The sequence below is a fragment of the Paenibacillus sp. MAH-35 genome (genome assembly GCF_058135425.1).
Genome location: NZ_JBYUPU010000024.1, coordinates 1 through 100277, shown reverse-complemented (window position 1 = coordinate 100277; position 100277 = coordinate 1). Strand labels below are relative to the sequence as shown.

Genomic DNA, 100277 nt, shown 5'->3' with positions numbered 1-100277 from the left:
AAAGTAATTATATGTAGAGGATATAGTCTACTTACTCTTAGTAAACTATATTGCTTAAATGTTATCGTTCTCCCAGCAATCTTTTCAGTATAAACATAAGCAAAAATGAATCCAGATAAAACAAAAAAGAAATCAACTAAAAGCCAGCCATATTGATAAAACCAATAAGCAATAGATCTAAACGGACTCTCGCTCTGTGGTATGAAATGCTGATAATGCCAGAAAAATGCAACACCTATTGCAGCAATACCTCTTAACGAATCTAATGCCGATAATCTATTATTTATAAGTCTCAAGAGAATCCTCCTAGCAAGTATAGATGGCTTACAGTTACATTATTAAAAAATATTGATTAAATCTCTCAATCGATTTTGAAAGAGAAAAACGTAAGCAATAAAGAAAAAAAGCCCTGAATACAAGGCTTTTTTTATATGCGGTCGGAGGGATTTGAACCCTCACACCCGATGGGCACTACCCCCTCAAGATAGCGTGTCTGCCGTTCCACCACGACCGCAAATCGGAGATAGATGTTAGTTAAAGGAAATATGAGCCATGTAGGACTCGAACCTACGACACCCTGATTAAAAGTCAGGTGCTCTACCAACTGAGCTAATGGCTCATGGATATGCCCCGACCTTATTGCTGTTGAGGGGCTCTGCTGTGACAAGCCTTAGATGCTCGTCCCCATGAAATATGAAGATGGAGGAATGGTGACCCGTAGGGGATTCGAACCCCTGTTACCTCCGTGAAAGGGAGGTGTCTTAACCCCTTGACCAACGGGCCATGTTGCTTGATTCTACTGCCGCCCTTCAAAGCGACAAGTGTTATTATATCGGAATTAGGGGACATTGACAAGCATTTTTTCAAATCGTTTTTTGGAGTAATGGCATGACCTCAAACCTGCTCTTTGGCTGGCTGAACCGCGCTTCAACTCACCCTTGTTCTACAACTTCCATCTCCGGATATTAAAGGACACCGTTGCTGCAGGTGTTGAACGTTAAGCACCAACTTCAATTTTATGAAACAATCCGAATGTGCTATGCTTTTTCCATATTGGAGGTGATCCGGACGATGCTCGTGTACCATAAATCGAACCAAAGTGTGCTTGAAGAACCGGTGAGGCTGCCCACCCCGGACGAAGTAGCCTGGATTCGTCTCCGCGCCCCCGAGCCGGAACAACTGCAGCACATTCTTCAAGACGTATTCCACTGCCACCCGCTGCTCGTCGAGGATTGCATTAAGATGAATCAGCGTCCTAAGATGGACCGTTACAAAGATCATATCTTCATTTCCTTTTACAGCCTAAACAAAAATTTGAGCTCCTCCGAAATCGCGATTGTTATCGGCACTAACTTTATAGTAACGGTGTACAAACAAGATATCCCGTTCCTTGACGATCTCTACTCGGAGTTTCAGCAGGTGGAGGGAAAGATGGAGTATACGGGACGGATTTTGTATCATATTTTGGACCGGTGCGTGGACGAATATATGGAGCACGTTTACCAGTTGGACGATCGAATTGACCGGCTCGAGCAATCCATTTATCACAATCCGTACGTTCGCGTCGCCCAAGACATTTTCCGGATGAAACGGACGCTTCACATGCTCCGTCGCATCTTTGTGGAAGAACGGACTTTGCTCGGCGCGATCGGCCACCAAAACTTCCCCTATATCCGCCAGGAATCCGACGTTTATTTCGTCGATATTTACGACCATTTGTCGCGCGTCGTCGACTCGCTGGACATTTATCGGGAATCGCTAAACGGCTTGCTGGAGCTGCAGATGAACATGAAATCCGACCGGATGAACGAAATTATGAAGACGCTCACGATTGCCAGCACGTTTTTTATGCCGTTAACATTCATCGTTGGGATATACGGTATGAACTTCGACCGGATGCCCGAGCTGGATTGGAACTATGGGTATCTGGCCGTTTGGGTCATCATGGCGGCCGTGGCCGTCGGCATGTGGATTTATTATAAGAAGAAGAAGTGGATGTGACGGGGCTCCGACGCCCCTCCTGTCGGGTTCTCATCCCTCGATCTTTCTCACGTAACACAAAAAAGCCGCCTTAATGGCGGCTTTTTCGTTACGGAGAAAGAGGGATACTCTCCAGCTTTCCAAGCCTCCGAGACTGCGTAGTATTCCTTTCGAAGCGCTGCTCCGACGCCCCCTCTATTCGGGTTCTAATCCCTTCCTCTTAACGCAAAAAAGCCGCCTTAATGGCGGCTTTTTCGTTACGGAGAAAGAGGGATTCGAACCCTCGCGGCTGTTACACCCTAACGCTTTAGCAAAGCGCCCCCTTCGGCCTCTTGGGTATCTCTCCATGAGAAGTAAAAACCTCCCCGAACAGGACTCGAACCTGTGACAACTCGGTTAACAGCCGAGTGCTCTACCAACTGAGCTATCAGGGAACGTATATTGTTAAATTATCATGAATCGGCGGCCAAGTCAAGCTGGAGCAGTTTCAATTTACCTTTGCATGTGCCGCAAGCGTATTTACGCGGATCCATCCTCCGTTTGCGCATATAGGAGGTGCCGCACGATACGCATTCTAGCTTGTACCGAAACGGCTGCGGCTTTCGTTTCATCCCGAGCGACTGGCAGTAACGCGTACCTCCGACTTCCGCGAGCAGCTTTTTGAAATCCTCGTCCCGATGCCTGTACCCTTTACGCTGTAAATGCAAATGATAATGACACAGCTCATGCTTAATAATTTTCTCGACTTCTTCCGGTCCGAACGTTTCGTATTGATGCCAGCTAATATCGATATGATGAGACTTCATAAAATACCGTCCGCCTGTCGTCCGCAGCCGCGTATTGAATGTCGCCCAATGCAGAAAAGGGCGTTTGAAGTAATGCAGAGAGATCCGCTCCACCCATTGCTGCAACTGCCGGTCGTCCATTCGCCCCCTCCTCCTTCGGCCTTCCGCGGTAAGTAAACTTTACTTGAATTTGTACTCCATCATAGGCTACACTGTCAAGTAGAACAAGTCGGAACGAACGCTTTTCGCAACCAAGCAAAGCCCTGAGAGGAGAACGAAACCGCGATGCCGAAAATGAGATATGCCGTGCTGAAGCTCGGCGAAACTTTGGAATTCGTCGAAATGCCTGCCGATCACGTGTACCAATTAACCGCTTTAAACCGCCGCCTGCATAAAGAGCTGGACAAGCTGACAGCCGATGGCGTCCCTACGCTGCCTCACGTCGTGGCTGAATGCGATTCGCTGGATATCGTAGACAACGCATGCACGGTCCTGCACGGACTTGAGTACATGAACGCGCTGGAGCGTTCCTTTGCCCAGCTTGACGAGAAATCTTATCCGCTCATCTCCTTGCTCACCGAGATTCGGGCGCTGCAAGCCCAACTGGAGCAATGGTACGAAGAGGAAGAAGACGCCTGACACATTTGCCGCAATAGGACCTGCACCGCATCCGCCTTTTCCCCATATCCTATAGGTAGTAGCACATCACGAGTGTGAAAACTATGGGAAAGGGGATGGAACTATGCCGCAGTGGCTTTGCCATCAACTGGAGAAAGCGTTTCGCAAGAAGGATATTCGGCAAGTTCGGCTGCTGAACGACTGCTGGTTTTTTTATCGCACACGAACAACCGACTCGAAGGAGTCCATTCATATATCCAGACCGTAAACGCCCCGGAGACAGCGTCCCCAGGGCGTTTCTTCGTTATAGTTCAGACTGGAAGGCTGGAGGGGGAAACCTGCCTTCTTGACCCGTTGCGGATAACCCCCGTTTAATACACACCTGGCCTACAGCATCCCGCCTATTTGCCGTTCTGGCTTTTCATCGTCAGCCCGACCCGTCCCTTCTTCAAATCCACATTCAGCACCCACACCGTCACCGTATCGCCAACCGACACGACATCCATCGGATGTTTGACGAACGTATCGCTCATCTGGGAAATGTGAACGAGTCCGTCATTTTTGATCCCGATGTCGACAAATGCACCAAAGTCGATCACATTGCGAACCGTACCCTGCAACTGCATCCCCGGCGTCAGATCTTCAAGCTGCAGCACATCGGTGCGGAAAATCGGCGGCGGCAGCTCTTCGCGCGGATCGCGTCCGGGCTTCTGCAAGCTGTCCAGGATGTCCCGCAGCGTCGGCACCCCGACGTCCAGCTTGGTCGCCAGCGTGTCTACATCAGCGTGCTGCAGCTTCTCCTTCAGTTCCTTGGTGCCGAGCTGATCCAGCTCCACCCGCAGTTCGCGGAACAACCGGTCGACGACCTCGTACGATTCCGGATGAATCGGCGTATTGTCGAGCGGATTCTCACCTTCGCTGATCCGCATAAACCCGATGCACTGCTCGAACGTCTTCGCCCCAAGCCGCGGTACCTTCTGCAACTGCTTGCGATTGACGAATTTGCCATTTTCCTCGCGGAATTTGACGATATTTTTGGCGATCGTGCCGTTGACACCCGATACATAGGAGAGCAGCGACGGCGAAGCGGTGTTCAGATCGACGCCGACATGGTTCACCGCAGACTCGACGACCGCCTTCAGGCTTTCCTCCAGATGCTTCTGCGCCACATCGTGCTGGTACTGACCGACACCGATCGCCTTCGGTTCGATCTTCACCAGCTCCGCCAGCGGGTCCTGCAAACGCCGGGCGATCGAGATCGCACTCCGCTCCGCCACGTCCAGATTCGGGAACTCTTCCTGCGCCAGCTTGGACGCCGAGTAGACGCTCGCTCCGGCCTCGTTGACGATCAAATATTGCAGCCCGCGTCCCTTCACCTTCCCGATCAAATCCGCGATGAACTGCTCCGTCTCCCGGGAAGCCGTTCCGTTGCCGATCACGACCAGCTGCACGCCATATTTCTCGATCGCTGCTTTCACCTTAGCTTCCGCTTCCGCTACTTTGTTGTTCGGCGGGGTCGGATAGACGACATCGATGTACAGCGTTTTTCCCGTCTCGTCCACAACCGCAAGCTTGCAGCCCGTCCGGAAAGCCGGGTCCACGCCCAGGACGACCTTTCCTTTGACCGGCGCCTGAAGAAGCAGATTACGCAAATTTTCCGCGAAAATCTGGATCGCATGCTCCTCCGCCTTCTCCGTCAGCTCCCCGCGCACTTCGCGCTCGATCGACGGGGCGATCAGCCGCTTGTAGGCATCCTCGATCACCAGTTGCAGCGTTTGCTTGACGATGGAGTCGCCTTTGATCGTCTGTTTGCCGATGTAATCGTGGATACGATCCGCCGGCACTTCCAGCTTCACCTTCAGCACCTCTTCCCGCTCTCCGCGGTTAATCGCAAGCGTCCGGTGCGGCGGCAGACGGCGAACCGGCTCCTGGTACGCGTAATACATCTCGTACACCGACTCCTGGTCCTTATCCTTGGCTTCCGTTACAATGATGCCCTGGTCCTGCGTATGCTTGCGCACCCAAGCCCGTATTTTGGCGTCGTCCGCGATATTTTCGGCAATGATGTCCATGGCCCCTTGGATCGCGTCCTCGGCTGTATTCACCTGCTTGTCCGCATCGATATACTTCGACGCCTCCTGCTCCAGAGACCCTTGACGCGGCTGCGTCAGAATCCAGGCCGACAGCGGCTCCAAGCCGCGCTCTTTGGCTACGCTGGCTCTCGTCTTCCGCTTTTGCCGGTACGGCCGGTACAGGTCTTCCACTTCCTGCAGCTTCACCGCTTGCTCGATCGATGCTTTCAGCTCGCCGGTCAGCTTGCCCTGCTCGTCGATCAGCCGGATGACTTCCAGTTTGCGATCCTCGAGATTGCGCAAATATTGCAGCCGCTCCTCGATGTCCCGGAGCTGCGTCTCATCCAGCTCACCCGTCATCTCCTTGCGGTAGCGCGCGATAAACGGAATCGTGTTGCCTTCGTCCAGCAAGCCGACCGAGGTACGCACTTTCGTAAACGGGAGCTGCAGCTCCTTGGCGATTTGCTTCAAGATCCGTTCCTGCTGAAGCGCTTTATGTTCTTCGGTCATTTCCGGTTTGGCCGTATCCGGGTCTTGAAGGGCCGTGCGGTTGGTTTCCAGCTCTTTGGTCATGCCCTACCTCTTTCTGCTATGGTTTCATTGTACATCTCTTCTACTGTAATATTTTCGCTTTGGGGCATGCGGATTCCTGCCTAAATGGACTTTTTTCTCCGATTGAGGAACAAGTGTGCCTATGATTATGAGGATGCTTTTTCAGGTAACAATATGATCCTGCAGATAGCCAGCAAGTATGTCGGATCAAACCAATCGGTTGTCCCCAGCTTATGCACAGATTATCCACAAGGAGCCGAGAAAGTATTGATAAAAACAAAAAAACGAGGGCTTCCCCCCGTCCGTTCGTTGTTGTAGCCGATTAAAAATCAATCAACCCTACGCTAATCTGCAAAGCTTCGTCCACCTTACGCATCGACTCGTCGTCCAAATGCGTAATCTTGTCGGTAAGCCTCTGCTTATCGATCGTCCGGATCTGCTCGAGCAAAATAACCGAGTCGCGGTCGAACCCGTGCGTTTCCGCATCGATTTCCACATGGGTCGGCAGCTTCGCTTTCTGAATTTGCGCAGTGATTGCCGCAACGATTACGGTTGGGCTGAACCGGTTTCCGATGTCATTCTGAATGATGAGCACAGGCCGAACTCCACCTTGTTCTGATCCCACTACAGGAGACAAGTCCGCAAAAAATACATCGCCACGTTTCACTATCAAGCTCTACACCCCGCTAACTAAGCGCTCAAGGGTACCGTCCGCTTCTTCCTCCGCTTGAAAAGCCTCTGCCGCCATATGCAGATTGATCTTCGCCATTTCCATATACCCGCGCTGCATCGACTCGCGCAAATGGCGCTTCTTACGTTCCATGAGATACAGCTTCATGGCTTGACGAATGAATTCGCTGCGATTGGAGTTTTCCTTCTCCACGATGCCGTCGACTTCCTGCAGCAAGTAATCCGGCAGACTGATCATGATCCTTTTCGTGTTATGCACATTGGCCACCGATCTCGCACCCCCAAAACATTCCCAAACCAATACTACCATTATGTCGTGCATGAAGTAATTTTATACAAGACCAAGTATATGCGCTGGATATATCACGTATGTATACCCGTTGCAAATCTTTGTCCGAGAGCCGCAACCCCGTTGCAAGCCTGGTCATACGCATCACGGAACACCCCTTCCCAGGCGCTGTCCTCTCACTTGGGAGAAGAGGAAAATTTGTTAACGTACCGGGAACAGTCCCCAAAATTGCCGTCTCTACCTATTCGATCCGCGACGACAAAATCCTTTGTTTGGTTGCATAAATGTTGTTGGTAAATGTTGATAAACCGTGTCGAAACTGTTATTCTGACTGCCTTGTCATTCATATAATAAGATGTAGAAAACGAAGCGGGACGAACTCCCTCACTACGAAAAAGCTGCTCCGAAGTAACAGGATGAGAAAGAGATCAACGATCCGTACTCCAAACGTGGAGGGAATCACTTTACGAATCCAAAACTAACGGATCAAAGGGTTTAAAACGTCTTCCCTCCGGCCGTCCCGAATATACACCCGAGGCACCCGGTGAGAAACCATGCACGTAATCTCGTAGTTCACCGTGCCGAGCAAAGCGGCAAGATCCTCGGCGGTAATCGCTTCGTCCTGCTGGCGCCCCATCAGCACCACTTCTTCCTCTTTGGACAAGTCGCCAAGTCCGCTGACGTTCGCCATGCACTGATCCATACAGATCCGTCCAACAATCGGCACCTTCCGCCCGCGCACGATCGCCTGCGCTTTCCCGGACAACATCCGGCTGTAGCCGTCCGCGTAACCGATCGGTAGCGTCGCGATACATTCTTCCCCGGAGGTGTGGTACATCGTGCCGTAGCTTATGCCAGAGCCCGCAGGAAGCGTCTTGACGTGAACAGCCCTCGTCTTGATACTCATCACCGGCTCGAGCTGCACGCGCTCTTTATTCACCTCTTCAGACGGGTATAGGCCGTACATCCCAATTCCTAGCCGAACCATCGTGTACGACAGCTCCGGACAATCGATTCCCGCTGCGCTGTTCCCGGTATGAACGTAACGGAACGTCATTCCCCGCTCCTCCAAATGCCGGATAATCCGCTCAAACTTCCGGTGCTGCTCCAACGTATACGCTTTATCCGCCTCGTCGACGCAAGCGAAGTGTGTATACACGCCTTCCACATCCAACAATGGGTGTTCGACCGCTCGTGTTATATAGGAAATGGCTTCGTCGTTAGGTTGAAGTCCAAGGCGTCCCATGCCAGTATCTATTTTGATGTGGACTTTGAGTTTGCGAGGTGTTGCAGTTGCAGCTGTTGCGGTCATATTGGTATCAATATCAATATCGTTAGCGTGAATGCTCTCGGGATTGCTGGTAAACGCATCAGTACTCATGCTTTCGGAAACTGCAGCAGTTTCCGGCATAGAGACCCTCCCCGTGGTTGCATCCGTAGTCATCACACTTGCGGCATGACAGCCGGCGTGTGACTGGGAACCTCGCATCGAAGATGGGCTGCCCTGTCGAACACTCGCTCCCATCACAGCATGCGCAGAATCCTCCGGCCTTTTTTCCAGCCAAGAACTTCCCGCCTCCGCCGTCTGACCTGAAGTTGCTTGAAGCCGCTCTTCCAACGCCGTCCACAATTCATCTTGAAACACCGTTAACGTAATATCATGCTCGATCGCAAGCGGAATGCCTTCCGGCTGCGTGTACCCAAGCACCAGGATCGGCGCCTTCACTCCCTCACGCCGAAGCTCCAGCGCTTCGTCCAAGAAGGCGACCCCGATATAGCTGACGCCGCACTCCATTGCTTCTAGCGCCACTTTTACCGCGCCGTGTCCGTATCCGTCCGCTTTGACGACCGCCATCACCTTCATCTCCGCCGGCAGCGCCTGCCGAAATGCCCATATGTTGTGCCGCAGCGCATCCAGCGAAACCTCCACCCACGTCGGCCGATAAAACGTCTCCAACCTGTTCACCTTCTTCTAGTCATCAATCCCCCACCACCGGAGCCCGCCAAAAAACACATAAACCTATGGTAATGCCATCCCCCCAGGCTGTCAATGAACAAAGAGTCACATATTCGTGATCTGGGGGCGGTAATAAAAGGGAATGCCCGGTTTCCGTTTTTTGAAAGAGTGGATTCTCTTTTTAAACTACGACAGCACAATTATATAACAGGATTTTCCTGGCGAATGTCGAATAACTAAGGGACACGAAATGAATGGGAGTGTACCCCTTATGCTTTCGAAAAATCGCCTCGGCCCCGCGCCAAAAGTCTATTTCCGACCTGAGATGGTTAACTGTCCGCATTGCGGAGTCAAACTCAGACGTTCCCATAACGCATGGAAGAAGAAAATTTCAACGCTGACCGGCGTCATTCACGCATGGAGTATGGCTTACCTGTGCCCTAACGCGAACTGCACCCATGCAGGCGTAGCCTATAAATCTGCAGAAGCCGAAATGCTCAGTATGAAGCATTCCTCTTATGGCTACGACGTGCTCTGCCTCGTTGGAGAGTTGCGCTTTAAACAGCATCGCACTTGTAAAGAGATTGCAGATCTGCTGAACGCGCGTGGCATTGCAACAAGCGAGCGATATGCCCAAACATTGTATGAGCGTTATCAAACCCTGCTTGCGGCCAGCCTTGACGATTACGTGAGGCAAAGCTTGGCAGAAACGACGGCACAAAATGGTGGGATCATCCTCTCGATGGACGGTGTCCAACCTGAAAAGGGAAACGAGATGCTCTACGTCATTCGCGAAGTATTCAGTGGTGCGATTCTCGCCGCACAGAATATGAAAAGCGGAGCGGCTGCTGAATTGCGTACGCTCATCGAACCCATTATAGAAATGGGGTTTCCCATTGTGGGGATCGTCAGCGATGGACAAGTGTCCATCCGTCAGGCATTCGAAACGCTTTTACCGGACGTACCTTATCAGTACTGCCAATACCACTACCTCAAAGACATTGCCAAACCCGTCGTAGACGCGGATCGCAAGCTCAAAATGGAGTTGAAAAAGGGCATGCGTGGCCTGCGGGATGTGGAAAGAAAAATCGAGCAGGCGGAGAAGAAAGCTATGAAAACGGCCCAAACGAGCGAAGGCGAAGGCTCAGACGTTTCACATACTGAAGCGCAAGCCGTTGTAAGTGAAGCTCAGGTGGCCAAAGGTTATGTCGCTGCTGTTCGTGCTTTGCTTCTAGAAGACGGGGAGCCACCGCTCGAGTTACCCGGGATGCTCATATATGAACGAGCCCAAGCCATACAGGCGTCGCTTGCGCGATGCTTGACTAAAAAAAGAGCCTCATCTTCTTCAGGGTTTGGTGAGAATTTTCAGTAAACTTAGTGATCAGACATCCCGGTACGAGTCGGTAACCCGTTGGGCTAAGCCGCTCGCTCATATCGCGGCCGCGCTGGAACCAGGTGAAGACAAAACGAGCGAAACGGTCGAATGGGAAATGACCCAATTGCTTGCGTGGCTCAAACAGACCTACACGCATGAAGAAGATGCGCCTATGGTGGCGAATGTGTTGAACTATTCACGCGGTTTCTGGAAGGGACTGTTTACCTGCTACGACCACGATCACGTGCCGCGCACCAACAACGATCTGGAGCAATTTTTCCGCCGAACGAAGGCTTGCCATCGTCGGATCACGGACTTCGTAATTGGAACAGCTACATCATTCGAAACGGAGAAATGATTGTGCTCGTGGACGATGCGCTTCGCCAAAAGTACGTCATCGCCCGTTTGAGAACTGTGAGCTATGAAACGTATGCTCAGCGCAAAGCACGATGGAACGAGCGCCTATCCGAAGGCGTTCAGCGTAGGCGCTTTAATCGCAGCCCTCATACTTTTTTGCAACAATTGGAAGACCAGTGGGATCAATTATAGAGCGTTAGTTGATTGTGCCGTCGTAGTTTTAAAAAACAAAATACCCGATCCCCTAACAAGGAAATCAGGTATCGATCTAAACTTGTACCTTTAATTGCTGTCTAAGTGCTTCTTGCATATACTCAAGGAGCTCGTCCTTCAGATCATCCCTCTTTAGAGCAAACTCAATTGTTGTTTTAATAAATCCCATCTTTTCACCAACATCATATCTGGTTCCGTCGAAATGATAAGCATACACATCTTCTATGCGACATAGTTCTGAAATAGCATCCGTTAATTGAATTTCACCGCCAGCCCCTGTTTCCTGGTTCTCCAATATGTCAAATATTTTAGGGGACAAGATATATCTGCCCATAATGGCAAGGTTAGAAGGGGCATTGGCTTTTTTCGGTTTTTCAACTAAGTTAAGCACTTGAAACAATCTTTCCCTGACATTCCTCGAATCCACAATTCCATAACGAGATACCTCCTCGTCCGATACAGGCTTTACACCTACAATGGATGACTCAACCTCATCGTATAAATCAATCATTTGTTTCAAGCATGGCCGTTCTGCGTCTACGATGTCATCGCCTAGTAGAACCGCAAATGGTTCGTTGCCTACAAATTTTCTAGCACACCATACTGCATGTCCTAATCCAAGTGGTGTTTTTTGACGGATATAATGAATATCAACAAGTTGGGATGCTTTTTGAACTTCATTTAAAATATCAAATTTACCCTTATTCGCTAAACTAGTTTCAAGCTCGTAACTGGAATCGAAGTGATCTTCAATAGCGCGTTTACCTTTTCCAGTAACGATAATAATATCCTCAATACCTGATTCAACTGCTTCCTCGATAATATATTGAATAGTAGGCTTGTCCACAATGGGCAGCATTTCTTTGGGCATTGCTTTAGTTGCTGGCAAAAATCTTGTGCCTAGTCCAGCAGCAGGGATAATCGCTTTCCTAACTTTTGTCACGTCTCAACCTCCGACAAGATATTACTTCACAATAATTTAATATGTTTACAAAAGTCTATTATATCCATGTTAATAGTCCCTGAATTCGTTGTCAATTAATGTCCATTCACAATTAAATAAACAAAAAAATACCCCACTCCAAGTAAAGTGGGGCGCCTCGCTAGAATGTCATTTACTTCCCAACCTGCCCTTGAACAGATTGTGCGACCCGAATCATCTCGGTCTCAGTAAGATCTCCAGTCGACAGTCGAAACTCTACACCATCGTAAGTCCAAGTCAACGTACGCAACCCTCTAGCCTCACCAGTCACTATACCAAGCGTATAGCCGAGGTCGAGAATATCACCAGTTAGAGAAGTGACCGTTTTCGTCTGGGGCATCGATTCGGTGATAGTGTAATTGTATGTGCCCGAATAACGGAGCAATATCGCTTTATCCTCACCGAGATTTATTTCCTTCAAATCCTGCAACCTAACACCCATCGGCATATAATCTGGCTCGAGGATTCCAAAGTTAAGCGCCCCCGCCTTATCCGTCGTACCAGTCTTCTGAACAGAAGTCCCCGTGGACCCTTGCTTAGTTGCAACTCCTATTGTACCCGAGGTAGGAAGCGACTGAATATTCCAGCTTGTCATATTTCGCTGCATATCAAATGAATCCTTCTCAAACTTCTTACCAAACTCGAATTGATCAAAACTTACTTTCACCATTACATTGTTGTTCTCATCGGAAACCTGCACTTGCCGCGGTGCATAGTCCTTTTTGCTTAGCCAAATCTTTTGCCGGGCCAACAATCCGTTCTGATAATTAGCCACGACATCGAATACATACGCATCCTTCTCTTCAGTAAAACGCCGCTCGTTGTCCATCACGATACTCTGCACCAGTGACTGATACAGATATACTTGTCCGGAATTCTCCGGCCAATCGCTCTGGAAACGGAACATCTTATTCAAATGCGGCGTTAATACGAAGACGCCCTCATCGTTACGCAGAACAATTTGTGTGACATCCTTGGCTTCATTCGTCAGCGCTATCCGATAATAATGTGGATTCTGATACCAGACTTCCACTTCATACTGCTGCGCCTGCTGCCCGGTATGCAGCGTCATCTTCCCTGCGCCCTGATAGCTGTTCAGCTTCCCGATCACATGATCCAAATCCTTGACAACTTGTTCCGCATTTTTCGTCCCACATCCAGCTGTAACTAATACAACGCACATCACGATGGCCAGTACCCATGTGACCCGACGCATTTAATCCACCCCTCACACGATTAATGATTACTTGTACCATTTGTATGTGGGGGGTTGGTCAAATATGCAGAGTAACGAAAACAACCGCAAAAACTGCCCTGTCGATTAAACAATACAAAGTGATATTCCATATAAAGGGGGTGTTCCGCCACACGGTACCCCTCTACATACTGTTCGTCAAGTTAATTTGGTATTGAAATTTAGAATGAAACCGCAGATCCGGCGTCTGTTTACTCTGTCCATGGTATCCTTCTCTATGCCGGACGCAAGACAATCACACAGATCCAATAGGTTGACAAAGACGACTGTTTTATTGTCACTAATTACTTGAATCATGCTCATTGGTGTATGAGTCACATGAATGAGCGAGCCTTAACATTTTTCTTATTATTTTTAATACTGATTACGATGACTTTGAAGTTCGACTTGAATTTTGCATTCGATTAAATGTTACTTCTTTGCATTTTTTTTGCTACTGATGTTGAATTGAAAGTTATAGCTGTTAATTTTTTCCCTAACCAAATAGATGAACGTTCAATATATTTCTCAGACAAATGCGAAACAGGTATGGATAATACAATGATAATACCTGATGCTAAAAGGCCAAATTCTAAGGGGTGTTTCGAAGCTTGAGGGATCATCTTAAGCATGAAGATACAAACAATATTCAAAAAAATAACGTTAAATAAATATAAACTGTAACTAATACTTCCCAAGTAAGCAGAGAACTTGTTTTCAAGAAATCTTCCTGTATTACCTGCTTTACTGTAATAAATCATACCAACTAACATACTTGCAAAAACCGAATGGGCGATCAATGCCGTATTGGGCGCATGGGGAACGATATGGCGAACTAAAATCATACATATAACTATAAATGGAATGCCCTTCTTATTAAAGTGTGTGAAAATCTGTTCCCCTAATTTTGTAGATATAATGAATCCCATGGAGAAACTTAACAAACTTGAAGTAATTGCCGGGTCTCCGGTTAAAAACAGAATTGGATTATCGGCTATAAGAATGGAATAAATCATATATAAGATCAATCCAATAACTCCGCCAATTCGAAAAACATAAAACCCAAGAAGAATAAAAGGTATTGCAATCACTTCAATCCTTAGTGTCCACGAAGCACCATGCATTGCCGTTTCAGTCAATAATGCATTTTTAACAAATATACTCCAGGTAAATGGAGAAAAAGAGGTTGGAAACCATTTACTTAACAAAAGTGTTATTGAAAAAAGAACGAGTAAACAAATAATGAGTGCAGGATAGATTCGTAGAATTCTTTTAATTACGAAGTCGATACATAATCTGAAAAATCCCTTTTTTCCGTTTATTAAGGAGTTAAATAAAACTACACCACTCAGAACAAAGAATATTGCAACCGCTGTTTCACCATTAAATATCATCAAACCTACTTTAGTGACAACGTCGTAGGTTCCTGGGATATTCTGAATAGGAACCAAAAGCACTCGATCGATCAAGCTTAAGTCCATTAACAATATTGCATGGTAAATTATTACAGCTAAAGTTGCATATCCACGAAGGCCATCAAGTGCAAGATTTCTTTTCACTCATACGTTCCCCTTCAACCATCTATTTGATTAACCTTTGGAAGAACTGAACTATATCCATTGTTGACATAGGATTTTAATCACTATATAAGTTGAACTCATGAACTCAGCACCGACCAAACCGGGTAATAGATAGAGAAAGCACCGGAAAGGCGGGTTGAAAAATGACACATCAAGAAGAAATATTTATGATCCAGAGAGCCATGCGAGAAACCCATAACACACGGCTATACGAACGTTATTTGTCCGTCCGACTTCACTTGAAGGGACGGACATTTACGGCTATCGCAGACATACGCACGTATCAAACCGTCAGCACGTATTGGCAAGACTATCAAGAGAGCGGGATCGCCGGTCTTGAACTCGATCATGCACCAGGCGGACCCAAGAAGTTGAGCGAGGAACAAGAACAAACCCTTGCGGACACCATCGCCAAACAGTACCCGGATGGGAACATTGTCATGGTGTTGGATAATTACCGCATTCACCACGCCGAAAAGCTACAATCTTTTTTGAAAAAGAACCCACGACTTCAATTAGTTTTTCTACCCAAGTATAGCCCGGAGCTTAATCCGGTTGAAGGGCTGCGGAAACGGCTAAAAAGTGATGTGGTCAACAATGTTTTCTTCAGCAAGTTTTACCAAATCCGCACACACGTCGCTGCTTTCATGAAACGAATCAATCAACATCCATTGGAGGTTATTGATCGTCTCCTCACTTGGATATGAAATTCTTCAGTTCATCTTATATAGTAAAAAACTACGATGTTGGGACTATTGAAAGTCGATGTTATCTATCACAACCTCATCGGCATTAAGGAGTCCATATGTCTTACTGCGTTGCCCTAAGATAAGTGAATATGTTTATCAACCTAAAAACTTCTTCCTTACATAGGCTACAAGTAGAGGGGAACACCTTCAAAAATCGCGTTACTTAAGATAATTCAGTTTTCACAAAATAATCCTTAGCATTTATACCAAGTTCACTTCGAACAGTTTCATTGGCAAAAAGATATTTCATACAAAGCTCAGCCTCAGTTGAATCAGAAAAATATAGACCGCAGTTTGCCTTTAAGCATATATCTTTCAATTCTTCTATGGATTCTTGAACAAGTAATGGTATTCCATTGTTTATGGCAAGCATAGTATACTCCAGCCATTTTTTTGAATCAACCACACAAAGTATCTTAGCGTTTAACAATTGGTCATTTTGCAACCAATCAGCATGGACGAATTTATATTTTTTTTGTATACCAGCATCTAATCGATTTATTGCATTTGCAAAATCATTATTAATCTTGTCTCCGACTAATGCGATTAAATTATCATTATTTTGGTTCGATGGAGTCGGACTTATTTCATCATATGTCTTCAAAATTTTAGATACTTGATTTTCATACAAATTATTTTCAATTTTTTCGTATGATTTTTCACCTAATAATTGGATTAGTTCTGGATTTTCCAAAAACTTACTCATTGTCTCAGCCAATTCATTTGAATTTCCTGGAGAAAAAAGAAACCCGGTTTTATTATGAATTATCATCTCCGGTATTCCACCCGCATTTGAAGCTATCACAGGGATACGTGCTGCCATAGCCTCCGTAATAGAAACTGGTTGATTTTCATTCCAGATGGAGGGTAGGATTAATATATCTGTTTGAGAATATACCTTTTCGATGTTCTCATTTTTAACTTTCCCCCAAAACTCAATATTTTTCTCCAAATTATTTTCTTTAATATATTTTTCATAATTATTTCGTTGTTCCCCATCACCAACGAGATTAATCATTATGTGATCTCTATTTTTGAGCTTATTTAATGCTTCTAACAAGAATTGCACACCTTTATGGTATCCAAAGTGTCCAACGAATGTAAACCTGATTTTTTCACTCTTCTCTTTCTTTATAGATGAAAATCGCTTAATATCTAACCCATTCCATATAACTTTAAACTTATTTTTTGGGAAACCTGCCTTAACATATGTGTCTGCCAAGTACTGACTCGGAGAAATAAACATATCGACATGACACAATTGGATAGAGAAATAATCCTTTCTCATTTTTATAGGAATATTCCTCATCTCTCCATCATGAATGAAAGACATACAATTCGAACAATCATTGAAATCACTACACACTGCTTCTTTTGAGTTAATTATTGTATTTTTAAAGCAAAAACCCCAATGATCATGTAATGTCATGACTGTTTTGATGCCTCTAGATTTTGCAATATGAATACAACCTAATGATAATCCAATAATATTATGAAAGTGCACAATCTCCGGATCAAACCTATCCAAGACTGAAATAAAGTGATTTTCAATTTCTTTATGATGGAAATTTACAAATTCAGGTTGATAATCTATAGACTGCAGATGAATTCTATACACATGGAGCCCCTCATATTCATCGAATCTTAACGAATGCCTCTCTCCATGTGTTTTTATGTCACCTGTAAACACGGTAACATCGTGCCCCATGTTTTTTAAACTTTTTGCTTGTGCATGAGCTATAAGTTCCGCTCCTCCGATAAAATCTGGTGGATAAACATTGGAACAGAATAAAATTCTTTTCCTAGAATTCTCGTTGTTATACATAACTAACTCCTAGTAATTATATTAACTTCCTTTTATTTTTTCATACATCGTTTGCGCGGTTGTGCCTATCCGCAGTTCTCCTTGGCGTTTTTGCGGTGAGAAATAAGCTAAACCAAGCCCTCCCCACATTTCACCTTGCCCACCACCACCATGTTCAATGATACGTCCAGGAATAAAATCCAAATCAACCCATTGAGCATAAGGAGATTTTTCCCACCCAGCTTCCAACATCCCTCGCCTACATTCCGGATTAAAACTATCATGCAGCATAACAAACATCGGTTTTTTGGGAACATAACTGTGGAGACAAGCTATATCTTTTTTAATTCCTTCAGCTGAGTGATCTCCATCAACCAGAATAAAATCAACTGGTATATTATTGTCATCAAGTTCTTTTAAAAGTATCGGCAAAATTGTAGATGAAGGACCTGTTAAGAAACTTACATTCCCAAACTGCTGAAATTTACCAGGGATGCTAGGATCAATGTCAATAGAGAATACCGTACTTGATAGCTGGGAAATAAGTGATAAGCTTCCACCCTTATAAGTGCCGATTTCAATACAACATTTTGGTTGTATCCTTGACAGTAAACCAGTCAATCCCAGTCTTTCAGAATGGTTCATTTGCCAATCATCACATAAACAATTTGGGTACAAGATGCTTTCCCAGTTGTATCCAGAACTGTTGAAATCTCGCTCTCTCAAAATATCAACAAACCCCTTTGCATATTCTTTCCACGTCTTAATATCCCGTAATTGAGCTTCTTTCGATAATTTTGATCTTAATTCACTATCACTAGCTAAGGATTGAATGGCCTGTGATAAAGCCGTGACCTCTTTAATTTTAGTCGTTAAGCACCCTCCATATTTAGCCAACTCCCCCATAACTCCATCTTCGGAACATATACACGGCTTGCCATGCCAGATACTTTCCATGATTGGCATTCCAAAACCTTCTATAAAAGATGGATATACTGTAAAGTCACATTTTTGATATAATTCTATTAATTTTGTGTCATCCACTACACCAAGCCATGATACTCTATTATTTTTTTTTGCGACCGATTGAACATACTCAGGAATTTCATCATTTCCTGCATACCGGTTTCCAACAAGAGTAAGCTTCCAATTTATATGAGGATTAATTTTTTCTAACTGTAAGCATGCCTCAATAAGGGTTTTATGATTCTTTCGTGGCTCTAGAGTTGATACACAAAGAATATTTATTTCACCACTATTTAATACAGTTAACTGTTCCGCTCGTGGAGCTCCAGCAAATTCTCCAGGAAGCAGATTGGTAATAACTTTTGCTCCATTTATATTCCTTTGGCTCCAAAATGTCTTTAGACTGTCTGATGAAAAGTTAGATATCGGAACAATGATATCGCATTCAGCTAAGCCTAACATGTAATCTGTATGATTTTGTAATACGCCTTCGTTACACAGTTCTGGATGTATTAACGGTATCGCATCATAAAAAATCCCTGCTAATTTAATTCCACGTGTTTTAGCAAATTTCCGAATTTTTTTAGCATAATTCTCATTGATTGTCTCAGTAAATAACAACCATGATGGTCCTGAAGCTGTCTTTAATACTTCATCTAGTGTAACCCTATTCTGCTCACTAGATAAAACTTCTGAATCAGTGATAACTGGCCCATTATACTGACCCAATTGTCCATACTCAAGACTTGTTGGCATTACATAGCAACCTTTAGCATCATCCCAGATAACAAATATCGGTTGAACAAATGTTTGAAGTTCTCTTGAAAGTCTTCTAGTAACTCTTATAACTCCAGAATTTGCTGGATCTTTACACGCATTTGTTACATCAATTATAATCATTAATTCATTGTAAAGATTATCTATAATAACGTGAAAATCATTTATTACACGATTCCAGGTAAAGTAAGTATGAAATTTTTCTCTTTTAGAATTGGTTCCAAACCTAACTAGATCACTTCCTTCTAGTATTAATATTGCTTTTTCAACCATGTCATTCATGTTTTCGCACAAAAAAATTGGATCTACAATTACTTCCGGATGAGCCGCAACATTAAAAGCCAGAACTGGACTATCAAGCCATTGCATTTCCGTCAAAGGCAGATTAAATCCTTCCCATTTGGAAAAAGAAACCCCTAAATCGGCCAACATCATAATCTCCTGCAATTCCTTATCATCAGGAAAACCAATTGGTATAATATTTTTCCTGATTTTTTTTGGAATCTCTGCTTGATTCTCCTCAGCTAAAATGAGCACCACACTTTTAGGGTGCGTCTCAATGACCCTGGAAATAAAATCAAACGCAGCATATGAATTTTTATAACTATCTGGTTCCCATCTACCTAAACATAGAATTATTTTGTTTCCTTCATCTCTATATTTTCTAGCTATTTGCATAGATTTCTCAGAATATATAGATAAATCTTGAGCTTGCCATATTGACGATTCCATGTGATCGGCAGCTAGTAGTACTCTTTTTACGGGTACTTTATTATTGGAATCCAACATACTTTGAGTTCTAGCAATGAAATCACTAATAGCAACAATAAGAGATGATTTATTAAGAAATTCTTGTCTTAAAGACCTTAGCTTCTCTTGTACGACTAGAGCCCCTCCCTGAAATCCCTCCACAGGCACCGCGCCACAATCAAAGAAAATCGTTTTGACCCCTTCTTGTTCGAAAAAGGGAATTGAACTAAAAAAGGGCCAGCCCCCGATAATAGCGATATCTGGCTTATTATACTCGTTAAAACATATTTCCCAATTATCTCGAAGCCATTTATCAGTAAATTCATTCAAATTTAAATAATCGTTATCCACAGGTACACTAATTATTTCAGTTGAGATATCCTTCATAGTTTCTTCATTGAATTTATTTCCCATAAACACAACCTCGTGACCGGCATCTTTAAAGCCACGAGCAAGAATTAATAAAGCACGATCTACTCCAAAACGAAACAAAAACCGCTCATTGCATATCAAAATTTTCATAATATTCTCCCTATGCTTTATAGGCTATTATTGAATAGTCCATTTCTTTGACGAAAAAGGAAGCAAGCGCGTTGGTAATTTCAGTGTCTCCTGTTAAGACTTTATTTAGGTATTCATCTGGATGCAGCCGTAGTATATTAACGCGATCAAACCCACGCTCTTCTACAACAAATTGTAAAAACATTGGTGGCAAAGGATTTTTGTGCGTAGGGTCCACATAAAAGTTACATGAACCAACAATTAAGTTTTCCGGGTTTGGAGTTTCTAATATTAACAGTCCACCTGGTTGGAGGACTCTAATAGCCTCATCAATCATTTTAACCAACGTTTTATACGATAAATGTTCAGCAATATGGAACCCAGTTATCGCACCAAACGAATTCGAACTTTGACTAGAAAGATACTCCAACGCATCACATTTCAAAACATCCAATCCAAGTCCCTTACATGTTTCAATCATCTTCTGATTTGTATCAATACCCTTAGCGACAAGGCTGTTCTCCCTCATTAATTCTAGCCACTCGCCTCTACCGCATCCTATATCAAGGATTGGGCTATTGCTCAAACCCACACTCACTTCTTTAAGGTAAGGTACATAAATGGATTGTCTTAATTTAATCTCTTCTCTTGTTCCTCTAAACTTATTTTCAAAGGCAACATACATGTCATCCAGCAAAGGTTCATGCTCATTCACAATACCTTCAATACGCGTCATACGTTCTTCAATGTCCCGGTATTGCTCCTTCTTTTCATTATTTTGCAATTCAATTAACTTGATAAAGTTATTTAATCTATTATCTGCTTCAACCATAATATGATTGAGTGCTAAGAATTGATTATTTAGTTCCTCTATTTTCTTTTCAGCGACTCCATACGTATCTACAGTGGTATCTATAATAACTCTGATCTCTTGTTCTATTTCCATTCTTTGTTCATTGTATTTTGCATGAATATACGAGTCCAACTGGGAAAGATGTTGACTGGTTTGTGGCAATCTAAGAACACCAGAAATAATCCTGATTAAATATCCAAATAACGGTATTTTTTTAATTTTTTTATTTAACGTTCTCTTCTTATATGCATTGTACAGTCCGTTTACTTTAATATTTCTGTCTTTACCTTCTGGTGAGTTACTTATAGTCCAAAGTATTTCAATTTTATCCAATGCTAGACTTCTCAACATCGACAAATGATTATTCAAACCTTCTAAATCAGGTTCTCGCAATAATAGAGCTAGATATGCATTGACCACAAAGTCAACATCAGAATAAACCAGAAGTTCTTCGACATTATATTCATTTTTTCGAACTATTCGGGGAGTGTTATTAATCTGCTTGTTTAGTGTAGTATTACTATTTTTCCTGTCTGTCTCCTTAGCAAGTCGAGATTGTTGTAATGCAACTTCTTGTTTTATTTTTTCCATTAATTTCTTGACATTTACTTTTTCTTGCATTTTTTTAGCCTCCAGGTTTCTTCATATTCAACAACTCATTGTCACCAATCTTCTCGCTGATATTGATAATATTCTGATTACATATCTTCATTTCATTTGTCAGTTCAGTTATTGCTTTCAGCATTTCTCCATTAAATTCATTCTGCCTATTCATTATGGGTGCAAAGTACCAATTAAGAATCTTTATAATTACCTTTTTGAAAAACACAAAAAAAGGTCCCATAAAACGACGATTTGAAGTTAGTACTCGATCACCTTCCCTAAAAACTTCTGGCTTCACATTCTTTAGTATATCTCCAACGTTTTCAACCCTTCTATAAGAATTATTAATCTCTCTGGCACTGCTTTGAATTTCCTTCATAATCTCACGAACCGTTTTTTGATTCATACTTATCACCGTTTCACTTTTGAATCTGCGTCTTTCTGTACTATTAAAGACCCCACACTTGTTTTATTCCCTCTATCCTTAAACCATGCAACGTTTTCTTCAACCATATCAACTTCAACATAGTAATCCCCTTGCGATTCAGGGACAATAACTTTCAGTGGGATATCTTTAACTTCACCTGGCTTTATCGTAGTTACATCTGTTCTGATATTATCAAAAAGGATCATCTTCTTATCTCGATCCAATAGATGGTAAGATAAATAATAGTTATTATCTTTCGATGAAATAGGGTAATCTTTATTGTTTTTTACACGGACCAACATTGAAACTTCTTTACCACCGTTACTAACTATTAGTTTTTTAGCCACTTGCAACGATACTTGGCTATCCTTATTAGAGCAACTTACTGTAAATAAGCAAAGTATGATTATAAATGTAGTTTTTATATATTTATTGATTATCAAGCTCGCTCCTCTTTTCTGAAGTACTGCTGATCGTTTTAGACGAAGAACACTCAACGGAAACATAACAACAGCCCACAAAAGGATTTTCAGAACCTGCAATAACTTGTAGAGTCTTTACATGATCCCACCAATCATAATTTTTCTGAATGTGATTTGAACCTTCATGAATAGCAACAGTTAAACTGTAGTTTCCTAGACCAAAATTAACTTTTATTTTGAAGCTAACTTCGTTTAAATCATTCTTTTTCACTTTTCCAATACTATAACCCTGGTGATATGTGTTTGTACCAAATATTTCATTACCCACTCTATCTTTAAACAAAATTCCAATTGTAGGGTCAGATATATCAGTTATACTCTCAAATAAAACACGAACATCAATCTCGTCTCCCACCTGAACAACACATATATCTTTGTTCTGATTAGATAGTATTTTAACATCCGCTATCTTAACAGACCCTTCCCCTGATCTTGTGGTAACTCTAGTTCCCTTCCCTTGTGATTGCCTTATTTGATATTCTGCTTCTCTCTTTGCAATTGATGCATTATAAAAATCAATAATTTCCTCAGGTTTACCTTCCTTTACTAAGGTACCTCGGTCAAGTAGAATTGCTCTATCACATAGGTTTTTTATAGCCGCGGCATCATGAGAAACAAAGAGTAGTGTTGTCCCCTCATTTCTAAATTCTTTAATCCGATTAAAACACTTTTGTTGGAAATAGGCATCCCCTACAGACAAAGCCTCGTCAACAATTAATATGTCAGGTCGAATTGCTGTAGCTGCAGCAAAAGCAATACGTACAGCCATTCCACTTGAATATGTTCTAAGGGGTTCATCAATATATTGACCAATCTCTGCGAAAGCTTCTATTTCAGGTAGTAATGTGGTTATTTCTTCATTATTCAACCCCATTAATTGCCCAGTAATGTACACATTCTGTCTTCCTGTAAAATCAGGGTGAAATCCCATTCCCAACTCGAGAAGTGCTGCAACTTTACCAGAAACCGAAATATGCCCAACTGTTGGAGCAGCAGTTCCAGTTAACATTTTTAGCAGAGTACTCTTCCCTGCTCCATTTTGACCCACTATTCCAACAGCCTGTCCCGATTCTATCTCAAAATTCAATCCTCTCAATACCCATGTTTCGTCATGTTTATATTTTTTACCCATAGTAATCCATTCGATAATACGAGCCGCTTTGTTCTTATATTTCTTATATTTCTTTCCCAGATTCTGTACTGAAATAGTTCCTGTCATAGTTCATCCACCAATTCTTTGTTTAATTTCCGAAAAACAAAATAGCCTAGGAGTAAACAAAGTATAGAGAAAGCAGTCACCGGTATTAACCTTTCCCACACAGGCCAAAAGCCATATAAAAAAATATCCTGAGTAGATCTTATAATAACACTTAGGGGATTAAGATCTAGAATCCATCTAAGTTGTTGCGGAATTATTTCTATAGGATAAACAATAGGAGTAAGCCAAAACCAAAATTGAAGAACAACCGACATCGAATGCCCGATATCTCTAAAAAATACGTTCAGTGTTGCAAAAAAAATACCCAAACCACAAGCGATACATTGCTGCAGTATAAGTAATGGTACTAGACTTATAAATGATATAGCTGGCTCCCGGTGCGAAAGGAATAAAAATAATATAAATAAGGCCATCAGGATCATATAATTAATCGCTGCTGAAATCACCACAAATAGCGGCAAGCTTATTCTGGGAAAATTCACCTTTTTAATCAAGTTTGCTTGTTCTAGAAAAATAGTTTGTGTCCTATTTAATACTTCAGAAAAAAATTGCCAACTCACTATTCCAGCTATCAAGTAAATACTATACCCTAAATCATCTTCTATTGCAGGAAGCTTTGCTTTCATCACTTGTGAAAATATCAGTGTGTAGATTAGTATTTGTGCTAGTGGATTAAGAATAGCCCATAATGAACCAAAAACTGTATTCAAATATTTTGTTTTAAAATCTCTTACTACCATCCCATGAATAAATGATCTATATTGCCAAATTGCTTTTATAATAATTTGTTCCTCCTAACAATATCTAACATGAAATGATATATATCGTTTAAACTTATTTCAAGGGGTATAGTTCTGCGCCACCCTGTATCTGCTATCAACCTGGAGTTATTTCCAAAATAAACAGGAAAATCTACTGGGCGTAATAAGTTTTCATCAACAGTTACATTGATTTTTTTATTTGACTGACTAACAAAATAATTAAGCAAATAACAAATCTCTACTGGTTTCGAAGAGCATATATTGTATACTTCGCCACTCTTGCCCCTCACCATAAGCATTTGGTAAGCCTTAACAATATCTCTAACATCTAAGAAATCCCTTTTTGCAGTTAAATTACCCACTATTATCTCAGGATTCACTCTATTGCCCAATTCAATTTCAGCAACTTGTTTTGCAAAATCAGTAGCTACAAAACCACTACCTTGGCCTGGACCGATATGATTAAACGGTCGAGCATGAACAATATCTAAGCCATAAGAGTTAATATAGTGTTTAGAAAGTAAGTGCACACTAGCCTTTGATACACCATAAGGACTAATGGGATTTAGCGGAGTTGTTTCACTTATTGGCATACTATCCGTACAAACTTTTCCGTATTCTTCAGAAGAGCCAACGACTAGCAGCTTTGATTGAGTTGATATGGTGCTAGAAACAAGAGCCTCTAGCAAGTTCATTGTTACACCAAAGTTTGAATCCATTGTTTCTATTTTATTGTTCCAAGAATACTTAACAGAACTTTGGCCAGCTAAATGATATATTTCGTCAGGCTTAATGTCGTTTAATAAACTTAGTATAGCTCCCTGATCATTCAAATTAAGAGTGACTATTTTCCATTCATCAGCCATCACAGGGGAACTCCTTCGGCTAGTTCCCCATACTTCGTATCCGATTGAAACTAAATATCTACACAAGTATTCTCCAACAAAACCTGTTGCTCCAGTAACTAGTGCTTTCATTGGAAGCATCCTTTGTCCTTATTTTTTTCCCCATATCCGCAAATCACTCTCAACCATCATAGTAACCAATTGCTCAAACCCAACCTCCAGCTCCCAGCCAAGTTTTTTCTTGGCTTTTGTCGGATCCCCCAACAACAAGTCCACCTCTGCAGGACGAACAAACTTAGGGTCTACAACAACATAGTCCCTCCAATTTAAACCTACATGTCCAAAAGCAATTTCTACTAGTTCCTCAACTGTATGAGTCTCTCCAGTTGCAATTACATAGTCGTCTGCTTGGTCCTGTTGAAGCATCAGCCACATTGCTTTAACGTAGTCACCGGCAAAGCCCCAATCACGCTTTGCATCCAAGTTACCCATACGTAATTCTTTTTGCATCCCCAGCTTAATGCGAGCAACGGCGTCCGTTACTTTTCTTGTAACGAACTCCACTCCACGGCGCGGAGATTCGTGGTTAAACAAAATGCCTGATGTTGCAAACATGTCGAAGCTCTCGCGATAATTAACTGTAATCCAGTGTCCGTATACCTTTGCGACACCATAAGGACTTCTTGGATAGAACGGAGTCGTCTCTTTTTGAGGCGTTTCAACGACTTTACCAAACATTTCGCTGCTGGATGCCTGATAAAACTTGGCTTCCGGTTTGGTCAAACGAACAGCTTCCAACATATTTGTTACTCCAATAGCCGTCGATTGTCCAGTTAGTACCGGCTGAACCCAAGATGTTCCTACAAATGACTGTGCAGCTAGGTTATATACCTCATCTGGGTTAGACTGCCTTACCGAATGAATGAGAGAACCTTGATCCAGCAAATCGCCTTCAATAAATTCGATTTCATTCTTAATATGGTGAATATTTTCCATAATCGGAGAACTGGTTCTTCTGCGTAGTCCAAACACTTTATATCCTTTTTCAAGTAGAAGCTCCGCAAGATAAGATCCATCTTGTCCAGTTACTCCAGTGATAAGCGCATTCTTTGCCATGTTATATACTCCTCTACATAATTTTAAATTAAAAATAAATATGGCCCGATATTAAAGGTACTTCTCCAGCTTCTGTGTACGAAGCTCCTTAAGAAGCAATTTCACTTCCTGAGCCTTATCTTTGGAACAAATTAACGTAACGTCTTCGGTATCGACAATAATTAGATCTTCGACGCCTAGAGTTGCGATGAGTTTACCATTACTTTCGATAATACATCTTTTTGTATCCAGATTCAGTATATTCCCTTTAATTACGTTTCCGTTCTCATCACGGTCATTAATTCGATCTAGAGCCGTCCAGCTTCCAACATCGTCCCACCCGAAAATGCAAGGGATGACGAAAATACTGCTAGCCTTCTCCATAATCCCATAATCGATAGATTGATCCGGCATTTTTATAAATTCCTTTTTGATTACCTCATTCCTATTCGTCTGCCATTCAGAATCTGCCCGCATCGTTTCCAAAACATCATGCATATCTGGCATGAACTCTTGAATATATCTTCTTATAACTTCTGTTTTCCATACAAAAATTCCACTATTCCAGTAGTAGTTTCCTGAATCCAAATAAGATCTTGCCGTATCATAATCTGGCTTTTCTACAAATTTGTTTACTTTATATACTTCCAATTCATTCATAGGAATCATTTCTTTAGTACTTTCAATGTATCCATACCCTGTTTCTGGATATGTAGGTTGAATTCCCAAGGTAACCAGATTTTCATCTTTTCGGGCTACTTGAACAGCTGTTTCAATAATTTTAATGAAACCATCCACATTTTCTATAATATGATCGGATGGCAGAACTACCATTGTACTATCAGGGTATCTTTCCTCTATGGCAATCGATGCCACCCCCAAGCAAGGAGCGGTATTCCTCCCCAGTGGCTCGATAATAATATTCTCGATTGGCAGCGCAGGTACCTGGGCATGGATCAATTCTGCGTATAACTCGTTCGTAACAATGAAGATCCGAGATAAGTCAATCAATCTTTCTAGACGCGATATAGTTTGTTGAATCATGGATTTTGATCCGGAAATATTTAGAAACTGTTTAGGCAAATTTGTTCTGCTTTTTGGCCAGAATCTTTCTCCCTTGCCTCCGGCCATTATAACCGCGGTTATTGTCACTACTACAACCTCCAAACCTGCATTTTCGACAAAAATATTCTAATTTTTCCCTTCAACTGTTTAAGTTTATAATATACTTAGTAAAAGGGCAATAAAATGGAAATTACCCGCGTACCGTCTTCTTTGTTATAATCATAGCAAGAGAACCTGGTGTTTATCCATTATCAAATGTTTACCATACATTTTTGGGGTGTTACACTCACATCCTTTACATTATCCATATCGACTATTATAGCCGAAAAGGAGCTTTATGTCGTGAATCTTCCGATTTTGTCGAACCAAGGTGCAAATTTGAATCAGACACTTGAAACCAATCAAAAACTCGAACAACGTAAAATACTTTCAACTGCAATGTCTATTGGCTTCATTATGATAGAGTTTTTATCATTTACATCCATCTATTTTCTACTCTACTACGTGAGGCTGGAGTTTGAATTTAATCATGAAGTATCTGTATTTGACTTCACTGCCCCCCGTTTTGAGATTTATTTGCTATTTTACTCGATATCCTCAGTCATATATTTATTTCTAGTTTATCGATATCGTATATTCACTTTCAGGTCTAACTTTGGCCTTTCCGATGAATTGTTAAAAATGACTAGAGCTTATTCTCTCGCTATATTATTGACGGTCGGGATAAGCTTTTTGTTGAAAATTGATGAATACTCTAGGATCGTTATTGTGAGCTATTGGATTGGTGTTATCCTGTGGTCCGCCATCTTGCGTTGGATCAAAAGAAAAGTTTACTTCTCATTTGCAACTAAAGGCATTGTAAGCCGAAATGTGTTAATTGTTGGAGCCGGTAAAATGGGTCATCTGATCATGGATGAACTGTCTGCTAACAAATGGCTTGGCTATCGAATTATTGGGTTTGTCGATGACGATACTAATAAATACGAAAATCACATCCAATTTTTGGGCGCAACAACCGCTATAAATAAAATCATAGGACAACATGTGATAGATGAATTAATAATTACAATTCCTTCCGAACGGGATCTTGTCAATAAGATCCTAAGGGATCTAAGAAAGATTGATATTAAAATTAATATTATACCCGACATGTTTAATTTAGTGACGAGTACCGTTCAATTCGGCAGCATTAATGCCTTACCAGTTGTAACCTTGGTCAAAACTCCAATGAGGGGTACAGGGTTACTTTTAAAAAGAATATTCGATTTATTAGGTGCATCCTTGCTTATAGTATTAATATCTCCAATTCTCCTTGCTACAGCTTTAGCTATTAAAACAACTTCAAAAGGGCCAATAATTTACACACAGCAACGACTAGGAAAGAATGGGAAAATATTCAAAATGTATAAATTTCGCTCTATGGTCGTTAATGCAGATCAAATAAAAGAAAAGCTGGTGCATCTTAATGAATCCGACGGTCTCGCTTTCAAAATAAAGAATGATCCGAGAATAACTCCGGTAGGACGGTTCATTAGAAAATATTCGATTGATGAACTTCCGCAGTTCTTTAATATACTAAAAGGAGATATGAGCCTAGTTGGGCCAAGACCTCCTCTTCCTAACGAGGTAGAACGATACGGAGATTGGGAATGGAGACGACTCGAGGTACTTCCAGGGATCACGGGACTTTGGCAAGTGAGCGGCAGAAGTGATTTATCGTTTCAGCAATGGATGAACCTTGACGTATACTATATTGAAAACTGGAGTCTGGCCCTGGACATCAAAATTATGCTGAAAACAATTTCCGTCGTGATGAAAGGCGAAGGAGCATATTAGATTATGAATGTTTTTTTAGACGCCCAGCCTTTACTAGGAAATAAAAGTGGGATTGCTCGCTATGTAGGCTGTCTGTTCAATGAATATCAAAACGACGAGGAACTGAATGTTTCTTTGGCCTTTAATAGAATAGCTAAAGGAATACAAATTAACGAAATCTCGGCTTCACGAGTTTTACTGAAACACATTATCAACCAAAGATACCCATACAAAGTCATCCGAAGACTGATGAAGCCTAACTTCCTATACAATTTCCCATATGACTTTATGAAATCAAAATCAGCACAGCTTTTTCACGGAACCAACTTTACTTATAACCGAACGATGGCTGGAAAAAGTGTTATCACTATCCATGATCTGGCCTATATGAAATTTCCGGAATCAACAAGCGACAAAATCTACAAACATCACAGCAAATGGGTGCCGTATAGTGCTCAAAAATGCGATCACATTATTGCTGATTCTGAGCAGACGAAAATAGATATCATGGATTTGCTTAACATAGCTGAGCACAAAATTTCAGTTATACATTTGGCCGCTGATGAACAATTTATGCCATTACCGGAATCCGAATATCTGCCTATCATTCAAAGTTATCATTTGCCAGAGCGATACATTTTATTCGTTGGAACGTTGGAGCCGAGAAAAAATTTACTCGGTCTATTAAAATCGTATCTTTTATTAAAGCAGAATACAGATGTAACCGATAAGCTGGTCATTGTTGGAGCCAAAGGGTGGAAGTACTCCCCTATGTTTGAGTTTATTCGTGATAACGAGCTGGAATCCGACGTCATTTTCATGGGGTATATTGAGGATGAGCATTTACCTGCCATATACAATGGGGCCACAACGTTCGTCATGCCTTCCATTTATGAAGGATTTGGGATTCCCATTCTGGAAGCGATGAAATGCGGAATACCGGTAATCGGCTCAGATGTTTCATCCATTCCTGAAGTAATAGGTTCATATGGGATCCAAGTAACCCCCCACGACTATGAATCCTGGGCCAATCATCTATATAGGATCTTATCTGACGATGCAGTACGTAAGTCTTATTCCAGTTTATCTTTGCAAAGAGCAGCCCACTTTTCTTGGAAACAAACAGCTCAGGCAACCAAACAAGTATATCTGGACGTTCTCAATTCCAACTTCCCAGAAAACAAGGAGCTATCCTATGAAAATCGCGATTATACACGACTACCTCAATCAGTACGGGGGAGCGGAACGGGTACTTGAAATCTTTATGGAGATGTTTCCTGAGGCTCCGATCTACACCATGGTCTCCGATCTTTCCAAAATGCCGGAGAAGTTTCAAAAAGCCGATATTCGAACTTCTTTTATTCAGAAAATACCTTTTTCTAAAAATCATTATAAAAAAATGCTCTCCCTCTTCCCGATCGCAGTCGAGCAATTCGATCTCCGAGGCTATGATGTTATTCTTAGTAGCTCAAGTGCATTTGCAAAAGGTGTCATTACGAACCCGAATCAGCTTCACATCTGTTATTGTTATACACCGATGAGGTATGTATGGGATCTTTATCATCAATATATGAATGAAGATATTACGAATCCGATCTTCAAATTCGCGCTTCCCCGCGTTCTTCACAAAATAAGAATGTGGGATCAGTTGACAGCCCAAAGGGTCGATCATTTCATTGCTGATTCTAAAAGTATTTCCAGAAGGATCAACAAATACTACGGACGAGACTCCGAGGTTATATATCCCCCAGTGAATTTGGATCAGTTTTATCGTTCCGATACGATTGGAGATTATTATCTTATCGTTTCGCGGCTTATTCCATACAAGCGGATCGATATTGTCATTCAAGCATTTAACGAACTGAATTTGCCCCTCGTTATTATTGGTGATGGGTATGATAGAAAAAGGCTGGAAGCTATGGCTGGTCCCAGCGTAAAGCTTTTAGGCTTTCAATCGGACGAAGTCATTGCCGAGTACTACTCCAAATGCAAATGTTTTATTCTCGGAGGGGAAGAGGACTTTGGAATCACACCTTTGGAGGCACAAGCAAGCGGCCGTCCAGTTATCGCCTATCGCAAAGGTGGCGCGCTAGAGACTGTTAAAGAAAACCAAACTGGACTGTTCTTCGACCACTCTACACCTGAGAGCGTCATTGCAGCAGTCCGTCAGATAGAGACAATGAACTTCGATTCAAACCAAATTCAAGCTCACGCCAACGAATTTAGCACGACCACCTTTAAACAAAAAATAATGGATTTTATACAAGAGAAGATTGAAAGAAAAGCAACTAGTTAGGCAAGCAACTTGGTATTCCATATAAAAGCAGCCTACTCGCTTCCTAATTCCCCAATCCAATGATAAAATAACACCATACAAAGGAGAAGAGAAACGAGGTACTATCGCAATGAGTCAACCCGTCTACGGTAAAAGTAGCAAAGCTGCCAAGCAGAGGCAACGCAATACAGAGGAAACGTCGATTCTTTACTGGCTAACTGTGTTTTTTGTAGTCGCATTTATGTTTTTTTCTTCATTTCAGACGGCTTTATTTAACGGCGAGTCCAATCAGCTCTTTGCGGTCAATTCGTTCGAAAACCCGATTTTTTCCGCGCTGCTTTGGAGTTCGTTCATCCTGGTGTTCATCGCAATTTATTTCTTCAGTAATTGGAAGCTAAAGGATCGGGCGGATTTATTGTCGATTGGTGTATGGCTGATTCCACTGACTTATGTGATTTCTTCGTTCACAGCGGCTTCGGATCATTTGTCCACGAAGATGATTTTTCTCCAAATCATGTACTCGTCATTTTTTGTTATAGGTATTTATTTGAATAAAAACCAATTAGGTAACAGTATCCTTCGAAACGCAATTGTGATGTGCAGCTATGTCATTGTGCTGTACGGGATTTTGAATTTGTTCGGCAATGCGTATGCAAGAGACGGCGTGATGCTGACGGATCAAGGCTTGCGTCTCACTTCCGTGTTCCAGTATGCCAATGCATATGCGGCTTTTCTGATGGCAGCGTTATTTGCTTGCTTGTATCTTCTTGTTCATTCCCGTAAATGGTACGCCATAGCTGGACATAGCTTAATGCTCGTTCCAATTATTGTATCATTTTGGCTTACACTCTCGCGGGGAGGCATAGTCGTCATCCCGTTTGTGCTGCTTCTGGTTCTTCCGTTTATATCGCTTAAAAAACAGTTTTTATTCTTAGGATATCTGGTTATTGCCAGCTTAGGTTCGTTTGCCATTACGGACAAGATGAACGCTGTAGGGAACGACATCGTATCCAGAATATTAGCGACACGGACCCCAGATGGCAAAGTATCTTTGCTCGGCTTATCCGATCCCAAAGTGTTGGAAGGCTGGACGTACCTCCTAATCGCTACTGTTGGAGTCGCAGCCGTTACGTTCCTGATTCACCGTTTTCTCGGCATTCGTTTTTTGGAAAAGCAAGTATCGTGGCTATCCTTTAAATTTTCGTCGTTCGCTCTGCCCGTGTTGGCCGTTGTGGTCGGGCTTATCGGCTTTTATATTCTGACCAGCGATTCGCCGATTCGTAAAATGTTGCCCGACACGCTCGAAAAACGGATAGAAAATATTAACTTTGAGCAGCATAGTGTATTGGAACGGACAACCTTCTACAAAGATGCGTTCAAGCTAATTGGCGATTACCCGATCACTGGGGCCGGCGGTGGCGGATGGGCCGCTTTGTATGAGAAATACCAGAACAACCCGTACACCAGCAGACAAGCGCATAACTTCTTCCTTCAATTTTGGATTGAAGTGGGCACGCTCGGAATTGTAATCTTAGCTGCATTCCTGCTGTACATTATGTACCAGTATATCCGGTCGTATATAACGAGTGATGAAACATCACGCCGAAACACTTTTATTTTCTATATTATTGCGATTTCTCTGCTCGTTCACAGTGTAATTGACTTTGAGATGAGTTACGCCTTTATCGCTTCGCTTGTTTTCCTTTGTCTCGGCGGGATGGTTTCCGGCTTTTCAACGAAGGAACTGGCATTTACGAATAAAAGCTTTTTTACGAAGTGGCGGATCTCCTATCCAATTATGCTTGGGGTCATCGCTATTGTTACATTCATTTATTCTGCAACTTCCATGAGCGCAAACTCCAGGTTCGCTGCGTCCTTAAACAACGCAGCAGCTCAAAAACCGCTGCAGGAGATTATGAATCCGCTGAACGGAGCGTTAGATTTAAAAGCGACGCATCCCGATTATGTGCTTACCAAAGTTGGCTTTCTGATACAGCTGTACTCCCAGAACAAGGACGAAAATATATTCAACGAGGCTATTACTTTGATTCAAGCTACGAGAGCCAAGGAGCCTCATAACAAGTCAATTTTTGGACAAGAGTACCAACTGTATTCGCTGAAAAACGATCAAGATAAATTGTTGGAGCTGGCTACAGAAGGGTTAGAGAAGTATCCTTGGGACACTTCGTTGTACGACAGTTTTGCTACGATGCATTTACAGCGTAGTCAGGCCGCTCGAGCAGGAAACAATAAAGCTTTAGCGGATCAACATGCGGATAAGGTGATCGGGGCATACCAAACCGTAATCCAGAAGATTGAACATCTGAAGACGTTGCCGGATGCTCAAATGCAAGGGGCAGCCTTCGATCTTTCCGTTACTCTGACCTCTGCAGCAGGCCAAGCCTACTACGGTAAAGGTGATTACAATGCTGCTGCCGAAGCATTAAAAGGCTCCATTGGCGGCAATATTGACGATGCGAATATCCAGACCGTCATTCGCTGGTACCTGGCCTCGGTTATGAAGCAAGGAAAGTCGGACCAAGAGTTGTATAACAAGCTGGTTGCTAAAAATCCGAACGAGAAAAACGAAATTGATAAATTGCTGCAAATGCAATAAGAATGACAATGGTTCGACAGTCGCAGTGGGGCCGAGCGCCGCGTGTCGGGAGTTGTACTTTTGCTTGGCCGGTCAAGACACTTAGCCAAAAACCATCTTAACCTACACCCTCGCTTCTCCCTCCAGGAGAGCGAGGGTTTTCTTTCCTCCACTGGCTATCATCAATTACAAATCCCTCCATGAAAATTTTTTTTGAATGGAATTCATATCCAACCCCCATTAAAAATACCAATTGTTTCGAACCTTTATAGGTAGGGTAATAATTATGGACGTCTTCCCAGAAAGGAGGTGAACGAAACCTTATGAGGAGACTCTATTTCCTCCCAAACGATAACCATATAAAGAAAAGGAGCGGGAGACGATTGTTGAACAAAACGATCACAAAGAAGACCTCCGGCTTGCTGGCCACTTTACTGATCTTGTCCATGCTCGTTCCAGCCCTTGCTTCCGCAGGCATTTATTTTTCAGGTACTTTTAGTTCCAATGGGACTGTGAGCGGGAATGTCTATTTCAACAACGACGGAGACACTGTCGGGGATGACGTTTATGGGCAAAATACGGTAACTGTCGGCGTTTACAGCAAAAACGGAGATTTTATTCGGACGCTACAAGTTTCGAAGGCAACCTACGAAGATGGCACTTCTTATTACAGTATTCCCGGCAATACGGTGATCAACAGTGTGTATGACGCCATCTACTTCAAATACGACAACAGCGTAACCGAAAATGTATACCGTCAGCAAACGACTACTCCGCCTGGATGTACATATTGCGGTGGTGGCGGCGGATTTATTCCACCGACTAACGGAAGCGTAATCGAGGCTTCCAATGGAACGGTAAACGCGAATGATTTGAAAAACGCTCTCGACAAGTTCACGGAAGTTACGATCAAAGTGAATGGGGATTCGGTATCCATTCCGGTGTCGGCTTTATTGAATGCAAAAGAGGGTTCGATCCTGAATATCGTTACGGATCATGGCGCCTATATTTTGCCGCTTGATGCTTTCGATTTTGAAGTGTTAGCGAAGCAAATTGATTCCAGCACAGCCGATCTGAAGCTGAACATCGGCATTAAGAAACTGACCGGCGACGAAGCCAAAGCAGTATCCGATGCTATCTCCGCACTAGGCGGTAAGCAGTTGGCCGACGCTGTCGATTTCTCGATCTCGATCGAAGGCAAGGACGGTAAAAAAGCGGCAATCGACTCGTTCGACCGGTACATCAAACGCAAGCTGCCACTTTCGGAGAAACCTTCCGCTACAGGTACGGTTGCGCTGTATAACACAAGCTCCAAGACGCTTAGCTTCGTTCCAGGCCAGCTTTCCGACACGGAAGCCGAGTTCTGGCGCAACGGCAACAGCGTGTACACAGCACTGGAACTTTCCAAATCGTTCACGGACGTGACCTCGCACTGGGGGAAATCGTACATTGATCTGCTGGCCGGCAAACTGATTATCGACGGTGTAACGGATACGACTTTTGAGCCGGATCGCAATATTACCCGTGCCGAATTTGCCGCACTGATCGTTAGATCGCTAGGACTGAGCACCGTATCAGGCGCAACGTACTTTAACGATGTGAATGGAAGCGACTGGTATGCCGGCGTTGTCGGCGCCGCCGCTAAAGCCGGTCTCGTAGACGGTTACGAAGACAGTACGTTCCGTCCGAACGCCCAGATTACTCGCGAAGAGCTTGCTGCGATTGTAGTAAGAGCATACAAGTATGCGGGCGGCAAGACTACGGTGGACGCTTCCACTCAAGCCCAAATCTTGTCCAAATGGTCTGACAGCGATCGGATCGTCTGGGGTCACAAAGAAGTTGCACAAGCCATCGCATCCGGTTTGATGAACGGGATGACCGATACGACTCTGGAGACATACGGGCAAGCGACACGTGCACAAACAGCCGCTATGCTGAAACGGTTCTTATCGGAAGTTAATTTTATCGAGTAATGGATGTGTCCGGCCATGCTTCCTCATGGGGAAGCATGGTTTTTAATTTTTTTCTATTCTCATGTTTCAAATCCCCTGCCATTGGTTAAGTGTAGTTGATGCCCTTATGGAAGGAGGTGGAAAGACGAGATGAGCTACAATAAAAGAAGGAGCGGGAACCTACTAATGAAGAAGAAAATGTGGAAAAAAACGTCGCAGCTACTTGCAGCTCTAATGATTGTATCGATGCTGCTCCCTGTCCTCGCATCGGCCTCGATGAAATTTGGCGGCTCCTTCGCCTACGACGGGAATTTGTCCGGTCAAATCAAGTTTGATGGGACGATTGGAGATGCGGTCTATAATCACTCCCCGATCACTCTGGGGGTATACGGCAGAGATGGAACTCATATTAGGGACATTTCGGTAACCCTGACTGTATACGAGAATCAAACGTCTACTTACAGAGTGGATAATATGGTTATATCGTCCGTATACGACGCTGTTTATTTCTCCTACGGCGGCGAGGTTACAGGTCTTGTGCACCGCGAATCCGACGATAGCGATCCGGATTCGGATCCCGATCCTGGTTCGGGTAATGGCGGCGGTACCGGAGGCGGTTCCGAAAATGGCGGAAACAACGGTAACGAAGGCGGCGGCTCGGAACAACCGGGTGACGTGACCGACGTAATCGATGCATCCGACGACGGTAAAGTCGACGCAGATAAACTGAAAGCCGCACTTGCCAAGTACAAGGAAGTCACAATCCGCGTCAAAGGGGAAACGGCTTCTATTCCGGCATCGGCTCTTGTCGGCGCCCAGCACGGTTCGGTTTTGAATATTGTTTCTAAAGAAGGCTCTTACATATTGCCTCTGGGTGCTATCGATTTGAAACAACTCGCGGACGCGGTTCAGTCGGATGTAGCTGATGTGAATATTCATGTCGGAATGAAGCTGCTGTCCGGAGATGCAGCCGAATCTGTAGCCGATGCTATTGAAAAACTTGGCGCAAAGGCGCTATCCAATGCGTTCGATGTTCAGTTCGCGGTTGAAGGGAAAGACGGCAACAAGAAGCCGGTTCATGTATTCGATCAATACGTGAAGCGGAAAATCCCGCTGCTGCAAAAACCTTCCCAATCGGCTGTGATCGTCCTGTACAACCCGGATACCCGGAAGCTTAGCTTCGTGCCGGGATCGATCACAGACTCGGAAGCAACATTCTGGCGCACGGGGAACAGCATTTATACCGTAATCGAGCTTAACAAGACGTTTAACGATGTAAGCGGCCACTGGGCCAAATCGGATATCGAGCTGCTCGCCAGCAAATTGATCGTCGAAGACGCTACCGACTCAACGTTTGAGCCGAACCGCAACTTGACCCGGGCTGAGTTTGTTGCACTGGCAGTGCGTGCTTTTGGTCTTGTTGAGATTAATGGCGTGACCTATTTTAGCGACGTCAAGACGAGTGACTGGTACTCCGGCATCATTGCAGCTGCAGCGAAAGCCGGTATCATCAACGGGTACGAGGACGATACGTTCCGTCCTGACGATTCGATCACACGGGAAGAGCTGGCGGCGATTATCGTCCGGGCTTATCAGTATGCCGGCGGAGAGATCGCTATGGACGCCTCTAAGCAATCCAAACTGTTAGCCGAATGGAACGACACCGAATGGATCGTTTGGGCGGATACAGAGGTTGCCAAAGCGTTGTCCGCAGGCCTTATGGTCGGTATGTCCGACACGGAGCTTGAAACGTACCGTTCGGCAACACGCGCTCAAACGGTAACGATGCTTAAACGAGTTTTAAGCAAGCTGGACTTTATTGATTGATATCGGGAAACCGACCGAAACCATCGCCGCCCTATCGGGGTGTGCGGTGGTTTTTGATTTTGAGGTTTTGTTTTTGGGATGGGATATGTTTTTGGGGGGTGGGTTCGGGTACGGGTACGGGTTCGGGGTTGCCGGATTGCGGCTCGAGACAGTCGCTACGTGAGGAGCCACAAATATTCCCGCGAGCAGCGAAGAGAAACGATATAAGATTCCAAAATTGAGTATCTCTGAAACTTTCAAAAGGGAGAGTAGAAGTGTAAGCCTGGATCATCAGCAATCTTTTGACCAGGCCCCCATCACAAACCGCAAATTACCAAAATTCCATCATCGAGTACATGCCTTCAGCAACGCTCCATACAACAAACAACCCAAAGACCCGAACAACGACAGTGATCCGGGTCAACGCAATGTTTTCTCAGCCTTCTTACAGAACCAATCGATCAATCTGAAGCCAATTCTCCCTCAAATATCTTCACTATGTAGACTTCAGGCTGGGCCACGAACTCTGCGAAGCTGCACACATCTGCATACTCCTGGTGCTCTTCGTCATAATAGCCGATACATTTTTTCTTCGGATTCCACACCAGCCGGATATGGGAGTAGTTGTCCATCTCGGAGGACAAGACCAGCAGCTTCTGGCGTCCGGCCTTCATCTCAACCGTATCGGTGAGTGAGAAAAACTGAACATAGTTTACCTGTACATCGTTGTCCGGTAATGAAATCCGAAGCTCGTCCCCTGTGAGAAAGGCTATGAGATCCTTTGGCAGCTTATAGCTCTCCAGGGCATACAGCTTATTGTGTAAATTATGAAATTCCGGTGGCTCCAGAGATTTTAAGTATTCCGCCATTTCTGGATGGTTGTTGCTTACTGCAATCGTATACGCCCGCTCTCCCCCCTTTTCCGCTATCGTAACATCGGCCCCGTGTTCGACGAGATACTTTACCATCGATAAATCGCCATTTCGGGCCGCGACCGTTAATGGAGTAGCTTTGTAGGGATACACCATATCGGGTTCATTGAAATTAATATCCGTACCTCTCTCCAAGAAAAAGGCTATGGTCTTATAATCCCGATTGGAGACCGCCTTTCTCAGCGTCCTCCCGCCATGCTTCTTAATATCCAAACCGAGCTCATAGATGAGGGGAAGATTCTTTTTGTTCCCGTAGTAAGCTTGATCATATGCGCCGGATTTCACCTGATTCAGAGCATCCATCTTGGCTCCGTGGGCGACCACACACCGGACTATGTCTTCCCTGCAATACCGTACCGCGATTAAAAAGGACGGATTGTTTTTCACATTCAAATGTACCCCGTGCTGCACCAGCAGCTTCACCACTTCGAACTGCTCCGAGATCAGTGCAAGCTCTAAAGGACTTAAAGTCGTGTATTTCGTTAGAACGATGCCTTGTTCAATATCCCAACCGCTCTCGAGCGCCCCGGTAAGGGCGGAGACATTACCGGAATGAATATGCATCGCAAGCTCGGGCAGAGTCTCAAATTTGCCGATATCTTTAAGCTGAATCATGTCTAAATCACCTATCTCGTATGTTCTAGTAAAATACGCGGGATGCCCGTCCACGAAAGCGATCTACCTTCCTATAATATATCGGATGGATGATCCTGCCGAAGCGAAGATACCCTCAAAAGAACTATCCCCAGCCGATCGGACCGAGCTAAGGCGCCCCCGGCCCACCCTCTCATTATCGAGCAGTCTTGGCGATCTCCTCGTACAGCCTTCTCCAAGCGGGAGACATCCCCTTGAAATGCTCGGCCTTCAGATCGATCTGCCGGGAAGAAACACTGCTTTTGCTCTCGGATTTGGGAGTTGCTTTATTCTTCGTTTTTACGATCGCCTCTTTACCCGTTCTCTTTGTATTTGTACTTGCCGCGGATGAAGACGGGGACGGCGCTTCGCCATTCCCCGACGGACGAGCCGATTTGGCATGCCTCGCCGCTTTCTCCTTCATCTTCTCCCTTTTGCGCTTGGACATCGCTGCCACCCCCTGTTTACTTATCGATCCATTCCTTGCGCAGGTGGAACAACTGCTGGAGCTCACCCGTCGACATCTCGGTAATCCAGCTCTCGCCTCCTACGATCTGCTCATTAAGCGATTGCTTCCGCTCGATCATATCGTCGATCCGTTCCTCAATCGTACCGAGGGTCACAAACTTGTGTACCTGAACGTTGCGGGTTTGCCCGATCCGAAACGCCCGGTCCGTCGCCTGGTTCTCCACAGCCGGGTTCCACCAGCGGTCGAAATGGAAAACATGGTTCGCCCCCGTCAAATTAAGTCCAGTTCCTCCGGCCTTCAGGGAGAGAATAAACACATGCCTTCCCGCCGTATCCGGACCAGCCGATTGGAAGTTTGCGATCATCTTGTCCCGCCCCGCTTTGGTTACGCCGCCGTGCAGGAAAGCTACCTGCTCACCCAGTTGCCGTTCTAGCAGTTCCTTCAGCATATGCCCCGTTTCGACAAACTGCGTAAAGACGAGGCAGCGGTCTCCCTCCTCCCGCAGCTCCTCCACCATTTCCAGCAAACGCGTTAGTTTATTGGAACGCTCCGGTTCATAATCTCCCGACTTCCCCTTGAGCAGCATTGCCGGATGATTACACAGCTGCTTGAGACGCGTCAGCGACGCCAGGATCAGCCCACGGCGCTCCATGGCGGACAAATCGTCAATTTTCTCGAACAGCTCCCTGACTACATGTTCATATAAAGCCGCTTGTTCGGCGGTCAGATGCACATAAGCTTTGGACTCGTTTTTCTCCGGCAAATCAAGCTGGATCGCAGGGTCGCTCTTAAGTCTGCGGAGCAGAAAAGGCCTTACCAGCTTCTGCACTTGCCCGATCAGGCGGGAATCGTTCGTTTTCTCGATCGGAGTCACATACCGGCGCGTGAACGAAGGCAAGCTCCCTAAATACCCCGGGTTCACAAAATCGAATATGGACCACAGCTCGGTCAGGCGATTCTCGATAGGAGTGCCCGTCAGAGCTATCCGGTGTCCGGCATGGAGTTTACGAATGGCCGAGGCTTGCTTGGTGTATACGTTTTTAATATTTTGCGCTTCGTCAAGGCAAAGGGTGCTCCAGGAAACGCCCGAAAGTTCGACCTCGTCCATATGAGCCAGCGTGTAGGACGTAATCACCAGATCATAACCGGCTACATGTTCGGAAAACGCTTCTCCTTTCACCCGCCCCGTCCCATAATGGACATATACGTTAACCGTCGAGGCGAATCGCTCCAGCTCCTTTTGCCAATTGCCGAGTACGGATGTCGGGCAGATGAGCAAAGCCGGCATTCCAGGTTTGTCCTTCTCGATGACTTTCATCAAATAGGCGATCCATTGAATCGTCTTCCCGAGCCCCATATCGTCGGCCAAACATCCGCCCAGTCCGAAGCGGCGCAAAAAGTACAGCCACGAGCTTCCCTCGAGCTGGTAGCCGCGAAGCGCACCGGTAAATCCGGCGGGGCTCTCCCATGAAGGCAAACCCCCGCTTCCGCTCAAGTTTGCGACCATCGCGGACAGATGTCCGTTCAGCTCCACCTCGAAGCGAAACAGCGCGGATGACTCCGCCTCCGGGGATAACTCTCCCGCTCCTGCCCCCGCATCTTCCAGATGATCCGCTCCGAAACTCGGCTCACCCGTATCCAACAAATGCATCTCCAGCACATCGCGAAACGAAAGCCCTTGCCGGCCGATTCGCTTCATCGTCAGACGAATCTGCTTCAGCAGCAGCGGGTCAAGCTGAACCCAGCGATCCTCCAGCCGTACCAGCCGTTTGTTTTGCGATGCCAACTGCCGGAATTGCTCCTCCGTTATCGTTTGGTCGCCACTTCTTGTAGGAAGGCTTGAAGCGGCCCGCGGACAAGCTTGGTCAAGTAATGTGCCGCCTCTTGGTTTTTTCTTATAGTCTAGCAAGAAAATCATAGGGTACGCAATTAGTTGAATGAACCATTAAGGGCCTACCTCTTCCTATTTCTGTGTATACAATCTAAGATAGCGGGCCGTAAGACTCACAATTTGTCTATGGATTAGAGACAGGTTTTAGGTTAAAACAGCCCTACCTTGGATTCCCTGCCCTTCACGGTTCAAGCACAAAAGGCTTCTCCCCAAGTTCAAAAATCGAACCCGGGAGAAGCCTTTTATCATTAGTATGTGGTTTAACGGCGTTCCTCCGTAGAGAAACCCTTGATGCTACAGGCTTCGCAGCCTGTCTTACATCATGCCGCCCATGAGACAAAAGCGTTTTCATGTGTATTTCGAGTCTTTTTGTAGCGTTTTTGTCCGATTATCTACAGAAATTAGTCGAATAAATCTGTGTGTGTAAGATGTGTGGGTAGAGTATGTGGGCAAATAGCCACCATCCTTGATTAGTCAGTCAACCGAATTATTCCAACTCATTAAACCTTTGGAGCATAGTGGCAACCTCTGCTCTGGTTGCAAGACCAGAAGGATTTAGAGTCAAATCAGAGTTGCCCTTCATAATGCCCTTTGACACAGCCCAAGTAATTGACTCTTTGGCAAAGTCTGAAATTTCATTTGCATCTTTGAAGCTAAGGCTTGAAATTTCAGTAGGAAGGTCAAAGCCTTTAAACTTGGCGTATCTGTAGAGCATAACTGCAATTTGCTCACGAGTGATTGCGTCGTTGGGAGCAAATATACCCTCACCATATCCGTTAACAATTTTGCTTTGGTTTGCCCAAATAATTGGATCTGAATACCAAAGATCGCTTTGAACGTCAGAGAATATATCTGCAAATTCAACATTTGGTTGATTTTCCATACGATATAATACAGTGGCAAGCATTGCACGGCTCATTGTCCCAAAGGGTGAAAACTCTGTTTCAGAAGTCCCCGTGAAAAGCCCCTTGTTATAGGCATACCTTACAGAAAAATAGAACCAATCGTCATGTGCTATATCTGTAAAAGGAGTTTTTCTCACAAATGTAACAACAACAGTGGTGTCACGGCTAACCTCTGGAATGGTGAAAATGTCACGGCCTATAAACTTTTCACCGTTGACAATAATATATTCGGTTTCAAACCCTTCATCGGGAATCATTCTGATGGTTGCAGAGGTTGTTGCACGAATGGTTTGAACTTCAAAGCCATCGGCAATTTTGCCATTTCCGCCTTCAACAGAAGCTCTAACAGAATAGGTAAGATCAGCTCTAACAGAATTGTTAAATCCAATTGTGCCACCGATCGGGGCAACCCAACGTTTCGGTCCGATAATTTTTGAGTTCACAAAGTTTGAAAAGCCAATGCTGAGCTTCTCGATTGCTTCTGAGATTTCCGAAGCCAGAGCATTTTCTTTATCCAAAACAGCCTCAGCCTCGGCAATAACATTCCTCAAATTTTGAGCGGCTATGGTTGTATACCAAAAATCCGGGCTATATATGGTTTTGGGATTATCCGCAATAATGACTGAAGCAAGATAAGATTTGGCAGCAACAATGTCTTCATATAGTGAAGACTTTGAGGCTTCCCTTATTCCAGAGCCAACAATGATTTGCACATCTTCAAACGGTTCCATATACCGCTGAGTCGCATCTTTGTTCGTTACAATGAAGCTGCCTATAGAAAAGCTGAAAGTTCCGTTGTTTCTGGCTTGGAAAACAGCAGTTCCCATATTTTGAAGCATGGAATCAGCTTTTCCGTCGGCGGTCATATCAAGATAGATATAGTTGATGACACCATCGGAATATTTCATTGAAATGTCCTTTTCCATATTCACACTGGTGTTTTTCAGAACATAAGAATCAAAATGCAGCTTTCCTTGAAAGCCATATACCGGCGCCCTTCCGGCGCCAGTATATGAAAGACTTAGTTTAACAAAGATTTCCTCTCCAACTTCAAATTTTGATTTTGAGGAACCAGAGCTGTCCGTTACTGCGATGTTTACACGATAACTAAGGTCTGCGGCATCGTTTGCGCTGTAGGCATAGGATGGTAAAACAACCGCTAGAAGTATCATGCAAAAAATACTTTTGAAATATTTCGTCATCTTCCAAGCGCCTCCATCAGCGTGAGTTGCGCATCTACCATGTCAACAATGCCGTCACCGTTTTTATCAGATCTCAACCAGTATTCTGAAGAACTAAATCCGTTGTAGACATTGTTTAAAATAGCATCCATTGTTGCCGAAATGTCACTTTGATCAATAGCGCCATTACCATCGGTGTCTCCACGAAGAAGAATAGGAGATTTCACCGTTGGTTCAAAAACAAGGTTGGCTGTTAATTGCTCGCCTGTGACAAGTTCCCTTGAAGAACCCATATAGGCTTTCTTAAGGTTGTCATATAAAAGAGTTTGTTTGTTTCCTTCAACCACAACCGTTGCCTTGCCCATGTTCATTTCAGTGTATAGGGTGTACAACGAGAACCCTTGTGTCTGACGAATTTCATAACGATAACCAAGGTCTTTTACATGAATTTTGATAACGTCTGACAGTTCTTTATAGACCGTTTCCCCATGTAGACCTTCAAAAGCAGAAAGTCTATAGCTAACTTTGATTGCCGTTTCGCCGGGAGCTAATGCTTCAATGGTCCCATCTTGTGAAAGGCTGATGATATTCTGATTGTATAGAACGTGCCACACAACGTCTTCTGCTTTTAAAACGGTGTCGCCAAATTTGCGAAGAGCATTAACAGAAAGCACAGTTTTCCCGCCTATGCCAAGCTCGATAGAATCAGGTTGATCATCGGAGCTTTCAAGATCAGAGATTAGTTTAATGCTTTCAAACTCTGACAAAGCACGATTCACAAGATAAACTTGAACAACCGTTTCGTTTCCAGCTTCATCAACCGCTTTAAGAATCAGGGTTTGGTCTGGGTCTTGGCTTGAGGTCTTGCGATTTACAATGAATGTTCCGTCCGGATTTTTAACAATTCCTTCTGAACTACCGTCTAAAGTCAGTGATGCGGATGTTTCTGTTAGACCATGGAAGCTATAGCTTGAATTGGCGCCAACAAAAACAACTTGATTGCTAACGGTGGTATCAACGTTTTCCTTATCAAGGCTTGTTTGAACTTCTTCGCCAAGGAGTAACGTAGGTGCTTTTGTGTCAACAATAAACCCAATTGCACCGGATGACCTACTGCCTTGGATGGTGTCACGATTTTCACCAATCGCTATAAAGTCAAGCAAATGCTGACCGTCTTCAACTGTTTCTTCAAATGACCACACCGTCTTAAATTCCTGAGGCGTGTTTTTATCCTCAGTGTTAAGGTTCAATGTCATTTGAACAGGTCTGTCAAACGTGTAAGTTGCCTCTAGTTTGTCAGTTCTTAAATAATATCGTTCTTTTGATCTGTCCATGTTTGTTTCAACGCTTACAAGCTTAGGTTTATTCATTGAAGGCATAACAAAGCTTTGCGATGATGCAAATTCGGTTGAACTATAATATTCCGCATGTTTAAGAGGAGACTCCACAATTCTAACAGCCTGCGCTTTAACAAAATAAGTCTTGCCTTCCTGTAATAGAGGTCGGTTCGTTTTGTCTTCGAATGGTTTTAGAATGATGTCACTGCCAACTTTATATTGACCAAAGGAACTCTCAACCTCAACACCATCTTCGTCATGGATCGCCACGAAATAGTGTGTTGCCGTTTGGTCACTTCCAGTAATATCAACTTTCACATAGCCGTCACCACTGTAGACCGCAGTCACAGATTCTGGTTTCTGGGGAAGCAGTGGATTTGTGAAGGTGAATGTGGAAGAAGTGATTTTCTTATTCATTCCGCCTTGATGGTTAATAAGCATGGCAACCACATGATATTTCCCTTCAGGGAAGGACTCCGGAAGTGTGAATACATGAGAACCTGATGTAATTTTGTCTAACTCCAGATTGCCAATACTAATTAATGAAGAAGTGTCTGGAATGTTAGTTAATTCAAGGGTTTGCATAATGGATGGGTCTTTTGTGACATAGACATGAAGTGCACCTGAATATTTGCTTTGCTTATCCGTTGTCCAAGAAACGTTAATATCACGGCTTGAATTTTCGCTCTGAGAAGCACTAATACCTGTAAGCTCTGGCATACTTTCCACACTGTTTACTTCAAAGTTGTCGATATAAACATCAGGTGTTGCAACGGAAATGGACCAGTTGCCAGCAACAATAAGAGATGGGTCCGTGATAGAAATGTACAAATAATTTTTGCCATCTAAAGATTGAACAAGATAGTTTCCGTTGCCTTTGTTATCGTCTTCAACCATTGTCAATTTGTTGCCATCTGGATTAGTGACCATGATTTCTGATGCAGAAGGTTTGACAAATCCACGAAGTGGAATTTCAAAGAGAAGTGCATCTTTCGTTGCAGGGCTAACCTCTTTTGTAACGCCATTACCGGCTCGAGTTTTAGCCATTGCCTTTGTAGTTAGTCTTCTCATATTCGTTCCATATAACATGGTGGTTGGCACAAGGTTGCCTTTTTGGTCTAGCGCTTCCGATTGGACATAGTGGACGGCCTTTCCTCTTGAAGATAGGTCGATTGATCCGCCAAAGCTTAGATCACCGTTCCAATAATAGATAAACCCAAGCTTAAGTCCAATGACTTTAAAGTTTGCACCAACAAAGTCAGATGAAACAGCTGCCTCAACTCCTCCAATTTCCTTGCCCCCCACAAATGGGATTGAGTCTGGAATGAACAGTCCTGCGTACACATAACCATAAAAATAATCTTCAGTAATTTTTATCGTGATACCACCACGAATGATTCCAGCGTGAATGCTAATGTTGCCATAGGCATTTAACTGAAAAGGCGATATCCATTGAACATTCATTCCCGCTTGAATATTAAAAATTCTTCCATCATCGTCTCCATTTAACCGGCCAGCACCTTCAATTGCAAGACCGGATAGTTTGGCGTCCAGCTTAAAGTCACCTACAATAATTGCATTAATTAAAAGCCTAGTTTGAAGATGGATGGTTAGTGGTGGAAGTTCGCCTGCTGGTTCTCCAGCAATGGTGTCTGCAAGATTTGAAATTCCTCCGCCAAGTCCTGTGATAAATACATACGGTGCAACCACTGGTACTATCATTGTACTACCTAAAGGATCTGAAGGATCTACAGCTAAAAAGAATGTGATTTTGTCAAGCATCATTTTTGGAACTTCGTTAATAGGAACCTTTTTCAGTGCCAATGACCCTTCTACTTCCAGTATTGCTATTGAAACACCAGCATCAATGGTATAAATATCATCAATGGTGTTAATGGTTATTTCGGCCTTAGCACCGATTTCGTTTCCTACTAATGGGCCTAATATATCTTCGGGCAGCTCGACAGATAGTGTTGTGTTAACGCCAATAAAACCAATATCGCCGTCTTTACTTCCATAGAGAACATCTTTAACATCTGCAGTTAGTGAGCCATTCTCTTTCTCTTCCTCTTTCTCTTTCTCTTTCTCACCCTTCGATTTGTCAGCAGCTTTCAAAGGTAGTGAAATCCTTCCGCCAAAGCTAATTCCGAAATCATCATCATCTCGGGTCATGACACCATACTTAATATTGATTAAAAAACCTGCAATATTTTGCAGCATATAACCAGCATCTCCAAGCTGAAGCTCAAGTGCTTGAGCTTCTTTCTCGGCAACAGCCTCTCGGTCCAGACTGTATTTGATGCCATTTTCGGCTTCAAAATACCATTTATTATGCCAAATATTGATGGAGTTGATTACTTTGATGGTGCCATCACCTTCTAGCTTTGCACCATCGTTGTCAACTGTCATCTTGAGGGACGCGTTACTGTCATAAGTCAAGATGTTGTTGAGCGTAATATCGCCATCGGCTCTGCTAGCAGAGTAATATTTTTCTGTACCTGTATCCATAAGCCTAATTTTCCCACGAAGTGTCAAAAGAATTTCCGTTTTATCTTCTTCAAATTGTATACCTTTGTGAAGAATACCATCTCTTCTAACGTCGCCTTCCATAAATGTCTTCATGGCATCTTCGTTTGCAAAACTAATGTAGTCATACAACTGTCTGTTGTTTGCAGCGTTTGTAAATCGAACTAGCGAAACAATACCATAACTTGCACTTTTATCCTTTGGATTATTTGTCACATCTAGTGTAGCTGCTGCTTTAATTTTTGAACCAAAGGCGTCGATTAGCTGTTGATTTGTAAATCTAAATTCAATGTCGTATTTTCCAACCGTCAAATTTTGGTTCGTTGAAAACGCAAGCGTCTTACCGTTTTCTACAAAACTTATTTTTCTTTTATCGATCAGAACAGTCTCACCACTGGATGATGAAACAAGATAAAGACTCCATCCATCGATTCCCGAAATGGCATTTTCCAATACTTCCATATCACCAGAAACTGTGATATTTTTGTCGCCTTCATAATAAACGGCCGCTGGGAAAACATGCTTCATTGAAACTTCTGGAAGCTTTCCTTCAACTGCAGGAATCAAAATGTTTGTATTTGCACTATAGTCAACCAGTTTATGTGTCTTAGAATCAATAATTTCGGTTGCGTTTAACGAAGCAACTAAACGTTTTGATGTGATCATAGACTGATTCGCTGCAATAATCTCAATATTTGGAATATCAAACACAGTTCCAATGTTAAGACCGCCCGAAATCTTCACCGTGTATTCTCGGGTGTTCGTTGCTGCAAAAACAAGTCCCTCATCGAGGTTAAGCTTCACTATGGGTTCTATGAGCTCTCTTGCTCCCGAGACACTGTTGTCAATGGTTACTGTTGCTTTAAAAACACCATTGTTTTCATATGCTTTTTTGTCTTTTGTCAGTACAACGTTATCTGTTTGGATACCTATTGAAATATTCTTCTGTTGGGTTTGACTAGAGAAATTACCGATCCCATAGAGCATTTCAGAAATTCGGACTTGACCTGGCTCAATTGATTTTTCGTTCCAATAATAAGCCGTTGCCGTGTCGGGAACTAAATATTTGTTTGAATAGTTGGTAAAGTCAACGCTAGGGTTTGGTGTATAATCATATCTTGTGTTTGCAAGATTAACCCAGTGACCAACAATAACTTTATCAACGTTTACGTCTTTGTTGCCGCTCCAGCCGGACAAAAGGGCATAAGCCATTTTGTCCGAAGCTGTAAGAGAATCCACATATCTAATTTGCTGCGGAAGGTTGTCACCGCTATATTCGGTTTCAACGATTGTCGGTTGTGCTGGGTCAACCAAAACATGAGGTGAATCAATTTCTGAACCAAGCGCGTTGTCTAGAAGAAGACGAATACCAACGGTTCCGGCTCTGGCATTGTTATTTTTCACATCATATGAAATACCAATGTTTCCAGCCCTCGAGTTATTAGGGTCAATCGAAATGGACACCTTTTGTGTGATGGTATAGCCCTTGATGTCCCAAGCAATGGTTAGAAGCCTGTTTTGCTCTGAAACAACAGGTTCATGAAGCTTTGTATCGATTCCAAACCAGCCATATTCCTGACCGAAAATATAATCTTTCCCGTCGATACGAACGGTTGTGAATGAGGTTCCATTGCTCCTTGCCGCATCTTCCCTATAAAGCAGCGGAAGATTGTTGTCGAAAGCTTTTTGTGGATGACCATCAATGGTTTCGATTGAAAAACCACCCGTTTTTGAATTGATAGCGTATTTCATAAACTCGTTTGCAATTGAATAATTCGCACTGCTAGCCTCTGCACGACCTGGGAAACTGGCAACAGTGAATAGCATGGTTAGAACAAGAGTTGCAGCTATGCTGCGTTTTAATCTCCTATAAATCGTCAATGCCTATTTCCCTCCTTGATTTGAAACATATACAGCAATGTTGAAATAGTCACGTTTATCCGTTTGGATATATACGGTATACCAACCGTCAGAAACATTATCCATTGTATATATTCCGTTTTTCCCCCGAAGGACCGTTCCTTTTGTTTTCATCTGACCTTGTGTTAAAATACCTTTTTCATAACGTGCATAGGAGATTCCGGAAAAGTTTTTCAGTGAAATTTCAACTTTGTTTCCAAGAACGGTTGCAACGTTTGTGCTGTCTGGCATAACTCCGTTAACGAGGGCTATTGTGTCATAAAGTCCTACAAGGCGAACGGTCCGACGAATGGTTGTTTGATTTCCTGCATCATCTCTTACTGTATAGTCGATATAGTAAGGATTCGAGCGAACAAACTCATTTGCCGAGATGTTGTCAGGGTTAAACACTCGCCCGCCAGCTCCATAGTTTATGGTGACCCGGTTTGTTAGATCAACATTTTGACCTGCAACCACATCCCATGCTTCTATGTCTAGAAGCTTCGACTTGTCATATGCAATTGAAGCATCCTTTGCAGGCGTCATTCCTTCGATGAAGATGAGCTCCTCGCCATTTTTCAGTTTTAGCACAGGAGGTGTTTTGTCGATTACACCAACGTTGACGCCATAGGAGGTATAATCCCCTGTTCTTCCTTGAAGGTTAAAATTATAAAGTCCATTTTCTCTATAGTTCATTGATTTAGCTTGTTCCCAAGAGTCGTTTCCGCCCACGAACTTCGCATCTTTGTCAGTGATTAAAGTGACTTGCACATTCTGGTTCGTTGTTGGGTTTTTGTCGATTCCCACAACATATCCAGCTTCTTTTCCAGATGTGTCAACACCAACAATAATCTTGTTTTGATGATTCTTTTCCACCCACTCACCGGCTTGGTTTTGTTCGAGATATTGATAGGTCCAACGAACTTCTTTAACCTTTGGTCCTCCAACTTCAATTCCTTCAACCGTTAAAAGAATTTTTTGTGTTAAGCCCGTTTGGTCTCTAACTAGAAAGACATGCTCCCCGTTCGTCTTAACGTTGATCACTGTATCTTTATAGGATACAACATCACCGTTTTCATTTTTCACCTCAGACAAAAGTGCATATTCATATCCACGATAAGAAACGGTGAGATCTGTAAGCTTTCTAAGCATGTCCAGCGGAACGCCATCACGGTCACGCATTTGGTCAAAGGTTACATTAACGCTTAGTTTATCTTCTGCTAATGTTGCAGTTGCGCTGACTTGCGGCGGCGTGGAAACAATATTTGAAATTGTAATAACCTCATATCCTTCGTTGCCATAATCGTCAACAAAGGACATGGTAACCGTACCATTTTTTCTAAAGCGAACAGCTTTTGTGCCAGGGATATGTACGATATCGTTGGCAGTTAGGCTTCCGGCAGGTTCTACACCGGTGACTGTAATTGTTTTGATATCTTTGCTAAACTGTGTCAACTCAACATTCACACTGTGTGTAGTAATTGTGGTTGGAAGTGTGCTGTATGTCCTTGCGGTTGCAGTTGGCGCTACTTTGTTAATGTTTGAAACTGTGATTGGAGAAGTCCACTTGTTCCCAGCGTTGTCATAGGCTGTAACATAATAAATTCCCGAGCTGTCAAGCTCAACCACATATTCATTTTCAAGTGGCTCACCTTTGAATGGATAAACCACATCGCCCTTCTTAACCTCCGCAAATGCTATTTCACCCGAATCATCAGATAAAGTAATCGTTGCAAAGATATTTTGGTTTGTCTTGGAGGTGTTTGATAACACATAGGATGTTTGACCAATTGTGTTGTCAAACTGGTTATAGCTAACCGTATGAGAACCTGTGTTTCCTGCATGATCCCTAAACTCAAATGTGAATGTATGAACATCTTGAGTTAGAGTCCTTGATAGTGCTGCGTTGTTGTTTGTCATAGAAAGAGTTTTTTCGCCGCCGATAAACTTGAGCGTTGCCATAACCCTTCTATAGGCTTTTCCTTCTTGGATTGGAACCCAATCTCCAAGATAGTTTTCGTAGGCGTATTCAACCGTGTAGTGTTTGTCTTGCTCGATTGGCGTTTTATCAATGTTTGAGACTGTGGCTGGAACGATTGTTTCCATTCCTGCTTTGTTTGTCACTTTGAAATATACCGTTGCATTTTGCTCGAATGTTTCGGTGTGCGATACAATGGAGTCAATTGGGCTAAAGTTGATGCCGTCATACGAACGTTCAAGCTTTAAAATTCCGCTTTCCGGGTCAGATATAGAAAGTGTTGCGTTAACATTTTGGTTTGTTGGCTCCGTGATCGAATAGGCTACATTGGCAACAGGTACAGTTTCGTCAACTACCGAGATTGCAACATACTCAGCTTCCATCCGATCGGCTTCAATTCCTTCGGTAGTGTATGCCTTGAAATAAGCTGATTTTGTTGTTTTGCCATCTCTTAGCGCTTCAAAAACAAGCTTGGAATAAGCTGTTTGATAGGTAGCAGAATTAACTGTACTTGGTTGATAGGTAACAGAACTAACTGTAAATGAAGGGTCAATAACACTTAGCTCTGTATTTAGTTCTAATCCAGACAACACTGCATTTTCGACAAAGAAATATTGTCCAGAATACTTTGGATTGGGAACGACAACATAATAAAGCTTATCGCCTTGGTTATAGGATATAAACCCTCCATTTTGGATGGTTTGACCATTTTTCTCTACATAACCTGTAATATCAAATCCTGTAACAAACTCGACATCAGGTGTGAATTCTAGAACATGATCCCTTCCGACCTCGTCCTGAACATAGAGGCTGATTTTATTATTGTTTTGAATAACAACATCATAGTCCATCACGTAGTTAGCGGATGTTGTTAAAAGTCCTGTATGAAGAAGGTTCGAACTTGCCATAGCCCCCACAGCATCGCCCTGGGCAGGTGCGTTAGGCATTACGGTTACATAAACATTAAATGTAACGGTAACCGTTGAGGTGGTTTTTGTTGTTGCAGGGTTTGCGCTAACACTTACAATGGATGCTTGCGCGTCAACCAGGCTTACTGTTGAGTCATAGAAAACTTTTTCAGTCACATTTCCTGCTTTGTCGACGGCTTTGATCCCAATTGCATAGCTTCCACTAAGCCCTTTCAAGTCAATGGTATAGGTTGTCTGTTTGTTTCCTTCGCCATTAACGATTACCGGACTACTTTGCATGTTCACGGATGGACTTGAATGAAACAACGCATAGTCAGCTTCTGTTAGAATATGGTTTTGTGTTGGATCTTTTATAAGTGCGAATGAAACCGTTGTGTCATTCTTGTCTGAAACATCCACGGTGACAACGCCATCTTGTCTTGCTCCTTTCGCCACGATTTCACTTGACGCAAGGGCAGATGGAGCTGTTTTGTCAATGTTTGAAACTGAAATAGGAACTAAAACACTGTTTCCAAGCTCGTCAGATAGTGTCAGGTTTGTTGTAATGTTTTCGTTAATCGTTACGGTGAATCCACCGTTTGCATAGGGTGAAACCGTGATTTTGCTTGCATCTTGTGGTGAAACTATCAGTTTGCTAATTCCCGTGCCAACATCATTTGCTGCTATTCTTGCTGTCACTGATGCGTTTGTTGGCTGAATAGTGCTATAGTCCGGCAGTTCAAAGGTTGGTGCTTGGCTATCATAAAGAATGGTGACAGATCTTGTGTCAGTTATAAATTCAGGTCTATCGTCAGCAGGATAATTGATGAGCCCGAATCTAAAATCGATTTTGTTGACACCCTCTTGAAGCGGAACAGGTGTGTCGAGTGTAAAATAATAATAACCGCCAAAGTTGTTACCCGCGTTAAACGTAGGCACTAAAACGCCGTTATCTGTTGGCATGCCGTCAGTTGTTGCATAATATACCGGTTTTTGATATTTCCATGTGCTGTCATAAGTCCATGCTTTATGGGGTTCACTCAAAACAGCGTAGACATTATATTTTCCATCCGTTGTTGTCCCCATTCCGTTTAAGGTCTTTGGCTGCTTATGTTCTAATGTATCAATTTTCGCAGGTCCTGACCGCATGCCAAAGTATGGGGAAACCTTTTTGCTTACTCTTCCATGCGGGTCTGTTGCAACAACTACAATGCTGTACGCACCTGATGGAAGTCCTGCCATTGTCAAGGTTTGATCAACCTCTACTATGTTTTCACTGTTTGGCGTCAGTGTCAGCGGATAGTCTGGCGTATCTGCAATTTTACTATCAAAATCTGGTTTAGATAAATAGTAATATGCACTTGCAATTCCGCTGCGATCTGTCACTTTCACGTTAAACTGATGTGATGATTTAAAATGATCATGCTGACTTCCGACGGTATAGCTAATCTCCGGGTAAAAATAATCATAGGTGTATTCTCGTGAAAATTCGGCAGTGTTGCCAGACTGTTTATCTGTAACACGATATTCAAGTATATATTTTCCGTCCGCCCAAATTGTTCTTCCTGTAGCATCATTTTGTTTTTCAGCAACACCAACATCTTGTCCACTATATGTTCTAAAGATTTGTGTAAAGGTGGGCGTCCAGGTATTGCTGGGATGAGCAATCCATCTATAACTCGTTTCAATGTTTGGATCGCTTGTGTCGAAACTGATGTTAAAACGTGGTTTTGGAAGACTCGCATCATCCGTAATCAGTGTGTCGACAATATTTCCATTGTAAATCTTCACAGGTCTTGTATAATATCTTGACACTTGCTCGTTTCTTGAATCATTTCCAAGTGAGTCTACTGAGAAATAATAGAGAGTTCCATCAAAGTTTTCACCTTTTGGAATGGATATCATAGCCGTTGCGCTATCGCCTTCTGAGTCTACAAATGCCCACACACCTTGAGTTGAAGCAATTTCTCCTGATACAGGTTGAATTTGATCGATTGGAGTGTCAGGCGGCGTCGCAGTTCCGTTAATAAAGGTATAATAGGTCCTTGACCAGCCGTTAGTGGTGCTTTGTTGAAGGTCGTTCATTTCAAACCTATAGTCATTTCTTTTACGAAACTGCCCATCTTGCGGATGTACCGTTTCTTGAATGGTCACTCGTGGAGCCTGATTATCAAATTTGATATTTTCAATTTCTGCATATCCGGCGTCTCCGCCTAGTGGATTGTTAGCTTTATCCCATCCATAAAGCCGAAGCTTGAATTCGCCTTCTGTTGGAACGATTGGACTTAGTTTGATGCTAACTCCATTTAAAACTTGCGTGTTAATGGGTGCGGTAACACTTGTTGCGTTTCCTGTACCGTCAAAGTTTGTTATTCTTGTCATTACCGGTTCATAGGAATCACCGCTTTTCTTGTACAGCTCATAATTAAAAAAGTTTTGATTCAAACTGGTGTGGGCGACATTTCCGTCTGGATAGAGTGTTTCGCTTGAAACCATATAAAATTCATGCTTCTTTTTGATGTTGTTTTGAATTGAATTTGCTCCCACAAGGTCATTTCCATTTTGGTCGGTAACTCTTATGGTTGGTGTTTTGGTGTCAACCTTGTGAGTTGAAAAATAAAAACTTTGTGATGTCTTTGATTCTGGTGTTGGATTCTCCAAATGATAGGCCTGAGCTCGACCATTCTTCGTTAAATGCGTAGACACGTTGTTAAGCTGAAGCCTTATGCCCTCGCTTTCCACTGCGCTAACATCCAGCGGCACTTTTCCAGTAAACTGAAGTGTGCCGTTTGGTTTTCCATCATTGCCTTTCAGTTTTGTCATGGTAAGGTTAGCAAGCGGTGTTGCCGTATTGTTTCCAAGATATAACACAGGTGTTGCTTGGAGGTTTGTTATGAGCTCCGTTTTTTCTTCCTGCGTCATGGTTTTCTTATGAATGGAATCCGCTTCAATTGTGATATTAACATCTGTAAATTTTCGATTTAGATAGAGATTGTCAGCACCATGGAAAAAGCTAGTGGTTTGACTGATATTTGGTTTTCCAAGGTTATATATGCTACGATAAAACGTATAAGTTACATCTTTATAATAGTAATCCTGTCCCCCTATCTTTGTTGTTAAATAGGTTTTAACTCCGGGATTTCCTGAAATTGTGTGCGCAAAAGTCCCTCCAAGGCTTTCAGCATGGGTAGACTGGGCAAGAAGTGCCACCCTATAGGTTAGCGAAATCTCTGCTTTGTCCTGTGCAACCATTGCATCGTGAAGCTTTTTTCGGTCTATATCCAATTTGAAATTTTGTGTTTTTGTTGGCTCTTGAAATGTTAACCAATCACGGCCTACAGAGTCGTCCGAAAGTGTATAACTGAAAACAGGAGCATCCTCATATTGCATAATGTCATAGTGACCATATTGATCTCTGACCTTTTTGTCCCAGTTTACACTTTCAGTGCCTGACGAATTAGCATCGAGATAGAACTCTCCCCCAAGCGTATCAACGTAACCTAGATCTGTGAATTTTCTTTTGGTTACGTCTGAAATGTCACGATAAAGTCTGCCACGATCTTTTGTCCATGAGTCTATTCGAATGGTCTTCACCTTTGTTGGATTTGTATTCCCCTCCAGATAAGGAAGATACAAATCCACATATTCACCGTACCAATCATCACTGCCGACAAGCCAAAAAACGAATTCGTTCATTCTCCATGGCGGAGTATTTTGCACTCCAAAGGTATATTCTGCATAAGAACCCGGCTCAAAGTCGTCGCCAGGTCCGTCAATATTAAATGCATGGTCAGAGCTTTCTCCTGTTTCATAGGTACTTACGCCCATAACAAGATTATCATCTGTTCCGTTTCCTCCTGTTTTCACACCAATCTTATAGATATAGGTTGTTGACACATTCGCATAAACAGGTACTACTGATATTAGAACCGAAAGTACTAGTATCAAACTTAAAATCTTCTTCATAAAATACCTCCTCGTATAATAACATTTTCAAATCCGCTGATTCGGCCGCTGCCGCCTGCTGCATCGGCAGTAAGTTCATTGGCAGATATGAACCATTGACAACCAAATTTCGACAGTATTTTCCCTTCATAGTACCATCGTTGATAGAAGAAGTGCTGAATTGTAAAGAAAACTTTAAGTTTCGTAGATAGAATAGACTACGAAGCCAACCTTTATGTGACCAAGACACGCAAAAAAGAGGCTCCCAAAAGTTTGGTGAACTCATGCGAAGCCTCTCTAAGGATATTTATTCGATTCCAACATCGTCATCGCCATTCTGGACAACGATCAGCCTTTACAGCTAATTTTCGTTGAAAATAGTTTCTATATACTTTGAGCTAAGACCAATGGCTTTTAGCTCTTCTTTCATTTCATGTATGTGTGCGATTTTTCTGTTAGGGACATATAAAGCCACGCCATTGCGATTTTTATAGCCTGCTGAATTTCTTACTTCGAATGCAAGCGCTTGGGCTGCAGCAGTGATTTCTGATGATTTGCCCATTATATCTATAAGATCATATTGATCAAATATCCCTTCGTTTTTGCCTAATAGCTCTGAGTTGTTTGCAAGGTCTGTTAATGAGAAATCAAATTGTGCATGTTCTATTGCCTTAACCAATGATTCAGCCTGAGAAAGCTTCATCATTGACATTGTTGTTGGAATATTAGCTTCCATCCCCGAATGAAGGGTAAAGGAATCTAACATTAAACGCCCCACTCTTTCCGTGCTAATTTGTGGGTTTCGCTCCATTGCACTTATCCATGTGGTATAATATAACCCTCCTGCGGGGGTTGAATCTTCAGAAGCTATGAGATATTTGCCATGGTTTCTAAGGGCATAGGCAGTTTCAACTGTGCCCATAAGACACGCATCAAAGACGATTAAGTCGAAATACATATCTGATGCATCGATTGCCTCCGAAAGCTCCGAAACTTTCATCGTTTTTCGTCCGTTTAGCTCGTCTGCACCAAATCCACCCATTGTACCATACCCATGGTCCCATAAAATCAGGATATAACGCTCATTTGGTGCAACGCTTTTGCCCCAAAGAAGAAAATCCCTTAGTGTTTTAGGATCTGATGCGGCGGTTTGGATGAGGCTTTCGTGCTTTTCAAGTTGTCCATTGCTAACTTCAAAACGTTCTGATGCTCCACCAGTCATATATTTGTTGTGATATTTGAGCGTTCCGCCTGTTTGAATCAAGATTTTCGTATTTTGGTTTGGCTGACCGCGAAAAATTTCTTCCAAGTCCTTTGTTAGCCGGCCTTGTTGTGATTCAAGGTCAGAACCAATTGCATATATTAAAATCGTCGATGAATCATAATTTTTATTATCCTGCTCCCAAAGTGACCTTGCCTCGTTTAAACTTTGCGTTGTGAACACATCTGTTTCGCGAAGGATTTGACCTAGTGTTGCAAGTTGGTTTTTGGGTCTTGTATTTAAAACATAGCTGCTTATTTTCGCAAGAGTCCCCCGATTAAATTCGACTTCTTTTGTAAGGTCTATTCCTAAAACCATAGAAGCGAAAGAAACCGCGGTTTCATAGGTAAAGTCGCCCTTTGTTTCTGAATATCCCAAAACCCTTAAAACCATTGCACAATATTGGTTTAGAGAGGCTTGTTGGTTGCCGCCAAAACGATGTTCATTAATTCCGTTAACTATACCATTTGTATATGCAAACGACACATAGGGACTTTCCCAATCCGTATCATGAAATGGATTTTGGTAGGTATTTTTCTGAATGTCTTCTTCCTTCCCCCACAGACGAAGCATCATCACAAGGGCCTCTGCTCTGGTAGGCACCCGCGAAAGTTCATATCCATTCCCCGTTCCACTGAACAATCCCAAGTGGTTAAGCGCTTCTGCGTAGCTTGAGTTTTGTGCCGCTGCTGATGGAGTTGTTGCAAGAAGAAAGATTAAAAGAATGATTAAACTTCGGATATTTTTCATCAAATTACGACCTTTCAATTTATAAATTTCTGGCAAGTTATCGCTTGGCGTGGCCAGTCTGACGGCCGGCTTCAAAGCGGTCCAAAATCTGGATACGAATTGTCCGACAACCGGAGTTATTCTGAAGGCGGAGCTGGGGTCAGTTTATGATGCTACAAGATGTCACAACAAAAGAAATCGTTGTTGTGATGACACCTGCACTTATATATACAAAAATGTTACTAATAATCGGTGCGATGGTTGTTCTGAATATGGTTATCTGATGGTGGGGCTAGTCCACGCGCCCGCGCGGCGTAGGGAAGGGGCGCTAATCTTTCTGCTGGTGTCGGTGGTTGCTCTAGTTACTGTTGTCAACGATTTTACGAGGGCGGCAACGAATGAAGAGCGGATTGCGCGTGAACTGCAGAAAGTTAACAACAATCTGGTTGCATATATAATTCCCAGCGACAGCTAGCTTTTCTTCGTCAAAAACCTACAAATATTACTTCTAATTTTATCATAATAGATCGGCCCATTTGAGAAATGTAAAGTAAACTTTAGATTGTGCTTGCAACGCACCCTTGGCAACCAGCATATGGCCTGGCCCCCGAATCATAATGATCTCTCAGGATTGGCCACCACAAACACAGAAGCCCGAATGCGAAATGCATTCGGGCTTCAATATACAGGCAAATGCAGCGTTCTGCGGCTCGCTGGCTTGAATGAGGCATTAACCCCTCACTCATTGCGTCACACGCATACATCGTTGCTTGCTGAGGCTGGAGTCGGCATTCATGAAATAATGGAAAGATTAGGGCACCAGGACGACGAAATTACCAAGCGCGTTTATCTCCATGTCACCAAGACGATGAAGAAAGAAGCATCACAAAAGTTCAGTGATCTCATGAAGGGTGTTTAATAAAACTGTCCTAGCATATTAGGACAGTATTTATATTATCCACCTCAGCGTACTAGAGCTTTATTTATAAGGGATTTCTCCAATCAGATCGTTCTGTGTGCCGCGGCCGTATCCATGCATTCCATTATCGGGTATAATGTTTATAAGTAAAGATCGAAGATTCTCGCGGGAAATGAACTGATTTAACACCATAATTTATTAAAGGAGTGGTTTTCCCATGTCAATGGTACGCAAACTCCATCCTCATATAGCAAAAGGCTTAAGGGAGTTTTTATCTGAAAACAATATTTCCACCAAGAAGCTTGTCATCGATCTTGAAGCAGAAACCATCGAGGACTTTGATGATTACTCAGTCGATGACATTTTAAGTGTGGCTGGAATTCTGAAGCCCGGGGAAGCGCAAGAATTATTAGATCACATTCAGGAGTCACGGGAGGGCTGGGGAAAGTGACCCACAACCACTCCGGATATTTATTCGATTCGAACATCGTCATCGCCATTTTGGACAACGATCAACTTAGTACGACAAGCCCAAGAAGAACAACGGCGGATATTCTTTTCGACGATTACGGAATGTGAAGTACTGAGTGGTGTCAAACACAATCAGTTCTTAATCGCAGAAAGGTTATTCTCCCCCAGGCATATGATACATGTCGATTCCGCTGTCGCAAGAAAAGCAGCTTCCATGCAAAGCGAGCAGCGAAGCAAGGGACGGAAAATTAAAACTCCTGACGCGCTCATTATTGCAACTGCCTTTACAGCTAATTTGGTACTGGTTTCCCGGGATTCAGACATGAACTTTGTTACTAATGAGTATGGGATGACTTTGTTGAAAATATAGATCTATACCTGCAGGCTTTCTCTCATTAGTTAAAGACAGAAGACACCTTGGAGCGATTTCCATCACTCTAAGGTGTCTTCATTTTTTACACGATGTGGGCAAAATGTGGGCAATCAGTGTTGCCTCGAGGAGAAACCCTTGCTACGCAAGGGCTCAGCCCTTATTACATCATGCCGCCCATTCCACCCATGCCGCCCATATCCGGCATAGCAGGAGCTTTGTCTTTCTCCGGTTTGTCCGCGACAACCGCTTCGGTCGTCAGGAACATAGCTGCAACGGACGCAGCGTTTTGAAGAGCGGAGCGAGTAACTTTGGTAGGGTCGACGATACCGGCTTGGAACATGTTGACCCATTCGCCAGTAGCGGCGTTGTAACCTACGCCCACTTCTTCTTTTTTCAGGCGCTCTACGATGACGGAGCCTTCTTGGCCGGCGTTCGTAGAGATGATGCGTACCGGCTCTTCCAGAGCGCGGAGCACGATGTTGACGCCTGTTTGCTCGTCGCCGTCTGCTTTAACAGCAGCAACAGCAGAGTATACGTTCACGAGGGCCGTACCGCCACCGGAAACGATCCCTTCTTCCACAGCGGCACGCGTGGAGTTCAGGGCGTCTTCGATGCGCAGTTTGCGCTCTTTCAGTTCAGTTTCGGTAGCTGCGCCGACTTTGACTACAGCAACGCCGCCGGACAACTTAGCCAGACGCTCTTGGAGCTTCTCGCGGTCGAAGTCGGAAGTCGTTTCTTCCAGTTGAGCGCGGATTTGCGCTACGCGGGTACCGATGTCTTTTTTGTCGCCGGCACCGTCAACAACGATGGTGTTTTCTTTGGATACGCGGATTTGACGAGCGCTGCCCAACGAATCAACCGTAGTCGATTTCAGGTCAAGGCCCAGCTCTTCCGTGATCACTTGGCCGCCCGTCAGAGCTGCGATGTCGCCAAGCATAGCTTTGCGGCGGTCGCCGAAGCCTGGAGCTTTAACGGCAACGCAAGTGAACGTGCCGCGCAGCTTGTTAACTACGAGCGTAGCCAACGCTTCGCCGTCTACGTCTTCTGCGATGATCAGCAGCTGGCGTCCGGATTGAACGACTTTCTCAAGCACAGGAAGAATCTCTTGAATGCTGGAGATTTTCTTATCTGTGATCAAGATGTACGGATTGTCCAGAACAGCTTCCATCTTGTCGGTATCGTTAACCATGTAAGCGGACAGGTAGCCGCGGTCGAATTGCATACCTTCTACGACTTCCAGCTCCGTTACGAAACCTTTGGATTCTTCAACAGTAACAACGCCGTCGTTACCTACTTTTTCCATAGCTTCTGCAATCAGCTGGCCAAGCTCTTCGTCAGCTGCGGAGATTGCCGCAACTTGTGCGATCGATTGTTTGCCTTCGATCGGCTTGGAGATTTTTTGCAGTTCTTCAGTAGCGGCTTTAACGGCTTTTTCGATCCCTTTGCGGATGACCATCGGGTTAGCGCCTGCCGTTACGTTTTTCAGACCTTCGCGAATCATCGCTTGAGCCAGAACGGTAGCCGTAGTCGTACCGTCGCCTGCTACGTCGTTTGTTTTGGTTGCTACTTCTTTAACGAGCTGAGCGCCCATGTTTTCGAATGCGTCTTCGAGCTCGATCTCTTTGGCGATCGTAACACCGTCATTCGTGATGAGCGGGCTGCCAAATTTTTTCTCAAGTACAACGTTGCGGCCTTTCGGTCCGAGCGTTACTTTTACCGCATTAGCCAAAGTGTCGACACCACGGAGCATTGCGCGGCGAGCGTCTTCACTGAATTTAATTTCTTTAGCCATGAATCGGAACCTCCCGGATTGTTTTATATTTTAGAGTGGATGCAGAAAATCGGATTAAGTATAGTTTACCGGTTGTGCGAGCATAGTAAGATCAAAATCGGAATCACGCCGGATCAATATCCGAGCAGCGATGGAGACGATTCAATCCTACCAGGCCGGATAGCCTTGTTACGCAAGCACAGCCAGGATGTCGCTTTCACGCAAAATAAGCAGTTCTTTGCCCTCGAATTTCACTTCAGTGCCTGCATATTTGGAGAACAGAACGCGGTCGCCTTCTTTCACTTCAAGCGCAATGCGTTGTCCGTCTTTTACGTGGCCGCTGCCAACAGCTACGATTTTGCCTTCTTGCGGCTTTTCTTTTGCCGTGTCCGGCAGAACGATGCCACTAGCTGTAGTCTCCTCCTTGGCAATAGGTTCAAGAACTACGCGATCACCCAACGGTTTGATCATGAGAAAACTGCCTCCTTTGATTCAGATGGTTTTGTTGTAGAGGGTTTGTTAGCACTCGAACGTGGTTAGTGCTAATAACATCTTTTATGATAATCATTTCGCCTTCGGTTTGCAAGTCCTTTTGGAGGTTTTCATAAAATTTTAATCCGTGCATTTTTTGCACACCTTATGTAGGTTGTCCCATCCATACGCAAAGTATTACATCATTCAGACCAGGCGGACAGCACGCTCCACCCGATTCGTCATCCTTCCATATGAACAGACAAAGTCTCCCCCGGTTCGACAAAAAAGGTCTGCGTCACAAGCAACGCAGACCGAACGTTCCCTCAAGCTTCGGCCTCACCCAGATCACTGAGCCATTGCTTGTCATACTCCTGTTGTTTCCGGTATACCCGGGCGGACAGCATAATGCTGATCTCGTACAAAATGATCATCGGAACGGCCACCAGAATATCCGATATGAGATCGGGCGGCGTCACGAACGTGGCGATAATGACCAGCGCCAGATAAGCGTAGCGGCGCAGCTTCTTCAGACGCAGCGGATTGAGAATCCGCAGCTTGGTCAAAAACATCACGACAACCGGAAGCTCGAACAACAGCGCCATCGGCAGCAAAATGTTAAACATGAACGAAAAATATTGGGCGGCCCCGTACGTTTCGGTCAAATTCAAGCTTTTGGTCACGGTTAACGTAAAGTAAAACGCCATCGGGAAAATTACAAAGTAAGCGAAGGACAAGCCAAGCAGAAAGAGCAGCACGGCGCCCGGTATGTACCGCAGCGTCGCTTTTTGCTCGTGCTCCATCAGTCCCGGCTTGACGAACAGCCAAATTTGCGTAAGCGCAAAGGGCAGCGTCACGACCAGGCCGACGGCGAAAGCAAACTGCATGTACAGCCGGATCGCATCCCACGGCGAAAACGTATTCAAGCCGACGATGCTCGAAGCCGGTTCCGAATTCATTAAATAGACGATAAGCGGCTTGGCGGCGAAAAAGCCCCCGATCATGGCCAGCGCCAAAACGACGACGATCCAGATGAGCCGTTTGCGGAGCTCGGTTAGATGCTCCACCAGGGATGCCGTTTCTTCTTGCATCAATTTTCACCAGCCTCATGATCAGGTAACGGAATAGTCAGACAGGTCTCCTTTTAACTTGAAACGACAGCGTTCGAGTCCATCTGCGCTCATACAATTTTTGGAAGCGCTGCCGTTTACGTCTTCGTTTAATAAACACTCCATGGGTCCTATTGAAGCGTCCAATCTGTAAACGTACCGAAGGGTCATCAGCATGGTAATCGCAGAGCCTTCCGTCCAGGCATCGTTAAAGTCACGCCTTGTTCAGCGCCTAGCTCAGTCCGGAAGACGCTTGTCGGTAGCTGGCGCTGCCGAGGCATTGGATGTAGCCGGCGTAGGTGCCGGCGCAGCCGTCTCGGCCCGATACTCAGGCTTGCCCGAATCCAGACGCTGAGCTTCCGCCTTCTCTACTTGCTTGCGGTCGGAGTCGTCCTCCATAATTTCTTTGGCTCCGTTCTTAAACTCGCGAAGCGTACGGCCGAACGCGCGGCCGAGTTCCGGAAGCTTGCTCGGGCCAAACAGCAGTAAAGCCACCAAAATGATCAGAATAAAACCTGTTGCGCCGATGTTAGGCATCGACAATTCCTCCTTCAAGTTGGGTGTGGGTATAGTTACCCTCTCTCTGCGTAAAGCCCTCCATATCCGAGCTCGGTAATATCTGTTTTGCCGATTCGAATCCCTGCGCAAATTCGCGGCAGCAGCACATCGAATACGGTATATTTATCATACATCACGCTGCCCGGTAATCCAACAACCGGAGTATGACCCAGATAAGCCATCATCAGCATCGAGCCGGGAAGCATCGGCGTCCCGTGACTTACGATGTCCGCTCCGGCTTGCCGGATCGCTCCGGGTGTCCGGTCGTCGGGATCAACCGACATCCCCCCGGTAACGAGAATGAGATCAACCTGCTTGTCTTGAAAATAACGGATATGTCCGGCGATGCTGTCGCTGTCGTCCGTGCATAAGCGCTGTTCCTCCACGTACGAGCCGTACTCTTCCAGCTTGGCTCTGACGACAGGACCGAATCGGTCCTCCACCAGTCCATTATACACTTCATTGCCGGTTGTGATGAGACCGGTTTTTAACGTTCTAAAAGGTTTCACGGATATGGGTCCTTCTCCCAGATACGCTTCGCGCCACTGGCGGGCGGACCGTTCGACCTGCTCGACCTTCTCCTTCGCGACGAGCAGCGGAATGACCCGCGTACCGGCGACCGATTGTCCTGGCGTTACGACCGTGTTAGACTGCAGCGTAGCCAGCGCGAGCTGATCGATTGCATTAACTCCGTTAATGAACGTCTTGTCGATCACCGTCAACCCGCGGATCGCCGACTTCAGCAGCACTTTGCCTTCGCTCGGTTCCGTCGCCGTTATGTTCGATCCCCGCGCCGCTTCCGCCATCCGGACGGCTGCATCGTCCTCGTGCAGGTCGTCATCGCCCAGCTCTAACACGTAAATATGATCTTTGCCGATTTTCTTCAGCTCGGGAATATCCGAGTCGAGGACGATATGGCCTTTCCGGAAAAGCCGGCCCTTGAATTCCCCGGGTACGATGCGGGTCAGATCGTGGGCGAGCGGCAGCCCGATCGCCTCCTCCACCTTCACCTCGCGCAGGACGCTCGTTCGTCTCATCCCGGGAGCCCGCCTCCTTTGCCGCGGATCATCGTAAGGGCGATGGGCAACTGGTCCATGACCGCGGCCAAACATTCGTGAACGCCCTTCGGATCGCCGGGCAAGTTCAGCAGAAGCGTCTGCCCCCGGATGCCGGACACGCCGCGCGTCATCATGCCGAGCCCGTCCCGCTGCATCATGGCCGCCCGCATCGCTTCCGCAAAACCCGGCGCGAGCCGGTCGATCACTTCCAGCGTCGCCTCCGGAGTTACATCCCGCGGCCCCATGCCGATTCCTCCGGTAGTCAGAATGAGATCGGCCTTGTAGTAGTCCGTCATCTCAATTAGCGCTGCCATAATCTCGTCCGTTTCGTCGGGAACGATCCGGTACTCGACGATATCCCCCTGCAGCTCTTCCTCCACGAGTTCGTGAATCACCTGAGCACTGGTGTCTTCACGTTCGCCGCGAGAACCTTGATCGCTTGCCGTTAACAGGCCAACTTTCCAGCGCATCAGCTTATTCCCTCCCTTGTTATATCCCGACACACTGACGCATCTAAACATAAGGCGGAACCGCCGGCCCTTCTGTCCGTTTATCCCGTTAAGGATCGTATGGCAGCATTGGACTTGGGCTCGGTTGTTCAGCTTAAACAGCTTAATATAAACTCATTCCTTGCCCGGCGGTCGGATATAATCTCCACTCTTGCCCCCGGTTTTGGATAAAAGCACGGTCGGACCGATGCTCATCTCTTTCTCCAGCGCCTTGCACATATCGTATACGGTAAGCGCGGCGGCCGATACCGCGGTAAGAGCCTCCATCTCAACGCCGGTAAGCCCTGTCGTCTTGACTGTTGCTTGAATGTACAGCTCGTCCGCGCCGTTATCCGAGAACGCGATGTCCACTCCGGTCAGCGGCAGCGGATGGCACATCGGAATCCAATCCGACGTTTTCTTGGCGGACATGATGGCGGCGATCTGAGCGACGGCCAGCACATCCCCCTTGCCCAGACGGCCCATCTTAACCGCATCCAAGGTCGACGGACGCATCTTCACCGTCGTTTGCGCGGTTGCGGTACGTTTCGTTTCCGCCTTGCCGGAGACGTCCACCATGCGGGCGCGGCCGTCTTCATTAAAATGAGTAAGTCCGGATGATTCCGTCATCGTTTTGCAGCGCCTCCAATCCAGCCATAATCGGGTAACCTCATATAGGATGTCCGGCATGAGCTGCGCCGGTTTGATTTTGCTAGCGAGCCAGTCCCTGACACCGGCACGAGGAAGGTTAACGGATCGGATTCGTCAGTCGCGGGAACAGAGATGAACATGCGGCGGCACACGATGAGGTGAGGAAACAAGGTTGTCCTATATCCAAAGATCCGGAAGTCTGAAGCGGTTGCCCCATCCATCCGGCCCCGTCATCCCAAAAGCTCTCTTCATCTTTTTCGACACACGGATAGCGATGTCCTTGTGGGCGGCAAAAAAACGTTTATTAAAAATCAGTGAACAAAGAGTTCATGTCGCCATTCTGAATTCAACCAAGCAAGTTGCATGAACCATTTACCGGATCAAGCAGGTGCGTCTGTCGGTCACTACCGCGTCGGTACGGAAATCGAAATGGTCCATAGGCACTTCCGAAATCAGCTGAAGATCAAAAGCAACCGCGAGCTTAAACGGCTCCCGGCCCGTATTTTCCCGGCACATCCGCATAAATGCGTCGTAATACCCCCCGCCGTACCCCAGCCGTCCGCCTTTGCCGTCAAAGGCGAGTCCCGGAACGAGAACGCAGTCGATATCCTCCAGCCGTTCCAGCACGGGCGTCGACATCGCCGGTTCGCGAATCCCCCATCTGCCGGACTCCAGCTCGTCGAGACTTTTAATCTGATGAAGCGACATCAGTTTATGCTCGCGGATTACTTTGGGGACGACGATCGTGCCGCCGCGGTTCCAGCACCATTCCATGACAGGAGTGACATCCAGTTCCGTCCGGAAAGGAACGTAGCTGAACAGGGTGAACGTCCTGCCGTCCGCATCATCGCCCCTCTCCTCCAGCAGCCGGATCGCCGCTGCGCAGGCGCGGGCGGACTCTTCCGCACGTTCTTCTGCAGATAACGATGCGCGGGCCGCTTCCATATGTTTGCGCAGCTCCGCTTTATGCGCCTGTACGGTCATCTCGGTTTCCCCGTCCTTCCATTGGTATAAATCCGGTTCACAACCGGGAACGACGGCGTTCAAGCGATGCGTCCGGGCGCACGTTCTACTCTTCATATCTGTCTGCTGATGCAGGGTTCGATTGCCGTCAATATAACCTTTTCCCCAGTGTATCACACATTCCGAGTGAAGAAAAAGCCGGAGCCAAGCAGGCAGCGAACCGGTTGCAGCCCCTCATGCCGACGAACAGCCGCCTGCTGAGGCCCAGCCGTCCAGAACGGGGATATTCGTTTCAGGCAAAGTCTCATTTTACAAACGAGGGACCCATCGGTAAACTAAACATGACGGCTTGTAAGCGTCACTAGAACGACTGCGGATTTGCCTGGCGGAAATCCGTCTATAGGAAGGAAGACTACACATGCTTTTGCAAGTCAACGGATTGGAAAAACATTACGGCACGATTCCCGTGCTGACCCATATAGCGATGCAAATTCAGGAGCGCGACCGGATCGGGCTCGTCGGCGTAAACGGCGCGGGGAAATCGACGCTGCTCAAAATTATTGCCGGCGAGATGTCCGCCGACGGAGGACAAATATTCCGGGCCAAGGAAACGCGCATCGGGTATTTGGCGCAAAACAGCGGACTGTTGTCCGATAATTCGATCTGGAACGAAATGATCGGCGTATTCGCCGGCCTGCTCGAGATCGAGCAGGAGCTGCGCGAGCTCGAAGCGAAGATGGCCGATCCCGGACTGGCCGCCAACGAGCAGCTGTATGCGGACGTGCTGCACCGGTACTCGGTCAAATCCGATCTGTTCCGCGAAAAGGGCGGCTATGGCATCGAGGCGAGAGTCCGCAGCATCCTGCACGGCATGGGCTTCGGCGCGTTCGACCCGGCCACGGCAATCCGCACGCTGAGCGGCGGACAGAAGACCCGGTTGGCGCTGGCCAAGCTGCTGCTGCAGGAGCCCGATCTGCTGATGCTGGACGAGCCGACCAACTATTTGGACATCGCTACACTAACCTGGCTCGAAGATTATTTGCGCGGATACCCGGGCGCAGTGCTGGTCGTTTCTCACGACCGTTATTTTCTGGACGCTATGGCGAACGTGATTTATGAGATCGAGCGTACCCGCTGCAAAAGGTACACAGGCAACTACTCCCGCTATATGGAGCTGAAAGCGGCCGAATACGAGATCGAGCTGAAACATTACGAGAAGCAGCAGGAAGAGATTTCGCGCATGGAAGATTTCGTCCGCCGCAACCTCGTGCGGGCTTCCACGACGAAGCGGGCGCAAAGCAGGCGCAAGGCGCTTGAGAAGATGGACCGGCTGGACAAGCCCGCAGGCGAGCTGAAGCGCGCTTCCTTCCGGTTCGAGACGGAGAAGCAGTCCGGCAAGGACGTGCTTCGCGTCGAACATATGGCGGCGTCCTATGACGGCAACAGACAGCTGTTCCGGAACGTCTCCTTCGAGCTTCGCCGCGGCGACATGGCCGCCCTGATCGGGCCGAACGGAATCGGCAAATCGACGCTGCTGAAAATATTGACCGGGCAAAAACAGCAAAATTCCGGTTACTTCGAATGGGGCTCGAACGTCACGATCGGCTACTACGATCAGGAGCAACAAGGGCTGAACCCGAACCATACGGTGCTGGAAGAGCTCTGGAGCGAATACCCTCATCTGGAGGAGGTCCGCATCCGCACCGTGCTCGGCAGCTTCTTGTTCAGCGGCGAAGACGTATTGAAGAAAATCGGCGCGCTCAGCGGCGGCGAGAAGGCCCGCGTCTCGCTCTCCAAGCTGATGCTGAAGCAGGCGAACGTGTTGATTCTGGACGAGCCGACGAACCATCTCGATCTGTTCAGCAAGGAAGTGCTGGAGGCGGCGCTGCTGGACTACGAAGGAACGCTGCTGTTTATATCCCACGACCGTTATTTCCTGAACAAGATGGCCGACCGGATGCTGGAGCTGCACCCCGGCGGCATCGACGACTATCTCGGCAATTATGACGATTACGTAGAGAAAAAAAGCGAGCTCGCCGCCATCGAAGCGGAACGCCTGGCGGCGGACGCGGCGGCGGGCAAGCCGGCCAAACCATCGGGCGCGGCAAGCTCCGGCTCCCCAGGCGTGGAAGCCGGCGGCGCCGGAAACCCGGCGGCGGGAACATCCGCAGCGGCTGCAGGCAAACCCCGCGATTACGAAGCGGAGAAGCAGCAGAAGCGCGAGGAGCGCGGGCGACAGCGCAAAATCGAACAGCTCGAGCTTGCGATCTCCACCCTCGAGACGGAAACGGCGGCTCTGGAGGCAGCTCTGCTCGAACCGGACGTGTATAACGATTACGTCGCCGTCCAGACAGTCAACGCCGAGCTGGAAACGAAAAAAGCGGAGCTCGACAAGCTTTATGCCGAGTGGGAGGAGCTGTCCTCCTGAAAACGCAGCAGCAGCATCGGCACGGCTGCGTATACGATCATCGTCGCCGCGGCGACGATGCCGGAGTCGTTGAAGGCAAGCGCCGCTACGGAGCCGACCGCGATCGCCAGAAAGCCGGTCATATAATCCGGGTAGCGGCTCTCCCAGCGGCGGAATACGCCCTGCGGACGCGCGACGGCAATCGCCATCACGAGCATCCCGGCGGCAAGCACCTTCGTCCACGCGGAGACGCCGATCAAATGCAGGTTCATCTGCAGCTTGCGCACGATCGTCGCTGCGATCAGATCGGTGCGGCCCTGGCCTAGCATCGCCATCGCCCGGCCGATATGGCTTTGGCCGGCGGAGCCGGACGGGAGGGCTGCATTCAGCAGCCAGAGCCCGGCGACCGCCGCCGCGACAAGGGCGGCGCACAGCAGCGCGAGCCGCAGCAGGCCGAGCCCGCGGGCGAAGCCGCCGGCGAAGCAGCGCAGCCACGCGAGGCCGAAGGCGACCGCCGCCGTGATGGCGCCGCCCGCGTTGGCGCCGAGCTGCGGCGCGGCGAGGTACGCGGCGACGGCGGCGAACGGCGCGGCGCTGAGCGCGGCCGCGAGCCGCGTGGCGCGGCGGCGCTTGGCGGCGGCGCTGACGCGCGACGGCGGCGGCGGCGCGGCTGCAGGCGCAGGCGGGCGCGGCGCAGCGAGCCTGGCGCGGCTGGCGGCCGACGCCGAGCGGCGCGAGCGCGGGCGCGGCGTTGCCGCAGCAGCGGCGGCGTCTGCGGCGTCAAGCGCCGGCGGTGCTGGCGAGCCCGGCGGCGCGCTGGCGGCAGTCGCTGCTGCGGCTTGCGCTGCGCTTGCCCCGCTCGTGGCTGCGGAGCGCCAGCGCTCCATCATGGCCGCGAACGCAAACGTAACAGCCCCGACGAGTACGCCCATGTACTCGTTGCCCATCCCGTAATATCTCGCTCCGATCATCGGATCGTATCCGAGGACGGACCGCTTCATGCCTTCCCCTCCCAGCACGCCGTCCAGCAAGAGCAGCAAAGCCGTAACGGCACTGACCAGCCCCGCCGCAGACAAAGCGGATCGCCCGAACCTGAACAGATAAGCCCCAGCCGTTGTGAACGTCAGGAACAACACGATCTGCACATTTCCCGGTACCGGATAAACCGCGTTTAACCAGCCGATCCACAGCAAAGTAAGAGGAGCCGCAAGCAGAAACAGCAGCAGCGCCTCCATCCAGCGGGCTTTGCTGCCCAGCTTAAGCCACAACGCGATTAAAGCCGCCACCAGCACAACCGCTTCCGCGGTTACGAATGGGATCAGCACTTGCGGACGGGTGCGGTACACTTCCCGGATTCCGTTCAGCTCCCGGTGCAGTTCGGACCAGGCGCCGCCCTTCCGAACGATAGTTACCTCCCGGCCGATCATATCGTCCGGCGTCCCGATCCCGTAAGAAGCCAACAGGGACGGAGCGATGTCCGAAGCCGTAATAATCCCTTCTCTGCGCGTGCTCGGAGACGTTAATAATCCGGCGGGCACGGCGTCGCCGATCAGAACGGCTGGCGCCAGCAGCATTTTATGGCGCGCGGCTTCAGCTCCCACGAACGGGGATAGAATCCACAGCAAATCTCCTTGTTGCCGCCGCTCCATCAAGCCGCCCAGCAGATGGTCCAGCTCGCCGAGAAGCTCCGCCTTCATTCGCTTCGCCTGATCTTCGCCGTACCGGGATACCTCTGTCTGCAGCCGGTACAAGTCGCCCCATTCGAGCAGCACAACGGAACGCGCTTCAACCGTCTCCCAGGCTTCCAATAGGGCGGTCAGATTCGTGCGGACGAAAGAGGGTCTTGCGAAGTCGGGAAGCAGCATCGTTTCCCCCGTATCGCCCCGTGTCACCAACCCTTGCGAATCCATCAGCATCAGCGGGGCAAACCGTCTGCGGGTCCCGGCCGAGTCGCTGTTGCCGTATACGGCGGTGATCAATCCGCGCCCTCTTAAATAATCGCCCAGCAGACCCGCCTGCGCCCGGTGTCCGCGGGTTTCGTTGCGCCGCCGGATCGCCGCAATGTCCGGCACGACGATCTCCGCCCGATTCGTTTCGAGACCGGTCTGTTTCCGGTACACATCCGGCGCCGATCCTTCCCCCAGAAGGCCGCCGATCCTCTCACGCACATGAAACGCCCCATAATCCGGACTGCTCGACGCGGGAGCTCCCGAGCCGAGAGCGGTGTAGCTGTCCTCCAGCCCTTTCTCCGGATTGCGGACGTTCATCGCCCCGATCGCGCCTTGCCTGATCATGCTTTGCAGGTTGGGCATCCGCGCCAGCATGTCCTCCTCCCAATCGAGAAACGACCAGCCGGGCACCGATACGATCGTAATCTTGGCGGCAGCCGCCGGACGGACCGCATGGAGCTGGACAGACCCGGCCGTTATAACGGAAACGGCAATAAACAGGAGCGCCGTTAGTCCGCTCCGCATCAGGCGACGCTTTTCTGGCGGCCGCAGCGCCACCTCCGATCTACACATATGCGCAACCACCCACATTCCCGATTATAACTGACTTGGGGCTGTATCAACCGATCCGCCAAAAACAGACTGAAAACTCCGAATGATTCCGCTGTTTAGACGATACATACAAACTTTGTGCACAACCTCTAGGTTCTACTTTTAGAGGTGGTTCAAAAAGTCCACTTTTGATCACGAAGCAGATCAGGAAGCCTGCTCGACATCGAATATGGCATTCAGCCGGCACTTCCGGTGCTCACAAAGCTCCCACTACGCTCCGCTCCTCATTTCCTAGCTTCATCCCATCTTCTCAGTGCTGAAAATCGGACTTTTTGAACTCGCACTTTTATAATTGCCTAATTTGCTTATTTTTACCGGAAATATCGATGTACACAGATTATCCACAGGTTTTGGTTCACAAAAACCCCCGTTTTGTCGGCAAAAACGATGCTATTCACATCCTTATCCCCATTATCCACATTTTCGCCTGAAAAACTTATTCGCACATTGACTTTGAAAAAGGCTTTGTCCCTCTTGCATTTGCAGATGTTATTCACACTATACACAGGGGGTGTGGATAACTGATATCCACACCCCCTGTGTATAAATTCCACGGTATTTTAGCTGCGAACAGCCCGATTTCCCCGTTCTGCCGCCCGATTTTTTTCCAGTCCGATCTGATCTTCTCGCAACGCTGAGTTTGCAGACCGGCCTGCAAACTCTTCAACAATCCCGGTTCAACCATCCTGATTCAGCTATCTCGGAGCAACGCCAAAAGACCGTCGCTCTCCCCGTGCAGGAGACGACGGCCTTTATCCGGCCTTGTCCTTCTCTCTCGTTGATCCGGCCCCCGTGTGAGGTGCGGATATGCTCCATCATCCGGCCGACCTGACCGTAAACTCGTAAACTTCCCTTTGTCCAACCATGCTTGGCTTCAGACAAGCGGCTCCTTCACCGACCAATCCTCCAGCGATAACAGCGGTTCCGCCTTCAGATCAAGCGGCGACAGCTCGCCCCGCTCCCACTTCAGGAAAGCGGCCGCCGCGATCATCGCGGCGTTATCGGTGCACAGCGACAGCGGCGGTACGAGCAGCGGCAGCGATTCACGCTGGCACCGTGCGGCCAGCGCTTCGCGCAGTCCCCGGTTGGCCGCTACCCCGCCCGCCAACAGCAGCTGCTTGGCGCCGAACTCCTTGGACGCGCGGATCGCTTTTTCGACCAGCACCTCGACGACCGAATCCTGAAAACCCTTCGAGATGCGGACCGGATGAACGACGTCCCCGCGCATCTTCGCCTGGTTCAGAACGGCAAGTACGGCCGACTTCAGTCCGCTGAAGCTGAAATCGTACGAGTCCGGCTCGAGCCAGACGCGCGGCATCGGTACGCCTTCGTCCGCTTCATGCGCCAGCCGGTCGACGTGCGGACCGCCCGGATAGGGCAGCCCCATCGCGCGGGCCACCTTGTCGTAAGCTTCTCCCGCTGCGTCGTCGCGCGTCTGCCCGATAATGCGGAATACGCCCGGCGACGGAACGTGCACCAGCTCCGTATGTCCGCCTGACACGACAAGCGCCACCAGCGGATATTCCAGCTCCTGCACCAGCTGATTCGCATAGATGTGCCCTGCGATATGATGCACTCCAATCAGCGGAATTTGCAGCGCGCAGGCAAGCGCTTTGGCCGCGACGACACCGACGAGCAGCGAACCGACCAGTCCGGGGCCCTGCGTAACCGCCACAGCCGACAAGTCCGTCAACCGGACTCCCGCCTCCCGGACCGCTTCCTCCAAAATAAGCGTGACGCTCTCCACGTGTTTGCGCGAAGCGATCTCCGGTACGACGCCGCCATACCGTTTGTGCGTATTGATCTGACTCGATACGACGTTCGAGCGTATGATCGTTCCGTTCTCCACGACCGCTACGGACGTTTCGTCGCAGCTTGTTTCTACGGCCAGAATCAGTCCCGGCCTGGAACTTCGATTGTCCTTACCGCTTGTCGGCATCCGTATCCCGTTCTCCTTCCTCGGCGATCCGGGCCAAATGCGCCCACATGATGATGGCGTCTTCCCCGTTGTCCGTATAGTAGCCTTTGCGCAGCCCTGCGGGAATAAAGCCCAGCTTCGCATACAGCCTTTGCGCCACCACGTTCGAGACGCGCACTTCCAGCGTCATCCGCTCCGCACCGAGGAATACGGCAGCCGATTGCATCTGCACCAGCAGCCGCTCCCCGAGCTTTTTCCCGCGAAAATGAGTCCGCAAGGCAATATTCGTAATATGCGCTTCGTCCATAATCAGCCACATGCCGGCATAACCGGCAATTTCCCCGTTCAGCTCCATGACGAGGTAATGAGCGAAATGGTTGTTCGTAAGCTCGTTGTGAAAAGCGCTCGACGTCCACGGAGTCGGAAATGCTTCCCGCTCGATTTCGCAGATCGTCTCTATATCCTCCAGCCGCATGGACCGGAAATGCACGGATTCACCATAGGCCCGTTCAGCGTTGTCCAAACGGTTCGCCTCCCCGTTGTTCCTTCTGGGCCAGCTTCACTTCCGCTTCCGCCAGCTGTGTATAATTCGGTACGAGCTCGTGCGTGCCGTCCCGCTCCCCGCGGGCGATACGCCGCCATCCAAGCTCGGCGATCCGCGCCGCGCGAATGCCGCTTTCCCGGATCTCCGTATGGACCCGTTCCGGGGCGCTTCCGCACCAGGCGTTCAGCGTCTCGCGGAATCCGGCCGTTTCCCCGCCGAACACGATAAGGTCCGGTCCGGTCCCTTCCGCGATTCTACGTTCCAGCAGAGCGGACAGATCCGGCAGCCACTCGGCTACAAGCCGGATGCCGTCATCGACTAACGTCTCCCAGCCGCCGCCGCTATCGGATGCGTATACGGAGCAATAGGCTTGCCCCCGTCTCGCATCAAGCAGCGGAATCAGCCAGCATACCGTGGATCGCTTCTCTGCGCCTATGTCGCGAGCATCCCCGAGCGCCAGCGCCTCCAGCGACGACACCCCGACTACGGGGATGCCGAGCGACCAGGAGAACGTCTTGGCGACCGTCACTCCGATGCGCACCCCGGTGTACGACCCCGGTCCGGTGCCGACTGCGACTGCAGCCAGATCGGCGGGCGATGCCCCGGCTTCCTTCAGCATCTCCTGGATTTCCGGCAGCAGCTTAATCGAATGATTACGCTCCGCATGGGAGCTACGCTCGGCCTGAATGCCGCCGTCTACGGCGAGCGCCACCGTGAGCGCGCTGGTCGACGTATCGATCGCGAGCAGTGTGCCGGTTACATTATCCCGTTGTTCGGTCATCATGATAAGACCCCGTTCTCCTTCAATTGGTTGCACCATTGATTATACCGGGCCCCGTAAGGCCGCAGCTCCATCACCCTGCAAGTCTCGCCCGCGTGGCGGATATAGATGGCCAGACGGTCCGGCGGCAGCAAATTGCGGATAAGCTCGGCCCATTCCACCAGCGTTACGCCCTCGCCGTAGAAATAATCGTCCAGCCCAAGCTCGTCCGCCTCATTCTCGGATATCCGGTACACGTCCATATGATAAAACGGAAGACGGTCGCCTTCGTATTCTTTAATAATCGTAAACGTCGGGCTGTTGACCACTCCGGAAACGCCGAGCGCCCGGGCTACCGATTGGGAAAACCGCGTTTTCCCCGCTCCCAGGTCGCCGTCGAGAGCTACTACGGTCCCCGCCTCCATCATAGAGGCAAGCGCTTCGGCAAGCTTGGCGGTCTGCTCCTCGTTATTGGATTCATACCGGTAGATCGGCTCCGTGACCGTCTCCCCCTTTCAAGAGGTTGTTCGCACTTCAAGCAAAATGATTGTAGCCTTTCTTCGGTAACGGCTTCTCCACCCCGGCGGAGCTTCGCAGCGTGACGCCCGGCACGGGCGCCCGCTCCAGATTGGCTGCTGCGCCCTTGTCCGTCTTATTCATAGCGCCGGCTGCGGCTACTTCGCCCACCAGCCAGATCCGCTTGCCCGCCGCCTCGAACCGTGCGGCCAATTCCGCGGCGCGCTCCCGGCGCACCGTCCCGACCAGCTCGTAGTCTTCTCCGCCGTATAAAGCGAAATCGTGCGGGTCCCTTCCGGCTGCGGAGGCGTACCGGGTCAGCTCGGGCGACAGCGGAATCCGCTCCTCATCCAGCACGATCCGGACGCCGGAAGCTTCCGCGATCTCCCATGCTTCGCTCGCCAGCCCGTCGCTAATATCGTTTAACGCTCCGCAGACGCCTGCTTCCGACGAAGCGAGAATTGCTCCTGCGTCAATCCGCGGCTCCGGCCGTCTGTGCGCATGTACAAGCGGACGAACCGGCTCCTCCATATCCTCGATCGGCACCGCAGGCTGTCCGGCCTTCAGCAGCAGATGCAGTCCCGCGGCCGAATTGCCGAGCGGCCCGGTTACAAATACAATATCGCCGGGCAGAGCCGACGACCGCAGCAAAGATCGGTCCTCATCCGCTTCTCCGATGACGGTTACGGTTACCGTCAGCAACGATTTGGAAGACGTCGTATCGCCGCCGACAACTACCGTGCCGTACCGGTCCGCACATGCGTATAACCCGTCATACAGCTCTTGAAGCGATTCAGCCGTCCAATTCCCGTACGGCCCGGAAGGGACCGTCAGCGCGATCAGCGCCCATCTCGGCCTCGCTCCCATCGCCGCCATATCGCTTAGGCTGGACGCCATCGCCTTGTACCCGATATCGTAATGCTGCATCGTCTCGGGCAAGAAGTGGACGGTCTCGACCATCGTATCGCAAGAAACGACGATATCGCTGCCTGCGGACGGTTTCATGACAGCGGCATCGTCGCCGATGCCGGTCTTGACCCCGGTTTCGTTCGGCTTGCCGGTGCCGGGCGAACCGCGCCGATTGAGCAGCCGGATCAACGCAAATTCGTCCATACCCCGCACTACACGCGCCTCCCCATTCAACTTGTACCTATTATATCGGTACGGAAAGCATGCCGCAACAACGCATATGGGCCGTTTCCCCTTCTGACAACGCATATTTCGACAAACCTCGCCTCTCCGGTCTGCCGGCTGACTGGATGCTAACGATCCCTTATTTCCTGAGTCCCGCGTCCCGGCCAGGTGTTATTTTATAAGGAAAGAGGAATCGTCCGTTATTCACCAGCTTCTCAAAATCGGTTACAATAAAAAGAAACGAAGCTGCGACAATTTTCGTATAAGAAGTAACGGACAAGCTTGTCCGCATGACGACGGATTTCGAGGAGGTCGACACGAATTGACAAACCGTGCACGGAACCCTGACATACAACCATCTCTCGATACACCGCGGTTCTTGATCCGCAAGTCCGGACGCCGGGGGATATGGGGAACATTCGGCATTTCGGCGGCCTTCGCCGCTTTTCTGTTCGGCTCGGTTCCTTTACCGGCCCATGCGGGGGTAGTCGATAAAGTCAAAGACTTTATCCAACTGCCCGGACAAGTCAGCGAACTGAAGGAACAATACGACGAGACCCGGAAGCAGCTCGACGACGCGACGAATCAGCTCGGCGAAGTGACGCGGCAATCCCGGGAGACGATCGAGCAATACCGCAATGCCGAACAACGGCTGAGAGAAGAAAACGAACGGCTGGCCCGGCAAAACGAACAGCTCGCCCAAGCGGTGTCCGGCCTTCAAAACGCCGAGCAGCAGCGGGCGAACCAGTCGAAGCGGACATGGACGATGATCTGGACGGGTGTAGCCCTGGTCGCTTGTTATTTCCTCATTTCCCGGCTGTTCCGGCTCGTGCTCCGCAGCAAACATACGTAACGGTCATTCAAACCCGTTGTTAATCATTAGGAGGAACCGTATTGGACATCCGCTGCGACGCCGTAGCCGGCGGCACTTATCCATCCTCTTCGGCAGAACTGCTGCTGGACGAAGGCGATGCCGTCCACGTCCTGCACCCGCAGCAAATTGTGGCGTTTCACGGGGATTCGGCGCGCCGGGAAGACAAGCTGATGAATCTGCAGGGCATGTACCGGAAAAAAAAGCTGATCCGCTCCAAGCTGAGCGGCCCTGCCCGGCTGCTGCTCGCTCTGCCTGTCGGCTATACGCTGCACTGCATGAAGCTGACCGGCAACGAAGACCTGCTGTTCGAATTCCGCCACCTGCTCTTCTACACCGAAGGCATCCGGATGCAAAGCGTGATGCAAAGCTTCAAAAATATGATTGCGACCAAGGACGTAGTCCGCATGAAATTTTCCGGAGAAGGCACGATCGGAATCATCTCGGCGGGAGCAATCACGGATTGGAAGCTGCATCCAGAGACGCCGTCCTATATCGACACCCGGTCGCTGATCGCGTATCCGCACAACGCCAAGATCGATCTGAGCGTGTACGGCAACCATCTGGCCAGCCAGCATATGAGCTTCCAGTGGAAAATTACCGGCGAAGGCGGAGCGCTCGTCCAGGTAGGCAAACCGGACGCCCAGCTGGAACAGTTCGTGAGCGGCGATGGTCTGGTGAAGCGCCTGCTGAGGGAAATTGTGCCGTTCGGCGGGATATGGTTCAAATAACCGACGAGCACCTGCCAAACGTGCGTCCAGTCCGAGCAGAGCGGCGTCAATTGCCGGCAGCCGTCCGCATCCTTTCGCGAGCTGCAGGCGCCGCCGCACCAACTCCTAAAAGCCCCGGATTCCATGAGCGGAACCGGGGCTTCTTCTTTCCTTTTGCTTTGTACAGGGCGGCCGGGCCACCTTGAGATGTCTTTTGCGTTATCCCCGCTGCGGGGCCGTACCGTGCTCCTGAAGCTCGGTGATGGGAACGTTTTTGGATACGCGCGGATCGTTTTCCGGGTGGATGGTCGCCACGCCGCTGTACTTGTCCACACTGTCGATCCAGACCGACTCGCCCTGCCACGTCACCTCGACTTTATCGCTCATTAACAGGATGCGCTGTGCGCGATCGTAATCCATGCTCCAGTCCTCCTCTGTAGGTTTGGCGGCACCAGGCCCGTGTCCGTTGTTACGACAAATCCTCCTCGATCTCGCCCGTTACGTACTCTTCCGGGTTTTCGATCAAGCCGTTATGCATCGTGATGTTGCCCCCGCCGAGTCCTTCATTGATCATCCGGTCGATGTCCATATCGCACTTGTCCCGGCCTTCGTAGACGGCATCATCCTGAACTTCCTGCTCTTCCACGGTTCGCCCCCCTTTCTTTACGCGTTTCGATTAGAATGCCCCATTCCCCCACCGGCATACGACAAGCCGTCCGAACATATACTGAAAAGATGACCGGCAGGTGTAGAACGTCATCATTTGGACAACACTTGTAAGTAAGGGAGTACAGCCGAGTGAACCCGCTGGAAGTTTGGTTGCTGCGGTGAAACGGAGCTGTGCCATGGCAGGATAACGGGGCAAAGGATGCTATTTAACCGGATACGGAACCATCAAGGTACGACTGCCCCATCTGGCTGAAGCGGGGTCCCGGTCCAAGCGCCGCGGACAACCGCACTAAAAAGGAGGCATGGCGATGCATACGGTATGGAAGGGAGCGATCAGCTTCGGTCTGGTCCACGTCCCCGTCAAAATGTTTTCCGCCACCGAGGACAAAGATATTTCCATGAAGTATATCCACAAAACTTGCGGAACTCCTCTGTCGTACGTACGGACTTGTCAGCATTGCGAGCAGCCGGTGGAATGGGAGCAGATCTCGCGCGGCTACGAGTACGAGCCGGGCCGGTTCGTCCTGTTCGAGAAGGAAGAGCTCGACAGCCTCTCGGAAGCGAACAAAGAAATTCAAATTTTGGACTTCGTCGATTTAACAGAAATCGATCCGATCTACTTCCAAAAAACGTATTATTTGGCTCCGGGAGATACCGGCGCGGGCGCCTACAGCCTGCTGCTCGAAGCGATGCGCCAATCGGGCAAAATCGGCATCGCCAAAGTGTCGATCCGTTCCAAGAGCAGTCTGGCCGCCATTCGGGTGATTCAGGATTGTATCGCGATGGAAACGATATTCTACCCCGACGAAATCCGCTCGATTGCACAGGTGCCTAATTTGCCGGAAAATCCGAAAGTGAACGACAAGGAGCTGACGATGGCCAAAATGCTGATCGAGCAGCTGTCGACGCCGTTTGATCCGGGCAAATACAAGGACGACTACCGTGAGAAAGTGCTGACGATGATCGAGCAAAAGGTAGCCGGAGAAGAAATCAAGGTCGCTCCGGAAGCGCAAAAGACGAACGTCATCGATCTGATGGCCGCACTGCAGGCCAGTCTCGAAGCGGTCAAACCGGCCAGCGTGCCAACCGAACCGGCCGAACCGGCTGCCGCCCCGAAAGCCAAAGGGAAGAAAAAAGCGAAGGAAACTGTCTCATAACCGGGTGAATTCATATTGTCGCATCCATGAAGAAACTCTATATGAGTTGAACTAATGAATTGACGTCCATTCCATTCCGAAAAAATTGCTTGAAGCTTCAGACATCTTGTTTGGAGTGTCCCGGATTGAGTTGGCCTTCGGACTGTTGACACTCAAAGCTTATCCTTCCGAAGCAGCTTTCTAAAGAAAGCTCTTAAGCTTATCCTTCCGAAGCCAGTTTTCTGACGAAAACTCTTAGCTTTCAAGCTAATTTCTTTTCTTCACAACGTTGAGATTTACCATGGAAGATATTTAGTTCAACCTATATAGGAAAGAATGCTCGATGCCGCCGTTAATCCTTCCGCCTGCTGGCTCCCGCACGCTGGAGCGAACTCGGGGCCGTCCATTTCGGCAACCTGTACAAGGGGGAATTCCAGTATTTGTCGCAGAGAAACGTTGCCCGCGGTATACTTGCGTAAGTACGCAAGATAATCGAGGAGGAATAAGCATGGGGCAGCAATGTGTGATTGGAATTGACGGCGGAGGTACCCGGACCCGGATCGTAGTGGCAGATCTGAGCGGCAATGTGCTTTCTTACGCGGAGCACGGAGCGTCTTCGATTCATAAAGATGCCAATGCGGCGCGTAATGTCCAGGAAGGAATCGCCGATGCGCTTGCTCAGGCCGGCCGGACTCCGGAACAGGCCGCAGGTCTGCTCGCCGGAGTGGCCGGCTTCGATTCCGACCGGGACCTTCCCTGGGTCGAGGAGTTGACAGCCTTGCCGGGAATCGCGTGCCCCCGCTGGCAGGTGAACGATGCCGTTATCGCTCATGCCGGAGCATTCATGTCCGGTCCCGGCATCATGGTCGTCTCGGGCACGGGATCGATTATTTTTGCCGTTACGGAAGACGGCGCGCACCTGCGCAACTACGATATGCACCATTATGCGTCCAGTGCCGCACGTTTTCTCGCTTACGAAGCCACGTATGAGATATTGGCCGGACATACCGGACCTTCGGATTCGGCGCTGGTCAGACGCACCCTCGACTTTTGGAACAAACCCGATGTAGAGGAGCTGCTTCGTCTCGCCCTGCAAGGCTTCGCCTCCGATCCGAAGGAGCGGACCAGGCTGTTCGGCCAGATGGCGCCGATCGTCACATCCGCCGCCCTCGAAGGGAGCGAGCTGGCCCGCTCCGTCTGCGACCGGAAAGTCCACGAGGCCGTAGTCGGCGTTCATATGCTGGGAGGCCGCTTCAGCTCGGAAACCGTACAAGTTGCCTGCATCGGAAGCGCCATCAACAGCGTGTATATGAAAGAACGATTCCGCAAAGAATGCGAATCCGCATCGGCTAAACGATACATCCTCCAGGAACCGGTGCTGTCGCCGGCAGCGGGAGCCGTTATGATGGCTCTTAACCGATTGGGCGTTTCGGCGGATGACGATACCGTAGGCAAATTGCTGAAGCATCCCTGCTCCAGAGGGGACAGCTCTATTTAACTGACACCTGATGGCGTGAAGGCGGGAAGTTGTAGCGGCTGTATTCCTTGCCGTGGCGTGTTGTGCCATGGCGTGCCTATGCATGTTGTGCTGTACCGTGTAGTCCCGTGGCGTGCCATGCTGTACTATTCCGTACTGCGCGTGCCGTGCACATTAGCAGTCTTTTGGAGCCTTTATTTTATTAATTTTACCGTTTTCCTGAGCAATAAGAGCTGCTGGCAACTCTTATATAGGGCCAATGTCGACGATTTCGGTTCAAGTAGGAAAAATAAGAGCCTCTATTATACCTTATTCCTCCGTTTTCAGCTATTTCTTGTGATTTAAGAGCTATTATCATCCGCTATTACGCCGGGGCCGCGCACTGTATTGCCCAGATGATCGATTTTTCGATCATTTGATCATTCGATTATTTCATCATTTGATTACTCGATCATTCGATCATTTACCCGTTCATCCAATCATCGGACTTCCAGCGACGTTCCTTTACCGGCATTTACCTTTAACTTGATTAACCGTCCTATTAGCATGCGATGAACGGAGGCGGGACCATGAACTTAAAACCAGTCATCCCGTTCGAGCCGATCCGGGCGGATAAGCTTCCTGCCGGACCGAATTGGATTGCCCAGATCAAGTGGGACGGCGTACGGATGCTCGTTTATTTTGACGGACAGGAAACACGCCTGTGGAACCGGAGGCGCAACGAGAAAACGTTGCAATACCCCGAATTCACCGACATCCGCTCCTACTGCAGCGCCTTCTCCGTCATTCTCGACGGCGAGATGATCGCGCTCGACCAAAGCAAGCCGGCGTTTCACGAGATTATGAAGCGGGACCGGCTTCGAACGGCGAACAAAATCGGCCTGGCCGTCTCGCAAACGCCCGTAACCTATATGATCTTCGACGTACTGTACTGCAACGGCGAATGGGTGAACGGCCGGCCGCTTGAGCAGCGTCAGCAACTGCTGGAGCAAATCATCATCCCCGGGGAACGAGTCCATACGGTTAAAAATTACCCCGATCCCTCCGCCCTGCTCGAGGTGATGAAAGCCCACGGCATGGAAGGCATCGTCTGCAAAGATTTGACCAGCACCTACCCGCTGGACGGCAAAGACGGACGCTGGCAAAAGGTGAAGCTGTATCACGACAGGTATGCGGTAGTCGGCGGAGTTACGTTCCGGGGCAAAGTCGTAAACGCTCTGCTGCTCGGGTTGTACGATGAGAACGGAACGTTGTATTACATCGGCCATGCCGGAACCGGCAAAGTCACGATGGCCGAATGGGAGCGGCTGACGGCCCGCGTTCAGACGATGTTCGCCCGGGAACGTCCCTTCCGCAACGAACCGGAGCGAAGCAAGGACGCCTTCTGGATACGCCCGGAAATTGTCGTCAAGGTGCAGTTTCTCGAGTGGACGCCGGATGGAATCATGCGGCATCCGAGCATCCAGTCGTTTGCCGAGGTTGACGCCGGGCAGCTAAAGGGCACCTGCTCGTTCGGACAAACCTGATAGCCGCTGGCTTGACGCGGACGTGACCGGTTGGACGATTCAATCCACTTTAGAAAGGGAGAATGGCGATGGCGACGGCGGCAAAAGGCTCGGTAACCGTTGAAGGCCACGAGATTACGATCACCAACCCGGAGAAGTTGCTGTGGCCGGAGAAAAAGATTACGAAGCTGCTTTATCTGGAGAAGCTGCTCGCACTCGCTCCTTACCTGCTGAAGTATTGCCGGGACCGCCATCTGACGACGATCCGGTTCCCTAACGGCATCCACGGCAAATCGTTTTACCAGAAAAACTGTCCGGAGCCGATTCCCGAGTTCGTGCGTCTGGCGCCGCTGGACGGTATCCAGTACGTGCACCTCGACTCCATTCCGACCTTGCTGTGGCTCGGCAATTTGGCCTGCCTCGAATTCCATCCGTCCTTCCACCGGATCGGGTCCATGCTGCCGGCCGAATGGCTGATCGACATCGACCCTTCCCTCGACCGGGAGCCGCGGATTATGAAGGCGGTCCATCTGATCGGCGAAGCACTCGACAAGATGAATATCCGGGCCGTTCCCAAGACGTCCGGCGCCACCGGCGTCCAGTTGTACATCCCGCTCGCCAAGCCGTATACGTTCGAGCAGCTCCGCCAGATCGGCCATTTTCTCGGCCAGTACTTGACCCAGCAGCATCCGAAGCTGTTCACGATCGAAAGGCTCAAAAAAAATCGCGGCGACCTGATCTACGTCGACTATTTGCAGCATTGGTACGGAAAGACGCTTTCCAGCCCGTATACGCCGCGGGCGCGCGAAGCGGCCTCCGTATCCACTCCGCTCGAATGGAGCGAGGTCGAGGCGAACGTCGATCCGCGCGACTTTCATCTGCTCAACATGGAGGAACGGCTTCGCCGGAAGGGCGATCTGATCGCCTCGTCGCCGCCTCAATCGCTTGATCATGTGTTGTCGGTTATCGGCAAAGGAAACTGAAGCCCACGATTAGACGTTACAAGGGGTCATCTCAAAAGGTTTGCCCCCTCTTCGAGCTGACGTCTTCGAGAAAAAGGACCTCATCCCCCACTTTACCGTGGAAGTTGAGGTCCTTTCGTTTTGGAAACCGGGGCATTCCTGTGCATGCTATTCGAACACTTCGAACACTTCCGGGACAGCTCCCGTCCGTTTTGAATCCTCAATCCGCCGATTTCTTTAAGTTCTCCAGCTCCGCTGTCACGCGTTCGATCATCAAGACGAATGAAGACAATTCCTTCGAGCTGGTCGCCTGCGTCCGGGCATGGGCAGCCGTCTGATCCGATTCGGTGCGAACACGCTCCAGCATCGAGCTGATCGTCCGCAGCTTGGTGTCGATCTGTACAAGCGCTTCCTTCGACCGGGACGCCAGCTTCCGCACTTCGCCCGCGACCACGTCGAAGCCGCGCCCGTGTTCGCCTGCCCGCGCCGCTTCGATCGCCGCATTCAAGCCGAGCAGATGCGTCTGGTCGGATATTTCCTGCATCAGCTCGCCCATCTCGTCGATTGCGTTAATCTCAGCCGTCAACTGCTTGACGAGCTCATTGGCGTGCTCCTGCGATGCGGCCGTGCGGTCCGCCGTTTCGGCGACGGCTTGGCTGCTCTCTCCCAGCTCCACCATCATAGCGGCCAGTTCCTGCACCGCTACGGTGATCCCCCGAAGCATCTCACTCTGATCCTGAGCCAGCTTCTCCAGCTTCTGCTGCTCGCTCATCTCATATGCTTCGAGCACAAGCTGAGAATCCAGATTGAACATTTTGGTCAGGGAGTAGATGACCTTCTGCCAATCGTTCGGCATAATCCGCTGAAATTGTTCCGTAGCGATCTGAAGATACAGCATGTACGTGCCCAAATACCAATCCGTGGTCAGACCGATCCGGGAGTGCACTTGGCCGACCATAATCCGGCGCTGAATATATTCCTCATCAATCGTTCCCGAGGCCATCGACACGAAATACCATCTCTGCGTTTCCTTCAGACGATCCAGCGTGCTGTGGGCCTGAATAATCCGCTGCAGGGCGGGCTGTTTCGTAATCCGGTCGTACAATTCATCGACCAGAACGTTAACCACCTGTTCAAATTGCTCTTTTTTGGAATGCAGCAAAGCCAGATCGGCATCGGTCAATCCGATATAAGCCACCTGCTGCTGCCGGGCTCCGGTTAAAGCGATCACATGAAACTCCCCCCGTCGATGTCGATATATGCGGTGATATACGACATAGTTCGACTCGGAGCGCTTATATTCCTCCCGGCCGCTGTGACATTTGCCACTTATCTTTTCGCGGTATTCATTCGCGGTTTAGAACAACGGGGCCAGCAGCCGGGCCGCCAGCTCCTTCGCCCGCTCGTATTTGGAGCGCCGTTCGAATTCGGACAGCAGGATCTCCTTGCTGTTGCGCATATCCGTCATAAAATCCCGCTCCAGACGGGCAATCGTGTCCCGGTCGTACAAAACGGCCATAATCTCGAAATTGCTGAAAAAGCTGCGCATGTCCATATTCGCCGTTCCTACCGTAGCAAGCAGCCGGTCGATGATCAACGTTTTAGCATGGACGAAGCCTTTCTGATACTGGTAAAACCGGACGCCCGCCTGTATCAGCTCGTGTACGTACGACATCGAAGCCCAGTGAATGATTCTGGCGTCAGGCACGCCGGGCAAAATAATCCGCACATCGACTCCACTGACCGCCGCCGTCTTCAGTGCCATGGCAATACTTGGGTCCGGGATAAAATAAGGGGTCGTGATATAGATCCGGCTCCGCGCCGCCGTCATCGCTCCGAAAAACACTTCCTGCACCGCATACCAGGGAGCGTCGGGACCGCTTGCAATCAGTTGCACGGTCTCCTCCCCCATGCATTCGTGCTCCGGCAAATACATCGGGTCCAGCAGCGTCTTGCCGCTCGCAAACACCCAGTCGGTAGCAAATGTATGCTGCAAATAATAGACGCTGTCTCCTCCGAGCCGGATATGTGTATCGCGCCAATAGCCGAGAGCCGGGTCGGCCCCCAAATATTCGTCCCCGATATTGATCCCGCCCAAGAAGCCGACCGTCCCGTCGACAACGACTATTTTGCGGTGGTTGCGGTAGTTCAGCCGCTTGTCAAAAAACGCGATCAGCGGAGGCAGGAAGCCGTACACTTCCACCCCCGCCCGCTTCAATTCCTTCACGTAACGCCCGCTCAGCTTATAGCTGCCGACCCCGTCATACAGCAGACGAACCGGTACGCCTTCCGCCGCCTTGCGCATCATCAGTTGCTGGAACTTCTTCCCGATCTCATCGTCCCGCACGATGTAATACTCGACATGAATAAAGGAGCGGGCCTGTTCCATCGCCGCCAAGATCGCTTCGTATGTAGATTCGCCGTCGCTGTAGATCTCGACGCTGTTGCAAGCCATGATCGGCGAGCCGGGTATGTTGTTCAGCAAGCCGAGCAGCCGGTGCTCGCCGTAAATATCGCAGCGCCGGACCGCATCCCCGGGCCCCGCCTTGCGTGCCTTGTGCCAGAGAGCACGCCTGATTTCCGCAATGACCCGGCGTTCCTTGCGTCGCATCTGTTTGCGCCTCGTATACTTTTTAGCCAGAAAGTAATACATGATAAAGCCGATGATCGGCAGAACGAACAAGACGGATAGCCACGCCACTGCCTTGGCCGGATTGCGGAATTCCAAGAGCAGGATGGTGGCGATTTGAAATATAAACAATCCGAGCGCGAGTGTCAGCCACATCATAAGTATCCTCCTCGGATGTCCGCATTTGCGGGCTCCGGCTCCGAGTTCGGGCCGCACTTTCTAGCATATACGTTCGCGCTTCCGCCTATTCTCCTTTCCGGATTTTTCTCCCGTCCGGCGTTCCTCCGCCACGCTTCCATATCCAGTAAGCAGCCGCGCCGATCACTGCAGTGGCAATCAGGCTTCCTTCCGCTCCGAACGCCCCTCCCGACAGCGCGGCTGGTCCCGACGATTCGAGCCTCAGCACCGACTCGACATCCGTCCCCGATACTTCGAAGCCGTATACGTTGCCCTGGACGAAGTTCCAGGTCCAGTGAAGTCCGATTGGAAGCCATAGGCCTCCCGTCACCTCCCGGCTGATCCCGAACAGCAAGCCGGCCGCGAAAATATTAATCAAGGGCAGCGGATTCGCCAGCGCTCCCGGATTAAAGGCATGCAGAACGGAAAAAAACAGGGATGAGCAAATAATCGCGGCCGCCGGACCGAACCGGTGGCGAATGACGCCCTGCACATACCCGCGGCTGAACAGCTCTTCATTAATCGCCACAAGAGCAAACAGCAGCAAGTAGCCGGCAAGCTCCGTCCATACAGCCGCACCGGTCGCGACTCCCGTAATCCGGACCGATTGGACGGCCAACATGAGAACGAATACGATGCTGATCAGCACGATGCCGAGTACCGAGCCTCTCAGCAGCTCTTTCATCGCTCCGCGCTGTCTCCAGCCGAGCGACCAGCCTGCCTTCCTGTCGAATAGAACAAACATGAGCGGCACCGCGGCCATAAATCCCGCCGCCTGGGCGATCATCGAACCGTACGTAAACGACGGATCGCTCAGCATCGCATCCAGCGTCCAATCGCCGCTTCCCGTCAGGCCGACTACGGCTACAACCGGAATCATCGCGACCAGCGTCAGCAGAAACGCGAAGATGAACGCAAGCGCAATCTTACCGATGACGATACCGGCATATTTGGTCATATGCATAAGTTTGAACTCCCTCCGATTCGTTTTCCAGAGTTTTCCCATTCTTTATTGTACACATCCCGTCTTGCCCGCGCTATAAGGGGGTGTGAATGACGTACGGCTGGACCAACGACGGAAAAGTCATAGGAGCGAGGTGATCGCAGTCATAGATCGGTCATATGAACTGCTGGCCGGCGGCACTACCCGAACCGCTTCCTGATCGGTTACAATACAAGGGAACATAAGACCGTGCAGGCACACACAACGGATGACCCGCCGAGCGGCGTAGGGAATAGAGGATTGCAGTTAGGAGCTACCCGGGATGATGGTGGAACGGAAACCGTGGCATTGGATCGAATGGATGCTTTTTATCGTATACACGTTATGGATTGCGCTTGGGATGGCTTATTTGTTTTTCAAGCCGGACATTTTCGGAGACATCCCCTTTTTCACGATGTTCGGGCTGCTGCTCGCTTCCTACTCGGTTCCGCTTGTTTTCTGGCGGCCCGGGTATACGAATAAACCGGGGTTTGCAGCCGCGGTATTTCTAACGAGCGGATTTATGCAGTTTTACCTGGTCGCCAAGGTGGGACAGGACACGAGCCTGATTCTGATCCCTACTTTGCTCGTCGGCTTTTTGTCGAACCGCAAATTGCTGCCGTTCACGGGCGTGCTCTTCGTTATGTGTTTCCCGTTAATGATCGGGGTGCTGATTCACGATAATCACTTCATCTCCTTTCTGGAGCGGCTGATCGATTTCGCCATGCTGTTCGGAATCGGCGTAGCGCTTCAACGGATGCTTACTTCCAATATGCAATTACAAAAGGTGCTCGACGAAAACGCCACGTTATACGAGCTGATCCGCGAACAAAATAAAGTGCTCGAGCAGTATGCGAGCCAGATCGAACATATTACGCTGCTCGAGGAACGCAACCGGCTGGCCGTCGAGCTTCACGATACGGTCGGGCATACGTACACCTCCGTCATCATGGGCATGGACGCCGTCTCGTATCTGATGGAGGCGGCGCCGGAGAAAGCCAAGGAGAAGCTCGACGTGCTGCGTGACGTAACCCGCAGCGGGCTGGACGAGATCCGCCGGAGCATCCATCAGATATCGCCCAATGAAGACGACGAGACCGTCTCGCAGCGCCTGTCCCGGCTCGCCCGGGAGTTCGGCACCCACACGGGAACGCGTGTCGTCTTCCGGACCCAGGGAGTCGAAGCGAACGTTCCGAAGCAGACCCGTCTGACGCTTGTCCGTTGTCTGCAGGAATCGCTCACCAACGCCAAACGGCACGGCATGGCCCAGTCGATTCAGATCGCCCTGCTGTTCGAGCCTCACCAGCTGTTGCTTGAAGTGCAGGATGACGGCAAGGGGAACGAAGGTCTGCACAGGGGATTCGGACTCCGCGGCATGGAGGAAAGATTGTCCGCCCTGCAGGGCACGCTGCAGATCGACTCGCGGGAAGGCGAGGGCACGACCGTTATATGCAAAGTTCCGCTGGCGGCGGGGCCTTGACCGGCTGGCTGACGGCCGGGCGCGCGCCTGCCCATGATAGATAGCCCAATCCAACCTAAAAGGAGAGCGATGATGGATGAACGGTAAAGAAATCAAGCTGCTGCTTGTCGACGATCAGGACCTGATCCGGGAAAGTCTGCATATTGTGCTTGATATGGACCCGGATATCGAGGTCGTCGGCATGGCGGAGAACGGCCGGATTGCCTTGGACTGTATCGAGTCCGTTCGCCCCAACGTCGTGCTGATGGACGTGCGCATGCCGGAGATGGACGGCGTCAGAGCGACCCGCGAGCTGAAAACCCGCTGGCCGGATATCCGCGTTATTATTTTGACGACCTTTCAGGAGATCGATTACGTCGTCGAAGCGCTGGGAGCCGGGGCCGAAGGTTATTTGCTCAAAGCCATTCATCCGAAGGAGCTGGCGGAAGGCATCAAGTGGGTGCACCGGGGAGGAACGCTTATTCCTCAAGATATCGCCAAAATGCTCGTATCCCGGCTGCAGTCCAGCGGATCGGCCGATCCGTCGTGCGAAGCGGACGAGCGCGGACGCGATACGCCGGGAAGCTACGGGTTGAGCGACCGGGAGCTGCAGGTGCTGCAGTGCGTATCGGATGGGCTGTCGAACCGGGAGATCGCCGAGAAGCTGTATTTGTCGGAAGGAACGGTCAAAAACTACATCTCCAGCATTTATTCCAAGATGGACGTACGCGACCGGGTGCAAGCCGCACGCAAAGCTCACGATGAAGGCATCGTGTAGCCTGTAGAGCAGCAGGTTCGAACGTAAGGCGGTGCCGACAGAAGCCTGTGCACAGCGCGCACAGCGGAGCTTTTTTATGGTATGATGAGGGCCGGAGGGGACATCATGAACATTTCTCAAAGCTACCGTTCGCGGAAATATTTGTTTACGATTTTGCTGTCCGTATCGGTGCTGCTTGTCGTCGTGCTGATCGGCGCAACTGTAACTTTGTATGCACATACCGAGAAAACGGTGCTCCGTATCCAGCAAAGCGCCAACGAGAAAATGTTGTCCCAGACCGTGTACAGCGTAGACTCGGCGAACGAGCTGGTCAAAAACGCGGCAATCTCCGCCTATTTCGATCCGGATATTAATAGTTTGATGAATAACGACATTACCAAAACCTACACGTTGTATCAACATATTGCCGGACTGGAGCGGGTCGCCAAATCGTTCCCGTTCCTGCACTCCGTCGCCGTCTATAATTCCGTAAACGGCTGTTACTATTCCTATGCGCCAAACGCCATCCTCCCCTGCACGACGGAAGGCATCAACGGCACGATCGACCAGTACCGGAAAGCCAATCCCGATATTCCCACGCTGAAGCTCATTCCGGTATCCACCCGCGCGACACCGGACGGACAAAGCGAGATCGACTTTTTCTCCTTCTTCTTATTCGGCTCCAAAGCTTCCACGAGCGGAACGTACAGCGCTGTCATCGTGAATGTGAAGCCGGACTGGCTGTTCGCCCAGCTCGAAGCGATCAGCAAGCTGAACGACGGCGGCAGCGGCCGGCTGCTGCTTATGAACGGCGACGGGTACATGTACGATCCGGAAGCGAAGCGGTGGACGACGGGCGACGGTCTCAGCCATACCGTCCGGGAACGCATGAACGAAACGGGTACGACCGCCAATCTGTTCGTCAGCGGCAGCGGCAGCAGCAAATCGATCGTCTCCTACATGGCCTCGAAAGCGAACGACTGGTCTGTCGTCAGCCTGCAGCCTTACGATCAAGTATTCCGGGATATTTTGCGGATGCGGTGGATCTCGTTTTCCCTGATCGGCTTGTTCATCCTGATCTCTCTGGCCGGCTCGGTGCTAATTTCCTTCAAGCTGTACCGTCCGATCGAGATGCTGCTGCGTACGATACGCGGCCAGCTCCGCGAGACAGCCCCGGGGCCCGAAGGCCGGAAGGATGAGTGGGCGTATATATCCGGCGCGTTCCAGACGGCGATCGGTAAAATGCAGGCTTTAGCGTCGGAGCAGCAAGCTCAGGGACGCATCGTCCAGACGTATTTGTTCAAAAAGTGGATGACCGACAGCGGAGGCTTGTCTCCGCTGGATCTGATCGAAATCGAGGAGCAGTTGGACTTCCGGCTCGGGGATCGATCGAGGCTGCTCGTGGTGCAGCTGCTGTTCGATAACTACCGGGAATTCGCGGGACATGTCGAGGAGCGCGACCGGAGCGCCTACAAGTTTGCCGTAAGCAACATCGCCGGCGAGATGCTGTCGTCCCTGCACCGCACCGCCGTTATCGATATGAGCCACGACCATCTGGTCGCGCTGATCCGTCTGGACGATCCGGACGCAGACTGGACAGCTCCGCTGCAGGGCAAGCTTGCCGACATCCAGGAAACGGTGCAACGGTATTATCATATCTCGTTAACCGCCGCCGTAAGCTCCACCTGCGATCAATATCGCGACGTCAGCCGGTTGTACGGACAGACGATCGAGCTGGCCAAGTACAAGCTCATTTTCGGCCGCCAGGCCGTCATTACCCCCGAATCGGTAGAGCCGAACCGGCAAGCCGGGCAATACGAGCCTTCCCCCACACTCGAGAAAAAGCTTGCCGAGGCGCTCAAGTCGGGCAGCCGGGAGACCGCGTCCGCCTGTATCGACGAATGGTTCGGAACGATCCGCCGGCTGCACAGCGATCATATGGTGTACGGGCTGTTCCATCTGTCCGCCGTCCTGAGCCGGACGTTCGGAGAGATGAACGCCAGCCGGGTGCAGCAGCTTCCCTACGACTCGCAGCAAGCCGTCCAGCGTCTGGTCTCTGCGGAATCGCTGGACGAAGCGAAGCGTTACGTGCTGGACGCGATCGGCGAAGCGCTGAAGAGCAGCAAGGCAACTGCTGCCGAGCTGACTCACCGGCTGATGATCGATACCGTCAAAGAAATGGTGGACACCCGTTATGCGGACCCGGCCTTCTGCCTTCAGCAGGTCGCCACCGCCGTAAGAATGTCGCCCGCTCATGCAAGCAAGCTGTTTAAGCTGCAGGAGGGATTGTCGATTCCGGAATACATTACCGAGGTGCGGCTTCATCATGCGCTGCGTCTGCTCGCCCAGGAGGAATATAGCGTCAACACCGTTATGGAGAAGGTCGGCTTCGACAACCAGAGCTATTTCTTCCGTCTGTTCAAGAAAAAGTTCGGCACTACGCCGAAGGAATACCGGATGAAAAACGTACTGAACTAGCGGTTTTTTTCGATCGTGTACAGTAAATCGGCAAAAGTACAGTGCTTCCGGCCACCGTTTCGACGAAAGTACAGTTTGCAAGCGTTTCCTCATATGGCATGCTGGGTTCGTACACAACTAACAAGGAGGGTCCAGCTTGAAACCGAAATCCCGAACATGGAAGCCGCTTGCCGGAAGCTTGGCGCTGTCGCTCGCGCTCGCGGGCTGCGGCGGCCAACCGGCGGACAATTCGAACGGCGCAGGCGGTACGCCCGCCGCACAGCAGCCGGCAGGCAGTACGAAGGAGAAGCTGACGCTGAACTGGTTCGTCACAAGCGAGCCGAATACGAATTTGCCGAAAGACGACTTCGTGCTGAAGACGATTCAGGAGAAGTTTAATGTCGAGTTGAAGCTGCAGCATATGTCGCCCGGTACCGATTACGACAGCAAGATCAACGTCACCCTGGCCGGAGGCGATGCTCCGGACATGTTCTTCGCGACCGGCACCGCTTCGCAGAAGTTCGCCAAGGACGGCCTGCTCGCGGACTTGACTCCGTTCGTCAGCCCCCAGACGATGCCGAACTACTTCAAGTACTGGTTCGAAGAGAAAAACCTGAAGGCATACGGCGTGGAAAACGGCTTTTTCCGGGCTCCTTATCCGTACGCGACCCGGGCTTACCGTTCGTATTATGTGCGCAAGGACTGGCTAGACAAGCTGAATCTAAAAGTGCCGCAAACGTACGACGAGATGATGAATGTGATGCGGGCATTTACGTTTAACGATCCGGACGGCAACGGTAAGAAGGATACGTACGGCTTCTCGGCGGCCGGCAACGGAAAGCAGCTGTCCTACGATTTCCCGCAATGGATCAAAAACGGCCTGATCGGCGGCTTTATGCTGGAGGGCGACCAGTTCGTCGATACGCAGTCGGATATCCGGCTGGCGAAAGTATTCGACGAGGTCGTCGAGATGATGAAGGAAGGGATCGTCGATCCGGACTGGTTCCTGAACAAAGGGACGCAGCATATCGACAAGGCGGTTCAGGGCAAGGTAGGCATCATCCTGCTTGATGAGAAGTTTGCGCTCGACAGCCTGGCGACCAGCTACCATAACAAAACGAAATCGATTAATCCGAACGCCGACTGGGTTCCATTCCACCCGTTTAAAGACACGGGCGTCTGGACCGAAAACGTGCCGGGCTCTCCGTTCCTGTTCCCAAGCTCGGTGGCGGCCAAAGCTCCGGAGAAAGTCAAGCGCAGCGTCGAGATTCTCGATTACTTGGCCAGTCCGGAAGGCTTCCTGCTGACCCACTACGGCCAGGAGGGCAAGCATTACACGAAAAACGGCGATACGATCACGCTGAACAAAGCCGCCATCAAATCGGATATTATCGATAAGGGCGATTTCCTGAATATCTGGAACTTCTTCACACGCGTTAACGAGCCGGAGCGTGTCGGCTTGACGGTCGTCGATCCAGATATGACCGACCGCGACCGTCAAATTTTGCAGACGATCAAGTCTTACAAGTACATTCCATCGATCCAGATCAGCGCGGCGCCGCCAGCCGGAGTTAATATCGGCGACTTCCGCACGAAGCTGTATGAATACCATGCCAAGCTGCTGTTCGAAGAAAAATCAGGCGCCAACTGGCCCAAATACCGCGAAGAAATCATGACCAAATATCGCGGCAAGGAAACGTTCGACTTCTACGCCAAGCAAGTCAGCGAGGCGCTGGGCAAAACGTACGTGTTCAAATAAATCAAAATCGGTTGCGTTTCGGCTGTTGCACGGCTATCCCATACCCCATGCTGCGGCGCTCTAACCTCCTTCCGGATGACCGGCAGGAGGTTTTTGCTGCTCTGCGTTTATTATTCGCATGGAATCCTTTACAATGGATAACAACGATAGAAGCCAATGAACTCAGGCATTCATTGGCTTCAAAAGATTAACTCTCCTTTTTGATTTGGAGCGATTATAATAAGGGGCTTGGATTCGTCCGGCCAGCGGCAATCGCCTTTTCAAAACGCACAAACAACAGCTCTGTCCGAAGCTCATTGCTAATATCGTTAATCGCCGCCATAATATCTTCCGCCGTGTTGACATCGCAGCTTTGACCGTGCTTATAGGTGTGATCCATACAAACTTGCAAGTAAGCGTCGGCTGTCCGAATTTGCTGCAACAGTCTTGTTTCTTTTTCGTTCAGCTTTTGGCATGCGCTTTGTACCGATTCCATTTGCTTGCCTCCATGAATCTTGTATTGCCAGGTAATTCCGTGACGCCGTAACGTTACACTTTCATTATATGACGTTATAGCGTTACAATCAACTGTTTTTTTGAAGATTTTAATCTGAATGTCTATATATCGTATTTGTGGCCTGAAAGGTGGAGTAAGATGAAAATTAGACTGAGATTGCAAGAAATATTAGATGAGCGAAATATGTCACAGCGACAGTTGGCCGTTATAACGAATATGAGGCCAGGAACGATCAACCATTTGTGCCGGGGGACCACGGACCGGATCTACCTTAGTACTCTGGAAGAAATCTGCAGAGCACTAGGCATCCATATTCACCAGCTTATCGAACAAGTGGATGATGGATCGACCTTATGAAAATCAAAATTCGCCTTCGTGAGATATTGGCCGAACGGAAAATGTCGCAAAGACAATTGGCCGCTCTAATGAATATTCGTCCGAATACAATTAACCATTTATGTTCCGACAAAGTAGACCGTGTCTATTTGCGCACTCTGGAACAGGTGTGCGAGACACTGAACATCCGTATTCATGAACTGTTGGTACACGAGGAACTGCCCAACGCGAAGTCCCCCACTTCAAACACAGAAGGAAAGAAAGGAATCTCCGATGAACATCACCTATAACCAATTCCTCATTAGCGACGATAAAAGCTTGCTGCAGCTCGACGCGATCTGCGGCTTTCTAGGCCGAAGCTACTGGGCCGACCGCAGGAGCCGGGAAACCATTGCCAAATCGATCGAGAACTCGCTCTGCTACGGGATTTACGACGGCGGGAAGCAGATCGGATTTGCAAGGGTCGTCACCGATTATGCTACCATGTACTGGCTGTGCGACGTGTACGTCGATGAAACCTACCGCGGAACCGGCATCGGCAAAAAATTGATCGAAAGCATCACATCTTCGGAAGAGCTGAGCGGTTTGTCGGGCATATTAGGTACGAAAGACGCACACAGTCTGTACGAGCAGTACGGCTTTGTCCGCATCCCCGACCGATTTATGAGGAAATTCCCGGGCTGATCCGTATTTTACTTATACGGACTGGGGAGCCTCCTCTCCGATCCGGCAGCCGGAATTTACGAGAAAGGAATGGATCAGATGGAACAGTGGGAGTACAAAACATGGAAGTACAAGACAGGCGGATTTCTCGGAGGCAAAATAGACGAGGAAGAGTTCGACGCCCAACTGAACCAGTTCGGCAAAGAAGGCTGGGAGCTTGTTTCCTGCTTCGATACTAGTGTGTACCAAGGGCAATCGAGAGATATTGTCGTCGTATTTAAAAGAAGACGGCGGTAGAAGTCTTACAGGTTAAAATGTTCAAGCAAGGCGTCTTACAAAGGTCCCCCTTCCCGGCTTTCATGTTGAGCTGTCGTGTTGGGGGACCTTTTGTTTTTGAATCCACTCTCCCAGACTGATAATATAGCATATAGGCAGATTCATCCCAGTGCCCTGCTAGACTTGGCACGCAGCTCGGATGACGTTCCTGCTGGCGGCACACAAATTCCGACAGAAAGGGTAGCACGACTATGGACAAAATCTCGATAGGACGCATGGCCGAGCTTTGCCAGACGACCGTACAAACGCTTCGGCACTACGACCGGATCGGCTTGTTAAAGCCGGATTACGTGGACGAGATGTCCGGCTACCGCTACTACTCGATCGGCCAATGCGCCCGCTTGGATATGATTATGTATATGAAATATTTGGGCATCTCCCTCGACACGATCAAAGACCGGCTCGATTCGGATAACCTCGGCATCGTACCCGGCTTGCTTCAGCAGCAGGCCGACCTGATCGACAGCAAGCTGGAGCAGCTGCAGCACATGAAACAAGCCGTCCAGCTCAGCATCGACAATTACAACATCGTTCTGAACGCGCCTCCGAACGGCCGAATCGAGATCCAACGGTTACCCGAACGTAAAATGTACGTATATAACGGGAAAATCGATATTTACAGCCATACGTTGGACGTGTTCGAATATATGCTTCGGGAGCTGCGGAAGCAGGCGAACGTCCGTCATTTACCGATGACGTATTTCTGCAATGTCGGGTCGCTGATCCGGCGATCGGCGCTCTTGCAGCATTCTTTCGTCTCAACGGAACTATTCGTATTCGTGAACAACGATTTCCCCGACTCCGAAGGGATCGAGACAATCCCCGAGAGCGATTACGCGTGCACGTACTGCAGCGACTTTTTCAGCGAGCGGGATTATGCGGACAGACTGCGGGAGTATATTACAGAACATGGATACGAGATCGCGGGCGATTACGTTTGCGAAGTTGTGGCGGATCTGCATATTATTCCGCAGCAGCAGCGCAATATGTTTATGAAGTTGCAAATTCCGGTCCGCAAGGGTTGACTCTATTCTTACTATAGAGTTTATCATAGAGTCATGAGGAGCTCCCATTTCGTATTATCTGTCTTGTGAAAAAAAGAACAACCTAGGAGGGAACGCTATGTTGGAGAAAGTAAGAGTCATTCAATACGGCTGCGGCAAGATGGGGATTTACTTCCTGCGGTATCTGGTCGAGAAAGGCGCTGAAATCGTAGGCGCCATCGATAACAACCCGAAGCTGGCCGGCAAAGACGTCGGAGAAATTGCCGGACTTCCGATGAAGCTGAACGTACCTGTCCGATCCGATGCAGAAGCGGTATTCCAGGAGTGTGACGCTCATGTCTGCATTATCGCTACGACTAGCCTGATGTCGGATACTTACAACGCGTTCGAGCTGGCTGCCAGACACGGCGTAAATGCGATCAGCACTTGTGAAGAAGCGCTGTATCCGTGGACGACATCGCCGACGCTTACGAACCGGCTGGACGCTCTCGCCAAACAAAACGGCTGCACATTGACCGGATCGGGCTACCAGGACGTATTCTGGGGCAATCTGATTACCGCACTGGCCGGTGCCACTCACCGGATAGACCGGATTGAAGGCAGATCCAGCTACAACGTCGAGGAATACGGCATTGCTCTCGCCCAAGTCCATGGGGCGGGCTTGACAGCTGCGGAGTTTGATGAGCAGATCGCTCGCAACGACGCGCTCCCTTCGTTCATGTGGAACGCCAACGAATGGCTGTGTTCGCAGTTCGGCTGGACGATCCGCTCGACCGAGCAGAAGCTGGTACCGACGACACACGACAAGAATCTATACTCGTCGACGCTGGGCAAGACGATCCCCGCAGGCGATGCGACGGGCATGACCGCCATCGTAACGACCGTTACGCAACAGGGACCGGTTATCGTGACGGAATGTATTGGCAAAGTGTATGCAGAAGGCGAAGTGGACCGCAACGACTGGACGATCAAGGGCGAACCGGATACGGAGCTGAAGATCGCGCGGCCGGCTACGGTTGAATTAACGTGTGCGACAGTCGTCAACCGTATTCCGGATCTGCTCAAGGCTCCCGCCGGCTTCTATACGACAGAAAAAATGGCGCCTGCCCGATACCGGACGTACCCTCTTCACTATTACGTCTAAGCCTCGCACCCTATCGCTCTAAGGATGATGCGTCAATATTGCGCTTGCCCGGCCCTCATGAAACCAGGGGACCGGGCTTTGTTCTGGTGCCGCATCCCTATCGTCGTCTGATTTAATTTGTTCGTTCCGTTAAGGTAGTAGTAACATCCGGCAAGAGGGGTTCTCCATCAAGTCAGGCCGAACCCACATACCGATCTCTCGCCGCACCTAACCCAAATCCCCCGAGCAACACCGCTATGCCGACTAAAGTTACAAGCGGAACCTTCCAGCCATTGGTTACGTCGTGCAACAATCCGAAGAGGGTCGGACCGCCGGCGGCGAGCAAGTACCCGACAGATTGAGCCATACCGGACAGAGCCGCAGCTTGACGGGCATTTTGGGTACGCAGTCCAAAAAACATCATGGATAAACCAAAGGCAAAACCTCCCCCGATGCCCAGTACGACGATCCATGCCACCATCCAACCCGGATTTCCGGCAAGCAACCCGCTCGTACCGCTAATAAGCAAAATCGACATAATAATGACCAGGGAACGTTGACTGGACAAGCGGCCGGCTACGATCGGGACTATAAACGTGAACGGAAGCAGCGCTAATTGCATAATGGACAGATACCAGCCCGATTGATTTGCACTTACGCCTTGCTGTACCAAAAGTTCGGGCAGCCATGCGATCAGTACATAAAAAAGCGTCGATTGCAAACCCATAAATAACGTGACCTGCCAGGCCAGCGCGGAGCGCCATACGTTCACGGTACCCCCGTCCGATTGATTCGAGACAGCGGCCGAACCCGCCTGGCGGCGCCGTTTCATATAAGGCAGCCAGCATACGAGGGACACGATGCTCAGCAGTCCCCATACGCCCAGCGCCCCTTGCCATCCGAGTCCCAGTCCGACTGCGACCGGAACGCTTATGCCGGAAGCGATCGCTCCGAATAAGTTCATGGAGATGGAGTACATCCCCGTCATAAGGCCGATTCGTTTGGGAAACTCCCGCTTGATCAGGCTGGGCAGCAATACGTTGCATACGGAAATAGCCAGTCCCAGCACGGCCGTCCCGATAAATAATGCGGCAACTCCTGACAAAGAACGCAACGTAATACCGGCCGTTAAGCCCAGAATAGATAGAAAGATAAGGAGCTCCACTCCGATTTTATGTCCCAATCTCGGCACAAAGGGTGAAAACAGCGCAAAAGCCAGCAGCGGCACCGTAGTAATCAAACCGGCCGATGTATTCGAAATATGCAAATGGTCTTTGATAAGGCCGACTAAAGGCCCCACCGAAGTTAGGGGAGCCCGCAAATTGACGGCAATACAAACGATCGCCGCCACAATTACCCAAGCTGCGGATACACGGGTGTTTGAAGATTGTTGATTATGTGGATGCTCCTTTAGCCGATGATCTGCTGATCTCATAAAATATCCTCCTGATCTTTCAAATAAAATGGTATATTATAAT

The 100277-nt window shown here is 48.3% G+C and carries 78 protein-coding genes, 5 tRNA genes and 2 pseudogenes; 33 read left to right on the top strand and 52 right to left on the bottom strand.

Annotated elements, in window-relative coordinates; genetic code table 11:
* From AC3Y2E_RS22625 to AC3Y2E_RS22610, 4 genes are all read right to left on the bottom strand, one after another.
* Positions 1–296: acyltransferase family protein (locus AC3Y2E_RS22625; RefSeq protein ID WP_379214361.1), on the bottom strand; the 296-nt coding region annotated here is incomplete at its 3' end.
* Positions 297–432: 136 nt separating this feature from the next.
* Positions 433–514 (bottom strand) — tRNA-Leu (locus tag AC3Y2E_RS22620).
* A 32-nt stretch (positions 515–546) separates the two neighbouring features.
* A tRNA-Lys gene (locus AC3Y2E_RS22615) sits at positions 547–619 on the bottom strand.
* 89 nt (positions 620–708) lie between these two features.
* Positions 709–783 (bottom strand) — tRNA-Glu (locus AC3Y2E_RS22610).
* 288 nt (positions 784–1071) lie between these two features.
* On the opposite strand from AC3Y2E_RS22610, the gene corA reads away from it, so the two are divergent.
* Positions 1072–2001 (top strand): magnesium/cobalt transporter CorA, encoded by a 930-nt coding sequence (corA, locus tag AC3Y2E_RS22605; RefSeq protein ID WP_379214359.1) that lies wholly within the window; start codon positions 1072–1074, stop codon positions 1999–2001.
* Positions 2002–2240: 239 nt separating this feature from the next.
* Here corA and AC3Y2E_RS22600 read toward each other — a convergent pair.
* The 3 genes from AC3Y2E_RS22600 to AC3Y2E_RS22590 form a co-directional block, all read right to left on the bottom strand.
* Positions 2241–2326, bottom strand: a tRNA-Ser gene (locus AC3Y2E_RS22600).
* A gap of 15 nt (positions 2327–2341) precedes the next feature.
* Positions 2342–2414: transfer RNA gene (locus tag AC3Y2E_RS22595), tRNA-Asn, on the bottom strand.
* Positions 2415–2432: 18 nt separating this feature from the next.
* Positions 2433–2906 carry a SprT family protein gene (locus AC3Y2E_RS22590; protein ID WP_379214357.1) on the bottom strand — a complete coding sequence of 158 codons (474 nt, stop codon included), beginning with the start codon at positions 2904–2906 and terminating at the stop codon, positions 2433–2435.
* Between the two features lie 144 nt (positions 2907–3050).
* On the opposite strand from AC3Y2E_RS22590, the gene AC3Y2E_RS22585 reads away from it, so the two are divergent.
* Together AC3Y2E_RS22585 and cmpA are read left to right on the top strand one after the other, a co-directional pair.
* A complete protein-coding gene (locus AC3Y2E_RS22585) occupies positions 3051–3404 on the top strand; it encodes a hydrolase/acyltransferase (RefSeq protein ID WP_332075768.1) in 354 nt (117 codons plus the stop codon).
* 103 nt (positions 3405–3507) lie between these two features.
* Positions 3508–3651, top strand: coding sequence for a cortex morphogenetic protein CmpA (cmpA, locus tag AC3Y2E_RS22580; RefSeq protein ID WP_190930443.1), 144 nt, complete (start codon positions 3508–3510; stop codon positions 3649–3651).
* Positions 3652–3784: 133 nt separating this feature from the next.
* Here cmpA and AC3Y2E_RS22575 read toward each other — a convergent pair whose 3' ends face one another.
* The 4 genes from AC3Y2E_RS22575 to alr all read right to left on the bottom strand — a co-directional run bounded on the left by AC3Y2E_RS22575 (position 3785) and on the right by alr (position 8943).
* Entirely contained in the window at positions 3785–5965 is a 2181-nt protein-coding gene (locus tag AC3Y2E_RS22575; RefSeq protein ID WP_379214371.1) for a Tex family protein, read from the bottom strand.
* Between the two features lie 364 nt (positions 5966–6329).
* Positions 6330–6680: a type II toxin-antitoxin system PemK/MazF family toxin gene (locus AC3Y2E_RS22570; RefSeq protein ID WP_190930442.1), complete on the bottom strand. Its 351-nt coding sequence runs from the start codon at positions 6678–6680 to the stop codon at positions 6330–6332.
* 3 nt (positions 6681–6683) lie between these two features.
* Positions 6684–6965, bottom strand: coding sequence for a CopG family ribbon-helix-helix protein (locus tag AC3Y2E_RS22565; protein WP_317891266.1), 282 nt, complete (start codon positions 6963–6965; stop codon positions 6684–6686).
* A 499-nt stretch (positions 6966–7464) separates the two neighbouring features.
* The gene (alr, locus tag AC3Y2E_RS22560; RefSeq protein WP_379214354.1) at positions 7465–8943 is read right to left on the bottom strand and encodes an alanine racemase; all 1479 of its coding nucleotides are present in this window, start codon (positions 8941–8943) and stop codon (positions 7465–7467) included.
* 271 nt (positions 8944–9214) lie between these two features.
* Between alr and AC3Y2E_RS22555 the strand changes: the two genes are divergently transcribed.
* On the top strand, positions 9215–10315 hold the full coding sequence (locus tag AC3Y2E_RS22555) for a transposase (RefSeq protein WP_379214352.1): 1101 nt from the start codon (positions 9215–9217) through the stop codon (positions 10313–10315).
* Complete coding sequence (locus AC3Y2E_RS22550) at positions 10299–10676, top strand: IS66 family transposase (RefSeq protein WP_379214350.1); 378 nt, start codon at positions 10299–10301, stop codon at positions 10674–10676. Before AC3Y2E_RS22555 ends, AC3Y2E_RS22550 begins: the two co-directional genes overlap by 17 nt.
* A gap of 267 nt (positions 10677–10943) precedes the next feature.
* Here AC3Y2E_RS22550 and galU read toward each other — a convergent pair whose 3' ends face one another.
* From galU to AC3Y2E_RS22535, 3 genes are all read right to left on the bottom strand, one after another.
* On the bottom strand, positions 10944–11831 hold the full coding sequence (gene galU, locus AC3Y2E_RS22545; RefSeq protein ID WP_379214348.1) for a UTP--glucose-1-phosphate uridylyltransferase GalU: 888 nt from the start codon (positions 11829–11831) through the stop codon (positions 10944–10946).
* Between the two features lie 172 nt (positions 11832–12003).
* Positions 12004–13086 (bottom strand): LolA family protein, encoded by a 1083-nt coding sequence (locus tag AC3Y2E_RS22540; protein WP_379214345.1) that lies wholly within the window; start codon positions 13084–13086, stop codon positions 12004–12006.
* Positions 13087–13529: 443 nt separating this feature from the next.
* Positions 13530–14663 (bottom strand): acyltransferase family protein, encoded by a 1134-nt coding sequence (locus AC3Y2E_RS22535; RefSeq protein ID WP_379214343.1) that lies wholly within the window; start codon positions 14661–14663, stop codon positions 13530–13532.
* A 164-nt stretch (positions 14664–14827) separates the two neighbouring features.
* Here AC3Y2E_RS22535 and AC3Y2E_RS22530 point away from each other — a divergent pair, with 164 nt between their 5' ends.
* Positions 14828–15391 (top strand): transposase, encoded by a 564-nt coding sequence (locus AC3Y2E_RS22530; protein ID WP_379214341.1) that lies wholly within the window; start codon positions 14828–14830, stop codon positions 15389–15391.
* Positions 15392–15596: 205 nt separating this feature from the next.
* Here AC3Y2E_RS22530 and AC3Y2E_RS22525 read toward each other — a convergent pair whose 3' ends face one another.
* From AC3Y2E_RS22525 to AC3Y2E_RS22480, 10 genes are read right to left on the bottom strand one after another with little or no spacing between them, the layout of a single operon-like run.
* Entirely contained in the window at positions 15597–17258 is a 1662-nt protein-coding gene (locus AC3Y2E_RS22525) for a glycosyltransferase family 4 protein (protein ID WP_379214339.1), read from the bottom strand.
* 21 nt (positions 17259–17279) lie between these two features.
* Positions 17280–20252, bottom strand: a complete 2973-nt coding sequence (locus AC3Y2E_RS22520; protein WP_379214337.1) for a glycosyltransferase — start codon at positions 20250–20252, stop codon at positions 17280–17282.
* A 10-nt stretch (positions 20253–20262) separates the two neighbouring features.
* Positions 20263–21705, bottom strand: a complete 1443-nt coding sequence (locus tag AC3Y2E_RS22515) for a methyltransferase domain-containing protein (RefSeq protein WP_379214335.1) — start codon at positions 21703–21705, stop codon at positions 20263–20265.
* Between the two features lie 4 nt (positions 21706–21709).
* Complete coding sequence (locus AC3Y2E_RS22510) at positions 21710–22093, bottom strand: hypothetical protein (RefSeq protein ID WP_379214333.1); 384 nt, start codon at positions 22091–22093, stop codon at positions 21710–21712.
* A 5-nt stretch (positions 22094–22098) separates the two neighbouring features.
* Positions 22099–22557 carry a hypothetical protein gene (locus AC3Y2E_RS22505; protein WP_379214331.1) on the bottom strand — a complete coding sequence of 153 codons (459 nt, stop codon included), beginning with the start codon at positions 22555–22557 and terminating at the stop codon, positions 22099–22101.
* Positions 22544–23815, bottom strand: coding sequence for an ABC transporter ATP-binding protein (locus AC3Y2E_RS22500; RefSeq protein WP_379214329.1), 1272 nt, complete (start codon positions 23813–23815; stop codon positions 22544–22546). Before AC3Y2E_RS22500 ends, AC3Y2E_RS22505 begins: the two co-directional genes overlap by 14 nt.
* Positions 23812–24555, bottom strand: coding sequence for an ABC transporter permease (locus tag AC3Y2E_RS22495; RefSeq protein ID WP_379214327.1), 744 nt, complete (start codon positions 24553–24555; stop codon positions 23812–23814). The genes AC3Y2E_RS22500 and AC3Y2E_RS22495 overlap by 4 nt, the downstream gene beginning before the upstream one ends.
* Positions 24556–24590: 35 nt before the next feature.
* The gene (locus AC3Y2E_RS22490) at positions 24591–25553 is read right to left on the bottom strand and encodes a GDP-mannose 4,6-dehydratase (protein ID WP_379214325.1); all 963 of its coding nucleotides are present in this window, start codon (positions 25551–25553) and stop codon (positions 24591–24593) included.
* 18 nt (positions 25554–25571) lie between these two features.
* The gene (gene gmd / locus AC3Y2E_RS22485; protein ID WP_379214323.1) at positions 25572–26537 is read right to left on the bottom strand and encodes a GDP-mannose 4,6-dehydratase; all 966 of its coding nucleotides are present in this window, start codon (positions 26535–26537) and stop codon (positions 25572–25574) included.
* 51 nt (positions 26538–26588) lie between these two features.
* Positions 26589–27668: a mannose-1-phosphate guanylyltransferase gene (locus tag AC3Y2E_RS22480; RefSeq protein ID WP_379214321.1), complete on the bottom strand. Its 1080-nt coding sequence runs from the start codon at positions 27666–27668 to the stop codon at positions 26589–26591.
* Between the two features lie 255 nt (positions 27669–27923).
* On the opposite strand from AC3Y2E_RS22480, the gene AC3Y2E_RS22475 reads away from it, so the two are divergent.
* From AC3Y2E_RS22475 to AC3Y2E_RS22450, 6 genes are all read left to right on the top strand, one after another.
* A complete protein-coding gene (locus AC3Y2E_RS22475; protein WP_379214319.1) occupies positions 27924–29417 on the top strand; it encodes a sugar transferase in 1494 nt (497 codons plus the stop codon).
* A 3-nt stretch (positions 29418–29420) separates the two neighbouring features.
* Positions 29421–30653 carry a glycosyltransferase family 4 protein gene (locus AC3Y2E_RS22470; RefSeq protein WP_379214317.1) on the top strand — a complete coding sequence of 411 codons (1233 nt, stop codon included), beginning with the start codon at positions 29421–29423 and terminating at the stop codon, positions 30651–30653.
* Entirely contained in the window at positions 30592–31692 is a 1101-nt protein-coding gene (locus AC3Y2E_RS22465) for a glycosyltransferase (RefSeq protein ID WP_379214315.1), read from the top strand. Before AC3Y2E_RS22470 ends, AC3Y2E_RS22465 begins: the two co-directional genes overlap by 62 nt.
* 109 nt (positions 31693–31801) lie before the next feature.
* Positions 31802–34288, top strand: coding sequence for an O-antigen ligase family protein (locus AC3Y2E_RS22460; protein WP_379214313.1), 2487 nt, complete (start codon positions 31802–31804; stop codon positions 34286–34288).
* Between the two features lie 365 nt (positions 34289–34653).
* Positions 34654–36240, top strand: a complete 1587-nt coding sequence (locus AC3Y2E_RS22455) for an S-layer homology domain-containing protein (RefSeq protein WP_379214311.1) — start codon at positions 34654–34656, stop codon at positions 36238–36240.
* Between the two features lie 165 nt (positions 36241–36405).
* Positions 36406–38046, top strand: coding sequence for an S-layer homology domain-containing protein (locus AC3Y2E_RS22450; RefSeq protein WP_379214309.1), 1641 nt, complete (start codon positions 36406–36408; stop codon positions 38044–38046).
* Between the two features lie 440 nt (positions 38047–38486).
* Here the strand turns inward: AC3Y2E_RS22450 and AC3Y2E_RS22445 are convergent, their stop codons facing one another.
* The 7 genes and pseudogenes from AC3Y2E_RS22445 to AC3Y2E_RS22415 form a co-directional block, all read right to left on the bottom strand.
* On the bottom strand, positions 38487–39572 hold the full coding sequence (locus AC3Y2E_RS22445; RefSeq protein ID WP_379214307.1) for an ankyrin repeat domain-containing protein: 1086 nt from the start codon (positions 39570–39572) through the stop codon (positions 38487–38489).
* Between the two features lie 175 nt (positions 39573–39747).
* Positions 39748–40038, bottom strand: a complete 291-nt coding sequence (locus tag AC3Y2E_RS22440) for a hypothetical protein (RefSeq protein ID WP_379214305.1) — start codon at positions 40036–40038, stop codon at positions 39748–39750.
* A 16-nt stretch (positions 40039–40054) separates the two neighbouring features.
* A pseudogene (locus AC3Y2E_RS22435) lies at positions 40055–41881 on the bottom strand (DEAD/DEAH box helicase); the annotation flags it as partial.
* Between the two features lie 556 nt (positions 41882–42437).
* Positions 42438–44057 (bottom strand): S-layer homology domain-containing protein, encoded by a 1620-nt coding sequence (locus AC3Y2E_RS22430; protein WP_332075794.1) that lies wholly within the window; start codon positions 44055–44057, stop codon positions 42438–42440.
* Positions 44054–49780, bottom strand: a complete 5727-nt coding sequence (locus AC3Y2E_RS22425; protein WP_379214302.1) for a hypothetical protein — start codon at positions 49778–49780, stop codon at positions 44054–44056. The genes AC3Y2E_RS22430 and AC3Y2E_RS22425 overlap by 4 nt, the downstream gene beginning before the upstream one ends.
* A 3-nt stretch (positions 49781–49783) precedes the next feature.
* Positions 49784–56650, bottom strand: a complete 6867-nt coding sequence (locus AC3Y2E_RS22420; protein ID WP_379214300.1) for a hypothetical protein — start codon at positions 56648–56650, stop codon at positions 49784–49786.
* A gap of 340 nt (positions 56651–56990) precedes the next feature.
* Positions 56991–58676, bottom strand: a complete 1686-nt coding sequence (locus AC3Y2E_RS22415) for a clostripain-related cysteine peptidase (RefSeq protein ID WP_379214298.1) — start codon at positions 58674–58676, stop codon at positions 56991–56993.
* A gap of 643 nt (positions 58677–59319) precedes the next feature.
* On the opposite strand from AC3Y2E_RS22415, the pseudogene AC3Y2E_RS22410 reads away from it, so the two are divergent.
* From AC3Y2E_RS22410 to AC3Y2E_RS22395, 4 genes and pseudogenes are all read left to right on the top strand, one after another.
* Positions 59320–59538, top strand: a pseudogene (locus tag AC3Y2E_RS22410) (tyrosine-type recombinase/integrase); the annotation flags it as partial.
* Positions 59539–59755: 217 nt separating this feature from the next.
* Complete coding sequence (locus tag AC3Y2E_RS22405) at positions 59756–59989, top strand: hypothetical protein (RefSeq protein WP_379214296.1); 234 nt, start codon at positions 59756–59758, stop codon at positions 59987–59989.
* The gene (locus AC3Y2E_RS22400) at positions 59986–60117 is read left to right on the top strand and encodes a hypothetical protein (RefSeq protein WP_379214294.1); all 132 of its coding nucleotides are present in this window, start codon (positions 59986–59988) and stop codon (positions 60115–60117) included. The genes AC3Y2E_RS22405 and AC3Y2E_RS22400 overlap by 4 nt, the downstream gene beginning before the upstream one ends.
* Complete coding sequence (locus tag AC3Y2E_RS22395) at positions 60089–60379, top strand: PIN domain-containing protein (RefSeq protein WP_379214369.1); 291 nt, start codon at positions 60089–60091, stop codon at positions 60377–60379. The genes AC3Y2E_RS22400 and AC3Y2E_RS22395 overlap by 29 nt, the downstream gene beginning before the upstream one ends.
* Positions 60380–60542: 163 nt before the next feature.
* On the opposite strand, the gene groL is transcribed toward AC3Y2E_RS22395, so the two are convergent.
* From groL to AC3Y2E_RS22355, 8 genes are all read right to left on the bottom strand, one after another.
* Complete coding sequence (gene groL, locus AC3Y2E_RS22390; protein WP_190930412.1) at positions 60543–62174, bottom strand: chaperonin GroEL; 1632 nt, start codon at positions 62172–62174, stop codon at positions 60543–60545.
* Between the two features lie 168 nt (positions 62175–62342).
* On the bottom strand, positions 62343–62624 hold the full coding sequence (groES, locus tag AC3Y2E_RS22385; protein ID WP_190930411.1) for a co-chaperone GroES: 282 nt from the start codon (positions 62622–62624) through the stop codon (positions 62343–62345).
* Positions 62625–62950: 326 nt separating this feature from the next.
* The gene (gene tatC, locus AC3Y2E_RS22380; RefSeq protein WP_190930431.1) at positions 62951–63715 is read right to left on the bottom strand and encodes a twin-arginine translocase subunit TatC; all 765 of its coding nucleotides are present in this window, start codon (positions 63713–63715) and stop codon (positions 62951–62953) included.
* Between the two features lie 255 nt (positions 63716–63970).
* On the bottom strand, positions 63971–64270 hold the full coding sequence (locus tag AC3Y2E_RS22375) for a twin-arginine translocase TatA/TatE family subunit (protein WP_332075798.1): 300 nt from the start codon (positions 64268–64270) through the stop codon (positions 63971–63973).
* Positions 64271–64305: 35 nt separating this feature from the next.
* The gene (locus AC3Y2E_RS22370; RefSeq protein WP_379214291.1) at positions 64306–65328 is read right to left on the bottom strand and encodes a molybdopterin-binding protein; all 1023 of its coding nucleotides are present in this window, start codon (positions 65326–65328) and stop codon (positions 64306–64308) included.
* Positions 65325–65819, bottom strand: a complete 495-nt coding sequence (locus AC3Y2E_RS22365) for a MogA/MoaB family molybdenum cofactor biosynthesis protein (RefSeq protein WP_190930408.1) — start codon at positions 65817–65819, stop codon at positions 65325–65327. Before AC3Y2E_RS22365 ends, AC3Y2E_RS22370 begins: the two co-directional genes overlap by 4 nt.
* Positions 65820–65972: 153 nt before the next feature.
* Positions 65973–66467, bottom strand: coding sequence for a cyclic pyranopterin monophosphate synthase MoaC (gene moaC / locus AC3Y2E_RS22360; protein WP_379214288.1), 495 nt, complete (start codon positions 66465–66467; stop codon positions 65973–65975).
* A gap of 393 nt (positions 66468–66860) precedes the next feature.
* Positions 66861–67568 (bottom strand): 5-formyltetrahydrofolate cyclo-ligase, encoded by a 708-nt coding sequence (locus tag AC3Y2E_RS22355; RefSeq protein ID WP_379214286.1) that lies wholly within the window; start codon positions 67566–67568, stop codon positions 66861–66863.
* Between the two features lie 301 nt (positions 67569–67869).
* Between AC3Y2E_RS22355 and abc-f the strand changes: the two genes are divergently transcribed.
* A complete protein-coding gene (gene abc-f / locus AC3Y2E_RS22350; RefSeq protein ID WP_379214284.1) occupies positions 67870–69879 on the top strand; it encodes a ribosomal protection-like ABC-F family protein in 2010 nt (669 codons plus the stop codon).
* Here the strand turns inward: abc-f and AC3Y2E_RS22345 are convergent.
* The 6 genes from AC3Y2E_RS22345 to thiL form a co-directional block, all read right to left on the bottom strand.
* Positions 69849–72380 (bottom strand): hypothetical protein, encoded by a 2532-nt coding sequence (locus AC3Y2E_RS22345; protein WP_379214282.1) that lies wholly within the window; start codon positions 72378–72380, stop codon positions 69849–69851. The genes abc-f and AC3Y2E_RS22345 overlap by 31 nt on opposite strands.
* A gap of 913 nt (positions 72381–73293) precedes the next feature.
* Entirely contained in the window at positions 73294–74358 is a 1065-nt protein-coding gene (gene tsaD, locus AC3Y2E_RS22340; RefSeq protein WP_190930111.1) for a tRNA (adenosine(37)-N6)-threonylcarbamoyltransferase complex transferase subunit TsaD, read from the bottom strand.
* Entirely contained in the window at positions 74342–74812 is a 471-nt protein-coding gene (gene rimI, locus AC3Y2E_RS22335; RefSeq protein ID WP_332075947.1) for a ribosomal protein S18-alanine N-acetyltransferase, read from the bottom strand. The genes tsaD and rimI overlap by 17 nt, the downstream gene beginning before the upstream one ends.
* A gap of 34 nt (positions 74813–74846) precedes the next feature.
* Positions 74847–75665, bottom strand: coding sequence for a tRNA (adenosine(37)-N6)-threonylcarbamoyltransferase complex dimerization subunit type 1 TsaB (tsaB, locus tag AC3Y2E_RS22330; RefSeq protein WP_379214279.1), 819 nt, complete (start codon positions 75663–75665; stop codon positions 74847–74849).
* On the bottom strand, positions 75662–76132 hold the full coding sequence (tsaE, locus tag AC3Y2E_RS22325) for a tRNA (adenosine(37)-N6)-threonylcarbamoyltransferase complex ATPase subunit type 1 TsaE (protein WP_379214365.1): 471 nt from the start codon (positions 76130–76132) through the stop codon (positions 75662–75664). Before tsaE ends, tsaB begins: the two co-directional genes overlap by 4 nt.
* A gap of 43 nt (positions 76133–76175) precedes the next feature.
* Positions 76176–77270 (bottom strand): thiamine-phosphate kinase, encoded by a 1095-nt coding sequence (thiL, locus tag AC3Y2E_RS22320; protein WP_379214363.1) that lies wholly within the window; start codon positions 77268–77270, stop codon positions 76176–76178.
* 343 nt (positions 77271–77613) lie between these two features.
* Here thiL and AC3Y2E_RS22315 point away from each other — a divergent pair, with 343 nt between their 5' ends.
* Both AC3Y2E_RS22315 and AC3Y2E_RS22310 read left to right on the top strand, forming a co-directional pair.
* Positions 77614–78144, top strand: coding sequence for a hypothetical protein (locus tag AC3Y2E_RS22315; protein WP_379214277.1), 531 nt, complete (start codon positions 77614–77616; stop codon positions 78142–78144).
* Positions 78145–78185: 41 nt separating this feature from the next.
* Complete coding sequence (locus tag AC3Y2E_RS22310; RefSeq protein ID WP_379214275.1) at positions 78186–78893, top strand: AIM24 family protein; 708 nt, start codon at positions 78186–78188, stop codon at positions 78891–78893.
* Between the two features lie 198 nt (positions 78894–79091).
* Here the strand turns inward: AC3Y2E_RS22310 and AC3Y2E_RS22305 are convergent, their stop codons facing one another.
* Both AC3Y2E_RS22305 and AC3Y2E_RS22300 read right to left on the bottom strand, forming a co-directional pair.
* Complete coding sequence (locus AC3Y2E_RS22305) at positions 79092–79292, bottom strand: H-type small acid-soluble spore protein (protein WP_379214273.1); 201 nt, start codon at positions 79290–79292, stop codon at positions 79092–79094.
* A 49-nt stretch (positions 79293–79341) separates the two neighbouring features.
* Positions 79342–79518 carry a hypothetical protein gene (locus AC3Y2E_RS22300; protein WP_379214374.1) on the bottom strand — a complete coding sequence of 59 codons (177 nt, stop codon included), beginning with the start codon at positions 79516–79518 and terminating at the stop codon, positions 79342–79344.
* A gap of 331 nt (positions 79519–79849) precedes the next feature.
* On the opposite strand from AC3Y2E_RS22300, the gene ku reads away from it, so the two are divergent.
* The 4 genes from ku (at position 79850) to AC3Y2E_RS22280 (ending at position 84642) form a co-directional block, all read left to right on the top strand.
* Positions 79850–80698 carry a non-homologous end joining protein Ku gene (gene ku / locus AC3Y2E_RS22295; RefSeq protein ID WP_379214271.1) on the top strand — a complete coding sequence of 283 codons (849 nt, stop codon included), beginning with the start codon at positions 79850–79852 and terminating at the stop codon, positions 80696–80698.
* Positions 80699–81185: 487 nt separating this feature from the next.
* Positions 81186–82175, top strand: coding sequence for a BadF/BadG/BcrA/BcrD ATPase family protein (locus AC3Y2E_RS22290; protein WP_379214269.1), 990 nt, complete (start codon positions 81186–81188; stop codon positions 82173–82175).
* Between the two features lie 548 nt (positions 82176–82723).
* On the top strand, positions 82724–83680 hold the full coding sequence (locus AC3Y2E_RS22285; protein WP_379214267.1) for an ATP-dependent DNA ligase: 957 nt from the start codon (positions 82724–82726) through the stop codon (positions 83678–83680).
* Positions 83681–83748: 68 nt separating this feature from the next.
* Positions 83749–84642, top strand: a complete 894-nt coding sequence (locus tag AC3Y2E_RS22280; protein WP_379214265.1) for a DNA polymerase domain-containing protein — start codon at positions 83749–83751, stop codon at positions 84640–84642.
* 199 nt (positions 84643–84841) lie between these two features.
* On the opposite strand, the gene AC3Y2E_RS22275 is transcribed toward AC3Y2E_RS22280, so the two are convergent.
* The 3 genes from AC3Y2E_RS22275 to AC3Y2E_RS22265 all read right to left on the bottom strand — a co-directional run bounded on the left by AC3Y2E_RS22275 (position 84842) and on the right by AC3Y2E_RS22265 (position 88391).
* Complete coding sequence (locus AC3Y2E_RS22275; protein ID WP_379214263.1) at positions 84842–85852, bottom strand: protoglobin domain-containing protein; 1011 nt, start codon at positions 85850–85852, stop codon at positions 84842–84844.
* Between the two features lie 126 nt (positions 85853–85978).
* Complete coding sequence (cls, locus tag AC3Y2E_RS22270) at positions 85979–87409, bottom strand: cardiolipin synthase (protein ID WP_379214261.1); 1431 nt, start codon at positions 87407–87409, stop codon at positions 85979–85981.
* 85 nt (positions 87410–87494) lie between these two features.
* On the bottom strand, positions 87495–88391 hold the full coding sequence (locus AC3Y2E_RS22265) for a CPBP family intramembrane glutamic endopeptidase (RefSeq protein WP_379214259.1): 897 nt from the start codon (positions 88389–88391) through the stop codon (positions 87495–87497).
* A 301-nt stretch (positions 88392–88692) separates the two neighbouring features.
* On the opposite strand from AC3Y2E_RS22265, the gene AC3Y2E_RS22260 reads away from it, so the two are divergent.
* The 4 genes from AC3Y2E_RS22260 to AC3Y2E_RS22245 all read left to right on the top strand — a co-directional run bounded on the left by AC3Y2E_RS22260 (position 88693) and on the right by AC3Y2E_RS22245 (position 94841).
* Positions 88693–89889 (top strand): sensor histidine kinase, encoded by a 1197-nt coding sequence (locus AC3Y2E_RS22260; RefSeq protein WP_379214257.1) that lies wholly within the window; start codon positions 88693–88695, stop codon positions 89887–89889.
* A gap of 76 nt (positions 89890–89965) precedes the next feature.
* Positions 89966–90646 carry a response regulator transcription factor gene (locus AC3Y2E_RS22255; protein WP_379214255.1) on the top strand — a complete coding sequence of 227 codons (681 nt, stop codon included), beginning with the start codon at positions 89966–89968 and terminating at the stop codon, positions 90644–90646.
* Between the two features lie 105 nt (positions 90647–90751).
* On the top strand, positions 90752–93103 hold the full coding sequence (locus AC3Y2E_RS22250) for a helix-turn-helix domain-containing protein (RefSeq protein WP_379214253.1): 2352 nt from the start codon (positions 90752–90754) through the stop codon (positions 93101–93103).
* 136 nt (positions 93104–93239) lie between these two features.
* A complete protein-coding gene (locus AC3Y2E_RS22245) occupies positions 93240–94841 on the top strand; it encodes an extracellular solute-binding protein (RefSeq protein ID WP_379214251.1) in 1602 nt (533 codons plus the stop codon).
* A gap of 214 nt (positions 94842–95055) precedes the next feature.
* Here AC3Y2E_RS22245 and AC3Y2E_RS22240 read toward each other — a convergent pair whose 3' ends face one another.
* Positions 95056–95316, bottom strand: a complete 261-nt coding sequence (locus AC3Y2E_RS22240) for a hypothetical protein (RefSeq protein WP_379214249.1) — start codon at positions 95314–95316, stop codon at positions 95056–95058.
* Positions 95317–95475: 159 nt separating this feature from the next.
* Between AC3Y2E_RS22240 and AC3Y2E_RS22235 the strand changes: the two genes are divergently transcribed.
* The 6 genes from AC3Y2E_RS22235 to AC3Y2E_RS22210 all read left to right on the top strand — a co-directional run bounded on the left by AC3Y2E_RS22235 (position 95476) and on the right by AC3Y2E_RS22210 (position 98820).
* Positions 95476–95694 carry a helix-turn-helix domain-containing protein gene (locus AC3Y2E_RS22235; protein WP_379214247.1) on the top strand — a complete coding sequence of 73 codons (219 nt, stop codon included), beginning with the start codon at positions 95476–95478 and terminating at the stop codon, positions 95692–95694.
* On the top strand, positions 95691–95963 hold the full coding sequence (locus tag AC3Y2E_RS22230) for a helix-turn-helix domain-containing protein (protein ID WP_379214245.1): 273 nt from the start codon (positions 95691–95693) through the stop codon (positions 95961–95963). Before AC3Y2E_RS22235 ends, AC3Y2E_RS22230 begins: the two co-directional genes overlap by 4 nt.
* Positions 95947–96357, top strand: coding sequence for a GNAT family N-acetyltransferase (locus AC3Y2E_RS22225; RefSeq protein ID WP_379214242.1), 411 nt, complete (start codon positions 95947–95949; stop codon positions 96355–96357). Before AC3Y2E_RS22230 ends, AC3Y2E_RS22225 begins: the two co-directional genes overlap by 17 nt.
* Positions 96358–96426: 69 nt before the next feature.
* Complete coding sequence (locus tag AC3Y2E_RS22220; RefSeq protein WP_379214240.1) at positions 96427–96633, top strand: DUF4177 domain-containing protein; 207 nt, start codon at positions 96427–96429, stop codon at positions 96631–96633.
* Between the two features lie 230 nt (positions 96634–96863).
* A complete protein-coding gene (locus AC3Y2E_RS22215) occupies positions 96864–97697 on the top strand; it encodes a MerR family transcriptional regulator (protein ID WP_379214238.1) in 834 nt (277 codons plus the stop codon).
* Positions 97698–97794: 97 nt separating this feature from the next.
* Positions 97795–98820 (top strand): NAD(P)H-dependent amine dehydrogenase family protein, encoded by a 1026-nt coding sequence (locus tag AC3Y2E_RS22210; protein ID WP_379214236.1) that lies wholly within the window; start codon positions 97795–97797, stop codon positions 98818–98820.
* 172 nt (positions 98821–98992) lie between these two features.
* Here AC3Y2E_RS22210 and AC3Y2E_RS22205 read toward each other — a convergent pair whose 3' ends face one another.
* Positions 98993–100234, bottom strand: a complete 1242-nt coding sequence (locus AC3Y2E_RS22205) for a CynX/NimT family MFS transporter (protein WP_379214234.1) — start codon at positions 100232–100234, stop codon at positions 98993–98995.
* Positions 100235–100277 lie beyond the last annotated feature (43 nt).

Coding starts and splice junctions, on each gene's coding strand:
- AC3Y2E_RS22490 (WP_379214325.1), bottom strand. CDS start 25,553: ATGAAAGCACTAGTTACTGGAGCAACAGGTTTTGTTGGAGAATACTTG.
- tsaD (WP_190930111.1), bottom strand. CDS start 74,358: ATGCCGACAAGCGGTAAGGACAATCGAAGTTCCAGGCCGGGACTGATT.
- AC3Y2E_RS22430 (WP_332075794.1), bottom strand. CDS start 44,057: ATGACGAAATATTTCAAAAGTATTTTTTGCATGATACTTCTAGCGGTT.
- AC3Y2E_RS22465 (WP_379214315.1), top strand. CDS start 30,592: ATGAAAATCGCGATTATACACGACTACCTCAATCAGTACGGGGGAGCG.
- AC3Y2E_RS22420 (WP_379214300.1), bottom strand. CDS start 56,650: ATGAAGAAGATTTTAAGTTTGATACTAGTACTTTCGGTTCTAATATCA.
- AC3Y2E_RS22540 (WP_379214345.1), bottom strand. CDS start 13,086: ATGCGTCGGGTCACATGGGTACTGGCCATCGTGATGTGCGTTGTATTA.
- AC3Y2E_RS22235 (WP_379214247.1), top strand. CDS start 95,476: ATGAAAATTAGACTGAGATTGCAAGAAATATTAGATGAGCGAAATATG.
- AC3Y2E_RS22285 (WP_379214267.1), top strand. CDS start 82,724: ATGAACTTAAAACCAGTCATCCCGTTCGAGCCGATCCGGGCGGATAAG.
- AC3Y2E_RS22525 (WP_379214339.1), bottom strand. CDS start 17,258: ATGTATAACAACGAGAATTCTAGGAAAAGAATTTTATTCTGTTCCAAT.
- AC3Y2E_RS22220 (WP_379214240.1), top strand. CDS start 96,427: ATGGATCAGATGGAACAGTGGGAGTACAAAACATGGAAGTACAAGACA.
- AC3Y2E_RS22355 (WP_379214286.1), bottom strand. CDS start 67,568: ATGAAGAGTAGAACGTGCGCCCGGACGCATCGCTTGAACGCCGTCGTT.
- groL (WP_190930412.1), bottom strand. CDS start 62,174: ATGGCTAAAGAAATTAAATTCAGTGAAGACGCTCGCCGCGCAATGCTC.
- gmd (WP_379214323.1), bottom strand. CDS start 26,537: ATGGCAAAGAATGCGCTTATCACTGGAGTAACTGGACAAGATGGATCT.
- AC3Y2E_RS22495 (WP_379214327.1), bottom strand. CDS start 24,555: ATGGTAGTAAGAGATTTTAAAACAAAATATTTGAATACAGTTTTTGGT.
- AC3Y2E_RS22460 (WP_379214313.1), top strand. CDS start 31,802: ATGAGTCAACCCGTCTACGGTAAAAGTAGCAAAGCTGCCAAGCAGAGG.
- AC3Y2E_RS22590 (WP_379214357.1), bottom strand. CDS start 2,906: ATGGACGACCGGCAGTTGCAGCAATGGGTGGAGCGGATCTCTCTGCAT.
- abc-f (WP_379214284.1), top strand. CDS start 67,870: ATGCTTTTGCAAGTCAACGGATTGGAAAAACATTACGGCACGATTCCC.
- AC3Y2E_RS22440 (WP_379214305.1), bottom strand. CDS start 40,038: ATGTCCAAGCGCAAAAGGGAGAAGATGAAGGAGAAAGCGGCGAGGCAT.
- moaC (WP_379214288.1), bottom strand. CDS start 66,467: ATGACGGAATCATCCGGACTTACTCATTTTAATGAAGACGGCCGCGCC.
- AC3Y2E_RS22365 (WP_190930408.1), bottom strand. CDS start 65,819: ATGCGCTGGAAAGTTGGCCTGTTAACGGCAAGCGATCAAGGTTCTCGC.
- AC3Y2E_RS22575 (WP_379214371.1), bottom strand. CDS start 5,965: ATGACCGAAGAACATAAAGCGCTTCAGCAGGAACGGATCTTGAAGCAA.
- AC3Y2E_RS22265 (WP_379214259.1), bottom strand. CDS start 88,391: ATGCATATGACCAAATATGCCGGTATCGTCATCGGTAAGATTGCGCTT.
- AC3Y2E_RS22230 (WP_379214245.1), top strand. CDS start 95,691: ATGAAAATCAAAATTCGCCTTCGTGAGATATTGGCCGAACGGAAAATG.
- ku (WP_379214271.1), top strand. CDS start 79,850: ATGCATACGGTATGGAAGGGAGCGATCAGCTTCGGTCTGGTCCACGTC.
- AC3Y2E_RS22215 (WP_379214238.1), top strand. CDS start 96,864: ATGGACAAAATCTCGATAGGACGCATGGCCGAGCTTTGCCAGACGACC.
- cmpA (WP_190930443.1), top strand. CDS start 3,508: ATGCCGCAGTGGCTTTGCCATCAACTGGAGAAAGCGTTTCGCAAGAAG.
- AC3Y2E_RS22210 (WP_379214236.1), top strand. CDS start 97,795: ATGTTGGAGAAAGTAAGAGTCATTCAATACGGCTGCGGCAAGATGGGG.
- tatC (WP_190930431.1), bottom strand. CDS start 63,715: ATGCAAGAAGAAACGGCATCCCTGGTGGAGCATCTAACCGAGCTCCGC.
- AC3Y2E_RS22290 (WP_379214269.1), top strand. CDS start 81,186: ATGGGGCAGCAATGTGTGATTGGAATTGACGGCGGAGGTACCCGGACC.
- AC3Y2E_RS22250 (WP_379214253.1), top strand. CDS start 90,752: ATGAACATTTCTCAAAGCTACCGTTCGCGGAAATATTTGTTTACGATT.
- groES (WP_190930411.1), bottom strand. CDS start 62,624: ATGATCAAACCGTTGGGTGATCGCGTAGTTCTTGAACCTATTGCCAAG.
- AC3Y2E_RS22405 (WP_379214296.1), top strand. CDS start 59,756: ATGTCAATGGTACGCAAACTCCATCCTCATATAGCAAAAGGCTTAAGG.
- AC3Y2E_RS22520 (WP_379214337.1), bottom strand. CDS start 20,252: ATGAAAATTTTGATATGCAATGAGCGGTTTTTGTTTCGTTTTGGAGTA.
- rimI (WP_332075947.1), bottom strand. CDS start 74,812: ATGCGGCTGGAGGATATAGAGACGATCTGCGAAATCGAGCGGGAAGCA.
- AC3Y2E_RS22555 (WP_379214352.1), top strand. CDS start 9,215: ATGCTTTCGAAAAATCGCCTCGGCCCCGCGCCAAAAGTCTATTTCCGA.
- tsaB (WP_379214279.1), bottom strand. CDS start 75,665: ATGATGACCGAACAACGGGATAATGTAACCGGCACACTGCTCGCGATC.
- AC3Y2E_RS22530 (WP_379214341.1), top strand. CDS start 14,828: ATGACACATCAAGAAGAAATATTTATGATCCAGAGAGCCATGCGAGAA.
- AC3Y2E_RS22450 (WP_379214309.1), top strand. CDS start 36,406: ATGAAGAAGAAAATGTGGAAAAAAACGTCGCAGCTACTTGCAGCTCTA.
- AC3Y2E_RS22375 (WP_332075798.1), bottom strand. CDS start 64,270: ATGCCTAACATCGGCGCAACAGGTTTTATTCTGATCATTTTGGTGGCT.
- AC3Y2E_RS22515 (WP_379214335.1), bottom strand. CDS start 21,705: ATGCAAGAAAAAGTAAATGTCAAGAAATTAATGGAAAAAATAAAACAA.
- AC3Y2E_RS22305 (WP_379214273.1), bottom strand. CDS start 79,292: ATGGATTACGATCGCGCACAGCGCATCCTGTTAATGAGCGATAAAGTC.
- cls (WP_379214261.1), bottom strand. CDS start 87,409: ATGATGTGGCTGACACTCGCGCTCGGATTGTTTATATTTCAAATCGCC.
- AC3Y2E_RS22240 (WP_379214249.1), bottom strand. CDS start 95,316: ATGGAATCGGTACAAAGCGCATGCCAAAAGCTGAACGAAAAAGAAACA.
- AC3Y2E_RS22510 (WP_379214333.1), bottom strand. CDS start 22,093: ATGAATCAAAAAACGGTTCGTGAGATTATGAAGGAAATTCAAAGCAGT.
- corA (WP_379214359.1), top strand. CDS start 1,072: ATGCTCGTGTACCATAAATCGAACCAAAGTGTGCTTGAAGAACCGGTG.
- AC3Y2E_RS22255 (WP_379214255.1), top strand. CDS start 89,966: ATGAACGGTAAAGAAATCAAGCTGCTGCTTGTCGACGATCAGGACCTG.
- AC3Y2E_RS22225 (WP_379214242.1), top strand. CDS start 95,947: ATGAACATCACCTATAACCAATTCCTCATTAGCGACGATAAAAGCTTG.
- AC3Y2E_RS22470 (WP_379214317.1), top strand. CDS start 29,421: ATGAATGTTTTTTTAGACGCCCAGCCTTTACTAGGAAATAAAAGTGGG.
- AC3Y2E_RS22370 (WP_379214291.1), bottom strand. CDS start 65,328: ATGAGACGAACGAGCGTCCTGCGCGAGGTGAAGGTGGAGGAGGCGATC.
- AC3Y2E_RS22345 (WP_379214282.1), bottom strand. CDS start 72,380: ATGTGTAGATCGGAGGTGGCGCTGCGGCCGCCAGAAAAGCGTCGCCTG.
- AC3Y2E_RS22585 (WP_332075768.1), top strand. CDS start 3,051: ATGCCGAAAATGAGATATGCCGTGCTGAAGCTCGGCGAAACTTTGGAA.
- AC3Y2E_RS22260 (WP_379214257.1), top strand. CDS start 88,693: ATGATGGTGGAACGGAAACCGTGGCATTGGATCGAATGGATGCTTTTT.
- AC3Y2E_RS22205 (WP_379214234.1), bottom strand. CDS start 100,234: ATGAGATCAGCAGATCATCGGCTAAAGGAGCATCCACATAATCAACAA.
- thiL (WP_379214363.1), bottom strand. CDS start 77,270: ATGGACGAATTTGCGTTGATCCGGCTGCTCAATCGGCGCGGTTCGCCC.
- AC3Y2E_RS22280 (WP_379214265.1), top strand. CDS start 83,749: ATGGCGACGGCGGCAAAAGGCTCGGTAACCGTTGAAGGCCACGAGATT.
- AC3Y2E_RS22445 (WP_379214307.1), bottom strand. CDS start 39,572: ATGATTCAGCTTAAAGATATCGGCAAATTTGAGACTCTGCCCGAGCTT.
- AC3Y2E_RS22500 (WP_379214329.1), bottom strand. CDS start 23,815: ATGACAGGAACTATTTCAGTACAGAATCTGGGAAAGAAATATAAGAAA.